Annotated in this window: 116 protein-coding genes and 3 pseudogenes (1 of these 119 only partly in view); 74 read left to right on the top strand and 45 right to left on the bottom strand. The window is 59.1% G+C overall.

From position 1 onward, the window contains the following. On the top strand, window positions 1-202 hold the 3' portion of the coding sequence (locus D8U69_RS24175; RefSeq protein WP_130908303.1) for an MFS transporter. Its footprint begins 125 nt before the window's first position; 202 of the gene's 327 nt are visible here — the last part of the coding sequence; the start codon falls outside the window, past its left edge; the stop codon is at window positions 200-202. Then, a complete protein-coding gene (locus tag D8U69_RS24170; RefSeq protein WP_130908302.1) occupies window positions 199-594 on the top strand; it encodes a hypothetical protein in 396 nt (131 codons plus the stop codon). Before D8U69_RS24175 ends, D8U69_RS24170 begins: the two co-directional genes overlap by 4 nt. 77 nt (window positions 595-671) lie before the next feature. Here the strand turns inward: D8U69_RS24170 and D8U69_RS24165 are convergent, their stop codons facing one another. Then, window positions 672-860, bottom strand: coding sequence for a hypothetical protein (locus D8U69_RS24165; protein ID WP_130908301.1), 189 nt, complete (start codon window positions 858-860; stop codon window positions 672-674). Window positions 861-930: 70 nt separating this feature from the next. Between D8U69_RS24165 and D8U69_RS24160 the strand changes: the two genes are divergently transcribed. From D8U69_RS24160 to D8U69_RS24010, 31 genes are all read left to right on the top strand, one after another. Beyond that, entirely contained in the window at window positions 931-1554 is a 624-nt protein-coding gene (locus tag D8U69_RS24160) for a putative metallopeptidase (protein WP_130908300.1), read from the top strand. A gap of 30 nt (window positions 1555-1584) precedes the next feature. Then, the gene (locus D8U69_RS24155; RefSeq protein WP_130905310.1) at window positions 1585-2046 is read left to right on the top strand and encodes a DUF2280 domain-containing protein; all 462 of its coding nucleotides are present in this window, start codon (window positions 1585-1587) and stop codon (window positions 2044-2046) included. Then, on the top strand, window positions 2033-3334 hold the full coding sequence (locus D8U69_RS24150; protein ID WP_130908299.1) for a terminase family protein: 1302 nt from the start codon (window positions 2033-2035) through the stop codon (window positions 3332-3334). Before D8U69_RS24155 ends, D8U69_RS24150 begins: the two co-directional genes overlap by 14 nt. Next, window positions 3331-4791 (top strand): DUF4055 domain-containing protein, encoded by a 1461-nt coding sequence (locus D8U69_RS24145; RefSeq protein ID WP_130908298.1) that lies wholly within the window; start codon window positions 3331-3333, stop codon window positions 4789-4791. The genes D8U69_RS24150 and D8U69_RS24145 overlap by 4 nt, the downstream gene beginning before the upstream one ends. Then, on the top strand, window positions 4766-5854 hold the full coding sequence (locus D8U69_RS24140) for a minor capsid protein (RefSeq protein WP_130908297.1): 1089 nt from the start codon (window positions 4766-4768) through the stop codon (window positions 5852-5854). The genes D8U69_RS24145 and D8U69_RS24140 overlap by 26 nt, the downstream gene beginning before the upstream one ends. 13 nt (window positions 5855-5867) lie before the next feature. Continuing rightward, window positions 5868-6236, top strand: a complete 369-nt coding sequence (locus D8U69_RS24135; RefSeq protein ID WP_130908296.1) for a Gp49 family protein — start codon at window positions 5868-5870, stop codon at window positions 6234-6236. 87 nt (window positions 6237-6323) lie between these two features. Then, window positions 6324-7031: a hypothetical protein gene (locus D8U69_RS24130; protein WP_130908295.1), complete on the top strand. Its 708-nt coding sequence runs from the start codon at window positions 6324-6326 to the stop codon at window positions 7029-7031. A 10-nt stretch (window positions 7032-7041) separates the two neighbouring features. After that, window positions 7042-8010, top strand: coding sequence for a major capsid protein (locus D8U69_RS24125; protein ID WP_130908294.1), 969 nt, complete (start codon window positions 7042-7044; stop codon window positions 8008-8010). A 50-nt stretch (window positions 8011-8060) separates the two neighbouring features. After that, on the top strand, window positions 8061-8645 hold the full coding sequence (locus D8U69_RS24120) for a hypothetical protein (RefSeq protein WP_130908293.1): 585 nt from the start codon (window positions 8061-8063) through the stop codon (window positions 8643-8645). A 57-nt stretch (window positions 8646-8702) separates the two neighbouring features. Next, on the top strand, window positions 8703-9206 hold the full coding sequence (locus tag D8U69_RS24115; RefSeq protein ID WP_130908292.1) for a DnaT-like ssDNA-binding protein: 504 nt from the start codon (window positions 8703-8705) through the stop codon (window positions 9204-9206). 266 nt (window positions 9207-9472) lie between these two features. Continuing rightward, on the top strand, window positions 9473-9841 hold the full coding sequence (locus D8U69_RS24110; RefSeq protein WP_130908291.1) for a hypothetical protein: 369 nt from the start codon (window positions 9473-9475) through the stop codon (window positions 9839-9841). Beyond that, window positions 9838-10434 (top strand): hypothetical protein, encoded by a 597-nt coding sequence (locus D8U69_RS24105; RefSeq protein ID WP_130908290.1) that lies wholly within the window; start codon window positions 9838-9840, stop codon window positions 10432-10434. The genes D8U69_RS24110 and D8U69_RS24105 overlap by 4 nt, the downstream gene beginning before the upstream one ends. Next, entirely contained in the window at window positions 10431-10847 is a 417-nt protein-coding gene (locus D8U69_RS24100) for a phage tail terminator-like protein (protein WP_130908289.1), read from the top strand. The genes D8U69_RS24105 and D8U69_RS24100 overlap by 4 nt, the downstream gene beginning before the upstream one ends. A 69-nt stretch (window positions 10848-10916) precedes the next feature. Next, window positions 10917-11564, top strand: a complete 648-nt coding sequence (locus D8U69_RS24095; RefSeq protein WP_130908288.1) for a phage tail protein — start codon at window positions 10917-10919, stop codon at window positions 11562-11564. A gap of 9 nt (window positions 11565-11573) precedes the next feature. Further along, on the top strand, window positions 11574-11957 hold the full coding sequence (locus D8U69_RS24090; RefSeq protein ID WP_130908287.1) for a phage tail assembly chaperone: 384 nt from the start codon (window positions 11574-11576) through the stop codon (window positions 11955-11957). Window positions 11958-12004: 47 nt separating this feature from the next. Then, window positions 12005-12277: a DUF1799 domain-containing protein gene (locus D8U69_RS24085; RefSeq protein ID WP_130908286.1), complete on the top strand. Its 273-nt coding sequence runs from the start codon at window positions 12005-12007 to the stop codon at window positions 12275-12277. Between the two features lie 27 nt (window positions 12278-12304). Then, complete coding sequence (locus D8U69_RS24080) at window positions 12305-15346, top strand: phage tail tape measure protein (protein WP_130908285.1); 3042 nt, start codon at window positions 12305-12307, stop codon at window positions 15344-15346. Further along, a complete protein-coding gene (locus D8U69_RS24075; protein ID WP_130908284.1) occupies window positions 15346-15684 on the top strand; it encodes a phage tail protein in 339 nt (112 codons plus the stop codon). The genes D8U69_RS24080 and D8U69_RS24075 overlap by 1 nt, the downstream gene beginning before the upstream one ends. A gap of 9 nt (window positions 15685-15693) precedes the next feature. Beyond that, window positions 15694-16443: a phage minor tail protein L gene (locus D8U69_RS24070; RefSeq protein ID WP_130908283.1), complete on the top strand. Its 750-nt coding sequence runs from the start codon at window positions 15694-15696 to the stop codon at window positions 16441-16443. Window position 16444: 1 nt separating this feature from the next. Next, on the top strand, window positions 16445-17206 hold the full coding sequence (locus D8U69_RS24065; protein ID WP_130908282.1) for a C40 family peptidase: 762 nt from the start codon (window positions 16445-16447) through the stop codon (window positions 17204-17206). Between the two features lie 187 nt (window positions 17207-17393). After that, the gene (locus D8U69_RS24060) at window positions 17394-18143 is read left to right on the top strand and encodes a hypothetical protein (protein WP_130908281.1); all 750 of its coding nucleotides are present in this window, start codon (window positions 17394-17396) and stop codon (window positions 18141-18143) included. Between the two features lie 165 nt (window positions 18144-18308). Next, a complete protein-coding gene (locus D8U69_RS24055; RefSeq protein ID WP_130908280.1) occupies window positions 18309-18731 on the top strand; it encodes a hypothetical protein in 423 nt (140 codons plus the stop codon). A gap of 42 nt (window positions 18732-18773) precedes the next feature. Then, window positions 18774-19379 carry a tail assembly protein gene (locus D8U69_RS24050; protein ID WP_130908279.1) on the top strand — a complete coding sequence of 202 codons (606 nt, stop codon included), beginning with the start codon at window positions 18774-18776 and terminating at the stop codon, window positions 19377-19379. Between the two features lie 58 nt (window positions 19380-19437). Beyond that, complete coding sequence (locus tag D8U69_RS24045) at window positions 19438-23001, top strand: phage tail protein (protein ID WP_130908278.1); 3564 nt, start codon at window positions 19438-19440, stop codon at window positions 22999-23001. Between the two features lie 51 nt (window positions 23002-23052). Continuing rightward, window positions 23053-23361, top strand: a complete 309-nt coding sequence (locus tag D8U69_RS24040) for a hypothetical protein (RefSeq protein ID WP_241668684.1) — start codon at window positions 23053-23055, stop codon at window positions 23359-23361. Next, window positions 23358-24017 (top strand): hypothetical protein, encoded by a 660-nt coding sequence (locus D8U69_RS24035; protein ID WP_130908276.1) that lies wholly within the window; start codon window positions 23358-23360, stop codon window positions 24015-24017. The genes D8U69_RS24040 and D8U69_RS24035 overlap by 4 nt, the downstream gene beginning before the upstream one ends. A gap of 23 nt (window positions 24018-24040) precedes the next feature. After that, window positions 24041-25090 carry a phage tail protein gene (locus D8U69_RS29870; protein WP_241668683.1) on the top strand — a complete coding sequence of 350 codons (1050 nt, stop codon included), beginning with the start codon at window positions 24041-24043 and terminating at the stop codon, window positions 25088-25090. Continuing rightward, entirely contained in the window at window positions 25090-25425 is a 336-nt protein-coding gene (locus tag D8U69_RS24025) for a hypothetical protein (RefSeq protein ID WP_130908275.1), read from the top strand. The genes D8U69_RS29870 and D8U69_RS24025 overlap by 1 nt, the downstream gene beginning before the upstream one ends. After that, window positions 25422-25781 carry a phage tail protein gene (locus tag D8U69_RS24020; protein WP_130908274.1) on the top strand — a complete coding sequence of 120 codons (360 nt, stop codon included), beginning with the start codon at window positions 25422-25424 and terminating at the stop codon, window positions 25779-25781. Before D8U69_RS24025 ends, D8U69_RS24020 begins: the two co-directional genes overlap by 4 nt. 66 nt (window positions 25782-25847) lie before the next feature. Further along, window positions 25848-26273 (top strand): cell wall hydrolase, encoded by a 426-nt coding sequence (locus tag D8U69_RS24015; protein WP_130908273.1) that lies wholly within the window; start codon window positions 25848-25850, stop codon window positions 26271-26273. Then, window positions 26270-26782 carry a lysis system i-spanin subunit Rz gene (locus D8U69_RS24010; protein ID WP_130908272.1) on the top strand — a complete coding sequence of 171 codons (513 nt, stop codon included), beginning with the start codon at window positions 26270-26272 and terminating at the stop codon, window positions 26780-26782. The genes D8U69_RS24015 and D8U69_RS24010 overlap by 4 nt, the downstream gene beginning before the upstream one ends. A gap of 33 nt (window positions 26783-26815) precedes the next feature. Here D8U69_RS24010 and D8U69_RS24005 read toward each other — a convergent pair whose 3' ends face one another. Beyond that, window positions 26816-27079, bottom strand: a complete 264-nt coding sequence (locus D8U69_RS24005) for a hypothetical protein (RefSeq protein ID WP_130905280.1) — start codon at window positions 27077-27079, stop codon at window positions 26816-26818. A 309-nt stretch (window positions 27080-27388) separates the two neighbouring features. On the opposite strand from D8U69_RS24005, the gene D8U69_RS24000 reads away from it, so the two are divergent. Next, window positions 27389-27619, top strand: coding sequence for a hypothetical protein (locus tag D8U69_RS24000; protein WP_130908271.1), 231 nt, complete (start codon window positions 27389-27391; stop codon window positions 27617-27619). On the opposite strand, the gene D8U69_RS23995 is transcribed toward D8U69_RS24000, so the two are convergent. After that, window positions 27616-28323, bottom strand: a complete 708-nt coding sequence (locus D8U69_RS23995; protein WP_130908270.1) for an SOS response-associated peptidase family protein — start codon at window positions 28321-28323, stop codon at window positions 27616-27618. The genes D8U69_RS24000 and D8U69_RS23995 overlap by 4 nt on opposite strands. A 23-nt stretch (window positions 28324-28346) precedes the next feature. Beyond that, window positions 28347-28715, bottom strand: coding sequence for a hypothetical protein (locus D8U69_RS23990; protein WP_130908269.1), 369 nt, complete (start codon window positions 28713-28715; stop codon window positions 28347-28349). A gap of 755 nt (window positions 28716-29470) precedes the next feature. Between D8U69_RS23990 and D8U69_RS23985 the strand changes: the two genes are divergently transcribed. After that, window positions 29471-29917 carry an EF-hand domain-containing protein gene (locus D8U69_RS23985; RefSeq protein WP_130908268.1) on the top strand — a complete coding sequence of 149 codons (447 nt, stop codon included), beginning with the start codon at window positions 29471-29473 and terminating at the stop codon, window positions 29915-29917. A 134-nt stretch (window positions 29918-30051) separates the two neighbouring features. On the opposite strand, the gene D8U69_RS23980 is transcribed toward D8U69_RS23985, so the two are convergent. After that, window positions 30052-30261, bottom strand: a complete 210-nt coding sequence (locus tag D8U69_RS23980) for a hypothetical protein (protein ID WP_130908267.1) — start codon at window positions 30259-30261, stop codon at window positions 30052-30054. A 623-nt stretch (window positions 30262-30884) separates the two neighbouring features. Here D8U69_RS23980 and D8U69_RS29540 point away from each other — a divergent pair. The 3 genes from D8U69_RS29540 (at window position 30885) to D8U69_RS23970 (ending at window position 31940) form a co-directional block, all read left to right on the top strand. Continuing rightward, on the top strand, window positions 30885-31043 hold the full coding sequence (locus tag D8U69_RS29540; protein ID WP_177434454.1) for a hypothetical protein: 159 nt from the start codon (window positions 30885-30887) through the stop codon (window positions 31041-31043). A 216-nt stretch (window positions 31044-31259) separates the two neighbouring features. After that, on the top strand, window positions 31260-31478 hold the full coding sequence (locus D8U69_RS23975) for a hypothetical protein (protein ID WP_130904946.1): 219 nt from the start codon (window positions 31260-31262) through the stop codon (window positions 31476-31478). Window positions 31479-31631: 153 nt separating this feature from the next. Beyond that, window positions 31632-31940 carry a hypothetical protein gene (locus D8U69_RS23970; RefSeq protein ID WP_056854409.1) on the top strand — a complete coding sequence of 103 codons (309 nt, stop codon included), beginning with the start codon at window positions 31632-31634 and terminating at the stop codon, window positions 31938-31940. A gap of 68 nt (window positions 31941-32008) precedes the next feature. On the opposite strand, the gene D8U69_RS23965 is transcribed toward D8U69_RS23970, so the two are convergent. From D8U69_RS23965 to rfaH, 15 genes are all read right to left on the bottom strand, one after another. Then, complete coding sequence (locus D8U69_RS23965; protein ID WP_130908266.1) at window positions 32009-33055, bottom strand: acyltransferase; 1047 nt, start codon at window positions 33053-33055, stop codon at window positions 32009-32011. A 195-nt stretch (window positions 33056-33250) separates the two neighbouring features. Further along, window positions 33251-34714, bottom strand: coding sequence for a family 16 glycosylhydrolase (locus tag D8U69_RS23960; RefSeq protein ID WP_130908265.1), 1464 nt, complete (start codon window positions 34712-34714; stop codon window positions 33251-33253). Then, window positions 34714-35769 (bottom strand): UDP-glucose 4-epimerase GalE, encoded by a 1056-nt coding sequence (gene galE, locus D8U69_RS23955; RefSeq protein WP_056854407.1) that lies wholly within the window; start codon window positions 35767-35769, stop codon window positions 34714-34716. Before galE ends, D8U69_RS23960 begins: the two co-directional genes overlap by 1 nt. A gap of 30 nt (window positions 35770-35799) precedes the next feature. Next, window positions 35800-37218 carry an oligosaccharide flippase family protein gene (locus D8U69_RS23950; RefSeq protein WP_056854406.1) on the bottom strand — a complete coding sequence of 473 codons (1419 nt, stop codon included), beginning with the start codon at window positions 37216-37218 and terminating at the stop codon, window positions 35800-35802. A gap of 13 nt (window positions 37219-37231) precedes the next feature. Continuing rightward, complete coding sequence (locus tag D8U69_RS23945; protein WP_056854405.1) at window positions 37232-38185, bottom strand: glycosyltransferase family A protein; 954 nt, start codon at window positions 38183-38185, stop codon at window positions 37232-37234. Between the two features lie 17 nt (window positions 38186-38202). Further along, window positions 38203-39516: an O-antigen ligase family protein gene (locus tag D8U69_RS23940; RefSeq protein WP_130908264.1), complete on the bottom strand. Its 1314-nt coding sequence runs from the start codon at window positions 39514-39516 to the stop codon at window positions 38203-38205. Next, a complete protein-coding gene (locus tag D8U69_RS23935) occupies window positions 39513-40625 on the bottom strand; it encodes a glycosyltransferase (RefSeq protein ID WP_056854403.1) in 1113 nt (370 codons plus the stop codon). Before D8U69_RS23935 ends, D8U69_RS23940 begins: the two co-directional genes overlap by 4 nt. Then, entirely contained in the window at window positions 40622-41704 is a 1083-nt protein-coding gene (locus D8U69_RS23930; RefSeq protein ID WP_130904941.1) for a glycosyltransferase, read from the bottom strand. Before D8U69_RS23930 ends, D8U69_RS23935 begins: the two co-directional genes overlap by 4 nt. 3 nt (window positions 41705-41707) lie before the next feature. After that, on the bottom strand, window positions 41708-42412 hold the full coding sequence (locus D8U69_RS23925) for a WecB/TagA/CpsF family glycosyltransferase (RefSeq protein ID WP_130908263.1): 705 nt from the start codon (window positions 42410-42412) through the stop codon (window positions 41708-41710). A 13-nt stretch (window positions 42413-42425) separates the two neighbouring features. Further along, on the bottom strand, window positions 42426-43766 hold the full coding sequence (locus tag D8U69_RS23920) for a UDP-glucose/GDP-mannose dehydrogenase family protein (protein WP_130908262.1): 1341 nt from the start codon (window positions 43764-43766) through the stop codon (window positions 42426-42428). A gap of 48 nt (window positions 43767-43814) precedes the next feature. After that, window positions 43815-45206 (bottom strand): undecaprenyl-phosphate glucose phosphotransferase, encoded by a 1392-nt coding sequence (locus D8U69_RS23915; RefSeq protein ID WP_056854399.1) that lies wholly within the window; start codon window positions 45204-45206, stop codon window positions 43815-43817. Between the two features lie 163 nt (window positions 45207-45369). Further along, window positions 45370-47682, bottom strand: a complete 2313-nt coding sequence (locus D8U69_RS23910; RefSeq protein WP_130908261.1) for a GNVR domain-containing protein — start codon at window positions 47680-47682, stop codon at window positions 45370-45372. A gap of 2 nt (window positions 47683-47684) precedes the next feature. Continuing rightward, the gene (locus tag D8U69_RS23905; RefSeq protein ID WP_056854397.1) at window positions 47685-48218 is read right to left on the bottom strand and encodes a polysaccharide biosynthesis/export family protein; all 534 of its coding nucleotides are present in this window, start codon (window positions 48216-48218) and stop codon (window positions 47685-47687) included. 12 nt (window positions 48219-48230) lie between these two features. Continuing rightward, the gene (locus tag D8U69_RS23900) at window positions 48231-49391 is read right to left on the bottom strand and encodes an outer membrane beta-barrel protein (protein ID WP_056854396.1); all 1161 of its coding nucleotides are present in this window, start codon (window positions 49389-49391) and stop codon (window positions 48231-48233) included. A gap of 12 nt (window positions 49392-49403) precedes the next feature. Beyond that, window positions 49404-49940 (bottom strand): transcription/translation regulatory transformer protein RfaH, encoded by a 537-nt coding sequence (rfaH, locus tag D8U69_RS23895; RefSeq protein ID WP_130908260.1) that lies wholly within the window; start codon window positions 49938-49940, stop codon window positions 49404-49406. Window positions 49941-50551: 611 nt separating this feature from the next. Here rfaH and D8U69_RS23890 point away from each other — a divergent pair. After that, complete coding sequence (locus D8U69_RS23890; RefSeq protein ID WP_130908259.1) at window positions 50552-51529, top strand: NAD-dependent epimerase; 978 nt, start codon at window positions 50552-50554, stop codon at window positions 51527-51529. Between the two features lie 113 nt (window positions 51530-51642). Here D8U69_RS23890 and D8U69_RS23885 read toward each other — a convergent pair whose 3' ends face one another. The 4 genes and pseudogenes from D8U69_RS23885 to D8U69_RS23870 form a co-directional block, all read right to left on the bottom strand. Further along, window positions 51643-51852 carry a hypothetical protein gene (locus tag D8U69_RS23885; protein ID WP_056854390.1) on the bottom strand — a complete coding sequence of 70 codons (210 nt, stop codon included), beginning with the start codon at window positions 51850-51852 and terminating at the stop codon, window positions 51643-51645. A 325-nt stretch (window positions 51853-52177) separates the two neighbouring features. Further along, a pseudogene (locus tag D8U69_RS23880) lies at window positions 52178-52591 on the bottom strand (VOC family protein). Window positions 52592-52681: 90 nt separating this feature from the next. Next, on the bottom strand, window positions 52682-53341 hold the full coding sequence (locus tag D8U69_RS23875; protein ID WP_056854388.1) for a TetR/AcrR family transcriptional regulator: 660 nt from the start codon (window positions 53339-53341) through the stop codon (window positions 52682-52684). Beyond that, a complete protein-coding gene (locus D8U69_RS23870) occupies window positions 53328-54179 on the bottom strand; it encodes a 3-hydroxybutyryl-CoA dehydrogenase (protein ID WP_056854387.1) in 852 nt (283 codons plus the stop codon). The genes D8U69_RS23875 and D8U69_RS23870 overlap by 14 nt, the downstream gene beginning before the upstream one ends. 165 nt (window positions 54180-54344) lie before the next feature. Between D8U69_RS23870 and D8U69_RS23865 the strand changes: the two genes are divergently transcribed. Continuing rightward, on the top strand, window positions 54345-55352 hold the full coding sequence (locus tag D8U69_RS23865) for an AraC family transcriptional regulator (protein WP_130904936.1): 1008 nt from the start codon (window positions 54345-54347) through the stop codon (window positions 55350-55352). An 18-nt stretch (window positions 55353-55370) separates the two neighbouring features. On the opposite strand, the gene D8U69_RS23860 is transcribed toward D8U69_RS23865, so the two are convergent. From D8U69_RS23860 to D8U69_RS23850, 3 genes are all read right to left on the bottom strand, one after another. Beyond that, window positions 55371-56324, bottom strand: coding sequence for an alpha/beta hydrolase (locus tag D8U69_RS23860; RefSeq protein WP_130908258.1), 954 nt, complete (start codon window positions 56322-56324; stop codon window positions 55371-55373). A gap of 79 nt (window positions 56325-56403) precedes the next feature. Beyond that, the gene (locus tag D8U69_RS23855) at window positions 56404-57402 is read right to left on the bottom strand and encodes an NAD(P)H-quinone oxidoreductase (protein WP_130908257.1); all 999 of its coding nucleotides are present in this window, start codon (window positions 57400-57402) and stop codon (window positions 56404-56406) included. Window positions 57403-57455: 53 nt separating this feature from the next. Next, complete coding sequence (locus tag D8U69_RS23850) at window positions 57456-58685, bottom strand: YbfB/YjiJ family MFS transporter (RefSeq protein ID WP_130908256.1); 1230 nt, start codon at window positions 58683-58685, stop codon at window positions 57456-57458. Between the two features lie 110 nt (window positions 58686-58795). Here D8U69_RS23850 and D8U69_RS23845 point away from each other — a divergent pair, with 110 nt between their 5' ends. Next, complete coding sequence (locus tag D8U69_RS23845) at window positions 58796-59671, top strand: LysR family transcriptional regulator (protein WP_130908255.1); 876 nt, start codon at window positions 58796-58798, stop codon at window positions 59669-59671. A gap of 442 nt (window positions 59672-60113) precedes the next feature. Here the strand turns inward: D8U69_RS23845 and D8U69_RS23840 are convergent, their stop codons facing one another. Then, on the bottom strand, window positions 60114-60836 hold the full coding sequence (locus D8U69_RS23840; RefSeq protein ID WP_130903709.1) for a pirin family protein: 723 nt from the start codon (window positions 60834-60836) through the stop codon (window positions 60114-60116). 223 nt (window positions 60837-61059) lie between these two features. On the opposite strand from D8U69_RS23840, the gene D8U69_RS23835 reads away from it, so the two are divergent. Beyond that, window positions 61060-62010 carry a GlxA family transcriptional regulator gene (locus D8U69_RS23835; RefSeq protein ID WP_130908254.1) on the top strand — a complete coding sequence of 317 codons (951 nt, stop codon included), beginning with the start codon at window positions 61060-61062 and terminating at the stop codon, window positions 62008-62010. 156 nt (window positions 62011-62166) lie between these two features. After that, window positions 62167-63630, top strand: a complete 1464-nt coding sequence (locus D8U69_RS23830) for a winged helix-turn-helix domain-containing protein (RefSeq protein ID WP_130908253.1) — start codon at window positions 62167-62169, stop codon at window positions 63628-63630. Here D8U69_RS23830 and D8U69_RS23825 read toward each other — a convergent pair. Then, window positions 63607-66411, bottom strand: a complete 2805-nt coding sequence (locus D8U69_RS23825) for a winged helix-turn-helix domain-containing protein (protein WP_130908252.1) — start codon at window positions 66409-66411, stop codon at window positions 63607-63609. The two genes, D8U69_RS23830 and D8U69_RS23825, sit on opposite strands and share 24 nt — an antisense overlap. Before the next feature lie 119 nt (window positions 66412-66530). After that, window positions 66531-66944, bottom strand: a complete 414-nt coding sequence (locus D8U69_RS23820; protein ID WP_130908251.1) for an AraC family transcriptional regulator — start codon at window positions 66942-66944, stop codon at window positions 66531-66533. Window positions 66945-67102: 158 nt separating this feature from the next. On the opposite strand from D8U69_RS23820, the gene D8U69_RS23815 reads away from it, so the two are divergent. Beyond that, a complete protein-coding gene (locus D8U69_RS23815) occupies window positions 67103-68020 on the top strand; it encodes a LysR family transcriptional regulator (protein ID WP_130903706.1) in 918 nt (305 codons plus the stop codon). A gap of 94 nt (window positions 68021-68114) precedes the next feature. On the opposite strand, the gene D8U69_RS23810 is transcribed toward D8U69_RS23815, so the two are convergent. Both D8U69_RS23810 and pcsA read right to left on the bottom strand, forming a co-directional pair. Then, window positions 68115-68501: a DUF488 family protein gene (locus tag D8U69_RS23810; RefSeq protein WP_056853788.1), complete on the bottom strand. Its 387-nt coding sequence runs from the start codon at window positions 68499-68501 to the stop codon at window positions 68115-68117. A 3-nt stretch (window positions 68502-68504) separates the two neighbouring features. Then, the gene (gene pcsA / locus D8U69_RS23805) at window positions 68505-69227 is read right to left on the bottom strand and encodes a phosphatidylcholine synthase (protein WP_056853798.1); all 723 of its coding nucleotides are present in this window, start codon (window positions 69225-69227) and stop codon (window positions 68505-68507) included. Window positions 69228-69474: 247 nt separating this feature from the next. Between pcsA and D8U69_RS23800 the strand changes: the two genes are divergently transcribed. Then, window positions 69475-70224 (top strand): tellurite resistance TerB family protein, encoded by a 750-nt coding sequence (locus D8U69_RS23800; protein WP_056853787.1) that lies wholly within the window; start codon window positions 69475-69477, stop codon window positions 70222-70224. Between the two features lie 7 nt (window positions 70225-70231). Here D8U69_RS23800 and D8U69_RS23795 read toward each other — a convergent pair whose 3' ends face one another. Continuing rightward, the gene (locus tag D8U69_RS23795) at window positions 70232-70675 is read right to left on the bottom strand and encodes a cupin domain-containing protein (RefSeq protein WP_056853786.1); all 444 of its coding nucleotides are present in this window, start codon (window positions 70673-70675) and stop codon (window positions 70232-70234) included. 184 nt (window positions 70676-70859) lie between these two features. Here D8U69_RS23795 and ligD point away from each other — a divergent pair, with 184 nt between their 5' ends. Further along, window positions 70860-73445 (top strand): DNA ligase D, encoded by a 2586-nt coding sequence (ligD, locus tag D8U69_RS23790; protein ID WP_130908250.1) that lies wholly within the window; start codon window positions 70860-70862, stop codon window positions 73443-73445. A 96-nt stretch (window positions 73446-73541) separates the two neighbouring features. On the opposite strand, the gene D8U69_RS23785 is transcribed toward ligD, so the two are convergent. After that, entirely contained in the window at window positions 73542-74219 is a 678-nt protein-coding gene (locus D8U69_RS23785) for a DUF3313 domain-containing protein (protein ID WP_056853784.1), read from the bottom strand. Between the two features lie 388 nt (window positions 74220-74607). Between D8U69_RS23785 and D8U69_RS23780 the strand changes: the two genes are divergently transcribed. Both D8U69_RS23780 and D8U69_RS23775 read left to right on the top strand, forming a co-directional pair. Next, window positions 74608-75426: a DUF2092 domain-containing protein gene (locus tag D8U69_RS23780; RefSeq protein ID WP_130908249.1), complete on the top strand. Its 819-nt coding sequence runs from the start codon at window positions 74608-74610 to the stop codon at window positions 75424-75426. A gap of 16 nt (window positions 75427-75442) precedes the next feature. Further along, window positions 75443-76258, top strand: coding sequence for a hypothetical protein (locus D8U69_RS23775; protein ID WP_130903703.1), 816 nt, complete (start codon window positions 75443-75445; stop codon window positions 76256-76258). Window positions 76259-76281: 23 nt separating this feature from the next. On the opposite strand, the gene D8U69_RS23770 is transcribed toward D8U69_RS23775, so the two are convergent. Together D8U69_RS23770 and potE are read right to left on the bottom strand one after the other, a co-directional pair. Further along, window positions 76282-76683 (bottom strand): hypothetical protein, encoded by a 402-nt coding sequence (locus D8U69_RS23770; protein ID WP_056853781.1) that lies wholly within the window; start codon window positions 76681-76683, stop codon window positions 76282-76284. Between the two features lie 9 nt (window positions 76684-76692). Then, a complete protein-coding gene (gene potE, locus D8U69_RS23765) occupies window positions 76693-78051 on the bottom strand; it encodes a putrescine-ornithine antiporter (protein WP_056853780.1) in 1359 nt (452 codons plus the stop codon). Window positions 78052-78232: 181 nt separating this feature from the next. Here potE and D8U69_RS23760 point away from each other — a divergent pair, with 181 nt between their 5' ends. From D8U69_RS23760 to D8U69_RS23750, 3 genes are all read left to right on the top strand, one after another. Further along, window positions 78233-78562, top strand: a complete 330-nt coding sequence (locus D8U69_RS23760) for a hypothetical protein (RefSeq protein WP_056853779.1) — start codon at window positions 78233-78235, stop codon at window positions 78560-78562. A gap of 176 nt (window positions 78563-78738) precedes the next feature. After that, a complete protein-coding gene (locus D8U69_RS23755; protein WP_130908248.1) occupies window positions 78739-79155 on the top strand; it encodes an organic hydroperoxide resistance protein in 417 nt (138 codons plus the stop codon). Between the two features lie 708 nt (window positions 79156-79863). After that, window positions 79864-80499 (top strand): hypothetical protein, encoded by a 636-nt coding sequence (locus D8U69_RS23750; protein ID WP_056853777.1) that lies wholly within the window; start codon window positions 79864-79866, stop codon window positions 80497-80499. 119 nt (window positions 80500-80618) lie between these two features. Here the strand turns inward: D8U69_RS23750 and D8U69_RS23745 are convergent, their stop codons facing one another. Continuing rightward, complete coding sequence (locus D8U69_RS23745; protein ID WP_056853776.1) at window positions 80619-81527, bottom strand: LysR family transcriptional regulator; 909 nt, start codon at window positions 81525-81527, stop codon at window positions 80619-80621. 127 nt (window positions 81528-81654) lie between these two features. Between D8U69_RS23745 and D8U69_RS23740 the strand changes: the two genes are divergently transcribed. The 12 genes and pseudogenes from D8U69_RS23740 to D8U69_RS29860 all read left to right on the top strand — a co-directional run. Next, window positions 81655-82710, top strand: coding sequence for a tartrate dehydrogenase (locus D8U69_RS23740; RefSeq protein ID WP_130908247.1), 1056 nt, complete (start codon window positions 81655-81657; stop codon window positions 82708-82710). A gap of 107 nt (window positions 82711-82817) precedes the next feature. Further along, window positions 82818-84158 (top strand): dicarboxylate/amino acid:cation symporter, encoded by a 1341-nt coding sequence (locus tag D8U69_RS23735; RefSeq protein WP_056853774.1) that lies wholly within the window; start codon window positions 82818-82820, stop codon window positions 84156-84158. A 171-nt stretch (window positions 84159-84329) separates the two neighbouring features. Further along, window positions 84330-85247, top strand: coding sequence for a LysR substrate-binding domain-containing protein (locus tag D8U69_RS23730; protein ID WP_056853773.1), 918 nt, complete (start codon window positions 84330-84332; stop codon window positions 85245-85247). Between the two features lie 246 nt (window positions 85248-85493). After that, window positions 85494-86681, top strand: coding sequence for an aromatic ring-hydroxylating dioxygenase subunit alpha (locus D8U69_RS23725; RefSeq protein ID WP_177336564.1), 1188 nt, complete (start codon window positions 85494-85496; stop codon window positions 86679-86681). A gap of 10 nt (window positions 86682-86691) precedes the next feature. Then, a complete protein-coding gene (locus D8U69_RS23720) occupies window positions 86692-88137 on the top strand; it encodes an aldehyde dehydrogenase family protein (protein ID WP_130908246.1) in 1446 nt (481 codons plus the stop codon). Between the two features lie 5 nt (window positions 88138-88142). Then, window positions 88143-88307, top strand: a pseudogene (locus D8U69_RS29865) (rubredoxin); the annotation flags it as partial. Further along, window positions 88296-89540: an FAD-dependent oxidoreductase gene (locus D8U69_RS23715; RefSeq protein ID WP_241668689.1), complete on the top strand. Its 1245-nt coding sequence runs from the start codon at window positions 88296-88298 to the stop codon at window positions 89538-89540. The pseudogene D8U69_RS29865 and the gene D8U69_RS23715, both read left to right, overlap by 12 nt. A gap of 10 nt (window positions 89541-89550) precedes the next feature. Next, on the top strand, window positions 89551-90879 hold the full coding sequence (locus tag D8U69_RS23710; protein WP_056853771.1) for an FAD-dependent oxidoreductase: 1329 nt from the start codon (window positions 89551-89553) through the stop codon (window positions 90877-90879). Further along, window positions 90876-91247, top strand: a complete 372-nt coding sequence (locus D8U69_RS23705; RefSeq protein ID WP_056853770.1) for an ethanolamine utilization protein EutQ — start codon at window positions 90876-90878, stop codon at window positions 91245-91247. The genes D8U69_RS23710 and D8U69_RS23705 overlap by 4 nt, the downstream gene beginning before the upstream one ends. A gap of 27 nt (window positions 91248-91274) precedes the next feature. Further along, window positions 91275-92522 (top strand): MFS transporter, encoded by a 1248-nt coding sequence (locus D8U69_RS23700; RefSeq protein ID WP_177434594.1) that lies wholly within the window; start codon window positions 91275-91277, stop codon window positions 92520-92522. A gap of 225 nt (window positions 92523-92747) precedes the next feature. After that, entirely contained in the window at window positions 92748-94421 is a 1674-nt protein-coding gene (locus D8U69_RS23695) for a BCCT family transporter (RefSeq protein WP_056853769.1), read from the top strand. Window positions 94422-94523: 102 nt separating this feature from the next. After that, window positions 94524-94631 (top strand): annotated as a pseudogene (locus tag D8U69_RS29860) (G/U mismatch-specific DNA glycosylase); the annotation flags it as partial. Here D8U69_RS29860 and D8U69_RS23685 read toward each other — a convergent pair. Then, a complete protein-coding gene (locus tag D8U69_RS23685) occupies window positions 94625-95146 on the bottom strand; it encodes a hypothetical protein (protein ID WP_056853768.1) in 522 nt (173 codons plus the stop codon). The pseudogene D8U69_RS29860 and the gene D8U69_RS23685 overlap by 7 nt on opposite strands. Between D8U69_RS23685 and D8U69_RS29535 the strand changes: the two genes are divergently transcribed. Next, window positions 95145-95321 (top strand): hypothetical protein, encoded by a 177-nt coding sequence (locus D8U69_RS29535; RefSeq protein ID WP_177434593.1) that lies wholly within the window; start codon window positions 95145-95147, stop codon window positions 95319-95321. The genes D8U69_RS23685 and D8U69_RS29535 overlap by 2 nt on opposite strands. On the opposite strand, the gene D8U69_RS23680 is transcribed toward D8U69_RS29535, so the two are convergent. The 5 genes from D8U69_RS23680 to D8U69_RS23655 form a co-directional block, all read right to left on the bottom strand. Next, window positions 95299-95820, bottom strand: a complete 522-nt coding sequence (locus tag D8U69_RS23680) for a methylamine dehydrogenase light chain (protein WP_056853767.1) — start codon at window positions 95818-95820, stop codon at window positions 95299-95301. The two genes, D8U69_RS29535 and D8U69_RS23680, sit on opposite strands and share 23 nt — an antisense overlap. Window positions 95821-95839: 19 nt before the next feature. Further along, window positions 95840-96466 (bottom strand): methylamine dehydrogenase accessory protein MauD, encoded by a 627-nt coding sequence (gene mauD / locus D8U69_RS23675; protein WP_130908244.1) that lies wholly within the window; start codon window positions 96464-96466, stop codon window positions 95840-95842. Between the two features lie 5 nt (window positions 96467-96471). Next, on the bottom strand, window positions 96472-97011 hold the full coding sequence (locus D8U69_RS23670; protein ID WP_130908243.1) for a MauE/DoxX family redox-associated membrane protein: 540 nt from the start codon (window positions 97009-97011) through the stop codon (window positions 96472-96474). A 13-nt stretch (window positions 97012-97024) separates the two neighbouring features. Further along, complete coding sequence (locus tag D8U69_RS23665) at window positions 97025-98176, bottom strand: amine dehydrogenase large subunit (RefSeq protein WP_130903699.1); 1152 nt, start codon at window positions 98174-98176, stop codon at window positions 97025-97027. 498 nt (window positions 98177-98674) lie between these two features. Then, the gene (locus tag D8U69_RS23655; RefSeq protein WP_130908241.1) at window positions 98675-100150 is read right to left on the bottom strand and encodes an ATP-binding protein; all 1476 of its coding nucleotides are present in this window, start codon (window positions 100148-100150) and stop codon (window positions 98675-98677) included. 322 nt (window positions 100151-100472) lie between these two features. On the opposite strand from D8U69_RS23655, the gene D8U69_RS23650 reads away from it, so the two are divergent. The 9 genes from D8U69_RS23650 (at window position 100473) to feaR (ending at window position 108399) form a co-directional block, all read left to right on the top strand. Further along, entirely contained in the window at window positions 100473-101636 is a 1164-nt protein-coding gene (locus tag D8U69_RS23650; protein WP_130903697.1) for an acyl-CoA dehydrogenase family protein, read from the top strand. 30 nt (window positions 101637-101666) lie between these two features. Continuing rightward, window positions 101667-102038, top strand: a complete 372-nt coding sequence (locus D8U69_RS23645) for a hypothetical protein (protein WP_046040355.1) — start codon at window positions 101667-101669, stop codon at window positions 102036-102038. Between the two features lie 3 nt (window positions 102039-102041). Beyond that, window positions 102042-102512, top strand: coding sequence for a nuclear transport factor 2 family protein (locus D8U69_RS23640; RefSeq protein ID WP_130903696.1), 471 nt, complete (start codon window positions 102042-102044; stop codon window positions 102510-102512). Further along, on the top strand, window positions 102509-103633 hold the full coding sequence (locus D8U69_RS23635) for an amidase (protein WP_130903695.1): 1125 nt from the start codon (window positions 102509-102511) through the stop codon (window positions 103631-103633). Before D8U69_RS23640 ends, D8U69_RS23635 begins: the two co-directional genes overlap by 4 nt. Window positions 103634-103656: 23 nt before the next feature. Then, window positions 103657-104940 carry an aromatic ring-hydroxylating dioxygenase subunit alpha gene (locus D8U69_RS23630; RefSeq protein WP_056853759.1) on the top strand — a complete coding sequence of 428 codons (1284 nt, stop codon included), beginning with the start codon at window positions 103657-103659 and terminating at the stop codon, window positions 104938-104940. Then, a complete protein-coding gene (locus D8U69_RS23625; protein WP_056853758.1) occupies window positions 104937-105437 on the top strand; it encodes an aromatic-ring-hydroxylating dioxygenase subunit beta in 501 nt (166 codons plus the stop codon). The genes D8U69_RS23630 and D8U69_RS23625 overlap by 4 nt, the downstream gene beginning before the upstream one ends. Window positions 105438-105447: 10 nt before the next feature. Then, window positions 105448-106188 carry an SDR family NAD(P)-dependent oxidoreductase gene (locus D8U69_RS23620; protein WP_130908240.1) on the top strand — a complete coding sequence of 247 codons (741 nt, stop codon included), beginning with the start codon at window positions 105448-105450 and terminating at the stop codon, window positions 106186-106188. 187 nt (window positions 106189-106375) lie between these two features. After that, window positions 106376-107326 (top strand): PDR/VanB family oxidoreductase, encoded by a 951-nt coding sequence (locus D8U69_RS23615; protein ID WP_130908239.1) that lies wholly within the window; start codon window positions 106376-106378, stop codon window positions 107324-107326. Between the two features lie 152 nt (window positions 107327-107478). Then, window positions 107479-108399 (top strand): transcriptional regulator FeaR, encoded by a 921-nt coding sequence (feaR, locus tag D8U69_RS23610; RefSeq protein WP_130908238.1) that lies wholly within the window; start codon window positions 107479-107481, stop codon window positions 108397-108399. A 137-nt stretch (window positions 108400-108536) separates the two neighbouring features. On the opposite strand, the gene D8U69_RS23605 is transcribed toward feaR, so the two are convergent. Continuing rightward, window positions 108537-109166: a response regulator gene (locus D8U69_RS23605; RefSeq protein WP_130903690.1), complete on the bottom strand. Its 630-nt coding sequence runs from the start codon at window positions 109164-109166 to the stop codon at window positions 108537-108539. A gap of 257 nt (window positions 109167-109423) precedes the next feature. Between D8U69_RS23605 and hpaC the strand changes: the two genes are divergently transcribed. Next, window positions 109424-109933, top strand: coding sequence for a 4-hydroxyphenylacetate 3-monooxygenase, reductase component (hpaC, locus tag D8U69_RS23600; protein ID WP_056853754.1), 510 nt, complete (start codon window positions 109424-109426; stop codon window positions 109931-109933). 92 nt (window positions 109934-110025) lie between these two features. On the opposite strand, the gene D8U69_RS23595 is transcribed toward hpaC, so the two are convergent. Then, window positions 110026-112152 carry a methyl-accepting chemotaxis protein gene (locus D8U69_RS23595; RefSeq protein ID WP_130908237.1) on the bottom strand — a complete coding sequence of 709 codons (2127 nt, stop codon included), beginning with the start codon at window positions 112150-112152 and terminating at the stop codon, window positions 110026-110028. Window positions 112153-112194 lie beyond the last annotated feature (42 nt).

Genomic DNA, 112194 nt, shown 5'->3' with positions numbered 1-112194 from the left:
GTGCACCGGCGCTGCGTGTGCACACTACCTGACCGGAATGGTCAGCGCGTACTTCAGCATCATCGAGCCGCGTAGCGTTGCTGGAGTTGGCTTTCTGCTAGGCACCTTCGGGGGGTCGCTAATTGCCGCGATCACCCGTGCGATCAAAGCCGCCGACCTCTGGGCTTTCATCCGATCCAAGTTCGGGGGGGGCGCCCCATGATCTATGAACACATCACAGGCTATGCCGCTGGCGTCATTGCCATGTGGGCCACCTGGTGCGTGCTGAGTGGGAAGGTTCGTGATGGAGTGCTGGGTAAGTTCATCTACGCGGTGATCGCCTTCAGCGGCTATGCGATCCTTGCTCGCCCTGAGCGGATGTTCACCAGTTCAGGCGCTGCCGAGGCAACCCTGTATCTAGCGTTGGCCACCGCGGGCGTCCGGCATTGGTTCGTCGCCACCTATTGGGGCTGGGTCAAGGCCTGGATCTGCCGCAATCTCAATTGCGAACACTGCCTGCACTGCGACATGCGTCCTAAGAGTCAGCAGGTTGAACGCAGGGAAGGGCGTGAGCAAGTAGGTCTTACCGAACACGATTCACCGCGTAAATCATAGGTCGCGACACAATTTACGAATGCGCAAAACGTGTCGCGACATTTGTGATAGGCGCAGTGACTGATCAGCGCGCACCCCTACGATTCGTTGTACTCACGATAAAGTTGCTCTAATGCTTGACTGTACTCATCGCCGGTTAACTTGGCCTTGAGTGCTGTAATCGTTTGCTGCGCACTCTCCTCAGCAAGCGCGCCGCTTTTATTTAACCGCGCAGCCCATTCTTTAGCGGCCTGTAGTACCAACTCTTCGTTTATGCGGTCAATCATTTTTCCATTCCTCTATGACCGATCAGACGCTAACCATAAACCCAATCGTCGTGAATGAGGCTGCGGACTGATGAAGCGTCCATATCCTCCGGAATCACTACTTGAGTTGTTGGGCCTATCCGATATTCACATCCGTCTCACTCCCGCGCCAGAAGTGTGGGAGTGGCTCAAGACCGAGATCCTCGCCGACACCGGCAGCATTCACAACGAAGATCATGCCCACCTGCTGGATGCAGACATCCGGATCATGTGGGCGTCTTCCGCCATCGAGAAGCAAGGACGCACGGTTCTGGGTCAAGCCGAACAGGTAGCGTTCCGCGCCGGTGGTTGGCAGAAAGCCCGCATGGAACAACAGATGCGTGATTGGTTCGGCGAAGTGCCGGCGTTCATCATCACCCTGGCTGCCGATTACTGCTCCCAGTGCAGCGACCTTGACTTCTGCGCTTTGATCGAACATGAGCTGTATCACCTGGCTCACGCGACCGACAAATACGGTCAGCCAGCATTCACCCAGGACGGCGCACCGAAGATCAAGCTGCAGGGACATGACGTTGAAGAGTTCGTCGGTGTCGTCCGCCGCTATGGTGCGAGTGCTGACGTGCAGGTGCTGGTGGATGCAGCAAACAAGCCCGCCGAGGTGGGGAAATTGAACATTGCGAGGGCCTGCGGAACCTGTCTGCTCAAGTCGGCCTGACTTTGACAGTACTTTGACGGATGCCCATTTATGGCCGCACTCAGAGACGAGGTGAAAGCCTTTGTAGTACAGGCACTCGCCTGCTTTGACACGCCATCGCAAGTTGTTGCGTCGGTCAAAGAGCGATTCGGTCTCGATGTCACTCGCCAACAGTGCGAAGCGTACGACCCGACGAAATACGTAGGGCGCAACCTGCATGCGAAGTGGCAGACCCTGTTTCACGACACCCGTAAGCGGTTTCGTGAAGAGACAGCGGAGATCCCGATTGCTAACAGAGCGTTCCGCCTTCGTGCCATGAGTCGATTTGTGGAGAAGGCCGAGACGATGAAGAACATCGGCCTGGCAATGCAAATTCTGGAGCAGGCCGCGAAGGAGGTCGGCGACATCTATGTCAACCGCAACCGGAAAGACGAGCCCGACGACGAGCCGGCGATACCGACCCGTATCCAGGTTGATGTAGTGGATGCGAGGAAACCGAATGCCGAGCCTTAACGTTCCGCAGTCGCAGTTCCTTCTGTTGCCCCACAAGTTTCGCGCTTTCGTTGCTGGCTTCGGCTCAGGGAAGACCTGGGTGGGCTGCTCGGCACTTAGCAAGCATTTCATGGAGTGGCCGGGTGTCAACGCGGGTTACTTCGCGCCGACCTACCCGCAGATTCGCGACATCTTCTATCCGACGATGGAGGAAGTGGCGTACGACTGGGGGCTGAAGACCAAGATTAACCAAGCGAACCATGAGGTTCACATATACAGCGGCCGGCAGTATCGCGGCACGGTGATCTGTCGCTCGATGGAAAAGCCCCAGACAATCGTCGGCTTCAAAATTGGCCACGCCCTGGTGGATGAACTGGACGTGCTGACGTCGCTGAAGGCTCAGCAGGCCTGGCGCAAGATCATTGCCCGGATGCGCTACAACCTGCCCGGGCTTAAGAACGGCGTGGATGTGACCACGACGCCGGAAGGGTTCAAATTTGTCTTCCTCCAGTTCGTAAAGCAGCTGCGTGATAAGCCGGCGCTGAAGGAAATGTACGGGCTAATTCAGGCCAGCACGTTCGACAACGAACTCAACCTGCCAGACGACTACATCGCATCGCTGATGGAGTCATACCCCGAGCAACTGATCCGCGCTTACCTCAATGGTCAGTTCGTCAACCTGACCTCCGGCTCGATCTATCACGCATACGACCGCAAGCTGAACCAGTGCTTTGACACTGTGCAGCCAGGCGAGCCTCTTTTCATCGGCATGGACTTCAACGTCGGCAAGATGGCGGCGATCACCCACGTCAAACGCGACCAGGGTCTGCCGCGCGCGGTGGATGAGTTGATGGATGGCTACGACACACCGGACATGATTCGCCGCATCAAGGAGCGCTACTGGCGGCACAACGGCAACGACTTCGAGAAAACCTGCGAGATCCGGATTTATCCGGACGCCTCGGGGGACTCAAGGAAGTCGGTCAACGCGAGCGTCACGGACCTGGCGATGCTTAAGCAGGCCGGCTTCGCAGTCATCGCACCGGCGGCAAACCCACCGGTGAAGGATCGAATAAACGCGATGAACGCCATGTTCTGCAATGCGCAGGGCGAGCGGCGTTACCTGGTCAATCCATTTACCTGCCCGACTTATGCAGACGGCCTTGAGCAGCAAATCTGGGCGTCCAACGGCGAGCCAGACAAGAGCCAGGGCAATGACCACGCCAACGACGGCGGTGGTTACTTCATCCACCGCGAGTACCCGATCGTGAAGCCGGTCACCTCAATGAAAATGGGAGTCGCCCGATGACGGACGTCACTTTTACCCGTCCCGAGTACGACGCGGCGCAGTACCGCTGGCGCTTGGTGCGCGACGTCTGCAAAGGATCGGAAACCATCAAGGCTGCTGGCGACCGATATCTGCCGCGACCGAACGCATCGGACGCTAGCCAGGACAACCGGGACCGCTACGATGCGTACAAGAAGCGCGCTGTGTTCTACAACGCCACGGGCCGGACGAAGCACAGTCTTGTTGGCGCGGTGTTCCGCACCTGGCCGACGCTTACTGTTCCAGGCGCTCTCGACTACGTCTCGAAGGACATCGACGGGCAGGGCGTGAGCATCTACCAGCAGTCTCAGTCGGTCATTGGGCATCTGCTCGAAGTCGGCCGCCACGGGCTGCTGGTCGATTACGCGGCTGTCCAGGCCGGCACTGTGAGCAAGGCGGACGAACAGGCAGGAAGAGCTCGGGCGAACGTCGCCAGTTACCCGGCCGAGGCCATCATCAACTGGAAGACTCGTCAGGTCGGTGGCCAGCACCTGCTGTGCCTCGTCGTTCTGCGCGAGACGGTTGACGTCGATACCGATGACGGCTTTGGTAGTGAGCAGGTCGTCCAATACCGCGTGCTTCGCCTGGATGCCGCCGGCGTCTATACGCAAGAGATATGGGAGCAGGGCTCCAGTCAGACGGCAATGACCATCGCGCCCTTCGCACCATTGAATGGCCTGGGTCAGCCGTGGCGAATCATTCCGTTCCAGTTTCTGGGCAGTGAGAACAACGACACCACGGTCGACGACTCGCCGCTGTACGACATGGCCGAAGTGAATATCGGGCATTACCGCAACAGCGCTGACTATGAGGAAGCGGCTTACCTGGTAGGCCAGCCTCAGCCGTGGATGGCGGGGCTCGATGAGCAGTGGCGCGACCACATGGAAAAGAACGGCATTTTCCTTGGCTCCCGCGCGCCGTGGCTCTTGCCAGTCAGTGGCACATGTGGCGTATGGCAGGCTCAGCCGAACACCGTGGCAAAAGAGGCCATGGACGCCAAGAAAGAGGACATGGTGTCGCTCGGCGCCCGGTTGATCGAACGGGGCAGTGCGGTGAAGACCGCAACCCAGGCTGACAACGACAGCGCCGCCGAACATAGTGTCCTGTCCCTCGTGGTCAGCAACGTCAGCGAGGCATACAGCCAGTGCCTGGTCTGGATGGCCGAGTTCGTGAACGCCACGGGGGAAACCCTCTACAAGCTCAATCAGGACTTCAGCCAGATCACCCTGGATGCGACGATTCTTGCCGCGCTGTTTAATGCGGTGCAGGGCGGCAAACTGCCGGCCGGGGACTTCTGGCAGTACCTGCGCGATCGCGGTGTTATCGATCCCGAGAAGACCGACGACCAGATCCGAGATGAGCTGGAAACCGAGAATCCCGGCCCCGACCTGGATGACGACGAGGTAACCCCGAATGGCGGCAAACCAAGCGATCCTTGATGCCACGATTCGGCACGCCGTCTTCCTCGAGCAATTGAAATCCGGAGAGGTTGCGAAGTTCGGGCCTTTCCTCAAGGAGATCGACCGCTCAATTCGTGAGCGGCTGACCCGGGCCGACCTGACGGATTACACCGTCGCTCGGCTGGAGCGGCTGCTGAGCGAAGTCGACAGCCTGCTGCTGGGCATCTTCGATCGGTACAGCGAGAAGCTGAATCTTGACCTGGTGGACATCGCCAATTACGAGGCTGAGTTTGAAGCGACCAGCCTGAACCGAGCGGCGCCGGTGGGTGTGTCGTTCGACGCGGCGGTACCAGGTGCAGCTGCCATCCGGGCAGCCATCCTCACCAATCCGCTGAGCGTGCGCGGTGCCGACGGCGGCAAGCTGCTCGAATCGTTCATAGAGGGATTCACCAGTACCGAGCGGCAACGCCTCACCGGTGCAATCCGGCAGGGCTTCTTCGAGGGCCAGACCAACTTCCAGATCATCAAGAACATTCGCGGCACCAAGGCGCTGAAGTACAACGACGGCATCCTGGCCACGACCAACCGAAACGCCGGCGCGATCGTCCGTACGGCGGTGCAGCACGTCGCCACCCAGGCGCGCATGGAGACGCTGAGAGAGAATTCCGATGTCGTGCAGTCGGTGGAGTGGGTCAGCACTCTGGACACGAAGACGACCAGCCAGTGCCGGACGCTCGACAAGCGCCGGTTCAAGCTGGCTGAGGGGCCCCGGCCACCGATTCACATCAACTGCCGCTCGACGGTGGTGGCGGTGACTCGCTTCAGCGCGCTGTTCGCCAAAGACGCCACGCGGGCATCCATCGGTGACGGTGGCGCGCAGCAGGTGAGGGCGGACCTCAGCTATTACGACTGGCTCAAGCAGCAGCCGGCAGCATTTCAAGACAAGGCGATCGGCCCGGTCCGGGCAAAGCTCTTTCGCGAAGGCGGCCTGACCATCGAGCGCTTCGCCGAGCTGCAGCTCGATCGCAACTTTTCACCTCTGACCCTGGTGCAGATGAAGGCTGTAGAGCCTCTGGCGTTCGAGCGGGCGGGCATCAAATAACCTGGAGATCCACATGAACGACCAAGCAATCGAGCAAGAGATCCAAGCGAAGGGCCTGACCGCGCCGCGCATCACGCCGGCCGATCTACAAGCCAACATTGTCGGCGAATACTTCTTTACTGCTGCCAATGGCGTCCAGGCTGCATTCAGCGAGCAAGATGAGCTGACGCGTCTCACTGGTGCGCATGGCGAACTGGCTCTGCTGACATTCTGCGTCCTGGTGCTGCGCAACGGTTTTACAGTCACCGGCGAGAGCGCATGCGCCAGCCCGGAGAACTTCGACGCCGAAGTGGGCCGCAAGATTGCCCGTCAGAACGCCGAGCAGAAGGTCTGGCCACTGATGGGCTACGCGCTCAAGCAGCAATTGCACGAAACCAATTAACCGAACACCGAATTACCAGCCGGTCATGGGCCGGTTTTTTTATGCCCCGCAGGCAGGGCCTGCACCTAAGTCTCTGGGAGACAACCAATGCTGAAATTCCAACTGGATACCCTGGATGGGGTAGATGAAGCCGTGCGCGCTCTTTACACCGAGAAGGACGGCAAGTTCGTACTCGGCATTGAAGGTCTGCCCCAGCAAGAAGATGTATCTGGCCTGAAGGCCAAGGTTGATGAACTGCTCGGCGAGAAGAAGCTGGCAGAGAAGAAGGCGCGCGAGGCTGAAGAGGCTGCTCGCCTAGAGCGTGAAGAAGCCGCTCGCAAATCTGGAAACGTCGAAGAGCTCGAAAAGTCCTGGTCCGAAAAATACAACCGCCGCGAAGCTGAGCTGAACGGCATGCTGGAGCAGGAGCGTGGAACGCTGGGCGGACAGATCCGGGATCTGACCGTTGGCCGTACCGCAACTGACATCGCGTCCGCCCTGGCAATCCCAGGCAGCGCCAAAGCCCTGTTGCCGCACATCGAGCGCCGCCTTGGTGTCGAGCAGCGCGACGGGAAGCCTGTTGTGGTCGTCCTCGATCCGCAGGGCAAGCTCTCGGCGGCAACGCTGGATGAGCTGAAAGCGGAATTCGCAAACGATACGGCGTTCGCGCCGTTGATCGCAGGTAGCAAGGCATCGGGCGGCGGGGCTGCTGGTGCTGGAGGTGGCGGCGGGGCCGCAAAAGGAAAAATCGGCGGCACCAAAGAGGAACGCACGGCCGCAATCGCGAGCCGGTTCCCGGATCTCCCTCAATCGTAAGGAATAACTCATGTCCCTGTCGCAAATGCAGGTTTTCAACGAATACATCATGCCGGCGACTCTCGAGACGCTGGATCAGTATCTCGCCGCTTTCAACGCCGCAAGCCGCGGTGCAATCGTGCTGTCGCCGGACGGCTTCACCGGCGACTTCCTCCAAGAGTCGTTCTTCCAGACTCTGGCGGCTGCCCAGCGCCGAGTGGATCGCTACAGCGCAAACGCCGCTGTTGCGGCCACCGACCTGACCGAGCTGAGGAACACTTCGGTGAAGGTCGCCGGCGGCTTCGGGCCGATCCGCTACGAGCCATCGCAGATGACTTGGCTGGAGCGCCCAACTGCGCAGGGCGTCGAAGTTGCGAGCCGCGCTTTCGCTGAAATTTTGCTCAAGGATCAGTTGAACACTGCGATCGCCGCACTGGTTGCCGCGATCACCGCCCAGGCCGCCGCTGTCAACGACGTGTCGGCTACCGCAGGCATCACCTACGCAGGGCTAAACAACGCCCATGCGAAGTTCGGCGACGCAAGCCAGAACCTGGTCACTCAGGTGATGCAGGGCACCAGCTACCACAAATTGGTTGGCCAGAACCTGGCAAACCAGCAGCAGCTGTTCCAAGCGGGCAACGTTCGCGTCGTGGACATCCTCGGCAAGATTTCCGTGGTGACGGACGCGCCAGCACTGATGCAGGCCGGCACCCCGAACAAGGAGATCATCCTGTCCCTGGTGCAGGGCGCGGCGCTGGTGCACGACGGTCGCGACATCATCAGCAACGTTCAGACCACCAACGGCAAGGAGCGTATCGAAACCACGCTTCAAACCGACTACACCTTCGGCCTGGGCCTGAAGGGCTACACCTGGGACACCACCACCGGCGGCAAGTCGCCAACCGACGCCGAACTGGCAACCGGTACCAACTGGGATAAGACCGCCACCAGCATCAAGCACACCGCCGGTGTGGCTCTGATCGGTGACGCCTCCAAGTAATTCCTGAATGTTGAGCCGGGCGACGTGCCCGGCTCGACGAGGTAATGATGATGAGCAACAAAAACATCTGGTACTTGCCCGGTCCATTTCACCAATATCAGGAAGATGTGAAGGCGCTGGCTAAGGAAAACGGTCTTCGCATTGTCGACGCGAACGCCACCGGAAGCCGCGAGGATGAGGCTGACGATGTTCCGGAGGTGACGGTTCGACAGCTTGAGTCGGCGCCGGTAATGCTGATCGACAGCAATGACGATGATGCGGCTGCATTGCAGGAGCTGATCGACAAGTTGAGTGCGGAGCGTGACGGCATCCTGCTATTGATCGACGCTGCTGAAGGTCTTGCGCCACTGGAACACCCAGGCGCCAGCGAGCTGCCGATCCGCCTGTTCGATGCGCTGAAAGCAATTCACGAAGATGTCGTCTCCCTAACGGATGAGCGCGACAAGCTGGCGGGCGAGGCTGAATCGCTCCGAGCTGAAATTGCACGCCTCAAGGCAACAACGGAGCAGACTGGCGATAATGCAGAGAAGATCGCAGCCCTCAAAGCGCTGCTCGACGCCGCCAACGTGCAATATCGGGCCAACGCTTCGGTAGAATCTCTGGAAAAGGCAGTTGCCGACCTGCCAAAGGCGTAATAATTCGGGTGCCAAGGTCTGCGGCACCCGACTCCAACCAATACAGCGAGCTGATTCATGACTCTCATCATCGAGGACGGCACCGGAAAGCCAGACGCCGAAAGTTATGCGTCTGCCGAGGACCTGGATCTTTATGCCGTGAAGTTTGGCTTGGTGATCCCTTCGGAAGTGCCTGCGCAAGAAGCGTTGCTGCGTCGGGCCGCGCTGGCAATGGATGGAATGACGTGGAAAGGGCGCAAGACCAACAGCGAGCAGGCATTGTCTTGGCCTCGCCGAGGTGTCGAGCTGGATTACGAGATCAAGCCCGACAACTACCTACCGGCACGCATCCAGTACGGGCAAATGGCGTTGGCTGCCGAGATTCATCAGGACGACATCGACCCGGTGGAGAAGCGGAAAGGCGCCATTACCCTGGAGCGTGTTGAAGGGGCGGTGACTCGCGAGTACGCGACGATCCCGAATACCAGCGGCCGATTGTTGCCGGCGGCGCCAGACCGGCCGAGCGCAACACAGTTTGCCGACTATCTCAAAAAGCGTGGGTTGTTTGCGATTCGAGCATAGTGATAGCTTTGTGCCTTCATCAAATGGAGGTGCATATGGCTACGATATTGTATCAAAGTGACTCTGCTGCGTGGGATCAGTACGCGGCAGCAGCGTTATCTGGCTTTCTAGCAAAGGGTGATTATTCTTGGAGTCAGGCGACTGCAAAGGCAGCCGAAGCTGCGGATCAGCTACTACTGGAGCGTAAAGCTCGCACTGGTGCTGCCGAAGAGCACCAATTCGGAAGGCCCGCAAACCGATAACCTGTATTCTTTTTTGGAGCCACCATGGCCTTCTACGACGAAATGGCCGTGATGGCTCTGGATATGATCACAGAGTTCGGCCAGCCCCTGACCATTCGGGCTACAACTGTCGGTGAGTACGACCCGGAAACCGGGACTGCACCGCCCGACACCATCACTGAGCAGACTGCCCAAGGCATCCTGCTCGACTTCACAGGCCAAGAATTCCAGAACAACAGCCTGATCAAGCAGGGCGACAAGAAGCTCAAAATCGCCGCGCAGGGGCTTGAATGGGCGCCTGATCTTCTGAACAAAATCATCGTTCAAGGCCGCACCTGGTCAATCGTTCCACCGCTGAAAGAGATCAACCCGGCCGGCACGCCGATTCTGTATGAACTGCAGGTGCGATCGTGAGCCGGGCCGGCGCCGGACAATCCGGCAGCTTCGCCCTGAGCCTTGCCGAGTTCGCAGCCCAGGCCACCGAAGCCATCGACGCCAGCCTGCGCGAAATCATTATCGAGGTCGGCAGTAGCGTCATCCGCATGTCGCCGGTGGGTAACCCGGAGATCTGGGCGCAGAACACCGTGGCCCGCCAGTACAACAAGGCCGTCGACGATCACAACAGCGAACTGCGCAGCGATCCCGCCAACCTGACCAAGGCGGGCCGACTCAAGCCTGGCCGAAAGCTCAACGACGGCATGGATATCGTCGCACCAGAAGGCTACGTCGGCGGGCGGTTCCGGGCCAACTGGCACCTTTCGATTGATGTCATAGAGAACGTCACTTTCGACGAGGTTGACCCCGGTGGCCAGGAAACGATCGCCGCGTTGGTTTCAGCCGTGAGCGACTTCACAGCCGGGCAGACTGCCTACCTCATCAACAACCTGCCGTACGCGATTCCGCTGGAGTTCGGCCATTCGACCCAGGCGCCCGGCGGCATGGTCCGCATCACCGTGGCCCGCTTCCAGCAGATCGTGCTGGAGGCCATCAGGAACAACCAGGTATGAGCCACAACATCATTGCCTCGATTTACGAGGCCAGAATAATTAACTGGGCGAAGGCGCTGCCGGTGCCGCTAAAGGTTGTCGTAGAGAACGAGGCCTACACTCCGGTGAATGGCGCTACTTACCTGAAGGCTTTCACGCTGCCGGCTGACACCGCGAGCAACACGCTCGCTGGCGACCACAAGCTTTACACCGGCGTCTTTCAGGTCAGCATCGTGACCCCGTCCGGCAAGTACCGCGGCGCGGCCGGTGCGATAGCCGACCAGATTGCCGCTCTGTTCCCTCTGTACGAGCGAATCACAAAAGGCGCGCTTACCGTGGTGACCATGAGCCCGGTAGACCCAGGTCCTGGCATTCCCGACGACACCACCTACACGGTGCCGGTTTCGTTCTTGTACCGAGCCGACACCAACTAAACCCGCCCGTTGGGCAACCCGGAACCCGCCATTGAGCGGGTTTTGTCATTTCTGCAAAGAGGAAACCCCATGAGCGTCAAGATTCCCAACGGCACCACCTTCGAAATTGCAGCCACCCTGAGCGCTCCGAAATCGTTTACCGCGATCAGCAATGCCAGCCCCGCAGTGCTCACCGCTGCAGCCCACGGACTGATTGATGGCGAAGTGATCGTGATCGATTCTGCCTGGGCGAAGCTGAATGGCCGACCGGCACGCGTCATCGATTCGGATACTGGCGATTTCGCCGCGGAAGGCATCGACACCACTAGCGTGAAGAACTACCCGGCAGGCTCTGGAGCCGGTACCGTCCGTGCGGCTTCCGGCTGGACGCAGATCTCCCAAATCACTGAGCCCACAGCCAACGGCGGCGAGCAGCAGTTCCTGACCTACGGATTCCTCGAGGACGACGATGACCGTCAACTGCCGACCACCAAATCGGCCAGCAGCATGACCCTGCCGGTAGCGGATGATCCGGCCAAAGCATACGTCGCCATTGTTGAAGCGGCCGACGAAGACAAAGAGCCGCGCCTGATTCGCGCCAACCTCCCGGGTGGTGCGACCATTTACTACTTTGCGTACGTGTCGATTACTGCGACCCCGACGCTGAGCCGTAACAACATCATGACGCGGACCATCACGCTGTCCTTCGCCTCCCGTCCAACCCGCTACAACGCCTAAGGGGTTCCCATGCCGAAGTTTTCCATCGCGCCGAAGCCGGCGTTCACCGTCGATGTGGCGATCCCCCAGGTCGGCGGCAAGCCGGCGATGGTGCCGTTCACGTTCAAATACCGTGACCGCACTGCTCTGGCTGAACTGTTCGACAACTGGAAGGAAAGGGCAGAGGCCATCGGCGAGCGCTTCAAGGGAACTGAGCCGACGCTCTCTGAGATCACTGCCGCAGAGGTCGAGCAGGGTGTCGACCAGATCAAGGACCTGGTTGTGTCCTGGGGCTTCACCGACAAGCTCAGCGATGAATCGATTACCGCGTTGGTGAAGAGCTGCATCGGCGTATCGGATGCAGTGGTGAAGGCCTACAGCGAAGCTTTCGGCAAGGCCCGCCTGGGAAACTGACCGCCGCCGCCCGTGCGCTGTATGAGCCCGAAGGACCGGCGGAGCAGATGGCCTTGTTCGGCTTCTCGCCAGAGGACTATGACGAAACCGTTGAAGTCTGGCCGGACAACTGGGCGTCCTTCCTCGTCATGGACGCGATGGGGACCCAATGGCGCACTGGCGCATGCGGCGCAACCGGCCTCGATTACGGCGTTTTGCCAAACGTGATGAAGCTCGTCGGCATCCCGGCGAAGGATCGCTCGAGTGTGTTTCACGATATCCGCGTCATGGAGTCGGAAGCTATCGCGGTTATGGCGGAAGCCCGCGACAACAGCCCGTGAAAACGGGCACTTATTCAAGGTGAGTCGATGAACATTGCAGAACTCGGCATCAAGGTCGATTCGGCTGATGCCGCCAACGCTGCGAACGATCTCGACAAGCTGACCAAGGCTGGTGATCGCGCTGAGCAGTCCGCCGTCGGCCTGATGAACGAAATGCAGGCGCTGGAGAAGTCGCTGGCGAAAGGCGCGACCACCACGCAGGAACTTGCCAAGCAGCGCGAGAGCCTGGCGAAGCTGACGAAGACCGGCGCCTACGGTGAGGCTGAATTCACCAAGATCAGCACGCAACTCGACAAGCAGCAGATCGCCCTGGCTAAGTCCACCATGGACGAGCAGAAGGCGCTGAACAGCCTGTTGGGCGCCATCGACCCGGCCCGCGCTGCCATGTCCAAGCTGGACACGCAGGTCGAGCAGCTGGGCAAGCACCTGGACGCAGGCCGAATCAGCCAGGATCAGTACAACACGGCCCTGAGCAAGATCGACAAGGACTACGACAAGCTCAACAAAACCGCCACCGGCTTCGACAAGTTGCGCCTCGGTACCCGCCAGGCGCAGGAAAACGTCGTTCAGCTCGGCAACGCTCTCTCGTCGGGTGATTGGGGTAGCGGGGTGCGGGCTGTTGCTCAGCTTGGCGCTGGGGCAGGCGCAGGCGCTGCAGGGTTGCTGGCCATTCTCGCACCACTGGCACTGGCCACCGCCGCCGTCGGCACCCTTGCTGTTGCCTACTACCAGGGCAGCAAGGAGCAGGACAACTACAACAAGTCGATGATCCTCACCGGTAACTACGCCGGGGTCAGCGCTGCACAGCTCGGCGACATGGCGCGCCAGGTGAGCGCGACGGTCGGCACCACCGGGCAGGCTGCCGAGGTTCTGGCCTTGCTGGCTGGGAACGGAAAGATCGCCGGCGAGAGTTTCACCACCATCACCCAGGCTGCCGTTTCGATGCAGGAAGCCACGGGCAAGGCGGTGAGCGAGACCGTTGCTGAATTCGTGAAGCTGGCCGACGACCCGGTCAAGGCGTCCGCTGCGCTCAATGAGCAGTATCATTACCTGACCGCCTCGATTTACTCGCAGATCACGGCTCTGGAAGAGCAGGGCGACCACGCAGGGGCGGTCAAGCTCGCGACGGAGCAGTACGCCGACGCGATCAACGAGCGCACGCCAAAGATCCTTGAAAATTTGAGCTTTTGGGAGAAAGGTTACAACGCTGTCGCGCGGGCAGCGGATAACCTGAAGAACATCGGACGGCCCGATATCGACGCTGATATCGAGCAGGCTCGGCGCAACTTGGCATCCGCTCAGGCTGGCGATATCGGTGCGTTTCAAAACCAGAAAGAAATGGTCGAGCTGTACAGCAACCAGCTCAACATGCTGGAGGATCAGAAGGCCGCGGCGGCTGATATTGCCAAGTGGGAAGGTGAGCAGGCGAAGGCGCAGCAAAGCGCAGTCGTAGCGATGTCCAAAGTGGACGCCATCACTAAGTCCTCACTGACGAACGAGCAAAAGCGCGCCGAGGCAATCAAGGATTACAAGAAAAGCCTGGACGATATCCGCAAGGTCGATCCGAACGACTCCCGGCTTGATCCAACTGCGGTTGCCAAGAACATCGCGAACATCAACGAGAAGTTCAAGGATCCGAAGGTCGCTGCGGGCAGTGTCGACACTACCGGCTTTAACAACGCGAAGAACGCCTTGGCCGAAACCCTGGCCTACTACAAAAATGCGGACAAGGAGCTCGAAGCGTCTCAGCGGGCAGGTGTGATATCCCAAGCCAGCTACACCGAGCAGCGGATCAGCCTGTTGAAGCAGCAGGCCGATGAAGTTGCCCAAGGCTACCAAGCGGAGATCGATGCGCTTGAAGCTGCCAAGGCGAAGAAGGGCAACACTGGTGCCCAGATCATCCAGATTGACCAGAAGATCGCCGACGCTCGAACCGCAATGGTCAAGGCTCAGCAGGACAGCGACAGCGAACTGGCGGTCATTGCAACGAACGAAGAGGGGCGACTGCGCAAGCAGACCCTGGCCGTCAACACGTACACCAGCGCCTTGCAGCAGCAGGTCGACACGCTTCGGCAGCAGGGTCTGCGCGCAGCATCGAGCCTCGACCAAGGTGACCGGCAGCGTGCGCTTAGTGATCAGCAGAACGGGATCGACGACCGATTCAACCAGCAGCGCCTGGAACTCGCCAACCAATACGGCGACGGCTCGCGCGGCATGAGCCTCGACGAGTACACCCAGAAGCTGGTCGCGCTGAAAGCCACCCAACAGGACCTGCACGACACTGTGCGGGCCAACTACGACGACATGACCTCCGCCCAGGGCGACTGGAGCGCTGGCGCATCGTCGGCGTGGCAGAACTACTTGGAGTCAGCGCGGGACGTTGCGGGGCAAACGAAGAGCCTTTTCACCAACGCCTTCAGCTCGATGGAGGACGCAATCGTCAACTTCGTCATGACCGGGAAGCTGTCGTTTGCCGATTTCACCAAGTCGATTCTGGCGGACATGGCGCGTATCGCTACCCGGCAGGCTAGCTCGGCACTGCTGAGCAGCCTGGTCGGCGCGGGCGCGAGCTACTTCGGTGGCGGCGGCGCAGCAACTTCAGCAGGCTCCACTGTTGCGGGCTACAGCGGTGATCTGTCTGGTTTCACACCGGGCAGCGTTCAAGCGAACGGTGGAGCGTGGTCTGGTGGCGTTCAGATGTTCGCGAAGGGCGCAGCGTTCACCAACTCCATCCTGACCCAGCCAACCGCGTTCGGAATGGCTGGCGGTGATATCGGAGTGGCGGGCGAGGCGGGACCTGAGGCGATTATGCCTCTGACTCGTACCGCCGGCGGTCAGCTGGGTGTACGTGCAATCAGTGCTAGCGGCAGTGGCGGCGGCAGCGTTTACAACTTCCCCGTCGCGGTATCGGTGCAATCCCAAGGGAATGGCGGCACGGCCAGCACGGAAGACACGTCGCAGCTGGGCAAGGGCATTCAGCAGGCGGCGAAAGCCGAAGCGGAAACCGCAATCGCTCGAGCGCTGCAGCCTGGCGGCTCGATCTGGCGTCTTACGAATGGGAGGGGCTGATGGCCTTAGAGACATTCATCTGGCCGACTCAGCATGGCGACTCACCCGAGATTTCCTATCGGGTGCGCACCGCGCAGTTCGGCGACGGCTACAAACAGGAAGTTGGCGACGGGCCGAATAACAAGGAAGACGCGTACCCGATCAACTACAGCGGCTCCCAAGCCAGAGTGTTAGAGATCATGGCGTTCCTTGACCGACACGCCGGCGCGAAAGCGTTCCTTTGGACGACCCCGCTGGGTCAGCTCGGCCTGTTCACTTGCAAGAATCCCGTGCCCACTCCGGTGGGTGGCGGCGTTTTCAAATTCACAGCCACGTTCGAGCGTGCATTCCATCCATAAGGGGCAACCATGCCGCTAATTAGTGACATCCAGGTGCTTGAGCCTGGCAGCGAAGTGCTGCTGTTTGAATTGGACGGCACGGATTACGGCGCGGACATCCTGCGCTTCCATGGGCACGCGATTCCGCACACGTCGGCCGAGCTGATCGCCGCAGGCGACAATGCGGACCAGTTGCCGGCGAAGGCGATTTATTGGCAGGGCAACGAGTACAGCGCCTGGCCGATGCAGATCGACGGTATCGAGGCTAACGGCGACGGCACCGCGGTGCGGCCAACGCTGTCGGTCGGCAACGTCAACGGGCGGATCACGGCGCTCTGCCTGGGGTTCGCGGATCTACTTGAGTTCAAGCTGACGATGCGCCATACGCTGGGCACGTACCTTGATTCGGAGAACTTCCCGGCCGGCAACCCAACAGCAGACCCGACACAGGAAACGATTGAGGTCTGGTACATCGATCAGAAAACAAACGAGGACGGGGAGAGCGTCACTTGGGAGCTGGCCAGCCCGGGCGATGTTGGAAATGAATCTATCGGCCGGCAGGCCACAACCCTTTGTCATTGGTGCCTGACTGGCGGTTACCGCGGTCCGAACTGCGGATACACCGGGCCAAACGTTACGAAGGACGGCGTCATCACCGATAACCCTGAACTGGACGAGTGTGACGCAACGTTGGGCCGAGGGTGTATTCCGCGCTTTGGCGAGGGTAATCCGCTGCCGTTCGGTGGCTTTCCGGCTGTATCCCTGATTGCCAGGAGCTGACATGCGAAAGCACATCTTGAATGCGATCCAGGGGCACGCGGCGGCCGAGTACCCAAAAGAGTGCTGCGGGCTGCTGCTGGCGATCGGGCGCAAGCAACAGTATTTCCCCTGCAACAACGTCTCGACTGAGCCGAACGAAGAATTCCGGATTGATCCGGAGCAATACGCAGCGGCGGAGGATGTCGGCGAAGTTATCGGTGTGGTTCATTCGCATCCGGACGCAACCAGCAGACCTTCGCCGCGTGACCTGGCCATGTGCGAGGCGACGGCGCTGCCATGGCACATCCTCAGCTGGCCAGAGGGCGACCTGCGCACGGTCATGCCGACCGGCGATGTCCAATTGCTGAAGCGCCCGTTCGTACATGGTGCGTGGGACTGCTGGCAGGTCTGCGCCGATTGGTATAAGCGCGAGTGGGGGCTGGAGTTCGAAGCCTTTAAGCGTGCCGACGGCTGGTGGGAGAGCAAAGACAGCACCAGCCTGTATGAAGCGAATTACGCGGCCGCCGGTTTCTATCGGGTTGACGAGCCACAGCGCGGTGACATGATCGTGATGGAAGTAGGTCGGACGGTTTACCCAAACCATGCTGGTATCTTCCTCGGCGCTGATGCGGGGTTGTCCGGCGAGGACGGGGCGACGTTCGGCCCCGGCCCTTTCCTGCTGCATCACCTCTATGGCAGGCCTTCGGAAGTAATCGTGTTCGGCGGGCCATGGCTTGAACGGGTGCGCTTGATCCTGAGACATCAGAAGTCACATCTAGCTTAAGTACTTCCACAAGTTAAATAGTTAGCTGGCGAGAACCTACAGTTTGTGCATGGTGTGAGTTTTCCAAGTCAAGTTTAACGGAGTGTAATTTAATTTCGTTTTGTTATATTTTTAATGTGTAATTGATATAACGACTTGATTGTTTTGTTGCCATGCTCCTTTAGATATTTCGCCAGAGGGTAGAGTAATGGCTGATGAATGGTCTCTTTCGATTAAGGTGGTCGATGACAAACAAGGTGGGATCAATCCGGTTGCTGTAGTGGATTGGAGGATCCAGCGCCGTCTCTTATTGTCATTGTCTGACGCTGAAGGTCTAAAAACATCACTCAAAAATTTGGGGTTACCCGATCTCTATGATTTGCTGAAGAAGCTAGAAGGGGTTCCAAAGGAACTTCTAAAGTTTACTAATATTCCGTGGACTGCATGCCCCAGTGGTACGTTCGATACTGATAGTGTGATTGAAATATTAAATCAGTTGAGGAAAGGAATCTGGTACAGATTGGAGGGGGCGCCATCAGAGTTGAAGGGGGTAATTTCTAATGCTGGATTTGATGTTGTTTTTGATATGCGAGAGGAAAACCTGAACTCCCTGTATAAGAGGGCGGTTCAGTGTAATGTTGATCTAGATAAGGCTCTGGGTGACGCTAAGGATGATGCAGAAAAGTCCTCTTTAGAGGCACAGAAAAAAATGAACGCGTGTATTACTGCAAGCCTTAATGCCGATGGTGAATTTGGTCCTTTACTTTATGCAGCTTGGGCATGTCATGAAGCCGAAAAGGCTCGTAAAGAAGCTGAAGAAGCCCAACGTAATGCGGATCAAGCCCAAGAAGAAGTAGATAGAACAAAAGGAACGGTTGGCAGAGGAGACGATGGTGGTGCAGGTGGTAGCGGAAATTTGGGGAAATTGGGTGGCGCTTATTCGCGATTTGGTGGTTAGGGGGGAGTCCCTCGTAAAATATTATCAAATGAATGTAGCAGGTTTGGTTCTGCCTAATTCGGAATTTGACAGATCTCAATTATGAAAAGCCCAGCGTATGGCTGGGCTTTTTTGTTTTCGATCCTTCAGTGTTACATTGCCCGAAATTCCACAGGAGTGACCTGCATGAAATTGATCGTAGGGGCGATAGCTGTTGCGTTTCTGGCGGGATGTGCAACTTCCCCCACACCTTCAGGTGAGGCGCGCCAGGCGCCTCCGAGTCAAGTGCTGGGGTACCAAAGCAAGCCAACTGGAGCCTATGGCACTATCCAAGTGATCCGCGACTCTGGCCACACCGGCAGTCTTTGTTCTATGGCCGTGTTCATTGACGGCAGGCAAGCTGCGAAGCTCGATCCGGGCCAAAAGGCATCCTTCTACCTGCCACCGGATTCGGTTTCGTTGGGCGCGGCTTATACCGGTTCGGGGATCTGCTCTATGGGGGCGGAGCGCGTTGAGCGTGAGGCGGTCGTAAAAGACGGTGCCGTCAAAAAATACCGAGTGTTTACCGGCGGTGATGGGCAGATAGATATCCTCCCCACGACGCTTTGAAGAAGACCGCCTCCCGGCGGTTTTTTATTGCCTGGAGTGAACATGTCTGCAATTACGTACAAACCAACAACGAAGGTAATGTTGTCCGGCTCATTGGCGAAAAAGTTCTTCCGTAGCAGGTCATATCTCCTTGATGGAGGGACCACAGCAGAAGTCTTTCGCGCACTGAATGCAACTGTCGACGGTTTCTCTGAAGAAGTGAAGCGGCTCGAGCGCCTGGGGCTGACGTTTGCAATCTTCCGAAACCGCAAGAATGTCGGCGTTCCCGGATTCGATCTTGGCGGCACGAGGGAGTTGCGGATAGTGCCTGTTGTAACCGGTAGCAAAAGGGCGGGAGGTCTCCAAACAATCATTGGGTCTGTCCTAATTGCTGCCGCCTTTGTTCTTTCATTTACACCCTTCGCCGCGGCTTCCCCATTTCTGTACCAAATCGGCGGCGCAATGGTTATTGGCGGCGTCATCCAGATGCTCAGCCCGCAAGCCTCAGGCCTGAAGCAGAGCGCGTCCCCCGAAAACGCCCCTTCCTATGCCTTCGGCAGCGCCAGAAACACCACCGCCAGCGGCAACCCGGTACCGATCTGCATCGGCGAACGTCGGTGGGGCGGAATGATCATCTCTGCTTCGATTCTGGCTGAAGACAAAGCGTAAGTAGGACAGCAGCAAACAGGCCGCCCGAGAGGCGGTTTTTTTATGCCTGGAGGAAAGCATGGGCGCAGCACTACAGATGGACATACACGGCGAGAAGGGTGGCAGCAGCAAGCCGAAGTCGCCCTCAGAAGCCAGCGACAGCCTGCGTTCGACCAACCTGGCAAAGCTGCTCATCGCTGTGGGTGAGGGCGAATTCGACGAAGTCCCGACCGATTACGACATCTACCTGGACAACACGCCCATCCGGGATGCCAGCGGCAACCTAAACTTCCCGAACGTGAAATGGGACTGGCGCCCAGGCTCTGTCGATCAAACTTATATTCCTGGCATTCCGTCCGTCGAGAACGAGACCTCGCTGAACATTGAACTGCGTAGCGATGCACCGTGGGTTCGCTCGATCACCAACAATCAGCTCTCGGCAGCACGAATTCGTCTGGCATGGCCGGCGTTACAACGTTCAGATGACGAGGGCAATGTCGTCGGTTACCGCATTGAGTACGCCATCGACGTGGCCACCGATGGCGGCGCTTATCAGCAGGTGCTGGTGGACGCCGTCGACGGCAAGACCACCACGCGCTACGAGCGCTCCCGTCGCATCGATCTGCCGGACGCCACCACGGGCTGGCAGATCCGCGTCCGCCGTCTGACCCCAAACCAGAACAGCAACAAAATCGCTGACACCATGTTGATCGCCGGTATCACTGAGGTGATCGACGCCAAGCTGCGCTACCCAAACACTGCGTTGCTCTATATCGAATTCGATGCCGAGCAGTTCACCAACATTCCTGCCGTCACCGTGAAGTGCAGGGCGCGGCGCTGGATGGTGCCCAGCAACTACGACCCGATCCTGCGCACCTACACCGGGACGTGGGATGGTTCGATGAAGTCGGCCTGGACCAATAACCCTGCGTGGATCACCTATGGGGTGTGCACCGAAGACCGGTTCGGCCTGGGCAAGCGCATCAAACCGTTCATGGTCGACAAGTGGGAGTTGTATCGAATCGCTCAGTACTGCGACCAGTTGGTGCCGAATGGGCTCGCCGGCGTTGAGCCGCGCTTTCTCTGTGACATGAACTTGCAGGGCAAGGCCGATGCCTGGTCCCTGTTACGCGATATCTCGGCAATCTACCGGGGCATGACTTACTGGGCCCAGGGTCAACTGGTGATGCAGGCGGACATGCCGCGCGCGCAGGACTTCGACTACGTATTCACCCGGTCCAACGTTATCGACGGCAAATTCTCCTACGGCAGTGCGTCGGCGAAGACCCGGTACACCCGGGCGCTGGTCAGTTATGACAATCCGGCGAACAACTACGACACGGATGTCATTCCGTTTGCCGACCTGGACCTGCAGCGCCGGTACGGCGACCGTCCCACTGAACTGAGCGCCATAGGCTGCACCCGTGCATCGGAGGCCCAGCGCCGCGGGAAGTGGGCGATTTTGAGCAACAACCAGGACCGCACTGTTTCATTCAAGACCGGAATGGAGGGAGTTATCCCTTTACCAGGGCATATCATCCCGGTGGCCGACTCACTGCTTGCCGGTCGTGAAGTCGGCGGCCGGATCTCGGCGGCGGTAGGGCGGGTGATTACGCTCGACCGCGACACGCAAGCCAAGGCTGGTGATCGCCTGATCATCAACCTGCCCGGCGGCCGCGCCGAAGGTCGGACCGTTCAGAGTGTGAATGGTCGGGCTGTCACCGTGACCGTGGCATACAGTGAGCCACCGGTTGCCCAATTGCAGTGGGCGCTGGACGCGGATGATCTGGCGATCCCACTGTATCGGGTGCTGCGAACCAAGCGCACGGTAGAGGGCGATTTCGAAATCAGCGCGCTGCAGTATGAGCCGAGCAAATTCGCTTTCATCGACACCGGTGCACGGTTGGAAGAGCGGCCAATCAGCGTAATTCCTATCACCGTGGTGCCGGCTCCTACCAGCGTGACCGTTGTTTCGACTTCGGCAGTGTCTCAAGGTCTGGCCGTGGCAACCATGACCATCAGCTGGTCCGTCGTTAATGGCGCGGTCGGTTATGACGTGGAGTGGCGCAAGGACAGCGGCAACTGGATCAAGCTGCAGCGCACCGGCATGACCAGCGTGGACGTTGTCGGCATTTACGCCGGCGCCTACGTGGCCCGCGTCCGCGCAGTGAGTGCGTTCGACATCACTTCGCCGTGGCGCAACTCGATCCTGACTCATCTCAGCGGTAAGCAGGGGCTGCCGCCGGCGGTGTCGTACCTCACAGCCTCGCCGCTGTTGTTCGGCATCTATCTGAAGTGGGGCTTCCCGGCGGGCGCGGAGGATACCCAGCGCACGGAAATCTGGTATGGCCCGTCGATCAGCCTCGAGGCCGCGACCAAGTTAACGGACCTGTCATATCCGCAAAGCGATTTCTCGATGCTCGGCCTGGCTGCTGGCGTGACCTTTTACTTCTGGGCGCGCCTGGTCGACCGAATCGGCAACATCGGTCCGTGGTATCCGGTGGGGCTCGGCGTGCAGGGGCGGTCGAGTTCTGAGGCTGCGCCGATTCTGGAAATGATCGCCGGGCAGATTGGCCGCACCGAACTGGGCCAGGACATCCTCGACGAAATCGACAAGATCCCCGGCCTGCAGGAACAGATCGACGCCCTTGACGACATCCTGTTGTACGACCCGGAGAAGACCTATGTCGATGAAGACATGGTTCGCATGGGTCAGCGGCTATACCAAGCCACTGGCGCCGTGCCGATCAACACGCCGCCGCCGAACCCGGCCTACTGGCTGGACATCGGCAAGTCGATCGAAACGGCGAACGGATTGGCGCAGCAGGTTGCCTTCAACACGGCCGACATCATCGAGCTCGACGGCGAGATCACGGCGCAGGCCACGGCCTTTCAGGCTTTGAGTGCTGCATATCGGGACGACAACGGGGAAGGCGATCTCGCCGATGCGCTGAAGGGTTGGAGCAGTACGGCCGCGATCGCGAACGAAGAGAAAGTGCGGGCCTCGGAAAACCTCGCCACTGCGCAGAAGGTCACCACGCTGACTGCTGTGGTTGGGGAGAACGAGGCTAATGTCAGCGATCTGCGGCAGGTTGTGGCCACCGACAAGGAAGCCACCGCAACGGCGATCACTCAGGTCAACGTGAAGGTCGGCGAAAACACGGCGGCTATTCAGGAAACGGCCACGGCCTACGCCGACACCGCCGGGAAGCTCTCGACCATGTGGTCGGTGAAGATGCAGCTCACGGCGGACGGCAAGTATGTCGCCGCGGGCATTGGCCTGAGTATCGAAAACACCGGAGCCGGCTTGCAGAGTCAGTTCCTAGTGAGCGCGGACCGGTTCGCCATCGTCAACACCATCGCCGGCGGCGCGATCTCGGTACCGTTCGCGGTTCAGGGTGGTCAGGTGTTCATGAACTCTGCCTTCATTCAGGACGGCACCATCACCAACGCCAAGATCGGCAGCTACATCAGCTCCACCAACTACATTGCCGGCCAGCAAGGCTGGATTCTAAACAAAGACGGAACGTTAGAGATCAACGGCATCGTCCCGGGTCAGGGGCGGCTGGTGATCAACTCGCTGAACGTGTCTGTGTACGACGCCAACAACGTACTGCGTGTCCGTCTCGGCTATCTGGGGTAATACATGGCTCTATTTGGCCTGCGTGTTTTCAACGAGAGCGGTCAGCTTGCAATGGACACGAACTCTTTCACTTACCAGGTGCTGTGGCAGGGCGTGATCGATTTCAGCGGTGCCGTGCCCAGTTACACCATCAGCATCCCGGGCTTCATTCCGGCCAACTGCGTATTCATGATCATTCCGACGAGAGCACAGGACGTGCAAACGGCGGAAAACGACAGCCTGGGCAATACCAAGTCATACCCCTATGTCATCACCGGTGCTGGGGTTGTGACAGTCCTGCCGAAAAACCCTTCAGCCGGCGCATCCGTTGGCCAGACACGGATCGTCGCCAAGGGCTACGCGATAAGGTTCGCCACATGAGCTATGGATTTCAGAGCATCAACGACAATGCCTTTGTTCAGATCGACTCTGAGCTGCCCCGGCTGTGCATGCTGACGAGAGGGAGTTACGCCGGCACCACGGACGCCTCCGGGGTTTTCGCCAGACCCATCACCAGCCTGGATCCGCCGATTGTGTTTATCCGGCCCGATGCCGGAGTGTTGCAGGTTCCGATCTCCGTCTGGTTCACCGGTGGTCCTGGGAACTGGACCGGTTTCACGATGAAAGCCTCGAACGTTACCGCCACCCTCAGTGGACAGTATTTCGTCGCGGCCTGGGCGTCGATGGGCACCGCAGCATACGGCATGCGTTTGTGGGGTCCGACTGGAGCCCTGGTTTACGACAGCGGCGCGCCGGCTGTTGTGGTGACCTACGCCGCAGGCAACTGGGTTTATATCGGTGACGAGGTGCTGACTGTAGGTCGTCGCTACATCTGGGCGATCAACAAACTGCTCGGCACGGGGGAATACATCTCGCTCAATCCTTTCGCCATGAACTGCCACAACGCGTCCTCGGGCGGTGGCTGCGCCCTGGGCGTGGATTACGCCAACGGCCAAATCAGGATGTACAGCCTCGCGACAAACGCCTGGACCGACCAAGGTCACCGGCCATTTCTCTGCGCCAAGTTACTGGCCTGACCTTTCTTATCTGGAGTTAACCCATGCCCTGGTACAAATCAGGAACGGTTTCTGTCGCCTTGAATTCGAACGCCGTGATCGGCACAGGCACCGCCTTTCTATCCAACGGTCGCGTCGGCGATGCGTTTCGCGGACCGGACGGTGGTTGGTATGAGATCACCAACATTGCCAGCGACACGGCGTTATCGATCTCGCCGAACTACCAAAGTGCGCCGAATGCGGCAGGTGTCTATGCCATCGCTCCGATGCAGGGCTACGTCAAGGATTCCGCCGATGCGTTGCGCGCGCTGGTCAATCAATTCGGTGGCGTGCTTGCTGTGCTTGGCACAACTCCTACTACGGCCGGTGTACGCACCGCGCTCAATTTGAGCGATAGCGGCGGGCTGCCTGAAGGTACAAACAAGTATTACACCGATGCGCGGGTCAGGGCCGCGGTGTTGACCGGGTTGATTACGACCGACTCGTCGGCTGTCATGGCGACCGATGCAATTATCGCGGCGTTCGGAAAGCTGCAGGCGCAGGCCAGCGCCGCTGCAACCGCAATTGGTAACAAAGCTGGTAAGGGTGCTAATAGTGACATCACAAGCCTGACGGGATTGACCACAGCGCTAAGCGTTGTCCAGGGCGGAACCGGTGTTACTTCGGTCGCAGCGCTTTTAACTGCGCTACAAACAGCCGGTGCGTATGGCAAAACCAACGCGGTTGGAACCGTAGGACAAGCGGCAGGCGTTCCAACTGGCGCCTTAATGGAGGTCGGGTCTAATGCGAACGGATTTTACTGGCGGTTCGCAAACGGATTGCAAATCTGCATAGGAAGTCTCATTAGCGGTGGGACCGCCACAACTCAAGGTTCGATCTTTATTTCTACACCAGCCTCCGGGAGTTTCCCGATTGCATTCGCGGTGGCGCCAGTGGTAGTTGCTAGCGGGCTATACAACGCATCAGGAACAGGATGGGCAACCCAAGCAACTTTTTCGTCAGCTACAACGTGGGGTAGCTGGGCGGTGTGCTTCGGCGCATCAAACGGAAGCGCCTCGACAATAAGCTTAATTGCAATAGGAAGGTGGTTCTGATGCGCATCAATCTATCCCCGCAGCGTCGAGATGACACTCTGGAAGTTTTCAAAACCGGCGACGTCCTGACCGTCAACGGTGAGGATTTCGACCTCTCGCCAATTGGTAATGGCGACACACTGCCTGCATCAGCCATCAACTCGAAGTGGTTTTTCGATAAGGTTGATCGGAGCGACGGCGAGCTTGTCTTAACTCTGATACTGCCAAACCCGTTTAATTACAGTCATGAGCAGGCATTCCCGGTGCCGCTGGAAAACGTTCCAGACGGTCCTGTTGTATTTCCCGGCCCGCTGCCAGAGCTTGAAGTTGAAATGGCTCCCGAGGGTGATGAATGAATATCGATTGGTCCCAACTAATTACAAAAGCCATGAAAGACGCTGCTGTTCAAGCCGAGCAACTTGCTACTGCGAGGGCCGAATTGTCTGCTCGCAATAGCAAGGCGTTGGTTCAACTCGCTCGCATTCAAGAGCGAGTTGACACGATCGGTTTCGGCATTGATATCGGTGAAGCAACTGAAGAGGACGAAGCAGAGCAGGCGGCCTTGCTCATCAGCCTAAAGGCCTGGAAATCCTACAAGTTTGCGCTAGGCAAAGTGACAGTGCAGCCCACTTGGTATGCCGCTCCAGTGTGGCCAATAGAGCCAGCTGTACCGGTGATCGTTGCTGATCCCGAAGCGCAGATCACCAATTGATGTAACGCCGAACAGCGACAACGCCACCCGCCATCGAGCGGGTATTTTTTTGCCTGGAGAAAAGTGATGTCAGTTACTGAAAAAGACCGCGACATTCTCGCGCGCACGCTGTGGGGAGAGGCGCGCGGCGAAAGCTTGGCGGGACAGATCGCCGTAGCTTGGACCGTTCGCAACCGGGTATATGACGGCAAGGACAGATCGTGGTGGGGCGAGGGCTATGCCGGCGTGTGCCAGAGGCCATACCAGTTCAGTTGCTGGAACAAGACCGACCCGAACTATCAGTTCCTCATTGGTGTGAAGCAGATCCCGTTCCGCGAACTGGCCCAAGCGCGCATTGCTGCTGATCAGGTAATCGATGGCAAGCTGCCCGATCCCACCGGTGATGCCACGCACTATTATGCCATCGCCATGAAGACGCCGCCGGCCTGGGCCGCGAAGGCAAAGCAGACGCTGAAGTTGGGCGGTCATGTGTTCTTCAAGGATGTGCCATGAGCCTGGTGGCGTTGAGGGTGGTCGGCGCGCTGGCGCTTGTTCTGCTGGGCGCCATCTGTGCTTGGCAGATTCAGGGCTGGCGGTACGGCGCGCAACTGGCCGAGCAATCGCGACTACACACCGACACCCTCAATCAACTGGCCATGGTCGGCGCTGCGGCACAAAAAACCGAGCAGGACAAACGCCTGGTGCTCGAGCAGCGCCTGGCGGCCAGCGACCAATCCCACCACGAGACTTTAACCAATGCCCACAAAGACCAGGCTCGCCTGCGCGATCGCCTTGCTACTTCTGATCTGCGGTTGTCAGTCGTCCTCGCCAAAGGTTCAGCCGGTGGCTGTTCAATGCCTGCCACCGCCGGCGCCGGCGGCATGGTTCATGGAGTCGTCCGAGCCGAACTTGACTCAGCGCATGCTCAACGAATTATCGCGATCACCGATGAAGGCGATCGGGGACTGATCGCGCTGGCTGCGTGCCAGGCCTATGTGCGGGAGATCAGCACTCCCCGCTAAACTGGCATCCTGCTTTGAAGTTCCAGCAGAGGCTCAATGAACAGCCGAAGACCTAGGCACTGGCACGCGATCAAACTTAGAAATCTCTTTGATCCAAAAACGACGGTATTTTGTTTGGTCTGGCGACAACGGCTTGTGATTTGACCATGAGTGCTCGGCTTTCATGCTGGCGCGATACTCCTCCCACTCCTTTTCCTCGGCCACATCTTTTGCTGTCTTTTCGTTGTCGAACCATCCGAGGACGTACACTTCGCCTTGGTCCTGGCCATGCTCAATGAGAAGGTAAATGTTGTTCATCAGCTTTGCCTTTGTAGCTGTCAATCGGGATAAGCCTCTAATATGAGGCGTTTCCAGTGCTATCGGCCGTTGTCATTAGATGTTTAGCGTCGGCTCTGGATGAGCGTTAACAGCTTGCTCTGTGATGGCATGCCGCCATTCTTGTCACCGTTGTCAGGTTGCCCCATGATTCTTCGACAGGGGGATGAGGCATCGGCCATGGATAAGCAACTTGCCGGACTCTCGTTCCTGCTCACCCTGGTGTGGGTGGTAGTCGTGGTCTTGGTGATGTATTGGATGTCGTAGTGCAGATAAAAGGGGAGGCGGTCCGTGGAAGATGTCGTACTCGGCCCCAGGCCGCGGCGTGAAGCTGATCGCCTCCTTGCACAAATCCAACGCGCTGAGTCGATGATCGTTGCCGTAAAGGCCGGCGCCCGTGCCGAAGGATTTGTCTTGGGCATGGAGATGGTGGGCGCCTTGCGCGCAGGTGACGCGGAGCGGCTTTACATCATTTTTGAAACGGCGCTGGAAGCTCGGCTCAAGTCGCTGGTCCCTACCTAAAACAAACTGTTCTCCTCTGGCGCGTCCCCTATCGGACTGATCAATCCGCTCTGATTATTACGTACATTGCCGATCGCCCGATCCACCTTGAACCACTCGAACGCCTCGGTGGGTTCACCCTGCAGCAGTACCATTTGCTCGGCGCGCTCTTTGGGTGTGGAAGGATCCAACCATTCTTTGGCCAGTTCCGGCGATAACGTCACGGGACGACGGTCATGGATATCCACCATGCCGCCAGCGCTGTCAGCGGTGATGATGACGAAGCCGTCGTGTTCGCTCGGCTTATGCTCCGGATTTGGGTATTGGCCGATGGCAGCACACAGGATCGGCGCTCGATCCCGCCGGCGAATGAGGTAGGGCTGCTTTTTCGGTCCGCCTTCATCCACCCACTCAAACCAGTTGTTGATCGCGATGATCGCCCGGTGTGGCCAGATCGCCCGGAAGAACGGACCGTGGGCGACCTTTTCGACCCTGGCATTAATCGGCGCAGCACGATCCTTGGCCCAATGCGGTCGCCATCCCCAGCGCACCATGTCAGCGTGCAGGTAGTCGCCTTCCTGGTGAAAGAGAGCGAGCTGCGTACTCGGCGCAGCGTTATAGCGAAGAAAGGGTAGATCGCCGGTTTGGTTCACCAACGGGTTGGGCATGCTCAACGCCGCGACGAAATCGTGGATGCCATCGTATTGGGAGAGTCGTCCACACATGGTTTAAATCCTTGAATGGGCAATCAGCTTTTCGCAATTTGGGTGAACGGATCCACGCCGGTCAGCTCGCGCAGCTTTGCATGGAGCTCGCTGATCACCTTGGCGTTGGCCATCAGCTCCCAGTTGGTCTTGGTCTCGATATCCGTGACCCTTCTATTGGCATCTGACGCAGAGGTGAGCGCCCGGTTCAGTTCGGTCCGCAGTCGATCGCGCTCCTCGGATACCTCCGCGTGCATTTGCACCAGGTTGAAGATGTCTCTGCGCGACTTGCGGAGCTGGAGGGTCAGTTCCTGGACTTCGTTCTCGTACATGCGCAAAAAATGACGACACGTCTCAAGCTCAGTTGGGCAGCCAAGCCAGTCGCTGGTGTCTTCGATTTCGTAGGGGTCCACAAAAAAACCTTACCGATACTGTTTGTATATACAGTAATCGAGGGGCGATATTTCCGCGAGGGGTAGGCGACGAGACGACTAGGTTGGGGGGGGAGCCCCCGGTTCTGGGTATTTTTTCCTCGCGCCTTAGAAAATTAGCGACCTGAAAAATGGCCATTCGTTGCTATGAAACAAGCCCCTAGAATTGGTTTATTTATGTGGCCTGAAAAATGCTCTGAACCATCTACGGAGTTTATTGATGATGACGGTGATAGGAGACAGACCCCTTGTGGAAACGTCCTCTGCTTCTTGGTATCACGATGATTGTTGGAGTTCTTGGCTTCGGGTGGGCATTGAGCGCTATTGGTCTGTATTTGGCGGTGTGGTGAACCGCTCGTTCGTTGATTACCTCTTCCACCATTGGAATTCGGCAGGGCACGATAGGACCTCGTGATGAGAAAGTCGGCCGCAGATGAGTTGCTTCCCCTACAGCGCATTTCAGCTCAACGGAACCAGTATTTGCCCCGCACGAGGTAAAGAAACCTCGATCATGTATGTCGTATGCGCTTTTATTGTGTTCGATTGTATCTAATGCGTCGATATCTACACGACCATACAAACATTGGCGTGTTTGACATATCGCAGACATAGATTGGGGTTGAGATACCGCTTCCAAAAAAACAATTTTGGAATGACCTGCTGTGCGATTAGCCGCACGTAGTTACTAAATAGCTGTATCACAGGGCAGCTGAACCGCGCTGCCGGGAGAAAATGCAATGACTGTAACAACGACTCGTAAAAAGAACATTTGCGTAGCGGGTGTCTCCCTGGCTGGAATCGTTCTGGCCGGAGCGGTGTTTGCCGCAGAACCCATGCCGCAGGGTTACACGCTTGCCGCGGCTCAGGTCAGTGCAGAGGGCAAGTGCGGGGAAGGAAAATGTGGAGAGTCCCAAGTCAAGAAACAAGCCAAGGCAAGTGAAGGTAAGTGCGGTGAAGGTCAATGCGGAGATGCAATCTTCAACTCTATTGACACTGACAAAGATGCACGAATTTCACTAGCTGAGTTCCTCGTTGCTGCGCCTGGGAAGCAAGCGGTGTTTGCAAAAAAGGACACGAATAAGGATGGCTATATTGATGAAATGGAGTCATACCTCAGTGTGAAGGCGGCCTACAACGAAAACGGCCGAGAATTGCCAACAGGCCTCTTTTCAGTAAAAGAGTAACAACTCTCGGACCATATGCCCTTGCCATCGCAGGGGCATTAATGAGCATTTCGGATTGATGTGCGCGATTGCTTTCCAGGTAAATCGTCAGCTTCGGCACTGCTTGGTGCAGACGCGGCATTGTCTGACCACGGTCACTCTGGTGCCATCATTACTGCGAGCGTCATCTTGATGAATTCCTCGTTGCGGTCTATGGCGACGAGTGCACCACGGATATTCTCAGCCACGTCAGCTGACCCGCGCAGCTCGACCCAGTTGGAAAGCTCCATGATGGCGGCTTCAAGGGCGAGTTGGTTTTCGTTGAGCTTGAACAGCAGTGAAGGGAGTAAGTCAGAATTTGGCATCGCGAATCCTCAATGGAGTCTTCAGCGTAGCAGCCTGGATCAAGAGCGGTGGAGGATAGAAAGTCGGCAGAACGCCGTGGATGGACCCAAAAAAGGGTGTGGGGACTTTTTCGGGGATTCGCTCTTTCCTGTTCATCTCTGTAAGGCACCGTTTGCAGCGAGCGCCAGAAGAAGAGCCAGTAAATGCTGGGCCTCGTGCCCATTTTCAAGCATGGGGTGCTAGGGGTCGAGTGTTCGAATCACTCCGTCCCGACCATTATTCCTGAGTAAAATCAGACACTTGAGCCGATCAGATGGAATCGGCTTTTTTGTGTCTGCGCAAAACCCGCGCAAAACTACCCGTTGATTTCCCTGATATTCAATTTCTCGCCAGCCGTTCACCGGCAGGCTTGTGGTTTAATCATATGGGTTCCATGGAGATGTGGCGATGGAAAGGGCGTTGCGTAACCCGCTGTTTTTGGCAGGAATACCTTTGGCGGCTATTGGTGCCGCTATTGCGGCGCCTGGCTTGTGGATTCCAGGTCTGGTCTTAATGGTTTGTGGATGGGCAAAGGGGAATAAAAGTACCTGATGTTTTCACCGTAGGCCTTGTAGTAGTTCTTTCAATTTTTTTTCGGTAAGTCATGAGCGAAGAACGAGATATCCCAGAGCCCGAGCACGACCACCTGCTCGATCATGAATTCCATGATGACGAGTCATGGGGTGAAGAGGACGCTCAGGCAATTGTTGACGAAGAAGATGATGACGTTGATTTTCTTGATCAGATAGATCAGGACGACTGAGGCGGATTCAATAGCCAGAAGGCCCGTCCATCCGCAAGGGCCTACATTGCATCGAATCAAACCCTGGCAGCCGCCGGGGTTTTTTATTGGCGGGAGTTTTCGCAACTTCGTGGTGACTGGAGCTGGATATAGATACTGACTACCGTTCGTCGGAACCTACGCACGATCAACCGTTTCGCAAGTCATTGAAGTAGCCCAAAAAAAAGACAGGTTTCTATGCGACCACTAATCCTCGATTTGCCGAATGGGCGTGAGCTCGCCAATGAGCTTGATCTCGCGATTTCGCAGATGATGTCCATCCCGGTCGAGCACATCGGTGGCGCTTTGTGGCTGGAAGCTTCCAGCAGGCAGCAGCAAGCTTTCCAGAAGTGGCGTGAGTATCTGCAGCTCATGGCTGATGGGCGGGTGCGTGGCGAAGCGCTTAAAGTCGCTTGAGTCCAAATGCTGAATAGATGAGCCGAACCATGCAGGCGAGGGCGGGGTCGGGTGCTTCGTTTTTGCCATTCGTCCAATGCCGGGCACTCGTCCATGGTGTGACTTTCTTACGTTTAAGCACGGATTCACCGAGCATGAGAACGGAGAGTCACCATGGAAATCGACGAGAATGCACCCGGCAACAAATCGCAGCAGCGCGAAACACGCACAACGGATAACGAAGCGGGCCATGATCCGAGCTGGAACCAGTATGAAGTGCCGTTACCGCCGGACGATGAATCGCCTGTGGATGAAGATATGGCGGATGTGGATGCAACTAACTCGGTATCGAGTGAGCACCCGCAATCTGGCACCAACAGCCGCGCCGATGATCCTGATGCCGACCCACAGATGAACGAATTGGGCGAAGGCGAAAAAGAGCAGCGCGGCGTGCCGGCAAGTGATCCTGAATCGGGCGCCTGAACAAGTTTGAAGCATTCCGACTGCCCGCTAATCGCGGGCTTTTTTATGTCGCTACATTGGCCAGCCAATCATCCCCAGACACGTATGAAAGATAACGAAAGGAATTTTTTAATGGACCTGGCCATGGGGATTTCTATGAGTTTGTTGATGGCGTAAGACGCACCCAGCATCAAGACGATGGTGCCCCAAAGCAATATGTGTGAGTTCACAGCCGGATAGGCAATGTTGAAGATCATGAATCCGATCATTTGATGCAGCAGGTAAAGCGGGTAGGTCAGCGCGCCCAATGCGGTCCAGTTGTATGTCGCTATAGCTCCCGTTTTGTTGGTTGCGATCAAGATAAACGTGATGAAGAACAGACCGATGACGCTGCATACGATCAGCGGGTTGTATTCGGTTGCGTATTTTGATTCGAGCAATTCGGCCCAGACAATTGCCGTGTAGTTGGCTAATGCCAGCGCACCCGCCAGCAGGAAAACCCGTGTTTTCGTGATGCCCTTGGCCCATAGGATGTAGAAGGTTGCGCCTGCTATGAAATAGGCAGCGTAATCAGTAATCAGTATCGAGCGCAGCTTTTCAAAAGCGAGAAGTTCGGCAGTGGCAGATATCAGCAGCCAGAACACGAGGTAGGTCTCTATTTTTTCTATTTTCTTGAAGGCCAACAGGATGGAAATCATTAGATAGAATTGAATCTCTACAAATAGTGACCAGTACACGCCGTCGATTTGTGGAATTCCCATCAGCTCGCTCAGGAATGCCATGTTGATGATGTATTGATAAAAATCAGCGCTATATCTGGGCTGACCAATGGCAAGGGTGATTGCAAAGGTGATCGTGCAGCACACCCAGAAAGCCGGGCAGAGGCGGACGACGCGGGAGATAAAAAACGCTCTCAGATTATTGCTCGAAGCGGTCATCAGAATGACAAACCCACTGATCATGAAAAACAGTTCAACGCCCAAATAACCGTATTTGGCAGGCTCAGCCAATAGCGGGTAGGGCATGGTAGACATGTCTCCTTTGGCATAACCGCGAAACGCATAGTGAAAAAACACTACAGCGATGGCAGCAAGGAAACGCAGCAAATCCAGTTCGTTTAATCGTCGCTTGATCATGTATATGCGCTCCATACTTGTTAGCGCGAAATGAATACTGACCTCCCTGCCGATTGAAATTTTACCCAGGGCGTACGCTATGGCGGCAGTAGCGCCTCAGGGACTTCAATTGAAGTGGGCACGCAGTTACAGCGTGCGGGAAGTGAAGCGGATCCGAAGCAATAAGACCGAGGGCACCTCGGCCTTTGTGTGACGCTATCGATTGCGTTGCCACAGGCGGAAATAGTCGACTTCGAAGGTGGAAGGCAGGTCGGCATCGTCGACTACACCAAACCATTTCCACATGGCTTCGCTGTCGAAGATCACCTCCATCGGGAAGTAAAAATGGGTGTTCTTTGATTCCCTGACCAGTACACCATCGACGTACCAACGCAGGGTGTCGGGCTGCCAGTCGAAACCATAGACATGGAAGTCGTCCGCCAGGCGCCATGGACTGATCCAGGTGCTGCCGTCGGCCAAGTGCTCCTTGCTTTGCGGTGTAGCCCACACGTGGGCATTCATGTTGTACGAGCGGTCGAGCGCCGCGTTTTTGGTTTTGCCGCCGATTTCGAAGATGTCGATTTCGGTGGCGTTGTCCTCCATACCCGTCCACGCCAGCCAGAATGCGCTGGAACCCGCAGAATTCATGGGTTTGGCGCGGGCTTCATAGTATCCGTAGAAGCCCTTTTCAATGGTTCGGACCATGGCGGAGGTGTAGTCCTTGAAGCCGAGCTGGACGTACTTCTGCGGCAAGGTTTCCTTGCGAAAGACAATGTTCAGGTTGCCGTTGTTGACGGATGCATTGTTCGGCGTGAACAACGCCGGTTTGCGTCCCAGCGACTCGTTGCCGATGGCATTGTTGACGTGCCAGCGTTGGCGATCGAGGGTGCTGCCATTGAAGTCGTCGGACAGTTTGCTGTTGAGAATCCACTTACCGGTATTGGCCTGATCGGACAGCGGCAGATTGGCGTTGACCCGTTTCGGCAGTGGGCCCAGTGGTCCGACGCGGGTCCATGTATTGGCTGATTTCGGAATGGCAACCGACCATTTATCCGCCAGGTACTGAAATGCATGCTGGCGTTCTGCGAGGGAGGCAAACGCACGGTCGTACACCAACACTTCCGCGATGTCGCCGCGAAAGTTTTCAGAATTGCCAATGGCATTGCGCCCGACGGCATAGGGGCCAATCGGCACATCGTAAAGCTCCAGGACGGATACGGTCGGCGCATACGCCGTGGTCTGTTGCAGGCTGATGGCGAAATTCGGCAACACGTTATCGTTGTCGGTGCTTTGCGGGCGTGAGCTGAACAAGCGTTGCCAGGGATCAACCTCGGCTTGTTCGGCCAATCGGCGGGAAACGATCAATACCGTGACCGGGCCTTTGGCGCTGCGGATGGATTTTCCCAGAAACCCCGACACGCCACTGAAACGCACCACCGAATGGCCATTTAGAGCGTTTGCCATGCGCTGTGGCTTGGAGGCGCCATCATCGACTGTGGCGTGATGGGATTTTCCGGATTTGTCGTTCCAGCGCTGGACACTGTCCTGCGCGCCCAGGGTCAGCGTGTTCGCATCGGCGCCGTCCAGCCACAGCACCAGCCCGGTGGTGGGGGGCGATTGTGCGGCGGTGCAAGCCAGCGAAACCCACAGCAGTACCAGCAGCAGAGAACCCCTGAACATCATTTGACTGCAACCAGCGACGGGGTTTCGAACGAAGATTGATACCCCTGCGGATTACACGACTGCCACCGCCAGGTATCGATGATCATTTGTTCCAGGCCACGTTGCGCGCTCCATCCCAGTTCACGTGCTGCCTTGCTCGGGTCGGCCCACATTTGCGCGATGTCACCTTCGCGTCGCGGTGCGAAGCGATAAGGAATGCTGATGCCGGTGATGTCTTCGAAACTGTGGATGATCTGCAGCACGCTATAGCCAATGCCAGTGCCCAGGTTCCAGAAATCGATGCCGCGGGTGTGCTGCAATACCTGAAGTGCCTTGAGGTGGCCGATGGCAAGGTCGACCACGTGGATGTAGTCGCGCACGCAGGTGCCATCCACGGTCGGGTAATCGTTGCCGTACACCGTGAGTTCGGGGGTGCGGCCAATCGCGACCTGCGTCAGGCACGGCAACAGGTTATTGGGGCGGCCTCTGGGGTCTTCGCCGATCATTGCGCTTTCGTGAGCACCAATCGGATTGAAGTAGCGCAGTAGGCCGATGCTCCAGCGTGGGTCGGAGTGGCACAGATCGGTGAGCAACTCTTCGATCATGAGCTTGGTACGGCCATAGGGATTGACCGGTTTGCCGGTGCCGAAATCTTCGGCAATCGGTGTGCGTGTGGGCTCGCCATAAACCGTGGCCGAAGAGCTGAACACCAGCTGGAATACGTTATTGCGAGCCATTGCCCGGCACAGTTCAAGCGTGCCGGCGACATTGTTGGCGTAGTAGTCCAGCGGCTTGCGCACGCTTTCTTCTACGGATTTGAGGCTGGCAAAATGCACCACGGCATCAATGTCGTAGCGGTTGAAGATGGTGTCCAGCAGGGCCGTATCACGGATGTCGCCATTGATGAAATCAACCCGGGTCAGGGTCAGTTGCTCAAGGCGCGCAATGCACTCACGGCAGCTGTTGCACAGGTTGTCGAGCACCAGCACTTTGTGTCCGGCATTGATAAGCGCCAAAGCGGTATGAGAGCCGATGTAGCCGGCGCCGCCAGTAATCAACGTAGTTTTGCGCATGGTGAGGTCTTCCTGTCTCAGTGACTGAGTTCAGCGGGTGGTGAAAACCGATTTGAATTCCTGTGGCCAGCGCGGGTGCATGACGCTATACGCCACGGCATAGCTCAGCGCACCCACCACAATGTTGCAGACCAGGTGCAGGTAGCCTTGCAAACCCAGCTGCGGTGACACGTACAAGACGGTTGCGGCCATGACGAGTGAGGCAATCACGCTGCGGTAATTGGAGTCGAAGTACCGGCGCCAGCCGTAACCGATAGCTGCGTTGAGTCCACGGATTTGCAACGGTGTGATGATCAACATCCGCGTCAGCAGCGCGAGCGCCGCGGCCATACCGCCATAAAAGGTGCCGAAGCCGTAGACCAGCGCCAGCGCCAGTACAGTGGTTGCCACTTCGGCTTTGATCGTGAGGTGGCTGCGGTTGACCGCCACCAGTGCGGTGGTGGCGTACATGGCGGTGTTACCGATGGCCGCCGTGCAGGCCAGCACTTGCAGCAGGGGAATGGCTTCAGCCCACTTGGCACCGAATATCAACAGGATGAGGTCGTTTGCCGTCAGCGCGAGGCCAATGAACAAGGGCGTCAACAGAAAGCCGCTGACGGCGGTTGAGTCACCCAGGATCCCGAGCAATCGCAGGGGTTCTGCGCTGCGCCGGGCGAACGCCGGCAATGCATAGCTCAACAGACCGTTATAAATCGCAGTGCGTGGCAGTTCGATGATGCGCATCGCCATGTTGAACATGCCGACCGCGTTCACGCCGGCCGTCATCCCAAGCACCACGTTGACCCCGCGCTGCAGCGTTTGTGAACTCAGTGCGTTGATGGCAACCGGTGCGCCGGCTTTCAACAGTTCGCGCAAGAAAGGACGGTCAATGTAAAAGGCAATGCGCCGCGGATCTGCGCGCATCAAAACGATGATGGACACGAACTCCATGAGCAGCGCCTGGGCAACGACCGCCCAGGCACCCAGTCCCCAGAGCGCCACAGCGATGCCGCCGACACCGCCTACCACCTTGCCCAGCAACGTGCGCGACGCCAGTGTCTTGAAGTCGCCGCTGCGGCGCATTTGCGCGACATAGACACGCGCCATCATGGTGAAAAGGATTTTCACCGAAGCCACCGCCGTCAACCATCGCAGCAGCGGGTCGGGCGTGTACAGCATCACCGCGACCGAGATGACGACGATCGACACCAGGCTGACGAGGACCGAGGCCCAGAACGCCGTGCTGATGTGTTTGTCTTCCAGCCGTTCGAGCCGTACCAGCGGGTCTTCCAGAACCGACGAATACACCAGCCCGATCAACTCGACGATGGCAATGATGACGGTGCCCACCCCCAACTCTGCGGGCGACAGCAGCCTGGCATAGGCGACAAAGGTAATCATCGACAGGAAGATCAGGCCGAATTTCTCGGTAAAGATCCAGGTCAATGTCACCAGACGATGATTAGCCATGGCGGGTACCGGTTCAATGAGCGGTGGTTGACGCCGTTGCCTTGCGCAAGGTTTTGGCGCGGGCATAGAGGTAGCGCAAGGTCGGTTTGCCGTTGTGGAAGATCAGCGCTTGCCAGGAGCACTCGAGCATTCGTCGGTACACATCGATCACTTCGGCATGCTCGTCGCGTCGGGAAAACGCATTGAGAAAGTCAGTGTGGTTACCCAGCACGAAATCGATCCGTTGCTGTTTGCTGAGCTGCGCGCCATAGCGGGCGAGGTACACCTCGATGAACCTGATCTTGTTCTGGTAGTACTTTTTCGGTTGCGCGGTCATGTTGCCGGCGTTGACCGTGCGCTCCAGCAGAATTTGCGGCACCGTGTGGATCTCCCAATGTTCGGCGATCCGCGTCCACATGTAACGGTCTTCGGAGTAACGCAGGCTGGCATCGAAGCCACCCAGTTGCATGATCACGTCGCGTTTGACCAACGCGGTGGATACGCCATTGACGACGTTGGCGTGGATGAAATCGTAGAAATGCCTGCCGCTCTTGCGCACGTTGTCCAGTTGCCGCCTGCCGTCGCTGTAATTGACCTGCGTGTAGCAGTCGATCAACCCCACCTGCCGACCCTGACGCGTGAGTTCGTCATACAGGGCCAGTTGTAACTCCAGCTTTTGCGGGCGAAATTGATCGTCGGCGTCGAGCATCGCGACAAAGGTTTCCTGAGAGTGGCGCATCCCGTGATTACGGGCACTGGCCTGGCCTTCGTTGGCCTGCTGCAACAGTGTCAGGCGAAACGGCGCGACGAAGTCTCTGACCCGCTGGGGGCCGTCATCCGTAGAACCGTCGTCGACGACGATGACGTGATCGGGCAGCCGGGTTTGCTCGGCCAGCGATGACAGCGTTTGCTCAATGCTTGCGGCGCCGTTGTACATCGGGATCACGACGCACACTGTTTGCGGTGAAGGGGAGGCTTGATTGGGCACGGGTGATTCTCCTTTTGTTACGCCTTGGCTGAATCGCGCGGGAATCCCCGACCAGTCGAATGCTGGCCCAGGGTTGTCGGTGATAATTCGGGGAATGTGACGTGGTGTTGCCGGAAGGACAGGGCCAACGTGCAGAACACCAAAAACTCGGCAGAGCGGTAATTGGGTATCACGTAGGCCACATAGTTGGTGACGATGAACAAACCGATGATCACCAGGGCGCTGGCGCGAAACCTGGCAGCCTGGTTCGCCGTTACGGCGCGGTACTGTTTAAACAGGGCTTCGCCCAGCAGCAACGCCAGCGCAGTCAACTGAATAGCGCCGCCGTTGAGCAGAGTTTCCATGTAGCCGCTATGGGCGTTGCCGATGTAACCCCAGCGACGGATGAAACCATCGGCGTCGGGGCTGGCCCAGAAGGCGCCGAAGCCGTATCCCTTGAGCCATTGCTCATCGACAAACGGCGCGAGCAGCTCCCAGATCAACGTGCGGTCAGTGAGTGAGGGGTCACGACCGGCCAACTCCAGCAGCCACGAAAGGTTGTTGTAGAGAAACAGGCACACCAGCAGGAACGCCAGCGTGCAAAAGAAGAACAGCCACTGCGAGCGGTTGATGTGCAGCCGGATCAGGGTGAGGAAATACCAGTAGCTCAGCGTCCCGGAAAGGATCAGTGCCACGCCCGTTGCCGATTGGGCGAGCAGGATGGCGACCAGTGAAAAAAACGCACAGAAGAGTGCCCAGCGATTGCGTTGGCGGATCATCGGCAGCAACAACAGGATGGCGATTGCGTTGAGCCGCGCCCCGGCGTTCTTTTCGGCGAAAATCCCCTTGAATGCACCGTCACGGATGCCGCCGGACAGGAACGCGACGTCAGGCATGATCACGGCGAGTATCAAACCGATAAACGCCGCCACGCCGATGGCACAGCCCAGCATGAAATTGATTTTTTCAAGCGGGTAGTTATAGGCAATGAAACCGGCAAAGAACACCACGCTGAGCAGCGCGATAAAGCGCTTGAAACTCAGCATCGGGTCGCTGGACCAACTGATCGAGGCAATGACACAGAATATGAACACCAGCAGAAAGAAGTTGCTGCGGTAAAAGGTTTTGCTCAGGAACACCTTGTTGCGGATGAAGAAATACAACGGCACCAACAGTGTGATGAGGCCGCAGATCTGGTTGGCGACGTTGCCTTCGAGGTCTTTGCTGATATCACCGAAACTGGCTGCGCCACCCAGGCTGAGAACAAACGTGATCACCTGGATGTAAAACAGCACACCGAACAGGGTGAAGGCATCGCGTAGCGTGGAATATCTGATCTCCAGGGTACTCATGGCGATGGTCTCCGCAGTAACGCGGCGAGGTAGGTTTCTACCGCGCAGCCGTTCATGAAGCGCGCAGCGGCATCGATGCGGGACTGGCGCTGTAGATCTCGCGGTGTCGAGAGTTGCAGGGTGATCGCTTGCGCCAGGGCGAGCGGGTCGTCGACCGCCACCAGTGGCGCGACGAGGCCACCGATAAGAATGTCTTGCGGGCCGTGGGGACAGCGGGTCGACACCACCGGTGTGCCGGTGGACAAGGCCTCGACCAGCGCGTTGGGACTGCCCTCGAAACGCGACGACAGCACAAAGCAGTCGGCGGCGGCCACTTCTGCCATGGGATCACTGGCATAGCCCGGCAGATCGACTCGATCCGCCACGCCCAGTGTTCGGGCCAGGTCTTGCAACGAGTCCCTGAGTGCACCCTCGCCAAAAATGATCAGGCGAGTGTTGGCGTCCGGCAACGAGGCGAACGCGTTGATCAAGGTGTCGAAGCCTTTTTGCGGCGCCAGGCGCCCTACGGCGACAATCACCGGCCCGGGCTTGTCCTGGAGCCAACGGTGGCTTGGCCGCGCCGGCCGCTTGTTGCGAAAGTCGTCGTCAAGGACCGGGTTGTCGGCAATGGTCACGTCCTGGCGGCGCGCAATGGTGGTGTTGACCAGATCCTGGGCGACACCTCGCGAGACGCAGATCACCGGGTTGGGAATCAACCGGTACAACAACGGTGCCACCAGGTATGCCAGCCGCACCATGAAGTCGGGGTTGACGTGTTTGTCATGGGAAAACGCGTTGCGCTCGCTGACATGCAGCCGTGTCAGAGTCCCCGACAGCAATGCGGCGAGGATGGCCACCACGTTGACGTGAGTCAGGGCCGCCAGTTGCGCGTCGAAGCGATTGGCCCGCAGAAATCGCGCGAGCGCTGGCACTGCACGCGCAGTGCGTGGGCTTCGCAATTCGACTTTCTTTACTCGCGGGTCGAGGTGCGCCGCATGCAGGCCGCCACCGGTGAGCATCAGCAAGGTCACGTCATTGCCGGCGTCCACCAATGCACTGGCCAGGCGCGCCATCATTTTTTCCGCCCCGCCAGCGCTGAGGTCGTGCAGGATAATCAGCAATTTTTTCATTGGTTCCATACCTGGTAGTACGTTTTCGCGGCGTACTGGCTGGTGTACGGTTGAATGGCGTCGGCGAGCATTTTTGCGCTTGGCGCAACGCCAGTCGGTGAAACCAGGCTGTTGAGCATTCCCTTCGCCAGGGCGGGTACGTCGTTGGCATTGACCAATTGACCCAGCCGGCCGTTGTCCAGCAGTTCCCTGGGCCCGGTTTCGCAATCACATGCCAATACAGGCGTACCCAACGCCAGTGCTTCAATCAGCACAGTCGGCATGCCTTCCTGTACCGAGCTCAGAATGAACAGCCGGGCGTGCCTGAGCAGGGGATAGGGGTTGCTTAGGAATCCGCTGAAATGCACCCGATGTGCGATGCCCAATCGGCTGGCCTGGGTGGTCAGCGCATCGAGCAGGGGACCGTCACCGGCGATCACCAGATCCGGCAGGGCTTCACTGCGCAGCGCCAGCGCATAGGCATCGAGCAACAGATCAAAGCCTTTGGGTTCCACCAGGCGACCCACGCTCAACCAATAGTCGCCGGGTAACCCGACGGGCAACGGCGCCCGTGAGGCTCGCAACAGTTGGTCGGTAACTACGGCGTTTGGGCAATAACGGATGCGTTGCCGACCCCAGGGCATCAGATCGATGAGGGACTGGCGCAGGGCCGTGGAAACCGTGACCACCTTGCCGCTGCCGCAGAGGTACAGCGCGTAGAGCAGACGCAGGCTGGAGGGGCCGGTTTTCTGTTCAGTGCAATCGAGTGCCGCGTGGCGGCTATAGATGACTTTGCAGGGAAGACCGAGGGTGGCGAACCAGGTGCAGAGGTTGGCTTGCTCCTTGGCGGAAATGAGGTGAGTGATGCCCTCGCGGCGAATCAGCCGGCGCAACAGCACGATGGACTTGAACAGGCCGACGATGCCGTTGCCGCCAGCGGCGTTGAGCGTTTGCGCACCCGCGCTGTCCGGCGTGTCACCGTTCATGACGAAAAAACTCACGCGGTTGCCGTCCTTGAGAAACTGCTCGGACAAGCGTTGCTGGACGCGCTCGATACCGCCGCCCGCTCTGAAATCCTTGAGAATGAACAGAATGTGCATCGGTCATTCCCCCACGCTGATGGCGACTTTGCGCCGAACGAGCAGGGTCAACAGGTGTAAAAAATTGCTCGGGTAGTCGATCAGGTAGCGTTTGATCGTATGGGGCTCGCGGTACATCCGGTAGAACGCGCGCAGATGCAGTTGGTCGATCATGGCGGGGTAGTAATTGCGGGTGGCCATGGCTTCCTGGCGAATGAACCCGCCACAGGTAAAGGCGACACCGCGAAAGCCTGCACGCAGCGCATCCTGTTCAAACCGCTCTTGCAGCCCGGCACCCAGGCCGACGATCAGAATGTCCGCTTCGCTGCGGCAGATGTCGGCCTGAATGTCCACAGCCTGGGACGCATCGAAATAGCCGTTGTGATAACCGGCGATGGTCAGTCGCGGATAGAGCGTCCTGATCTTGTCGATGAACAGATCCAGTTCAACCTGCCGGGCACCGACGAAATACACGCGCTTGCCCTGTTGCTCGGCGCTGCCCAGTACCGCGTCGGCAATCGAGGTGAAGTCAAAGCTGACCCGGCCGATTGCGCGGCCGGTCACCCGGGACATGAACAGCGACATCAGCATGCCGTCGCAAAAATAGGCGACGGTGCTTGGTGTCTGCTCGAAAAAACTGCTGATGGATGCAAAGTTGATGAAGGAATACGCCTGGTTGGCGTCCAGTAACCTGGGAGAAAAATGCCGGACTATCTGCAGCTTGATCATGGCGCGCCTCCTGTCAGTTGACCGGCCGGGTTTGCCGGCCCACGGAGACGTAGGTAATGCCGCGCTTGCTCAAACGCTGCGGATCGAACAGGTTGCGTCCGTCGAAAATCAGCGGTTGCTTGAGCTGGCGGATCAGTAAATCGAAGTCCGGTGCCCGGAACGATTGCCACTCGGTGACGATGATCAGTGCATCGGCATTTTTCAGCGCTGCTTCCTTGGTGCCCGCCAGTGTCAGGTCATCGCGCGAGCCATAAATGCGCTGGGCCTCTTCCATGGCCTTGGGGTCGAACGCCTGGACGCTGGCGCCGGCGTGCCACAAGGCCTCCATCAGCACCCGGCTGGGGGCTTCGCGCATGTCGTCGGTGTTGGGTTTGAAACTCAGGCCCCACAGGGCGAAGGTCTTGCCGCGCAAGGCACCCTCGAAATGATCGAAAACCCTCTTGAACAGGCTGGCTTTCTGCTCATGGTTGCGAGACTCCACGGCCTTGAGCACCCGGGCGTCGATATCGACGCTGGTGGCGGCGTGTATCAGCGCCTGCACATCCTTCGGGAAACACGATCCGCCATAGCCCAGGCCCGGATAGATGAACTGATAGCCGATGCGCGGATCGGACCCGATGCCGTGCCGGACCATCTCGATATCGGCGCCGAGTTTTTCCGCAAGGCAGGCCATTTCGTTCATGAAACTGATCTTGGTCGCCAGCATGCAGTTGGCCGCGTACTTGGTCAGTTCGGCGCTGCGCATGTCCATGACGATGATCTTTTCGCGGTTGCGATTGAACGGTTCGTACAGTTCGCGCATGACCGCTTCGGCGTGTGGGCTGTCGGTGCCGATGATGATGCGGTCCGGGCGCATGCAGTCCTCGACCGCGCAACCTTCCTTCAGAAACTCGGGATTGGAGACGACATCGAAGGTCAGATGGCTGCGATCGTGGTCGGCCAGCACCTGCTCGATGCGTTCGCGCACCCGGTCGCCAGTGCCGACCGGGACGGTGGATTTGTCGACGATGATGTGATGGCGGTCCATGTTCAGCGCGATGGTTTGCGCAACGTCCAGCACGTATTTGAGGTCCGCTGAACCATCTTCATCAGGCGGCGTCCCGACCGCGATCAACAGCACATCACCATGGTGCACCGCACTGGCAAGGTCAGTGCCGAATTGCAGCCGACCACTTTGGTGATTATCACGGACCAGGCTTTTCAGACCCGGCTCATAGAGCGGCAGCGTGCCGTTCTTCAGCGCGTCGACCTTGGCGCTGTCGACGTCCACGCAGAGGACGTTATGGCCGACTTCCGCCAGCGCGGCGCCTTGTACCAGGCCCACATAACCAATACCGAATACGCTCACATTCATGATCTAACCTCGGGGCGTCGTGACGCAGGTTCACGATGGGGCAGGGCGTCAGTAGATGTTTTTGGAGAACAGCGTGAAGGGGGTTTTGATGAGGATCTTGATGTCCAGCCACAGCGACCATTGGTTGATGTAGTTGAGGTCCTGGGCGACGCGCAGCTGCATCTTTTCCACGGTTTCGGTTTCGCCCCGATGCCCGGTGATCTGGGCCAGCCCGGTAATGCCAGGCTTGAGGCGATGACGGGCCATGTAGGCGCGCACTTTGCCGGTGTAGTAAATGTTGTGGGTCACGGCGTGCGGGCGCGGCCCGACCAAGGCCATCTGACCGAACAGCACGTTGAACAGCTGGGGCAATTCGTCGATGGAGCTGCGACGCAGGAAGCGTCCGAGCGGGGTGACGCGATCATCGTCCCGGGTGGCCTGGCGCACGTCGCTGTCGTCGTGGAGGCGCATCGAGCGAAACTTCCAGACTTTGATCACTTCGCCGTTGCAGCCGTGGCGATTTTGCTTGAACAGCACGGGCCCGGGGGAGGTCAACTTGACGGCAATCGCCACCCCCAACAGCAACGGGCCAAGGACAATAATGGCCATGGCCGCCAGGCTGCGCTCGAACAGATCCTTGCAAAACAGGCTGGCGGGATGCGAGCTGATCAGGCTCTCGTTGAGATAGATGGCCGGCATTCGCTCTATTTCGGAGATCGAATGGTTGAGCAGCACCATGCTGCCGAAGTCCGGGATCCACACCACATCGACGTTCATGTCCAGCAGATCGATGTACAGCGCTTCGATGGTGGCTGCGTGCGCCATTGTCAGGACGATGTAGACGCGACGCACGTCCAGGCGCGTGATGATTTCGCGGATCGAGTCGACATGTCCCAGCAACGGCAAAATGCTCGGTGCCGGGCCACTGTCATCGGCGGCGGAGATGAAGCCCAGGACCAGCGCGCGGTTCGGTCGCGAGAGTTTTTTCGCCAGTTCGTGAGCGGTCGGGCAGGTGCCGATGATCACCGAGCGACGCTCCCTGCAGATCATCCGCGAATGCAGCCGGGCGAAAGAGTGCAGCGGCAGAAAACTCGCGGCCTGGACCACAAAGCCCAGCACTGCCCAGACCATGATGACCTGGCGAGAGTACGTCGCACTGGTCTGGGTGATGAAGGCAATGCTCGCCAGCACTGCCAGCAGGATCAGCCAGCCGGCCAGTAGACGGCCGAGCCCGACCACCAGGCCATGACGCTTGTGATAAACCTGCATCATGCTGTAGATCGGCACTGAACCGAGCACAGTCAGGATCATCAGGATGCGGTAAGGGCTGGTGAGGCTGCCGACGCGCCAGTACACGAGCAGCATTAACAGCGCGACCACCAGCGTCATTGCGCAAAACCACTGGCCCCAGAACGTCAGGCCTCGGCGGTGTGCCATTTGAGCGGTATAGAGCGGAGTCATGGGCTTGACCTCAAGGCAAAATGAATGCGTCAGCGCTTTAGGAGCGGACACGGCGTGGCTCCCGCAGGCTTTTCCGTAGCTCGGCAGAGGTGAAGCGAAGTGTTGTGTTGTGTTGTGTTGTGTTGGCAGTTAACAGCGCAGTGACAGACCGGCAGGCCGGGCGTTACCGGGGTGCGAAGTCGTAGTTATAAAACGACTTGGAATGGTGGTAGCCGTATTTGCGCGCCTTGCGCAGGTCTACCTGATTGAGCACAGTGCCAAATACCGGCACATGGCTTTGTTGCAACATGGCAATGCCTTTCTGCACTTGGCTGATCGGCGTGCTGTCGGCCTTGACCACATAGATCACAGCGTCCGAATGCTTGGCCAGCAACAGCGCGTCGCTGATCATGTCCGCAGGCGGTGAATCGATGATGATGTGGCGGTAACGCGACTTCAGCGCCTCCAGCATCCGCGCCATGCGCGGTGAACTGAGCAGATCCTGCGGCGGAGGCTGGCGTGACGCGTTAAGCGAATCGGCAGGGGACGGCAGCCGCGGTGCGGCGAACAGATCCACCGAAGGCGGCATGACCATCCCGGCCGGCAGCATGTCCAGGTTGCCCACCGAAACGATGCAATCCTCGAGCCTTGCAGTGCCTGCAATTACATTGGCCAGTCCCGGACTGTCGGGCGGAAAGTCAAAGTTCAGCGACAGGGTGGGCTGACGCATGTCGGCATCGATCAGCAGCACGCGCTCCAGTGGAGTGAGCGAGCTGGCCAGGTTGTTGGCAATGGTGCTTTTGCCTTCACCGGCAACCGTCGACGTGACCAGTACCACCTGCGAGGGCATGTCGCTGCTTTGCAACATCAGCCAGGTGCGCAAGTTGCGAATGGTCTCGGAAAAACGCGGGTTCTCATTGTCTTCGAACAACCGCGCCAGTTGCCGACGGCTTTTCTTCATGACCAGCGGAACGACGCTGAGCAGCGGAATGTTCAGCGTGCTTTCAATCGTCTCGTCAGTCTTGAAGGTGTTGCTCAGTTTATCCATGAGCAGCGCCAGCGCCATGCCGACCAACGTCGCAACCAATCCGACGATCCCCACGATCAACGTTTTACGAGGCTTGCTCGCTTCGACAGGGACAATGGCCGGGTCGACGATGCGCACTTTGGTGGAGTCCATATCGGCGGTGGCTGCGGTCTCCTTCAAGCGGGTGACGAAGGTTTCATACAGCGCGCGGGTACTGTCGACTTCACGCTGGAACTCGCGCAACTGGAACTCTTTGCGAGCGATGTCCTGGATCTGCGCCTTGTTGCTGTTGAAGGACTGGCGCAGCGAGGCTTCGCTGGCCGTGGCGAGCTGGTATTGCCGTTCGATGCCGGCGACTACCTGCTGCACCTGCAATTGCAGGCTGGTGGTGGCCGCGCGCAATTCGGACTGCGCGGAGATCAGGCTCGGGTGTTTGGGCCCGTAGCGTCCCGCCAACTCATCGACCTTGGCCTGGGCTTTGGCGCGATCCGCCTGGAATTGCTGGACCAGCGGGTTGCTCAAGACTGCCGGCACGCTGGACAGACGGCTCAGATCGCCGTTGCTCAGGGCCTTCGCCTGACGGTATTCACTCTCGGCTTCTGCACGGTTGCGACGGGCGTCGACCATGCGATTACCGGTCATCTCCAGTTCATTGGCGCTGATGGTGGCGACACCGCCGACATCGACCAGCCCTTGCTCTTCGCGGTAGCCCTGGAGCTTTTTCTCGGCGACACGCAGGTTGTCGCGCAGCTTGATCAGTCGAGTGTTCATCCAGGCAGTAGTGGCCTGCGATGACTTCTCGCTGGTGTCCAGTTGGCTGTCGGTAAAGCCTTGGGCCAGCGCGTTGGCCGCTGCTGCTGCCAGAACCGGGTCGGGCAGTTCGACCTCGATTTCCAGCAACTGGCTTTTGCCAACGAACTTGACGCTGGTGTGCTGCATGAGGTTTTGCGTGACCTGGTTAAAGACGTCTTCTTCGCTGGGCACTTTTTTCATCGGTACCCAGGTACTCAGCCCCGGCAGCCATTGGTCAAGCTCAAGCTCCGCCAGCCATTTGCGCGGGGTGAACCAGGGTGTCGGTTGCTGGCGCGGGTCAGTGACCGGGTTGGTGGTCAGGCCGAGTTTTTTCACCGCGCGTTCGGCAAGGTCCCGCGATTGCAGGAGCGCTTGTTGTGTCTGCAAATACTCGGTGGCATTGCTGCCCGAGTCCTTGACCTGTTGGAAGGACATCAGCGGCGGGGTTTTATCGTTGAACAGCAAGGTGGTACTGCCGATGTATTGCGGGGTAATGGCTGATACAGCAATGGCGGCCAACGCACAGCAGAACAGGACGAGCCAGGCGATGTTCCATTTGGCGCGCCAGATCACCCTCCAGATTTTGAGCAGGTCAATGGTGTCCTGGTTTTCGCTGTACTGTTGATGTACGTGCGTTGACAGAGGACGTTCGACGTAGGTGCTAGGGCTGTTGTCCATGATTAGAAAAAGCCTTGTGCAATGGAAATGGTATCGCCGGGGCCGATCGTGGTGTTGCGGGTGACTTCATCGGTGAGTGTGGCGCCGCCATCACCGCGCACGATGGTCACGCGTTTGATCGAGGCCCGTTCGGTCAAGCCACCGCCCAGGGCGATGGCTTTCTCCAGGGTGAGCCCGGGTATGAAGGGATAATTGCCGGGTTTTTTCACTTCGCCGTTGATATAGAACGGACGATATTCGATCTGGCTCAGGCTGACTTTCGGGTCGTTCAGATAGCCTTGCTTGAGTCCGTCGACGATGATCTTTTCGACTTGCCCGGGGGTCAGTCCCTTCGCGGAAATTTCCCCCAGGAAAGGGTAGGAAAAGGTGCCGGCATCGCTCAGACGGATTTTTTTCATGCTCAGCTCCGGCTCGCCAAAGACGATGATGCGCAAGACATCGCCGGCGGCGAGTTTGTATTGGGTGCCGGGGTCTGCTGCATACGTATTGGGTAGTACCGCCAGTGCGAACAACAAGGCAACTATGCGTATGTTCATGACGAAACCCTCTTAGAGGCTTACGTTGAAGCTGATCTGAACCACGTTACGGGTAAAACTTTCGTTGTCGGCATCCGAGTCGTTGTCGCGGAAGCGATAGCCGAGCTCGATGTCCAGCCACCGGCGCATCGCATAAATCACCGCCAGGTTGTAGTCCTGTAAATCGTCCGTGCGGCTTTGGCCTTCGTAGACATATCGACCGAATCCGGCCTGTGCCAGGGTGGTGATCCGATCCGTCCAACCATGGCGCCAACCGACCTGGGTAAAGGTCGACTTCACCGCATCGGCGCCATCGTCGCCCTCGGCGAGTGCCTGGCGGGCGACAAAGGTGAATGTTGAATAGGTGCGTGGCTTGTATTGCAGGTCCACTTGCCACGTCGGGTTGTCGAGGTCCTTGGATTCGCTGTTGTCGAAGTCTTTTTTCTCGTAACCGAGGCGGACTTTACCGGTGGTCTTGGCGGTGACGTCCCAGACGGCACCGGCGTATACCGCGTTGGATTGGCTGCTGCGCGTGCTGTTGGTTTCCAGATAGTCGAAATCGGTGTAGTCATACTCCAGCAGGCCACGGGTATTGCTGCCGATGCGGTGATACCAGGTACTCGTAAGTGCAGTGGTATTGCGTTCCTTGTCCTCGTTGATGCCATCGGAGTTGTCGGTACGCAGTTCGGCGTAGCTGGCGCCAAAATCGATCTGGTTGTCCGCGCTTTTGGCGCCATAGGTGTAAAGACCGCCCACCCGTTTGTTGTTGAACTTGTCGTTTTCACCTTCGACCGCGGTCGATTCGGTGCGCTGCCACTTGCGGTATTCGGCTTCCAGTTTCAGGCGGTGCCTGTCGGTGAACTCCATGATGCTGTCCGCCCGCAGCCGTTGTGCGGTGTAAGAGGCATCCGATTCGTCGTGATAAATGTAGCGGGCAGGCTGCCAGATCAGTCGTGTCGCGCTGTTGCGGTCTTCAGCCTTGAGCTCGAAGTTGGGCACCAGCTTGGTGATCATCGAGGACTGCGTGTTGTTTTCCAGTTCTCGAAAGTTATCGTCATAGCTCTCTGCGACCAGGAAGGTCGGCGTGAAATCGAATCCGTAAACATTGATCGGTGCCGGATCGAGACTCCAGGCCATTCCTGGGTAAAGAGAGACCATCATCAATGCAAAAGGGCAACGTGAACTCAAGGCCATGTCATGGCTCCGTCAGATATTGGGGTGAATCGAGGATAGCTGACGTTCGAGGTCACGGAGTGGCATGCAGATCGTTTGATTCCGGTTCAGAAATTGAAGCAGGATCATGACGCGCTCAGCCCCGTGCGATGTGATGAAAACCCCCTCGAGTGTTGACAGTGGCCCGCGAACTATTTGCAGGTGGTCGCCGGGTGTCAGGGGCGGGTCATCAGGGGTTAACGATGATTCAAAGCAGCGCGCACGCAGGTGCTCGATGACGTTCTCGGGCACCGTCGCAGGACCATGATTGAATTCGACGAAACGACTGACGCCACGGGTAGAGCGAATGGGCGACCAGTTGTCGTTCCCGCCAAGATGGATGAACAGGTACCCGGGAAAGAGGGACTCCCGAACCCGTTGTTGTTTGCCGCGAATGACGCGATCCCTCAAAAGCTGGGGATGAAAAACGGCATAATTCTGTTGAAGCAGATTGAGGTGGGCGCGTTCGTCCTGGTGAGGCTTGCATTGCAACAGGTACCAGTTGGAACGATCGGAGCTAATTGCGGGCATGCTGGTAAACTCCGTCAATATCGAAAGTTTAGGCAGGCAGTGGCTCTACTGAGTCCGAGAAGTTATCAAGTCAGGCAGAGTTGTTGTTTTTATTTGATGTCCATAAGTGTGTTTCAATAATGAATCACAATATGTTTCATCGGCGTAACAGTGAAGGTAACTGGATTGGCGTTATATCTGACAGCTTGTTAGGCATAACCATCAGGCAGTTTTCGATAGGCAAAGCTACCGCACGGTCCTTACCAAGGATCATTGAAAAACAGAAAAAACTGATGGCGCCCGATCAACAGAAATAAGCGTACAAACTGCACTCGTATTCTGGTTTATCAGACCTGTGTAGTTATTGACCAGTCTCGACAGCATGTCAAACGTTCCTTGTCAAAAAACATGCCTTCTATCCAATAGTTCAATGGGTGTTGCGTAAGTTTTTGTTTTGTAACGTGTTTATATTTCGGCCGAACGGATTAAACTTTTTTTGAAGCTTATAGTCGTGTGCTGAATGAAGGGTTCGCAGGCAATTACCCAATAGTGGGGCTGGTTATTGAATCTGGACCTTGAAATGAAGCAAGGCTATAAGTAACGGCCATGGGAATAACGCGCGGGCAGAGATCATGACCATTCTTGTGACTGGCGCTGCAGGCTTCATCGGGTATCACACCGCCAAACGGTTGTGCCGGGACGGTCTTGAAGTTGTCGGTATCGACAACCTCAACGACTATTACAGCGTGGAATTGAAACTCGCCCGACTCAAGCAACTGAGTGAGATGAGCAATTTCCGTTTTCAGAAGATGGACATTGTCGACAAGTCGGCCTTGATGGCTCTATTTAAACAGCACGGTTTCACCGAGGTTGTGCACTTGGCCGCTCAGGCGGGGGTTCGCTACTCACTGGACAATCCGGATGCCTATGCGCAATCGAATCTGGTCGGGTTTCTCAATGTGCTGGAAGCCTGTCGACACTATCGGCCCGCACACCTGATCTACGCGTCGAGCAGTTCTGTGTACGGCGCCAACAGCAAGTTGCCATTTAGTGTCGATGACGCGGTCGAGCAGCCGGTTTCCCTGTATGCCGCGACCAAGCGCGCCAATGAGTTGCTCGCCTGCAGCTATTGTCATCTGTACGGTCTGAAGGCCAGCGGGTTGCGTTTTTTTACCGTTTACGGGCCTTGGGGCCGGCCGGACATGGCGTTGTTCAAGTTCACGCAAGCGATCCTCCAGGGTCAGCCGATCGATATTTACAATCATGGCCAGATGGCTCGGGATTTCACCTACATAGACGATATTGTCGAAAGCATTGTCCGCCTGTGTCCGAAGCCGCCGGTGCCGGACAAACAGGGGGAGGGCGTCAACCGGCTTTTCAACATAGGCCGTGGCATGCCAATGGCCCTGCTGGATTTTGTCGATTGCCTGGAAGCGGCACTGGGCATACACGCTCAGCGCAACTTTGTCCCGATGCAGGCCGGCGATGTCGTCAAAACCTGGGCTGATGTTTCGGCGCTGGCAGACTGGGTCGGGTTTTCTCCGCAAGTGGAGGTTGAAGCCGGTGTGGCGCAATTTGTGAGCTGGTATCGCAGCTTTTATGGCGTTTGACGCCATACGCAGACGGCTGAGATCGATAGGCAATACGTCTGAAGCCAACTCCATACTCAGCACAGGAGCAGCACGCGTCGCGCCCCCGTGCTCGGAATTGAAATCGGCTTGAGTTAAATCAGATACCCAACAGCCTGGCCAGGGATGTTTTCCTGAGCGCCCGCTACAAGATGCAACGGCACCACCGGTTGTTGATGATCCATTGAGGGGATTTCAAAACTGCCTACTATTTGAAGCTGTCGCTCGCCCAAACCGGTCGCCTCCAACTCTTTTGCCTTGGCCATTCTCGCGTGGTTCGCTGCGATTTCATTGAGAGTTGACACGTTACATCTCCGGTGACTGACCAAGCGTTTCGCTGGAGTCCTTAAGCGTTAGTTTGAGGTGCTGCCGTGTCAGAATTATGTCACTCCTGGGCAGCTACGCTCGGCCTGTGCAAGCCGCAAGCCAGACAAGGCTGTGTATTGCGCCCAGCGTTTTGCTTTGCGACGAAAGGTTATGCGACACGTCTGAACCGGTCTTATCCGAACATTTTCGATATCGGGAAGACCGTTTTGTTGACGTTAGCAGACAGGCGAGGAGTTGCCAGAAAGCCCAATCTTTCGGATTGGGCTGTTTGCGAATGGGCCATCTTCGAACAGGAAGGCCTGATTACTGGTCCTTTTCGCAGTTGACCATCCACGACACACCAAATTTGTCGATCAACATGCCGAAACGGGCGGCCCAAAAAGTGCTGTCCAGCGGCATCTCGACTTTGCCGCCTGCGGCCAGTGCATTGAACACCCGTTCGGCTTCGGCGACGCTGTCGACATTCAGTGAGATCGAACAACCGCTCATGCCCGGTGTCGGGCGGTCGGGCGTGGTATCGGACGCCATCAGCATCTGATCGCCAACTTTCAGGCAGGTGTGGATGATCAGGTCGTGATGTTCCTTTGGCACATGCTCGGCGGCAGGCGTTTCACCGAAGGTCATCATCGCTTCGATATGGCCTTGCAGGCATTAGGCATAGAAGGTGAAAGCGGCTTTGCAGTCGCCGTTGAAAATGAGGTAGGGATTGATTTTCATGATTCTGCTCCCGGTCAATGAAGGTGCACATCGGATCTGACATCGTTTGGCGCGATGAATTCTGATGAGGCTGACCGGGACAGCAAAGCGCTAAAACGCGGCGGCTGCCTGAACATTGTCAGATTTTTTTTCGATAGAGCGGGTGATGCTTATCGCTTCGCTCGCGCGCCGTGGCGCCAGCAGGCGTTCAATGGCGCCGCTCACCAGGTTCTCCAGCAATTCGTTGTGCTCCTGCTCGTCCAGTGACTGAGTCGTCAGCCAACTGGGTGCGCTATTGAGCAGCGAGGCGATGGCATGCCCGGCCGCCAATTTTCCCGATTCGCTGAATCGCGAACGGGCGCCGAGCACCACCAGCAAGGTGCGTTCGTACTGCTCGCGCAATTGCCGTACCCGAGCCTGCTGGTCTTCATTCAGGCAGCCGCAGTCGCGTTCGACCAGGCGAAAATGCCAAGGCATCTCGCGGTGCAGATTGAGGTGGGCGCGAATCACATGGTTGAGCCGGTCTCGCTTGGCCGGCGCCTTTTGCTGGATGCGTCCCAGGGTTGCCAGCAACTCTTCGTAAAACTCTTCGATGAGGTCCAGCAACAGGTGCTGTTTGCTCGGGTAATGGTGATACAACGAGCCCGGGGATAGCCCCAGGCACGTCGCGAGCTCACGCATGCCGACCTGACCGAAACCCTTGCAGGCGAACAGTTCCAGCACCTTGTCCCGGTATTCGGCAAAACGCGAGCAACGCTCAGGCATAGGCATGGAAGCCGCGCCCCGTTTTGCGTCCCAGGTAGCCGGCGGCAACCATTTCCTTGAGCAGTGGCGCCGGACGGTATTTGCTGTCGTTGAAGCCTTCGTAGAACGCTTGCATGATCGCCAGCAGCGTGTCGAGGCCGATCAGGTCGGCCAGCGCCAACGGGCCGATGGGCTGGTTGCAGCCAAGGCGCATCCCGGCGTCGATGTCTTCGGCGCTGGCCAGGCCCTCCTGAAACACCAGGATCGCTTCGTTGATCATCGGCACCAGAATCCGGTTGACCACAAACCCCGGGCGGTTGCCGGCGGTGATCGCGGTTTTGCCCAGGGCCGTCGCCATGTCCAGCGCGAGGGTGTGGGTGGCGTCGCTGGTTTGCAGGCCGCGAATGACTTCGATCAGGCCCATCACCGGCACCGGGTTAAAGAAGTGCAGGCCGATGAAGCGCTCAGGCTGGCTGACGCTGGCGGCGAGCTGGGTGATCGACAGCGATGAGGTGTTGGAAGCGATCACGCAGTCAGCGCTGACCTGTGCGGCGATCTGTTGCAACACCCGCAATTTCAGTTCGAGATTCTCGGTGGCAGCTTCGATGACCAGCTGAGCATTGTGCAGGCTGCTGTAGTCGGTGCTGGTCTGGATCTTGTCGAGCGCCGCGTTTTTTTGCTCGGTGGTCAGGGTGTCCTTGGCGATCTGCCGATCGAGGTTTTTACCAACGGTGGCGATGGCTTTTTGCAGAGCGCTTTCGGAAATGTCGAGCAGGGTCACGTTGAAGCCGGCGAGGGCGCAGACTTGCGCAATGCCGTTGCCCATGGTGCCGGCGCCGATCACGCCAATGTTTTGCAGATTCATGTTGCCGTCCTTCCGATAAACCCTGCGATACCTTGGCCGCCGTCGTGGCACAAAGCGTACTATTGCCGCGAGTCTAGAACCGGCAGGGCGGTTGTCCTATGCCGAAACTGTTCAACGGGCCTGATGTTTTTTGCCATTTCGGGTGATCGGGAGAGAAGCGTTCACATGCGGGAAAAGGATTCAGTGGCCGCCTACTTCGTGCAGGCAATGATCCATGGGCTGGCGGACGATTCGCAGCGGGTGCGTGCCGTGCTGGAACAGGCCGGCATCGACCCGGCCGTGATGCAGCAGCCATCGGCGCGAGTGCCGGCCAGTGCCTTTGCGGCGTTGTGGCTGATTCAGATCCGCGAGCTCAACGACGAGTTCTTCGGCCTCGATTCCCATGGCATGCCGCCAGGCGCTTTTGCGCTGATTTGCCGGGCGTTGATTCAGGAGCCCGACCTGCACAAGGCCATGCGCCAGTGCCTGGCCAATTTCGCCCTGTTCCTGCGCGACTTTCGCGGCACGCTGACCGTGCGCGGCAAACGGGCGGTAATCAGTCTGGAGACGTATTCGCAGAATGCCGATGCCAATCGTTTCGGCGAAGAAACGTTCCTGGTGCTGATGATCAGTTTGCTGTGCTGGCTGGGAGGCCGGCGCATACCTATCGACCGCGCAGACTTCCGCCATGAACGTTTGTCCTTGAGCGATGACCGGTTGCTCTGGGGCCCCAACCTGACCTTCGGTGCCGAGCGCACCGAAATCGAGTTCGCCAGTCACTACCTGCGGCTACCGGTGGTCCAGGACCTGGCGTCGCTGAAAGTATTTCTGCGCACCGCGCCACAATGGCTGGTGATCCGTTTTCGCAATCAGCATGGTCTGGCGTCGCAAGTGCACCAACGCTTGCGCAGCAGCCATTACAGCCAATGGCCGACCTTGCAGGCCTTTGCCCTGGAACAACACCTGAGCCCCAGCACCTTTCGCCGAAAACTGGAGCGCGAAGGTTGTTCCTATCAGGAAATCAAAGACGAAGTGCGCAGGGCGGTGGCGTTCGAACAGCTGCGCGAAAGCCGGGCGAGCATCAGCGACATTGCCGAGCAGTTGGGGTTTCAGGAGCCCAGCGCGTTTCACCGGGCATTCAAGAAGTGGACGGGAGAAAGTCCGGGTCGCTATCGGGCGCGGTTTCAGGGCTAGCTGATCGGGTCAATGCGCTCAGGAATCCTGCGCACCTTGAATCATCGCCGGGCCGGCCATCTGCGGTTTTTCCCGCAGCAAGTTTTCCAGTGCCTTGCGATATTGATTGCCCCCCAGGCTCATGCTGTTGTTGTGCGTGCCGCCGGGAATCAGCAACAGGCTCTTGGGCTGGTTGGCGGCATTGAACAGTTGCTGGCTGAATCGCGACGGCATGAACTGATCGGCCAGGCCATGGACCACCAGCAGTGGCATGTCGATGTCGACGATCTTGTCGATGGAGTCGAATTTCTGCGACAACAACCAGCGCACCGGCAACCAGTTCACCGGCAGGTTGTTGCCGGCGACTTCCGCCACGGCATCGCCAAGCGAGGTGAAGGTGGACTCGATCACCAGGCCCCGGACCGGCACCGAACCATGATTGTTTTTCGCCTGGGCGGCGAGCTCTGCTGCAAGGTCGATGGCCACCGCACCGCCTAGCGAATGGCCGTAGATCAAGCGTTTTCCGGCGTCAGGTTGCATCACCTTGAAACGCTCCCAGGCGGCCATGGCATCTTCGTAGACACTGGCTTCCGATGGCAGGTCGCCTTTGCTCTGGCCAAACCCGCGGTAGTCGATCGCCAGCACCGAATAACCCATGGCGCGCAACTGCTCGATACGGAACGCCTGTCCGGTCAGGTTCCAGCGCACACCGTGCAAGTAGAGAATTGCCGGTGCATCTTTACGCGCTGCCGGCCACCACCAGGCATGCAGGTTTTGCCCGGCCTTGAAACTTGCTGGCTTGATGTCCAATTCCTGAACGTCCTGCGGCAAGCCGCGATACCAGCCTGCCGTGCCCGGTTCGATGCGAAACAGCAACTCGCGCTCCTTATATTGCAGAGCACCGCAACCCACGGGCAGGCCCACCACCAGCGCGGCCATGCACAGCAGCGGTAGCCAGCGTCGCCGCAGACGAGTGAGAAGAGCAGTGGACATCGGTTGTTCAACCCGCACGGACATGAAGTTCGCGTTTTAGCAGATGCACACGCAGGGCGGGAATAATTTCGACAGCCGTTCAATCCACCCGCAACACAATCTTGCCGATGTGATCGCCGCCCTCCATGCGCCCGTGGGCCTGCGCCGCGTGGGCCAGGGGATAAACCTCATCGATCATTGGCAGGCAACGCCCGGCCGCCAATACCGGCCACACGTGCTCGCGCAACTGTTGCGCAATCGCGGCTTTTTCTTCCCGGGTGCGAGAACGCAACAACGAGCCGGTGACTGTGGCGCGTTTGGCCATGATCGCCAACAGATCGACTTCCCTGGCTACTGCGCCACCGAGGAAACCGAGCATCACCAGTCGCCCTTCGAGGGCCAGCGCCGCAACGTTACTGTTGAGGTACGAACCGCCCATGATGTCGAGAATCACATCGACGCCGCGCCCCGCGGTTTTTTCAGCAATGACCTGGGTAAAATCCTGTTCGCGATAGTTGATCGCCTCGGCGCCCAGTTCGCGGATCACCGCGCACTTTTCTGCACTGCCCGCCGTGGCAAACGCTTCGATGCCGAACTCACGGCAGAGCATCAACGCGGTGGTGCCGATGCCGCTGGTGCCGCCATGAATCAAGACTCGTTGATCTTTGCGCGCGCCGCCCATCTCGAACAGGTTGGCCCACACGGTGAAGAACGTTTCCGCAATGGCTGCGGCGTGTAGCCAATCCATGCCGGCTGGAATCGGCAGAGCCTGACTGGCGGGGACGACACAATACTGCGCATATCCGCCGCCGTTGGTCAGGGCGCAGACGTTGTCGCCGACCACGAAGTCGCTGACGCCTGCGCCAAGCCCGACCACTTCACCGGCCACCTCCAGCCCCGGGATCGGATTCATGCCCGGTTTCATCGGGTATTGACCGGCGCGTTGCAGCACATCAGGTCGATTGACCCCGGCGGCATGAACACGGATCAACAGTTCCCCAGCGCCCGCCTCGGGGACGGGCACCAGGTTTGGTTGCAGCACTTCAGGGCCACCGGGTGTGGTGATTTCGATTTGGGTCATGGTTTGCGGCAGCGACATGATGAATACCTTTGAGCAATGAAGTGAGTTCGATAACGGTGGGATTGTTTTGTTTATGTGATCGTTGCAGCGGCGCAGGTTTGTTCCTTTGGCCCGGTCAGCAAACGCGCCGCCCATTCCAACAACAACGCACCGACAATCGCCCCGGCCGCCACCATGAACATCAATCGGTGATTGCCACCGCTGCCGTTGAACAGCGCCGAATAGGCGAAGCCGGAAATGGCCTGGAAAGTGGCGAACGAAACCGTGGCGCGGCTCCAGGCGATCTGTTGTTGATGGTGGCCGGGAATCAGTTCGTGAACCCGGGCCAGCGCCAGCGGCACGATGCCTGGCGGAAACGAGCCGATGATGACCGCGAGTAGCGCCAGAGCCACGAAGGTGCTGGACATCGACAGCAAGCCCACCGCAATCGCCTGCACCAGCAACACCAGGCGTATGCTGCGTTTGGCGCCCAGGCGATCAGCCAGAAAACCGTAACTCACCGGGCCGACAATCGCGCCGAGACCGTACATCACCCAGACCATTGCGCCGACGTGTTGCCCGGCCCCGAGCCCCCGGGCGACGTAATCCACCAGGAAGACCATGGCGGGCACGAGCCCGGCTGCCATGAGGGCGTATTGGGCGAACAGCAGGTAAACACCCGCAGGCATCGACGTCGGCGCTGTTTTGACCGCTGCCGGCGCTGGAGCAGGGGAAGTGGAAGATGGCCAGCCAAACCAGCTGACCGCCGTCAGGACCAGCGCCAGCACCCCGAGGCCGAGCCAGGTTTGTTGCAAACCCATACTGAGCAGCGGCGGTACGAGGGTCCCCGAGCCGGCAATCCCCAGGCCCAGGCCGAGGAAGATCGCACCACTGGCCAGACCTCTGCGGGAGGCGGGTACATGGGGCAACACCGTCGTAGCCACCAGCACCATGACCGCGCCACCGGCAACGCCGGACAGCAAACGCCAAGCGAAGAACCAGCTCACCGATAACGGGAAGGCACAGGCAAAAAACGCCAGGGTCACCGTGAGCATCATCAACCGCAGAACGGTTTTGTTGGAAGTACGCTTGGCCAGTGGGTGGCCGAGCAAGGCGCCGATCAGATAACCCACCAGGTTGGCGGCGCCGAGGAACACCACGTCGCTGGCGGAAAACCACTGGTTTTGGATCAAAGAGGGAATCAACGGCGTATAAGCGAAACGCGCCAGGCCGATGCTCACCAGGCTGGCGCAGAGACCTGCAAGGATCGGCAGCCAGATCGCGCTGCCAGGTTTATCGGGGGTCAGTGAGGTACGGTCCATGAACGTTGTCCTGAGTGTTTTCATGGCGACCAGCATATCGAGGTTCTTTGATGCAATAATGCTGCGATTACACTTTGTAGTGATGCACAGATGCATCACCAGGAGAAACCATGAACTGGGATGACGCACGGGTATTTCTCGCGGTTTGCCGCGAATCCACGTTGCGCGGTGCCGCACGGGTGCTGGGCGTGGATCAAGCCACGGTTGGCCGGCGAATCGCGGCACTGGAAAAGTCCTTGAGCGCGACGTTGTTCCTGCGCACATCCGAAGGCTATGCGCTGACAGCCTTGGGCGAAGCGGCAATGCGCGCCGTGGAAAAAATGGAGCATTCAGCGCACGAGCTGGAGCGACGCATTCAAGGCCTGGACGATCGATTGACCGGTACCGTGCGAGTCACCACCACCGATTCCATGGCCATCGATTTGCTGATCCCGGCCATCGCACGTTTGCATCGACAGCATCCCGACGTGCGGGTGCAACTGGACGCTTCGACGCAAATTCTCAGCCTGGCCAAGCGCGAGGCCGACATTGCCGTGCGCAATACCCGGCCGGAAAACCCGGATCTGATTGCCCGCCGACTCGCCCGATGGCCGATCGGTTTGTTTGCTTCGCAAGACTATGTGGACGCCCACGGCATACCGGAGCCGGGTTCGGCGTTCGAGGGGCATGATCTGGTGATCTATCAGCCCTATTTGCAAGGCGACAAGGACGTGACACTGGTTGGTGAACCGATTGGCCGCGGGCGGATTGTCTCGAGCCTGAGTTCCAGTTTGCTGGTGCGCCGATCCATCGCTGCCGGGATCGGAATCGGCGAAGTCCCCGTGTACATGGGCGAACGGGACGGGCTGGTCAGGCTGTGGCCGGAACGTACGAAGCCTGTGCCCTATGACATCTGGCTGGTGACCCACGCCGATTTGCGGCATACGGCCAGGGTGCGGGTGGTGATTGACGAGATCGTCGCGGGGTTTTGCGGAACCGGTGAATGAAAACTTGATACTGCGCTCATTCAGACAGGGCGCGTTATCGTTGACGTCCATCGCGGGCATCTTCAATCGCCGCAGTTGCATGTACAGCCGGAAGCTGGCTTGCCAGCGATGGCGGCCTGACAGCCGATCAATCTCTGCCAGTTGCACTCCATCACCTGTAGGAGCACGGCTTGCCGGCGATGGCGTCCTTGAGATCGCCATCGCGAGCAAGCTTTGCTCCTACAGGGGATCTTCATTGGTCGAAAATTCCGATCACACCGGGATCCACTGTGGGAGCTGGCTTGCCAGCGATGGCGGCCTGACAGCCGACCAATCTCCTGCGGATGTACCCAAGCCAATGGTAGGAGTGAGCCTGCTCGCGATGGCGGCTTCACATTCAACAGGTGTGTTGACTGATCCACCGCTTTCGCGAGCAGGCTCACTCCTACGAGTTTGATGCCTGTTATGGCATTTCAGGCAGTTCTTGCGCACGCAGATCGAACATCAGGACTTCAGCATCCACGCCGTTGCTCAAGGCCAGCACTTGCTCCTTGCGAACCCGCACGCCGTCGCCCTCCTGCAATGGCATGCCGTTGAGTTCGACGCTGCCCCGTGCCACATGCACGTAGGCATAGCGGTCAGCGGCCAGTTCCAGAGTGGCGCTTTCCTGGCCGTCGATCAGTGCCGCATACACCCGCGCATCCTGGCGCACCTTCAACGAACCCTTGGCGCCGTCGGGGGAGATGATCAACTGCAGGCGACCGCGTTTTTTCTGCGCGCTGAAGTGCTCTTGCTGATAGCGCGGTTTGGCGCCACTGACGTCGGGCACGATCCAGATTTGCAGGAAATGCACGGGACGGGTGGCCGAGTGGTTGTATTCACTGTGGGCCACGCCGCTGCCGGCACTCATCAGTTGCACGTCACCGGGGCGAATCACTGAACCGGTGCCCAGGGTGTCCTTGTGTTCCAGGGCACCTTCGAGCACGTAGGAAAAAATTTCCATGTCGCGGTGCGGGTGCTGGCCGAAACCTTTTCCGGCTGCCACGCGGTCATCGTTAATCACCAGCAGGTCGGAAAACCCCTGTTCTTTCGGGTTACGGTAATTGGCGAAGGAAAAGGTGTGGAACGACTTCAACCAGCCATGGTTGGCCATGCCACGATCAGAAGCTTTGCGTAGGGTCAGCATGATGGAATCTCCTGCGGGGACGTTGATTCGTCCGAGTGAGGAGAAGGTTAATGGTTACTGGTTAGTGCAATAAGTAGATGAAAATTGAAATACTGTCTCTCTCAAGTTGACAGTAACCTGCAAACGATTCGCCATGTTTAAGGCATAATCACGACAAGCAACCCGTAGGGGCGAGCCGGTGTCCGGCAGAATTCCTCTCTTTTATTCCGGTGATTTTCGACCCATGAAAACCGTGGCAATGGTGCTGTTTCCCGACTTCCTGCTGCTCGACATGGCCGGCCCGATGGAGGTGTTTTCCATCGCCAATCGCTATCTGAAACCCGACGATCACTACGTATTGACGACCATTGGCACGGAGCCCGGCGCGTTGCGGGCCTCCAATGGTGTAAGCGTGCACACGGACCTGTCTATCGACCAGGCCTGTGACGGCTATGACTTGCTGCTGGTGCCCGGTGGCCCCGGCGCCTACAACGAAAAACATCCGCCATTGCTCGACTGGCTCAAGCACAACGTTGGCCGGTCGGCCGGATACGGCTCAATCTGCACCGGTGCGTTCGTGCTCGGGCATGCGGGGTTGCTCGACGGGTATCGGGTGACCACGCATTGGCATTACACCGAACGGCTGATCAAGGCTTTCCCGTCGGCCACCGTCGAAACCGACCAGATCTTCATCCAGGACCGTAACCTGATCACCTCCGGTGGTGTCACTGCCGGCATCGATTTGGCGTTGTCGGTGGTCGCCCGTGACCATGGCAAAAAAGTTGCGCAGGACGTGGCCAAGGTGTTGCTGGTGGTGATGAAGCGCCAGGGTGGGCAAGCGCAGTTCAGCCCGCTGATGGCCGCCGTGGCGCCCCAGGAAACGCCGATCACCCGGGTGCAGAATCATGTGCTCGAACACCTCGATGAGCCGTTCAGCATCGAACGCATGGCCAGTCTGGCGGCCATGAGCCCGCGTCACTTCGCCAGGGTTTTCGCCCGGGAAGTGAACATGACACCCATGGAGTTTGTGCAAAGTGCACGCATCGATTGTGCGAGAAACCTGCTGGAAACCACGGAACTGCCGCTCAAGACCGTAGCCTTCAAGAGCGGCTTCGGCAGCGTGCGGCACATGCGTTTTCTGTTCGGTGAAAAACTCGGACTGACCCCGACCCAGTACCGCGAACAATTCAGCTAGCGCCGTTGGCCGTTGCGCGCACCGTTATGGCCGTGACGCTCCCCCCGTAGCTGTTGTACCGTCACCGAGGCCTGCCAAGATAGCGTTGAACTCTTTGCATGGAAGGTACGGAGCCTGGACGGACTCACGTGCCGCTCAGGTTCCCGGTGGTGAAGCATGAACAGCCATAGAGATTTACCCGGCGACACGGTACTGCGCTTCGGTCCCTACGCGTTCCACCTCAATCAGCGACTGGTCCTGCACGGCGATCAGCCGCTTCGTTTGGGTGGCCGGGCGTTGGAAATCCTCCAGGTATTGCTCGAACACGCAGGTTCGGTCGTGAGCAAGGAGGCGTTGATCGCTCGAGTCTGGCCGCGATCGGTCGTCGAGGAGATCAATCTGCGGGTGCACATTGCCGCGTTGCGCCGGGCCTTTCGCGACGGGCAAAACGGTGACTGCTACATCCTCACCATTCCCCAGCGTGGCTACAGTTTCGTCGCCTCGGTGCAGCAAGCATCGCAGCCAGTATCGATCGAAACCGCGCATCCACCCCGACACAACTTGCCTGCGCGACTGACTCAGGTCATCGGCCGCGATGCGGTGGTTGGCAGTCTGGTGCGACAGCTGCCGCTGCGGCGTCTCATGACCCTGGTCGGACCGTGTGGCATCGGCAAGACCACCGTGGCGTTGCGGGCCGCCGAATTGTTATTGCAACACTACCGCGACGGCGTTTGGCTGGTGGATATGGCGACGATCGACGATCCCGTGCAGGTGGTCGATCATCTGACCCGCACCCTCGGTCTGGGCAGCGGCACAACCCTGGAGACGTTGGGGCGATGGCATGCGCTGTTGATCCTGGATAACTGTGAACATTTGCAGGACAGTTGCCGGACCCTGGTCGAAGCGTTGCTGTGCTCGGCCCCCCGCCTGTCGCTGCTGGTCACCAGTCGCGAACCGTTGTTAGCCACGGGGGAAATGCTTCTGCCATTGCCGCCTCTGGCGGTGCCACCCGCATCGGCGTTACGCAGTGTCGATGCGTTCATGGGCTATTCGGCGGTGCAGTTGTTCGTCAGTCGTGCCCGGGCTCGCCAGCAAGGTTTTGCTCTGCGAGAGCAGGATCTCAAGCGCGTGCGAGAAATCTGTCGACGGCTCGATGGCTTGCCTCTGGCGATTGAATTGGCTGCTGCGCAGATCGATGCGCTGGCACTGGTGGGATTGCAGGCGCAATTGGACAACTGTTTTCAACTGCTTACCCAGGGACGTCGCACCGCCGTGCCGCGGCACCAGACCCTCAAGGCCGCCCTCGACTGGAGTTACGAACGCCTGAGCCCGCAGGAGCAGACCGTGTTGCAGCGTCTGTCGGTATTCAAAACGGCGTTTACCCTGGAGGCGGCCAAAGGGGTGGTCAGCTGCGCCAGTGTGCAACCGGCGAGGCTGACACGCGTCATGGAAAATCTGGCGCTCAAATCGTTGTTGTCGCAGGAACAGGCCAAAGGCGTTTGTCGCTACCGCTTGCTCAATACCACCCGCCGTTATGCCCTGGAAAAACTCGAAGACAGCGGTGCATTGCAATCATTCGAAATGCGCTATGCCGGTTACCTCAGTCACGCGCAGTCCTCAAATCGGCAGATGGCCCTGTAGTTCGTCGAGCAAGCGCCGGGCGGCCTTCACGTCCGGCGTGGCATGACCTTCGCTGAAGCGCTGGTAGATCGGCGTCAGTAATGCCTGGGCTTGCCGGTAGCGACCCTGACGCTGCCAAAGCCGCGCCAGCGTGCTGGCGCTGCGCAGCTCCCAAGCCAGGGCACCCTGGGATTTCGCCACGTTTATCGCCTTGATCAGTACGGTTTCGGCGCTGCAGTTTTTCACCGGGCAATCGGCGGCAAGCAACGCATCGGCGCGGGCTCGCAAGATTTCCGCCGTGCTCCAGCCTGCGGCACCTGTGTCGGCGCGTTGCAGCAACTCGTCATCGACCAACGCGGTGTCCAGCGTGACCATGATTTCCTTGATCAGGCCGGTTGCTGCCCGGGGTGACGGCGCCGCCTCTGCGCTGACGATCACCTGCGCATAGTGTTGCGCCCAGGTGTAGAACAGCTGCACCGAATGCTTCTGCGCTTGCTCCAGTAGCAGGCGCAGTAACTCGCCGGCGGCGCGGGTATTGCCGTTGTAATGGGCGATCAGGCAGCCGGAGAGGGCGAGGGTGTAGCAGATCGAGGTGCCGTGGTTGATCTGCAACGCAATGTCCAAGGCCTGCCGCGCCGTGCGCCAGGCCTGTTCCGGTTGCCCCTGCAACCAGAGGATGCGTGCCAGGATAGTCAGGGCGGCGACACTCTGGTCGTATTGCACGCCAAAGCCATGGGTGAAACGGTTGAGATGGCCGCTGTGGGCCATACGCTGGAGCACTTGCTCAGCATTCATTCGCGCCCGTTGCTGGTCCCCGGCGAAGTGCAGGGCCAGGACACGCAAGCGATGCGTACTCAGCGACAGCAGCGGATCGCCGTCCAGTCCCAGTCGATCGAATTGCTGACTCTGTTGCAGCGCCATTTGATAGTTGCCACAACTGAGATTGACCGCCAGATGACCGGAAACGGCGCGCAACTCTCCCACCACGTCATTGCACTGTCTGGCCAGGGTGCGGGCGGTGACGAATGCGCCAATGGTTTCTGCACTGCCACCCTGGGCGTGATAGCAGGCGCTGCCGAGGGCCAGTTTCAGCGACATTTTCAGCGCCAGACAGGGCTCGGCTGCGGCGTCGAGCAAGGCCAGGGCCTTGCGCACGTAGCCGCCGTGTTCCTTGAGCAGCGACAGTTCCTGCCATAGGGGGGTGGAGGCGGCGGTCAAGCGGATCGCCAGCGCCGCGGGGCCACGCGCATTCAGGCCCCAATCGAGCGCTGCGCGGATGTCTTCCAGGCCACGGGCATAGCGCTCGATCCACACGGCTGTCGGAACGCGCTCCCAATCAGTCTGCGCCTGTTGCATCAAGGCCAGGCAGCGTACTGCGTGGCGTTCCCGGGTTGCAGGCAGCTCGCCGGCCTGTTCGAGTTTTTCCAGGGCGTAGCGGCGTGTGGTGTCGAGCAGGCGGTAGAACACCTCCTCGTCGCCGACGTCCACACTCAGCAGAGACTTGGCCACCAGTTGCGTGATCGAGGCAAACACTTCGCGTGGTTCGATCTGTTCGCCGACGATCACCGCTGCGGCCGATGCCAGGGTAAAACCACCTCGGAACACACCCAATCGGCGCAGGCAGGTTTGTTCGCAGGTGTTGAGCAACTGGAAGCTCCAGTCCAGCGTCGCGTGCAGCGTCTGGTGCCGGGCCAGCGTCGCCTGGCTGCTGTGGGTCAGCAGGCGAAAACTGTCTTGCAGTTGCGTCAGCAAACCGTCGAGGCCGAGGCTGGCGACCTGTGCTGCCGCCAGTTCCAGGGCCAATGGAATACCGTCGAGGCGCCGGCAGATGTCGATCACCAGCGGCAACTCGGCATCGCTCAGTTCGAAGCTGTCATGGCTGGCCATGGCGCGTTCGACGAACAGCTGCAACGCAGAAAAGGTCAGCGCCTGGGCGCGGTCCGGCTTGGCGACGGCAGGAGGGCAGTCCAGCGACTCCAGGCGCTGCACGTATTCGCCCTCGGCCCGCAGGCTCTCGCGGCTGGTCGTCAGAATATGTACCCGTGGTGCGCCGCGCAGCAGGCTTTCACAGAGCAGCGCCACGCTGTCGGTCAGGTGTTCGCAGTTGTCGATCACCAGCAACATTTGCCGCTCGCGCAGGAAGTTCGCGAGACCGCTCAAGGGTTCGTTGTCGTGCAGGGACAGGTCGAGCAGTGCCGCCAGATGCCCGGCAATCAACCGCGGATCGTTGATGGGAGCCAGGTCGAGCAAACGAATGCCATCGCAGTAATGGCCGATCAATTGTTCGGCGACGCGCAGGGCCACGGTGGTCTTGCCGATGCCACCGGGGCCCACCAGCGTGATGAAGCGTTGCCGCGGCAGATGCGCCACCAGACTGTCGACCAACGCCTGGCGGCCTATCAGGCGGGTGCGACGCAAAGGCAGGTTATGGCCGTTCGATGGCGTGGCAGGGTTGGCCGGATGCAGCTCGGCCTGTTCCAGCGAGTAGGGCGCGACAAAACTGTACCCGCGTTGGGCCACGGTAACGATGTAGCGCTGTCCGGCCTGACCGTCGCCGAGGGCTTTGCGCAGGGCCGCCATGTGCACGCGCAGGTTGATGTCTTCAACCACGCTGTTGGGCCAGACATCGGCGATCAGTTGCTGCTTGCTGACCACGTTTCCCGCGTGCTTCAACAGGATCAGCAGAATGTCCATGGCCCGTCGACCCAGGCGCAGGGGCTGGTCAGCCTCCATCACCAGACGCTGCGCGGGATAGATTCTGTAGGGGCCGAAATGCACAGCCCGCTCGTGGGAAAAACTCAACGACTCACTCCTGCCTGCATCCGTCTAGTTCGCGGTTTGCGAGCATGTTCCCAGATTTTTCAATCTGCGCAACGTGTGGTCGTCTGACTGCACGAGAATTTCAGGTGAATGTCGGGGCGTTACCGCTGGGCGGCATGACCGCGCATGACCCGACACCGCCAGGCAAAGGGATTGATCCCTTCGCTGCGGGTAAACATGTGACAGAAATGCGCCTGGTCGCAGAATCCGCATTCCAGGCTGATTTGCGTGAGGCTCAGGTCAGTGTGTTGAATCAACCGCTTGGCGCGGGCGATGCGTTGCTGGCGAATCCAGTCCTGGGGCGAGTAACCGATGCTGGATTTGAAGGCGCGGGAAAAATGACTGCGTGACAATCCACAGGCCTGGGCCAGTTCGGTCACCTCGAGGGGTTCATCGAGGCGTTCGAGGATCAGTTGTCTGACCAACTGTTGGCGTTGAGGGCTGAGGCCACCGGCGTTTTTCTTTGGCGCTTCAGTGGCTGTCGCGCGGGCGGCGTTTTGCTGCAAGTGAGCCATGAACAATGTCCGTGTCGGTAGGCTTCATTCTTTGATCCCAGGGCTCTGGCTTGCGAGTTAATCGTTGTTAATTCCTTCTGTGCAGTGGGAAGTCTTGAGTAAAGTCAGACACAATCGTCACACTTGCGCCTGACTGAACTCACAAGGAACCCGTGTCTATGAACCGAAACGATCTGCGCCGCGTCGACATGAACCTGTTGGTGATTTTCGAAGCGCTGATGTTCGAAAAGAACCTGACCCGCGTTGCAGAAAAGCTGTTCATGGGCCAACCCGCGGTGAGTGCTGCCCTTGGCCGGTTGCGCGATCTGTTCGACGATCCATTGCTGTTGCGCAACGGTCGCGCCATGGAGCCCACCGCGCGGGCGCTGGTGATTCTCAAGGAGCTGCAACCGGCGATGGACGTGATTTCCGGAGCGGTCAGCCGGGCCAAGGAATTCGATCCGGCAACCAGTTGCGATGTGTTTCGCATCGGGCTGTCGGACGATGCCGAGTTCGGATTGTTTCCACCGTTGTTGCGTCAGTTGCAGGCAGAGGCGCCGGGCATTGTCGTGGTGGTGCGGCGAGCCAATTACCTGCTGATGCCGGCGTTGCTGGCGTCCGGGGAGATTTCCGTCGGAGTCAGTTACACCACCGAACTGCCGGCCAATGCCAAGCGCAAGAAGTTGCGTGATATTCCTTGCAAAGTGCTGCGCGGAGACGACCGGCCTGGTCCTTTGACGCTTGACGAGTACTGCGCGCGGCCGCATGCAATGGTGTCGTTTTCCGGTGACCTGAGCGGCAATATCGATCTGGATCTGGCCAAAATCGGACGGTGCCGCAAGGTGGTGCTCGGGGTTCCGCAGTTCAGCGGGTTGCGGGCATTGCTGGCGGGCACCGAGATGATAGCCACCGTGCCGGATTATGCAGCCTGCGCGCTGGTCGAAGGTTGCGGCTTGCGGGCAGAAGACCCGCCGTTCGAGATCGAGGCCGCCCAGTTGTCGATGGCCTGGAGCGGAGTGCATGACAATGATCCGGCGGAGCGCTGGCTGCGTTCGCGCATTAGCCAGTTCATGTCGGTGTCGTTGAACTCTCATTGATCTTGCGCAGGCATATCCGTCGCGGCAACAACGGATATGCCCGCAATGCAGTCATCGCAGCATTGCCCCTCGCACAACCTGAACCCCACCCAATCTAAATAACCTCAGCGCCGCGCATCGCCAGCAACTCGCGCAACACCGACCGATGACAATGCGCTTCTTCCTCGCAATAGCAGCCAACGGCCAGTGAAGTGTGATGAGAAAGCGCCGCCAGCAGATCTAGCAACTGGCTGGCAGCAGGCTGGTTCATTTCGGCTTTGAACTTGCGCTTGAAGGCTTGCCAGGCTTTTTCATCTTCGGCGGTCTGGGCTTGGTGCACCAGCGCCTGGCTGGGTGACAGCAATGGCTGCCATACATCGTAGAAATCCCGGCTGGCAAACTCGGCTTTTGGCACACCCCGGGGCGGGCGGCGCACAGTGCCCAGGCGCAGGCCTTCGCCGGGGCGGCGAGGTGAGCCAAGTCGAACGATATGGACCGGCATGGGTTATTTGAGCCGCGATCCGTCGAACCACTCCAGCGCCGTGCGCCAGAAGCAGATCCCCAGAAAATACGCCGACATCAGCAGCCACAGGCCCATCACCAACGGGTTGATCACCGGATGATTGATGACCAGTGACAAACTGCACAGCAACCAGATTGCAGTCACGGCAATGTTGATCGGCATGAAGCGCCGCACCCGGAATGGATGCAGGAATTTCATCCGGGTCAGTGTCAACAGGGCTAGGCCAATCACCGTGAGGAAGGTGATCCAGGGCGAAGGCGCGATGATGTACAGGCACAGGGCGACCACGTTCCACGCGGCGGGAAAGCCCTGGAAGTAGTTGTCTTTGCTTTTCATGTTGACGTTGCAGAAGCAGAACAGCGACGACACCAGGATCAGCGACACGGTCAGCAGCAGCGTGTAGTCCGGCAGCGGAATGTAGCGATAGATGAACAGTGCCGGAATGAACACGTAGGTCAGATAGTCGATCACCAGATCGAGAATCGAGCCGTCGAAGCTCGGCAACACCGACTGCACGTTGACCTTGCGCGCCAGCGCACCGTCCAATCCGTCGACAATCAGGGCCACGCCCAGCCACAGCAGGCAACTGGTCGGCTGGTTATCCAGCAGGGCAAGCGTTGCGAGGAAGGCAGTGACCACGCCGGTAGCAGTGAATCCATGGGCACCCCATGCTTTGAGCCTGGCGATGTGTAAAGTTGAAATCACGGGGGCGTTCTCCAGAAAGTGAAGCATGCCAGTCATCGCCCTCATCTGGCGGGCGGCGGCAAACCGGTTCGGGTTGCAGGTATCGACCGGGCATCCGGGAATAAGGTTCACCGCCTATGAATCTTAGCTGCGCCGGAAAAAAATACCGCGCAAAAATCGGCGCTGTGTCAGCCAAACGGTGGTGGCGCATTTACCGGCGAGGACTATCGTTGCCTGACTGATCCCCCCCTTCGATGAGGACATCGTCATGAACACCAGCGATCTGCTCGAACAATTACTGCGCGCGGGCCAAGGCTCGATGGCGCGACAGGGCGGCGGTGGGACGTCGGCTCAAGGTGGCCTCGGTGACTTGGGCGGGCTGCTCGGTGGCTTATTGGGGGGCGGTAGCGGCACCAGCGGTGCCGGCGCCGGTGGCATGGGCGGGCTCGGCGGCTTGCTTGGCGGTTTGCTCGGAGGTGGTTCACCGATGGGCGGTGCAGCGCAATCGCGCTCCGGCGGTGGCACGCACTACGCCGCGCTCGCCTCTCTGGGGATGATGGCGTTCCAGGCGTATCAAGCCTGGCAACGCAGTCAGGCTTCGCAGCAACAACAGGCGCCGCAACAGGCGATGCGCACCGTGGATATGCTGGCCGGGCCGGAAGTCGAAGAGCACAGCCATGCGATCCTGCGTGCCTTGATTGCGGCAGCCAAGGCTGATGGCCGGTTCGACGACGCTGAAAAACAGCTGATCAACGCCGAAATCGCCCGCCACACTGACGACCCGCAATTACAGCAATGGCTCGATGAGGAAGTTGCCAAGCCGCTGGATCCCGACGACGTGGCGCAGTCGGCAACAGATCAAGCCATGGCTGCGGAAATGTACCTGGCCAGCGTGATGCTGGTGGATGATCAGCAGGATGCCGAGCGCACTTACCTGGATGAGCTGGCGGCGGCATTGCAGATCGAACCAGATTTGCAGGTCCATCTGGAACAGCAGGCCAAGGGTGGAACCGTCTAGGGGCCTCTCAAGAACCCTGCGGCTTGGGGACCAGAAACGTCACCCCGAAACGCTCGGCCACTTCGAATATCCGCGGCAGATCCTCAGGCACCTTGAACTGGTCCATCGCCGTGAAAAACTGCCCGCCTCGCGGATCGGACACAACGCCGATCATCTTCGCGGTGCTGCTGATGTTCTTGTAGGCATGAACGGATCCTGCCGGGATATGCACGTAGCCCCCGGCCGAGACGGTGGTGGATTTGCCTTCGACGGTGACCTCGACCTGCCCGTCAACCACGTAGAACGCCTCGTCCCAAGGGTGAAAGTGCGGTGGCGGGCCGCCTCCCTGCACGCCTTCCTGGATATGCATTTCGAAGGGTTTGCTCATATCGCCGCCCGCGAGGACCGTGATCGTCTCGCCCACGACGTTGACCGATGCCGGTGGGGCTTGGAGGACGTGAACCGTGCGCATGATTGCTCTCCGGGGATGAGGCTGCACCTGCCGATTGTAGGCCTTTGAACGTCTGCCGACAGCCGCGCCGCAGAGCCGTTGGTCCGGGTAATTTTGACGACGATGGAATTTTTTTCGTGATGACTCGCTCTGCTGAGGGAGGGACGTGCTGATCCAGCGCCCTGCAGCGACCCGCAGGTGAGCCATGAACAAGAATCTCGACGACTACAACCGCATGCGCGATTTTTCGGCGACGTCTGAGCCGGCTGCCGTCAAGCGAGCCGGCCGCAGGAAAGCCAAGGATCATGCGCTGCAATTCTGCATCCAGAAGCATGATGCCTCGCGCCTGCACTACGATTTCCGCCTGGAACTCGACGGCGCGCTGAAGAGCTGGGCGGTGCCCAAAGGGCCGTCACTGGACCCCAAGGTCAAGCGCCTGGCGGTGCATGTCGAAGACCATCCGCTGGACTATGCCACCTTCGAGGGCAGCATCCCCGAAGGCCACTACGGCGCGGGCGATGTGATCGTCTGGGACCGCGGGGTGTGGATTCCCCAGGAAGACCCGGCCAAGGCTTACGCCAAGGGGCGGCTCAAGTTCGAACTGCAAGGCGAGAAGCTCGCAGGCCTGTGGAACCTGGTGCGCACTCACATGCCGGGCAAGCAGGAGCAGTGGTTCTTGATCAAGCATCAGGACGGCGCCGCCAGAGCCGAAAGCGACTACGACGTCGTCGCTGCCGAACCCGATAGCGTACTCAGCGAGCGCACCATCATTACCAAATCAGCCAAACCAGTCAAACCCAAGGCGGTCAAGCGACCAGGCGCCCCGGCACGCAAGGAAAAACCCGCGCCACTCACCGGCGCGCACAAAGCCAAACTGCCCGACCAGATCAAACCGGAACTGGCGACGCTGGTGGAAAAGGCCCCGGGCGGGCAGTGGAGTTATGAGGTCAAGTTCGATGGCTATCGAATCATGGCGCGCATCGACCATGACGACGTCAAACTCTTCACCCGTAACGGCCACGACTGGACGCACAAGTTGCCTGAGCAGGCCAAGGCTTTAGCCGGCCTGGGCTTGGAGTCCGCATGGCTCGATGGCGAAATGGTCGTGGCGGATGATCAGGGCATTCCGGATTTTCAAGCGTTGCAAAACGCCTTCGACGCCGGTCGCAGCGGCAAGATTCTTTATTACCTGTTCGACTTGCCCTACCTCAACGGTGTGGATTTGCGCGAGGTGCCGGTCGAAGAAAGGAGGGCCGCGCTGGCGACGGTGCTGAAGACGAGCAAAGATCCGATGCTGCGTTTCTCCGACGCTTTCGGCGAAGACCCGGAAGCCTTGCTCAACAGTGCCTGTCAGATGCGCATGGAAGGGTTGATCGGCAAGCGCCTGGGTTCGCCTTACGTGTCCCGGCGCAGCAGCGACTGGATCAAACTCAAGTGCAAACACCGCCAGGAGTTTGTCATCGTTGGTTTCACCGATCCCAAAGGTTCACGCAGTGCCTTCGGTGCGTTGCTGCTGGGGCTGCATGATCGCGACAGCGGCGAGCTGCGCTATGCCGGTAAGGTCGGCACCGGGTTCACCGAGGCCACTCTGGGCAGCATCCATGCACAACTCAAACCTTTGCAAACGAAAAAACCGGCCGTGGTCAATTCACCGAGCGGGGCGGAATTCAAGGGCGTGCATTGGATGAAGCCGCAACTCTTGGCCGAAGTGGCCTTCGCAGAAATGACCAAGGACGGTTCGGTACGGCATGCAGTGTTCCATGGTCTGCGTGACGATAAGCCTGCCCAAGACATCACTGAGGAGCGTCCGAAAGCCGTGAAAACCACCTCCGCAAAAAAAGCCGCCGCCAAGTCATCTGCAGCGCCGAAGAAAGCTGAAGCGGCGCCGTCACAAATCGGCTTGGCTCAGGGCAAAGTGCGTATCACCCATCCGGACCGGGTCATCGATGCCACGAGTGGTACCACCAAAGTGCAACTGGCGCAGTACTACGCCAGTGTCGCCGAATGGATCCTGCCGCAGCTCAAGGACCGCCCGGTGGCGCTGGTACGTGCGCCGGACGGGATTGCCGGTGAGCTGTTTTTCCAGAAAAACGCCGAGCGCCTGGCCATCCCCGGCATCACCACCCTGGACCAGAAACTGACGGGCCAGCCGATGATGGTCATCAACAACGCCGAAGCGCTGGTGGGTGCGGTGCAGATGAGCACCGTGGAAATGCACACCTGGAACGCTACCTCGGACAATCTCGACAAACCCGATCGCTTCGTCCTCGACCTCGACCCGGACCCGGCATTGCCATGGAAACGCATGATCGAGGCCACCCAATTGACCCTGACGGTGCTCGATGAATTGGGGCTCAAGGCCTTTCTCAAGACCAGTGGCGGCAAGGGCATTCACTTGGTGGTGCCGCTGACCCGCAAACTCGGTTGGGATGAGGTCAAGGACTTCAGTCACGCGATCGTCACCCACATGGCCAAAATGCTGCCGGAGCGCTTTTCCGCGGTGTCGGGGCCGAAGAATCGGGTAGGGCGGATCTTCATCGACTACCTGCGAAACGGTCTCGGCGCGACGACCATTTGCGCTTACGCTGCGCGCACCCGCGAAGGCCTGCCGGTGTCGGTGCCGATCTATCGCGAAGAAATCGTACAGCTCAAGGGCGGCAATCAGTGGAACATCCACAACGTGCATGAACGCCTGGAGGAAGTGGGCGACGGGCCTTGGGCGGACATGAAGAAAACCCGGCAAACCATTACTGCCGAAATGCGGCGACGGGTCGGCATGAAAAAAACCTGACGTGCCCGGTTGAAGCTGCCGCAGGCTGCAATCTGTTGATCTGAACGACAAGCTCAACAGTTCTCAGCCTGCGGCAGTTCCTGCACAGACCGGGTATTACTTGTTGATGAACGCCTGGAAATCAGTGCCCAGTTTGTCGATCGCCGCTTTGAAATCCTGCGCGGTGATCTTCTGGCTTTCGTTGGAAAGTTGTTTGCCAAACACCTTGCGCACGACTTTGGCCATGGTCTGGTTGGTTTTGGCGTCTATGAACTCGGCTTCGATAAACAGTTCGGTGTCCTGATCCCGATGACCGGTAGCGGCTTGCGTTGCACCGACGACGGCGGCGATGGGCACGACTTCATACCATTTCATGCCTTCATTGGAAGCGCTCACGCCAGTGATGGCGGCACGCATGACCAGGGTTTTCGAACCGGCCGGTGCTGCGTTCGGGCTGGAAACCACGCGGTATTTCTGTCCCAGTGTGGTTTTCGCCTTTGTGGTCATGTAGTTCTGGATGTCATTGAGCGTTTGCTGATTGACCCGCTCGTTGGGCTTTGGCGCCGGATACAGTTCCAGTCGGTTGAATGCCACGGTGTTATAGGCATCGGGGTTCCACGATGGGCTCACCCAACGCATCGCCGTGCCGCCGCTGGGCGTTTCGACTTCCTGAAGATTGTTGTAGTCGGTCAGGTAACCGGAATACTGCGCCTTGTCGGTAACTTTGGAGGTACAACCTCCGAGCAGGAGCCCGGTCAATGCGACGCCGATCAGCAGGTTTCGGGACAGGTTCATAGTGCAGTGTGCTCCTTGAGTGAAATCGTTTTATCGGGCGCAGAAAGCAGCAACGCCACGTCATTGTTCAGAGCATAGGTGGCTCTTGGCGTAATGCACTGTGAATGTTCGATTACCATCCGACACGCACATCTGCCGTCGTCACGCCCAAGTGTCATAGCCGTTGCCGCAGCGCCTGTGCGTCAGCGTCCGTAGCGTGAGACAAGAGCGTAGGTTTTAAACACGAATTATCCAGAGCGAGTTGCCAATCAAGTGTCGCTGTTTAATGCGTTCACCGATCAACAAACGGAAACCGCGACCGGAGGAATCAGTCGGTTAATTATTCGGTTACGCCTGTATTTCAGTTGCTACGCTTTAAACCTGACCTCATCTGTTCGGGGAGCAAGCGATGTCACTTCAGCTTCAGCGTGTTCGGAGGTTGTTTTTCGGCCTGGTCACCGGATTGCTCGCCGTTCCCTTGCTGGCGGCCGAGCCTGTTGCGGTCGATGCGCCGAAAAATCAGCTGGAACCCAAAGCGCTGGAGATCCTCAAGGCCATGAGCGCCAGATTGGCCGGCGTTCAGGGCATGAGTTTCAAAGCTACCACCACTTATGAGCGCCCCAGTCGTCTGGGGCCACCCCTGGCGTACAACACCGTGGCGCTGGTCAATGTTCAGCGCCCCGATCGCTTGCGTGTTCTGACCTCCGGCGATGGCCCTGCGACCCAGTTCTACTACAACGGCAAGCAAGCCTGGGCCGTTGAACCGAAGGAGAACCTGGTGGCGCAAGCTGACGCACCGCCCACCATCGATGCAACCCTCGAGGCGGCGTATCAGCGGGCGGCTATATATTTTCCCTTCACCGATGTGATCGTTTCCGACCCCTACAAGGATTTGGCCAAGGATATGCGCTTGGCGTTCTATATCGGTCAGTCAACGGTGGTCGGCGATACCGCGACCGATGTGATCGCCTATGCCAACGACGTGGTGTTTGTCCAGGCCTGGATAGGTACGCAAGACAAGTTGCCGCGCATGTTGCGGGCGGTGTTCCGTGATGATCCGACACAATCCCGGCATCAGGTGGCATTCAGTGACTGGAAGCTCGAATCAGCGTTGTCGGCAGATTTCTTCAAACCACAACACATTGAAAATGCGCACCGCATCCAGTTTGCACCGCCTTCCGACTTGCGTGCCCCTGAAGGGGTTAAACAGCCGGTTGCCAAACCCTGAGGGAGGAGTTTCAAACATGCATGGACCCACATTGAAGTTTGCAGGGTTGATGGTCGCGCTGCTGAGTTGTGAGCAAGCGTCGGCCTGGTACCATGCTGCCGGTTTTGGACGCTCGTTCGGCGGCGCTGACTCGTGGAGCCATTCAGGGGCGTTTGGTTCGGCTTCAGGCGGTGGTGGCAGCTGGAGCGGTCAAAGCAATCGTGGTGGTTCGGTTTCGGGCGGTGATGGTAGCTGGAGTGGTTCGGGCTATCGCGGTGGTTCGGCTTCCGGTGGTGGCGGTAGCTGGAGCGCCAGTGGCGAAAACGGCGGTAGCGCCTCAGGTGGCGAGGGCTCGTGGCGGGGCACAGGTGCCGAAGGTGGCACGGCTTATGGCGGCGAGGGCGCGTGGCACGCCGAAGGTGAGAATGGCGCCACTGCCAGCGGGTACCGTGCCGATGGCTATGGCACGACGGTCTATCGTCCGCAGACCTATGGCACGAGCTACTACCATCCCCCGACGGCAGTGTATGCCAGCAGCGGTTGTTACTACTGCGGTTACAATGACGGCGTCAATCCTGCTGCGGCAGCGGCCGCCGGGGTCGTGGCCGGTAGCGCGATCGCTGACTCGACTGATCAGAACGTCAATAACAATGCCTGGAGCCAGGGCTACAACGCCGGCATGATGGCGTCCGCTCCCCCCACCATGCCGATGGGTGCGACGTTTGCCAGTCTTCCTTCGGGCTGTGGATTGAGGACAGTGTCTGCGGGCACTTTTTATCAATGCGGCAATTCGTGGGTGCGCCCTGCGTACGGCGCCAACGGTGTTTACTACACCGTGGTCCCCATGCCCTGAACTCACCGAAATCCCGGTGTTACTCAGGCATCGCGCAACAAGTCATTGGCGTTAAGCACTTCATAGGCGATCTCCGGGCGCTTTTCCATGGCGCGGCGAATCGCCGCCGGAATCGATGCGCGGGTCTTGCGGCACAACCCCGGCAGTTCAGCGACGTAAATGCCGATGCCGCGCATGGTGCGCACTTCGTTGAGACTGGGGACGATGTCGACGCGGATGCCCAGTTGTTCGAACATCCGCCGTTGCAGGTGCTCCAGGTCCTGAAGGCTCGAAAGGTTTTCCAGACGTTCGATCAGGCGTTTTTCTTCGGTGCGCGTCAGAAACAGGATGCGCACGTCCGCGCCCGGGGTTTCGAGCAATGGGTCACGCCCGCAATCGCAGGCACCGGGCGGACAGGGTTGGCGGATCGGTGCAGAGGTGGTCATGGGGTTCAATCATAGAGCGCTGCGTTCGGGTTTGCCCATAGGGCTTTCAAGGGTTTTATCGAGTGATTCAGAGCGGATCAGGCGGTTGCTGACAAAACCGAACAGTGTGAAGCCGAGGAGGGTGACCACGCCGCCGAGCATCAGCGCCTGTTCGCCGGAACTGAATAGCGCCAGATAGCTGTAGGCCGACGCCACCCAGGCAACGATGTTGGTGGTCAGCGCCTTGCGCGCCGGCACGCCGCGGGCCTTTTGTATCGCCATCAAGGCGGCCATGGAGAGGATGTACGGCACCAGATTGGTGACCACCGCGAGGTTGACCAGGGTGTCGAATTGATTACTCAGGTTGGGATCAATGGTGAACAGGCCCAGCGCCGTTTGTACCGCCAGCAGGATCAGCATGCCGGCAATCGGCGTGCCTGCCTTGTTGGTCCGCGCGAATATCGGCAGGAAGTAACCGGTGTCCGCCGAGCTCTTGTAGACCTGGGCGATGGTGAATTGCCAACCCAGCAGTGAACCGATGCACGCCAGCACCAGCAGGCCCATGACGATATTGCCGACCGCAGGGGTGAACATTTTGGCGAACACCAGGCCGAACGGTGCGGTGGAGGCGGCCAGCTCAGGATTGTCGATGATGCCGGCGATGACATTGGTGGACAGGATGTAAATCACCGCAGCACCGAGGGTTCCGCCGAGCACGGCAATCGGTACGTTCCTCTCGGGGTTCTCCACCGCGTCGGAGTTGGCGCACGCCGATTCCAGGCCCAGAAACGCCCACAATGTTATCGCCACGGATGCCCCGGCCGCTTCGAACCAGCTCTTGTCGTGGGGGTTCCAGCCAGCCACATAAATACTGCTGTCGAACCAGAACCAGCCAATGGTCGAGACCAGCAGCACCGGCGCAATTACCCCCCATACCGTGACCGCACCGATCCGCCCGGTAATCCGCGCGCCACCGAAATTGGCGAATGTGGTCATCCATAGCAACGCAATGGTCGCCAGGCCCACTTGCAGCGAGTCAAGGCGCAGGTCGAACAGTTCTTGTATGTAGCCCACCGCAGTGACACTGATCGCGACATTGGCAATCAACAGTGAAAGGCCGTAGGTGTAGTTCGTCAGGTAGTTGCCGGCCTTGCCGAAGGCGTATTCGGCGTATCCGCCCATGCCACCGGTTTTTCGACTGAGCATGCCGCATCGCGCAAAGGCGTAGGCCAGCGCGAGTGATCCGGTGGCCGTCACCAGCCAGGAAAGAATCGAAATGGCGCCGACTTCCGCAAGTTTCGAGGGGAGCAACACAATCCCCGAGCCCAACATGTTCACCGCAGTCAACATGGTCAGTTGCCCCACACTCATTTTCTTTGCGACTGACATGCGCTGCCTCGTTAGTTGGTCAAAGCAGTGTTAGCTATAGCAAAGTATTGAAATGCCGCAAGAAATGCCCGGCAGCCGATGCGTCTTCAAGGGATATTGCAGAAGAGGCATTATGCTGGCCCCCAGATTGCTCGTCTGTCGCCAGAATCACTTTATTTTCAGTTGGTTAGGTGGAACGCATATGCGCAATGTTTGGGGCGCGCTGATCGCTGTCAGCGTTGCGGGGCTGGCTGTGTCTGCCCAGGCAAGGGAACTGAAACCCAATGATCGTTATATGTGCAGCTGGGGGGCGGGCACGGCGGCCAGAGCGCAGGAACTCAAGTTGTCCGGGGTTTCTCTTTACGCCGCGCGGCAAAAAATCCAGCACTACAAGTTCGACAAATCGTGGATGCGCATGATGGCGATGGGCATTACCGAGCAGACTTACGACAGCCCGACGCGGATCAAGCCGGCGGCGGTGCGGCAGAGTTTTTATGATGATTGTGTGAAGTACAAGTTGGCCAGGAAATGAAGTGCCGAAGCAGGCCTTGGTCGGATTGGCCTACGGGTTGACGCACGCCGACTATATTGAAAGGCCGGGTCCGTCGCAGGTTCAGCATTAATCATGACTGAGAGGCGTCGGGTCTGACGTGCGTTTTTCTGATTCACCTGAAATTGTGCAAACAACCTTTCAATCAGGAGATCATCATGACCCAGCTCGACAAAGTACTGTACACCGCCAAAACCCACACCACTGGCGGCCGGGACGGCGCCTCCCGCAGCTCCGACGGCATTCTGGACGTCAAGCTGTCGTCCCCGGGCACGAACGGCGGCGGCACCAATCCCGAGCAACTGTTCGCCGCCGGTTGGTCGGCGTGTTTCATCGGCGCGATGGGGGTGGCGGCCAAGGAGCTGAAGGTCGCACTGCCCAAGGATGTAGCGGTCGACACCGAAGTCGATCTGGGCACCAATGAAGGCGGTTACCTGTTGCAAGCTCGACTTAATGTCAGCCTGCCGGGACTGGATCGCGAAACTGCACAAAAACTCGTGGAAACCGGCCACAAGTACTGCCCGTACTCAAAAGCCACGCGCAACAATATTAATGTCGAGGTCAAGCTCGTTTGAGTTGAAATAAAAAAGGTCCTGGCGAAGGTTGTTTTAATAGCCGTATTGCCAGGACCTCATCGACGACAATAAGGTAAGTTTAAGTTTGAAAGAAGCTCGCCAATCTTTATGATCCCTCTGACTCAGTATCGAGAAGGAAATGCGCAGTTCGCTGCCTCTGTTCGACGTGAGTTGAGTGTGGATCTGGCTCGATAAATAGTATGACTGTTTTAGTTGCTGGGGGCGTAAATGACAATGGCTCGCTATCAGTCGTGTTTTTTTGCTGTCATGACAACTAGTGGATCCAATCAATAATGTCAAAGGTCATGTAATTCAAGCGCCTCAGCTAGAATGGGGCTTGACGAGTAAGTTGGTCGCTTAACGTGGAGCCAGTGGTACTTCCAACTGGCGACCGCTTGTCGGTGGCATGCCTGAAAAATGAACATTTCGCGGCTACGGGCCTCAGACTCTCCAGCATGGCATCATGACATGCTAGCGAAATCGTAAAAAAAAGAAGTGGAAACGCGACCTCAAATGCAGTGATTGCAAATGGGGATTTTTTTATCCTGAATTCAAGAGGTAACAACTAAGCTGACATCAATTTCCTAATCTAATCAATAGGGTTTCAAATAATAAACCTATGGTTTGGTTTTCTTGTATGAGTAAGGTCGCTCAGGGTTATTTAATAAGCCCCTGAAGTGTACTGTCGAATAAGGTGGAGAAAATACCGTGGCAATAAATACAATCATGAGCCTGATCGAACATAAAGAATTCATGGAGTTTTTGCGGCTGGGCGTGGTGTACGTTCATTTGGTCGCTTGTTGCGTGGCGATCGGTTTGGTGTTGACCAGTGACATTGCAATGGTCAGGGATATGTGGAAACGCAAGGCATTCACTGAACACGATCATGCGCACATGGAAAGTCTGCAGAAGTCTGTGGTTCTGGCATTGATCGGTCTGTGGGTGACAGGCGCTGCCATCATCGGCATCGATTACCTGGGAAAAGGCACGGAATATTTCATGAATCCGAAGCTTCACGCCAAAGTGATTATTGTTTTGCTGCTGACCTACAACGGCATTCTGCTACACCGCCTGGTATTGCCCGCACTGCAGAAGGCCGGCTCCTTGCTCGAGCTCGGGTTCAGCGCCCGAATGATGGCTCTTTTTTGTGGTTCGCTGTCGGCAGTGTCCTGGATGTATGCCGCCATGCTGGGTGTCGGACGACCGCTGGCCTGGAAATACTCTCTCTCCGAACTCTTGATGGCCTACCCGGTGCTGATCGTGCTGGGCTTCTTGACGATGCTGGCGCTGACTGAGCGAGCCAAACGCCCCAATACCCTCATTGCACCGCAGTGGGCGCACTGACCCTGTAAAGCGCAAGCGTATGGCAAGCTGACGCTTAGGTAAAAAAGGTCCTGGCGACGGATTCGGGAGCACCATCGCCAGGACCTGAAAGCGTCCAGTTCACCGGGCAGAGGTGAACCTCAACCTTCCTCGACATTATCAATGTGCTTGAACCGCTCGATCAGAAAGTCGATCAGGCTGCGTACCCGCGCTGACAAATGCAGCTGCTGCGGGTACACCGCATACACATCGGCCCGGGTCGGCGTCTGGTCTTCCAGCACCAGGCGCAAGCGGCCACTGCGCACATAACGGGCGATGTCCCACTCCGCCCGAAGCAGGATGCCATGCCCATCCAGCGCCCAATTCAGCGCTACCTCTCCATCGTTGCAGCCAAGGGCGCCATGCACTTTGATGTTTTCCGTGTGACCGCCGTTGGTGAAGCTCCAGACGCCATAGGGTGATTCGTTCTGGCGGATGAAAATGCAGTTGTGGTGCTGCAGCTCCGCGAGTTTTTGCGGGGTGCCGTACTTGTCCAGGTACAGCGGCGAGGCACATAGCAAGCGCCGGTTGGAGGCGATCTTGCGCGCGTGGAAAGCGGCATCCGGCAAGGTGCCGAAGCGAATCCCCAGATCGAAGCCGTGGGTGGTCAGGTCCAGCGGGTGGTCGCTGATCTCCAGTTGGATTTCCACTTCGGGATAGCGGGCGTAGAACGCGGCGAGGGCAGGGCCGATATGCCGTCGGCCGAAGCCCAGCGAAGCATTGACCCGAATCAGCCCCTTGGGCGTGGCCCGGCTGCTGCTCACCAACTGTTCGAGCTCGTTGATCTGGGTGAGGATGCGCGCGGCCTGGGAGAAATACAGCTCGCCCTCGGACGTCAGGCTCATCGAGCGCGTGGTGCGGTTGACCAGGCGAATACCCAACCGGGCTTCCAGCGCCGTCAGGCGTTTGCTCACTGCCGGTGGGGTGATACCCAGCTCCCGGGCGGTGGCGGCAAGGCTGCCTTTGTTGGCCAACAGGTAAAAAAACGATAAATCCAGGGTCTGGTTCATTCGTAACTCAAAGTTATTTATGTAGTGATTTTGAGGAACTCACAGCTATTTGTTCACTACATATACTCCGCTCACACCCCGGCTGAACAGCGGGAACAACAAGAAATCGATGAGAGTGGAGTCAACAATGAGCGCATACAAAATTGCTGCAGTACCCGGTGACGGCATTGGTGTGGAAGTGATCGCCGCAGGCGTCGAGGTACTGCAGGCCCTGTCGAAAAAAACCGGCTTCGAACTGGATTTCAAACATTTCGACTGGAACTCCGACAACTACCTGAAGAACGGCTACTACATTCCCGAAGGTGGCCTGGAAGAGCTGAAAACCTTCGACGCGATCTTCTTCGGCGCGGTCGGTGCGCTCAACGTGCCGGATCACATTTCCCTGTGGGGCTTGCGCCTGCCGATCTGCCAAGGGTTCGACCAGTACGCCAACGTACGCCCGGCCCGTGTCCTGCCGGGGGTGAAAAGTCCGCTGCATAACGGTGACCAGATTGACTGGGTCGTGGTGCGCGAGAACTCCGAAGGCGAGTACTCCGGCAACGGCGGTCGTGTGCATCGCGGCTTGCCGGAAGAAGTCGCCACCGAAGTGTCGGTGTTCACCCGGGCCGGGGTCGAGCGCATTCACCGCTTCGCTTTCGAACTGGCGCAAAGCCGCCCACGCAAGCACCTGACCATGGTCACCAAGTCCAACGCCCAGCGCCACGGCATGGTGCTGTGGGACGAAATCTTCTATGAAGTGGCCAAGGATTTTCCGGATGTGAAGATCGACAAGGAACTGGTCGACGCCGTGACCACGCGCATGGTGCTCAAGCCATCGACCCTGGACGTGATCGTCGCCACCAACCTGCACGCCGACATCCTCTCCGACCTGGCTGCCGCGCTGTCCGGCAGCCTGGGTATCGCACCGACCGCCAATCTCAACCCGTCACGCAAGTTTCCTTCGATGTTCGAACCGATCCACGGCTCAGCCTTCGACATCACCGGTAAAGGCGTAGCCAACCCGATCGCGACGTTCTGGACCGCGGCCATGATGCTGGAACACCTGGGTGAGGTCGCCGCGGCCAAACACTTGATGTCAGCCATCGAAGCGGTGACCGAAAGCGGTCTGCACACCCCGGACCTCGGCGGCAACGCCACCACCCGCCAGATCACCGACGCGGTACTCGCGCTGATCAACCGCTGATCTTTCCCGGCGATTCAAAGTAGTACTGCGGCACAACGCCAAGGGGCGGATCGGTGGATCCGACCCCTGGGCATTTCCTGACAACAATAAAAAATCAGGGCCCTGTCATGAAAAGAATACTTGGCAAACTCTACGTACAAGTGCTCATTGCGGTGATCCTCGGCGCCATCGTCGGGGTGTTCGTTCCCGAAACCGGAACGGCGCTCAAACCCTTGGGCGATGCGTTCATCAAACTGATCAAAATGCTCCTTGCACCGGTGATCTTCCTGACCGTGGTCACGGGCATCGCCCGCATGGAAAATATGAAGGAACTGGGGCGCGTCGGCTTTCGCGCACTGCTGTATTTCGAGGTGGTGTCGACGCTGGCACTGGTGGTCGGCCTGGTGGTGGTCGATGTGTTCAAGCCCGGCGCGGGCATGAACATCGATGTCGCGACGCTCGACACCTCCAGCCTGGCCACCTACACCTCGGCGGTGAAACACGCTTCGTTCATGGACTTCGTCATGAACATCATCCCCGACACCATTGTCGACGCCTTCGCCAAGGGCAACGTACTGCAGATTTTGCTCTTTTCGATCCTGCTCGGCATCGCCCTGGCGCATGTCGGGCCGCGCGGCAAAGTCTTTGTCGATACGCTGGACAGCCTGATGCAGGGCATGTTTCGCATCGTCAACATGGTCATGCGCCTGGCACCGATCGGCGCATTTGGTGCAATCGCGTTTACCATCGGCAAGTACGGTTTCGGCTCGCTGTTCTCCTTGGGCAAACTGATGGCCTGCGTGTACCTGACCTGTGCCGTGTTCGTGATCTTTGTTCTCGGCCCGATCTGCCGCTACAGCGGGTTCAGCCTGTGGAAGTTCCTCAAGTTCATCAAGGAAGAACTGTTCACCGTGCTGGGTACCAGCTCTTCGGAATCGGTACTGCCGCAGATGATTTCCAAGATGGAAAAGGCTGGTGTATCAAAACCCGTGGCCGGGATGATCATCCCCTCCGGTCTGACCTTCAACCCGGACGGCCAGGCGATCTATTACACCATCGCCGCGATCTTCATCGCCCAGGCGACCAACACGCCACTGACCCTGACCGACCAATTGATCGTCCTGGCGGTGCTGATGTTCACTTCCAAGGGCTCGGCGGGGGTCACCGGTTCCGGCTTCATCATTCTGGCGGCCACGTTGTCGTCCCTCGGGACCATTCCAGTGGCGGGGATGGTGTTGCTGCTGGGTGTCGACCGTTTCATGTCGGAAGCGCGGGCGATCACCAACACCATAGGTAATGGCGTCGGCACCATGGCGATCGCCAAATGGGTCGGAGCGCTGGACACGGTGAAAATGCACAAGGCCTTGAATGGTGAGGTTGAGGTGGAAAAGCCTGAGGCTGTGTTTGCGCCATCTGCAATGACGACTGAACCGATGTTGCCGAAATTGAAGGAAGCGTCTCGGGTGTAGGCCGGGTCAAGCGGGGTGTCAGGCACCAGCGATGCTGAATGTCGTGACGCCATCGCGGGCAAGCCATGCCCCTACAGGATTAGGGGTATGGTCGGGAACCTGCGCTGTCCACGTCCAGCGCCAAGGGCTAAACTGCGGCGATAACCAAAATAACGACGTGACCTGCCTTGTATGAAAATCCACCCATTACCGCCACTCAACAGTCTGGTCGCGTTTGAAGCGGCGGCGCGTCATTTGAGTTTCACCTTGGCTGCCCATGAGTTGAACGTGACGCAAGGTGCAATCAGTCGACAGGTTCGTTTGCTGGAAGACTATCTGGGCAAGGTTCTGTTCGAGCGGACCACTCGTACGATTCAACTGAGCCCGGCAGCCAGTCAGTACTATGAAACGGTGCGTGCGGCGTTGATGCAGGTGGCGCAGGCCACCGGTGAGATTCGCCATTGGCAGGGCGCCGAACAGGTGACGGTCGCCACCAGTACCGCAATGGCCTCGTTGTGGCTTTTGCCTAAAGTGACCGAGTTTCAGCGGGAGAACGAAGAGATCGATCTGCGGATCATCGCCCATGATCAGGTCAAGGATTTCTCCCGGCTCGATTGCGACCTGGCGCTGTATTACTGCAAGACACCGCCCAGGGACATGCAGGTCACGCCGTTGTTTTCCGAAGAGGTTTACCCGGTTTGCAGCCCGGCCTATCTTGCCAAGCATCCCGCCTTGAATACCCCTGAAGACCTGGCAGCCTGCACCTGGCTGTTTCTCGACGACCCGCAACGGGACTGGATCGGCTGGCCGGAATGGTTCCACAGCCAGGGCCTGAAAAAGGTCGAACCGAAACGCCGGATCAATATCAACAGTTACTCGATGCTGATCCAGTCGGCGATCAGCGGGCAGGGCATAGCGCTGGCCTGGTCCAACCTTGTCGATGATCACCTGCACAGTGGCGCACTCATCCGACCGCTCGATACGGTATTGAGAACCGATGCGCAATTCTGTTTGCTGGAGCCCTTGGCCCGTGGCGGGATGCGCCAGAGCGTTAAACGTTTCCGCAGCTGGTTGTTGAACCAGCTTCCGCCAGCGGAGGACGTCCTGTAACGCCGTCAACGGGGTCGAATTTCAATCTGAATCGCCCGGCATTTCGATGCCGGGCGATTTTTTTGCCCCGGGAAAATGCTCGCAAGCGTAAAAACATACGCTCGATATTTATGACAATAAGTCATGAATCGCGCCGGAAATATCGTTTGTCGAGACCCACCCTGTTTTCCCAAACTTGCCGCCAGCGGACCCTGGCCAACGAGCCTGCCGATCATTCAATACCGTGCCCAGCAGGGGAGAACAATAATGAGCACCATCCAACAAATTCCTGTGCATCACCTGGAAACCGTCCTCAATCCGATCCACGAAGCGACCGGCCTGAGCAACGAGTTCTACACCGAGCAACGTTACTTCGAACTCGAGCGCGATCAGGTCCTGGGCAAGACCTGGGCCTGCGTCGGTTTCGCCAGCGACCTGGGCAAGGCCGGTTCGGTCAAGCCCATCGACTTCATGGGCTTGCCATTGTTGCTAATGCGTAACCGCGAAGGCCTGGTGCAGGTGTTCCACAACGTGTGCAGTCACCGCGGCATGAAGTTGGTGGAAGAGGCCGGTGAAGTGCAGGGCGTGATTCGCTGCCCTTACCACTCCTGGACTTACGACCTTAACGGCGGGCTGCGCGGAACGCCGCACGTTGGCGGCATCGACCAGCACAAAGACGAGCGCTTCGCCTGTGAAAAACATGGCTTGAAAGCCATCCGCAGCGCGATCTGGATGGACATGGTGTTCATCAACCTGTCCGGCGATGCGCAGCCGCTGGAAGACATGCTGGCGCCGTTGACCCAACGCTGGACCCAGTTCCTCGGTGAAGACGGCATGAGCTTGATGCGCCGTCGCCCGGGCCACGACGCCACCACCCTGGACATCAATTGCAACTGGAAACTGGCGGTCGAGAACTACTGCGAGGCTTATCACTTGCCGTGGGTTCACCCGAGCCTGAACTCCTACTCACGCCTGGAAGACCACTACAACATCATTTTTGACCAACACTTCGCCGGCCAGGGCAGCTACGCCTACAACCTTTCGGACGTCGCCGGTACGCACTTGCCGACATTCCCGGGCTGGCCGCTGGACCGTCTGAAGAATGCCGAGTACGTCGCGTTCTTCCCTAACGTATTGCTCGGCATCCAGGCTGACCATGCCTTCGCCATGCAGCTTGAGCCGGTTGCACCGGGACGCACCATCGAGCACTTGCGCCTGTTCTATGTTGGCGACGAAGCCGCCAGCAGCGACGAGTTCAGTGCCTGCCGCGAGGCGATTCTGGAGTCCTGGAAAGTGGTGTTCGCCGAAGACATAAGCTCGGTCGAAGGCATGCAGAAAGGCCGGCATTCCCCTGGCTACAAGGGTGGCGCGTTCTCACCGGAAATGGACATCCCGACGCATTTCTTCCACCAGTGGGCCGCACGTCAGTTGCTTGCCACCACGCCGTCCGCCTGAGGAGAGGTCCATGTATCCGATCGCCTCTCACTGGCTCAACTATATCGACGGGCAATGGAGCGACAGCGTCCAGCGCCTGACGGTCAACAACCCCGGCACCGCTGAGCCGGTCGCGACTATCGCCCAGGCCACCGTGGCCGATGCCGAGCGTGCGTTGCTGGCCGCTCGCCGCTGCGCCGACAGCGGCGTACTGACTCGCGCTCGTCCGGCGCAACGCGTGACCTGGCTACTGCGCATTGCCGAGGAAATCCGCGCCGTGGCGGACGAGGGCGCCTGGGTGCTGTGCCAGGAAAACGGCAAGCGCCTGAGCGACGCCAAAGACGAGTTCATCGAAGCCGCGCGCTACTTCGAGTATTACGCTGGCATGGCGGACAAGATCGAGGGCACCTCGATCCCGTTGGGCAACGGCTACATGGACTTCACCCTGTACGATCCGATGGGTGTCTCGGCGCAGATCGTGCCGTGGAATTTCCCGGTGTCGATCTGTGCCCGCTCGCTGGCGCCGGCACTGGCGGCGGGCAACGCGGTGGTGATCAAGTCCCCCGAACTTTCGCCACTGGGCATGTGCGTGCTGATCCGCGCCATCGCCAAGGCCGGTTTGCCCGATGGGGCGGTCAACCTGATTTGCGGCCGTGGTCGCGAGGTCGGTTCGTATCTGGTCAGCCATCGTAGTGTCGACCAGATCGTGTTCACTGGCTCCGTGCCAACCGGCCAGTCGATTCTGCGCGACGCCGCACAGCATGCGATTCCGAGCGTCATGGAGTTGGGTGGCAAGTCGGCCGCCATTGCCTTCGCCGATGCCGATCGCGAGCAATTGCTGGCGAGCGTTCAGTCAGGGATTTTCTTCAATGCCGGCCAGGTGTGTTCGGCGATGTCGCGGTTGCTGGTGCAGCGCGAGATTTATGAAGAAGTGGTCGAGGCAGTCGTTGCCATGGCCGAAGGCCTCAGCGTTGGCGTAGGTCAGGATAACGCCGACCTCACGCCGGTCGTCAGCGCCGGGCAACTGGCGGGCATCGAGGCGTTGTGCCGGCGAGCGATGGAAGACGGCGCCGTGGCGGTTACCGGTGGCGAAGCGTTTGCCGACCGAGCCGGACATTTCATGCGCCCGACGGTGTTCCGCGACGTTACTGCCGACATGTGCATCGCCCAGGAGGAAGTGTTCGGGCCAGTGCTGGCGATCATGCCTTTCGACACCGAAGAAGAAGCCATCGCGATTGCCAACGGCACCGAGTTCGGCCTGGTGGCCGGGGTGTTCACCCAGGACATCAGCCGCGCCATGCGCTGCACGCGTCAACTGAAATCCGGTCAGGTGTTCGTCAACGAATGGTACGCCGGCGGCATCGAAACGCCGTTCGGCGGCGTCGGCTTGTCGGGCTTCGGTCGCGAGAAGGGCCAGGAAGCCTTGTACAGCTACGTGCGCACCAAGAACGTAGCGATCCGGATTGCTGGGGAGTGAACGGCATGTTCAAGACTTGGCTTTGCATCGTTTGCGGTCTGATCTACGACGAGGCGCTGGGCTGGCCGGAAGATGGCATCCTTGCCGGCACGCGCTGGGAGGATGTTCCCCAGGATTGGGTCTGCCCCGAATGCCACGTCGGCAAGGCAGACTTCGAGATGCTCGATATCAGTGAACACACGCAGGCGGTCACCGCTGTCAGCGCACCGCCACCAGCGGTGGCGACGCCTGTGGTGGCTGCGGTAACGCGCCAGCCGATCGTCATCATCGGCAGCGGCTATGCCGGTTACGGCCTGGCCCAGGCGCTGCGCAAGGCAGATCCCAAGGTTGAGATCCGCGTGCTGACGCAAGAGTCCGGGCACCTGTACTCGAAACCGGCACTGTCGATCGGTTTGTCCCAGGGCAAAAGCGCCGAGGCGTTGTCCGGCGAATCGCCGCTGGCCATCGAACAGCGTTTGAACATCCGCGTGTACCCGCACTGCAAGGTGCTGGGCATCGACAGTTCGACACGACGCTTGCGCACCAGCTTCGGTGAAATGGCTTACGGCCAGTTGGTGCTTGCCAGCGGTGCGCAACCGATTCGCTTGCCGATCCAGGGCGATAGCTCAGCGCTGATCAGCGTCAATAATTTGCAGGATTACCACGGCTTTCGTGAGCGCCTGACCGGTGTGCGCCGTGTCGCGATCCTGGGGGATGGGTTGATTGGTTGCGAGTTTGCCAATGACTTGGCCCACAACGGTTTCAGCGTTGATGTCATCGGTCTGGGGCGTTGGCCGATGGAGCGTCTGTTGCCGGCCGAGGCCGGGCAGGTGCTGCAAAACGCTTTGAGTGATCTGGGGGTGAAATGGCATCTGCAAAACACCTTGGAAGCCATTGAATCCACGCCTCAAGGTTATCGCCTGCAACTCGCCAATGGCCAAACCCTCGAGGCGGATCTGGTGTTGTCGGCGGTTGGCCTGCGTCCTGACCTGAGCCTGGCAGAGAGTGCCGGTCTGGCGGTTGGACGAGGTATTCAGGTGAATGCTCAGTTGCAAACTTCTGCACCGGGCATCTACGCCTTGGGCGACTGCATCGAGATCGATGGACAACTGCTGCCGTACCTGGCACCGATCAATCAGGGCATTCAGGCGTTGAGCAAGACATTGCTCGGGCAATCCATGGCTGTCGACTACCCGTTGATGCCGGTGACGGTGAAAACGCCGGCCGCACCGCTGTGCCTGTTGGCGCCTGCCATCGCCAGCGAAGGTGAGTGGCGCTGCACGCCGACCGAAGATGGCTTGAGTGCCGGGTTCTACGACGCGGCGGGCAAGCTCAATGGCTTTGTCCTGCTCGGTCGCCAAGCGCAAACGCAACGCAGCGCATTGCTGCAGTCCTGTCAGCATTCTCAGCAGGCTGTAGCCTGAGGCCCGAATCATGAAAAACATCATCAACCTGCCATTCGATGACACGAGCTGCGGCTGGTATTCAGCATTGCCCGAGCAACCGGCGTGCAAGCGTCTATCGGGCGAACAGCGTGCGGATTACGCGGTGATTGGCGCGGGCTTCGCCGGCCTTGCCGCCGCCCGTCGCTTGGCCGAGCATCATCCCCAGGCGCGTATTCTGCTGGTGGATGCGCAACGGGTCGCCCAGGGTGCCTCGGGGCGCAACTCCGGTTTTGTCATCGACTTGCCGCACAAGTTTGCCCTGGAGCATCCGGACCCTGCGCACAAACAGCGTTTGCTGTCGCTCAACCGCGCCGCTATTTCACAGTTGCAAGGCCTGGTGCAAAACCATGGCATCGATTGCCAATGGTCCCATGCCGGCAAGTATCAGGGCGCCGTCGGTGCACGTGGCCTGGCTTATCTCGATCACTTCGAACGCCTGATGAGTGACCTCGGCGAGCCGTTCCGCAGAGCCGATTCCGCCGAATTGGCGAAGGTCCTGGGCACTGGCCATTACAGTGGCGCGATCTACACGCCTGGCTGCTATCTGATGCAACCGGCGGCGCTGGTGACGGGGCTGGCTCGCTCGTTGCCGGGCAACGTCGAGCTGCTCGAAGAGTCGCCCATCCAGCGTCTGGAACGTGACGGCCGTGGCGGCTGGATTCTGCACGGCACGGCGGGGCTGATTCGCACGCCGCAATTGCTCCTGGGCACCAGCATCTTCACCCAGGAGTTCGGTTATCTGCGCAATCGTCTGCTGCCGGTGATGACCTTCGCCAGCTGGACCCGACCGCTGAGCGATGCAGAGCTGGCCATTTATGGCGGCCAGCTGGACTGGGGGCTGACCCCGGCCGATCACGCCGGCACGACGGTGCGCATGACCCAGGATCGTCGGTTGATCATCCGCAACACCTACAAGCACGTGCCCAAGTACGGTCGCAGCACCAGTGATGGCATGCGTTCGAAAGTGCGGGATGCGCACCGCAAGGCATTCCTGGCGCGCTTCCCGCAGCTGGCCGACGTGCCGTTCAGCCATACCTGGGGTGGCGTCTATGCGATCTCGCGCAACTTCACCAACTTCTTCGGTGAGCTGGAGCCGGGTGTTCATGCGTCAGCCTGCGACAACGGTGTCGGTGCCGCGTGGGGCACCATCTCCGGAACGATGCTCGCCGATCTCGCGGTGGGTGCCGACTCGGCACAGTTGAACGATATTCGGGCGGTGACCGGCATGCCGTCGCTCAACCCGCCAGAACCATTCCTTGGCCTGGGCGTTCGCTCGCGCATTCATCTGGCGGCCTGGAACAGCCGGAGCGAGCTATGAGCCAATTGGCCAAAGGCAAAGGTCCGGTGCTGCGCATCGACCATTACGACCTGGACTTCACCTTCCGTGGTGGTCCGCCCGGCGCCGCTTATGTGGCGCGGGCCATCAGCAACGAAGTCTCGCCGAACATCGGCGTGGGCTTCGCCCGCTGGGAAGGCGCGCAGGTCGCCTGGACGGTGCTCTACGACGAAGTGATTTTCGTCATCGAGGGTTGCTTCGAATTGCGCGTCGGCGACGAGCTGTTTCAAGTCACGCCCGGGCAATTGCTATGGATACCCGAAGGCACCGAACTGGTGTACGGCGGGCATGCCTTGTTCGGGTATGTGGTGCATCCCGGCAACTGGAAGCAACTTCACGGCTTGGCTTGAGTTGTAAATTATCCGGGGAGCGGCACGGTGATAAGACTGACAAAAACTTTCGGTGCGCTGTATCTGGCCAGCTTGCTGATGCAGTTGGGATCGACCTTGCTGATGACCTATCTGGCGCTGCGCCTGAATGCCTTGGGGGCGAGCGAAACCGCAGGTGGTGCGTTGATGGCCGCCAATGCCTTGGGCATGGTGTTGGGCGGCTGGGTCGGACGCAGCTTGATCGCACAGGTCGGGCATATTCGAACCTATGCGGCGTGCGCCGGGCTGATTGCAGCGGCGGTATTGGCCCATGAGTTCAGCACGTCCCTGGCGTTCTGGCTGGTGCTGCGCGGGTTGGTCGGGCTGGCCATGATGTGCCAATTGATGGTGCTGGAAAGCTGGCTCAACGATCAGGCGCGCACCGAGCAGCGCGGCAGTGTGCTGGCGCTGTACATGGTCGCCAGTTACGTCGGGATGATGCTCGGCCAACTGGCCTTGAGTCTCGACGAGGGGCTGGGCATCCGCGCTCTGCTGGGTGTGGCGATGGTATTTGCGCTGTGCTCGGTGCCGGTGGCACTTACTCGCAGTGCACATCCCACGGCGGTGCCCGCTGCCTCGATCGACCTGCGGGTGTTCGTGCGGCGTATTCCGCAGTCTCTGATGACGATTCTGGTGTCCGGCATGATCAACGGCAGCTTCTACGGGCTGGCCGCGATCTATGCGAGCAAACAGGGACTGGAAACGGCGCAGGTCGGCCAGTTCATGGCGTTGACCATCGGCGCGGGCTTGCTGGCTCAGTTGCCTTTGGGCTGGCTCTCGGATCGATTGTCCCGTGCGAGTCTGATTCGCGCGGTGGCAGTTTTGCTGGTGCTCGTCTGCCTGCCGCTGGGTTTCAATCAAGCGCCTTCGTTCGTGACACTGCTGTGGTTCGGTTCGGCGATCGGCTTTTTGCAATTCTGCCTGTATCCGCTCGGTGTAGCGTTGGCCAACGACAACATGGAACCGCAGTTGCGCGTTTCACTGTCGGGCATTCTGTTGATCACCTTTGGCGTCGGCGCCTGTTTCGGACCGCTGATTGCAGGTGTGTTGATGGAATGCTTCGGCACTTCAAGTTTTTACTTTTTCTATGCCGGCAGTGCCGCGCTGCTCGCACTGTGCGTGGGCCAGGCGAAAGTCACGGGCAAGCACCTGCAACAGGACGCGCCGCTTCAACACCCATCGACACCCAACGGCATTGCCAGCTCTAACCTGGTGTCTTTGGCTGACCCCGTAAGTGAGTGCACGGATCGGCGCTGAATGGAGGAAGGAGGAGCGGTTTTATTGATGCGTTTTTCTCATGAGTCGGTGACTAAAAATGGTTTGAACGAAGGTCAGGTTTCAATCATCTTGGCGATGCTGCCAAAACCGAGTTAGACCGGATTAAATCTGCAGATAAACAGCGTGCTGACGTCAGATATCAGGCGATAGCTATGTTGCGGAATACTCTCTAAAACCCTTAAACAAAAACAAAAGGGGAAAACAATGCGTGCGCAATCAGGCATGTTAAAAGGCTTGAACCCGAATGTGACCGTCGCTTCGATATTGGCGGTGATTTCGTTTGTTCTATTTTGTGCATTCAAGGATGAGCAGGCTGCCAAAGCCTTCGAAATGGCTTCGATATTTATCCTGCATAACTTCAAGTGGTATTACCTCGCCTTGATCAGTGGCGTACTCGGTTTGCTGCTGTACATCTCCGTCAGCCGTTTCGGCAATCTCAAACTGGGCGCTGAACACGACCGGCCCGAGTTCAGTTTCGCGTCATGGATCGCCATGCTGTTCAGTGCGGGAATGGGCATCGGTTTGATCTTCTGGTCCGTCGCCGAACCCATGCTGCATTACGCCGACAACCCGTTTTCCAAGGGTTTGACGGACGAGTCGGCCACCCTGGCGATGCGCATCACGCTTTTCCACTGGGGCCTGCACCCATGGGCGATCTTCTCCATGATCGGTTTGAGCCTGGCGTATTTCGCCTACCGTAAAGGTTTGCCGCTGGCGCTTCGTTCGCTGCTGTATCCGCTGATTGGCGACCGCATCTACGGATGGATCGGTCATGTGGTCGATATCATGGGCGTCGTTATTACGGCCTTCGGTGTTTCTCAATCACTCGGCCTGGGCGTTGTACAGATCAATACCGGTCTGCATCAGGTATTCGGTATTCCGGTAAGTGTTGGTTTGCAGTTATCCATTATTCTGTTTGTGAGTATTGTTGCGTGCATTTCGCTACTGGCCGGTTTGTCCAAAGGCATGAAGCGAATCTCTACACTTAATATGTACTTGTCATTCATTTTGATGCTGGCAGTACTTGCCATTGGTCCGACCCGTTACATTCTCAACTTGATGTTTGAATCCACCGGCGACTATGTACAGAACATTGTTGGCCTGAGTTTCTGGATGGACACGCAGAAAGACAGCGAATGGCAAAACTGGTGGACGGCGTTCTACTGGCCGTGGTGGATGACCTGGGGCCCGTTTGTCGGTCTGTTCATTGCGCGAATTTCCAAAGGCCGGACCATTCGTGAGCTGGTGATCGGCGCCCTGGTGGTGCCGACCATGGTGACCATTTTGTGGATGTCGGTGTTCGGTGGCGCAGCGCTGAAAAACGAACAACAGGATCGCCAGGCTTATCAGGCATCCGTTGCCAGCCAGGTGGTGGGTCAGGAACAACCGAAGTTCGAAGGCGGCACAGTGCTGCTCGCGACCAAGAAAGAAACCACGGCGGCGATGTTCACGCTGGTCCAGTCACTGGATGGCCCTACTGTTGGCGCCGTTCTGTCGATACTGGTGTGCGTGTTGCTGGGTGTGCACTTCGTCACCACGGCCGATGCCGGAACCCAAGTGTTGTGCACCTTGTGTGCCTTGGGCAGCACCAACCCGCCGAACTGGATCAGGTTGCTCTGGTGCATTCTGGAAGGGGCGATTGCTGCGGGCCTGCTGCTGGCGGGTGGGCTGAAAGCGATTCAGATGGCGAGTATTGCCGCCGGTTTACCGATTGCGATGTTGCTGCTGGTGATGTCGTACACGCTGATTCACAGCCTGCGTAAGGAAATGCCGAGCGTGCCGGCGTGGACGCCAGCGGTGGATCGCGTTCCAGGCCAGGCGGTTGATCAGGCCGAGCGTCGCGACGCACCGTCGAGTGTACCGTTGACTGCCGCATAAACCTGTTGGATCGCAGCTGCCGAAAAAACCGAAACCGTCTGCTCAGGCTGACGGTTTCGGTTTTTGTCTCCTGTCGAAAAGCGCGATTCATGCGCAAGGATTTTGTGGGTCTTGCCCAATCCCAGTGGGCGAAATCTGGCGTTCAGCCTTGGGCAATTGGTCGAGGCGTACCGACAACTGAGGCAGGTTGCGTTCAAGCCGACTCAGTAATTCATCCCGTCATCAATCGCGATGCCCTGCGCTCGCATGGCCTTGATCAGTTCGCCGCGGGTGCCGGGCAGGTTGAGCATGGTCTTGGCCCGCAAAGTCGCGACTTCTTCGGCGCTGTACGGCTGGTAATCCTTCGGCACGCTGTTGCCGGCCATACCGTCTTCGCGCATCAGCCAGTTGAGCAAGTCGGCCAATTGCGCGTTGTTCAACGCCGATTGCGACATGCCTGGCACACGTACCAGGAATTCGCGGCCACCGGGGACTTTCAGGAAGTTGCCGACAAAGCCCTTCATCCGTGGTGTGTCGTTGGCGGCGGAACCGCTGCCGTCGCCCAGATGGCAGCCGGCGCATTGCAATTGATAATTCACGCCGACGCTGTAGTTGGCTTCGGCGATGGGCTTTTGCAGTTCTTCGTTGCCCGGTGCGTGGCGCTGGTTGGGATTGGGAATGGCCCGGGCATGGACGAGCGGGGTGGTCATGAGGCAGGCCAGGCTAAGGATGAGCAACTTACGCATGACATCTTCCCTACAGGAGAAAACCGAACCTGTAGGCGCCAGGCTTGCCGGCGAAGACGTCCATGAGAACGCCTTCGCCGGCAAGCCTGGCGCCTACGAAAAACACACGCAAAGAATGCCGGTTGCACGGGCAATCGGCGGAAATTGCGTGCTTAAACGGCGACGCCGCGAATGATCGAAACGGTGCAGTGATAGATGTGCGATTTGGCGGCCAGGCACCAGTTCACGTCGTTGTTGTTGAACGGGCGGTAGGCCGGTTCCTCACTGTCGTTACGGGTGCAGGCGCACTGGGCGCAGCTTTGCTTACCGCAGCAGTCGTTGTACGAAATGATGTAGTCCTTGCCATCGGCCGGGTTGCGGCAGGTGCCGATCCAGGTCACTTGCGAGGCTTCGGTGCCCGGTGGACAGGATGTCACCGAACCACCGCAGCAGCTGCACAGGAAGCCGTCGATGGAGCAGTAACGCCAGTAGTCGCAGCTGTTCGGATCACCGGGGTCGCCGGCTTTCGGGTCAGTGGCGGCCAGCGCCTTGCTGGTGCGATCCAGTGGCAACAGCAGGGGCAGGGCGGCACCGGCCACCATCAGCGAGCCCATGCGCGCCAGCAATTTGCGGCGTGAGGTGGTGTCGGCAACACGGCGCGTCGAGCGCTCGAACAACAGATCCAGCAGTTTCATGAAGGTCTCCCTGCCTTAATCAGTGGCTATGGCCGTGGCTGTGGTCATGCGCGTGGTCGTGGGGCTGAGCATTGAGGTACTGCTGCAGCGTCGCGTGTTTCAAGTGTTCAACCTCGAACAGGCTGTCCAGGTGCTCGCGGGAATTGACCAGGCCCTTGGCGCGCAGGGTGCCGGACTGGTCGATCAGCGCGGCGTATGGCAGCTTGCCGATCTGATAGGTCATGCCCACTTCCGGACCGACCACGTAGGTGGCGTCTTCCAGTTTGTGCTCGCGGATCAGTGCTTGCTGGGCGTCCATGTCGCCGTCGCTGACGAACACCACGTCGAGGGTGCCGGCCTGTTCTTTGGCGATGGATTTGATCGCCGGCAGCAAGGATTTGCAGATCGGGCAGGTCGGCGAGAGGAAGAACAGCAGTTGTGATTTTTCCCCGGCGTAGCCGAAGTTCACCGGGCGTCCCTTACGGTCAGCGGCGGTGATTTGCGGTGCGGCTTCGTTGACGGCCACGCCTTTGTCGACCATCAGCGCGCCGGCCGGGGCGAGACGACCATGCAGCACACCGATCTGACGGACCAGGCCCATGACGACAAACGCCACGGCCACCAGCAACACCCAGAGCAGAACGTTGGAAACTATCAAGCCTTCCATTTTGATTACCTACCAATCAATTTGAGCAGAAGAGGGGAGTTCGCCAGCAGGCCATCGGCCGCGGCGTAGATGAGCAGCGCGACAGCGGCGGCGGCCACGGTCACGAAGCCATCGAACACAGTCATGTCGCGCACCACCGGCGCCACGCTGGCCAACAGCGCCAGCGCCACCAGCACGCTGTTACGCAGCAGCAGGACCGGACGCAACGGTTGCGCCTGGTCTGGCCCGGCACAACCGCAGTCGATGTCGCGGCGGCCGCGCCACAGGTTGATGCCGATAGCGGCGGCGTACAGCGCCAGCAGGCTGGCCGCACTGAACGCCGCCCAGCCCCGGCTGAACGAGACCAGCAGCGCGAAAGCGATGGCCAGTTCCAGCAGCGGAATCAACCGTGCGCTCGGGCGTACCAGCGCCGCTGGCAGCAATTGATAGTCCGCCAGCTGCTTGGCGAAGCGCGCCGGTGCCCGCAGCTTGTGGGTCGCTGCACTGGCCAGCAGCGCCGAAATGGCGAGTGCGCTGGCAATGATGAAGATCGGATCTGATTGCATGGCCGAACCTCGTTCAGTAGCTCATGACCTGAGTCGCGGTCTTCGCGACTTTTGCCATGCTGCCGGTGTGCTTGTTGGTTTTGAGATCGAAAATCTGCAAGCCACCTTCAACGTCGGTGCCCAGCAACAGCGGCTTGTCGTCACCGGTGGCTTGCATGCTCCACACCGGTGCCGGGGCTTCCAGGGTGGCGATTTTCTTCAGGGTCTTGAGGTCATAGGCCCAGATGAAAGTGCTCGGGTCTTCCCACTTCATCGGTTCGTGGGCGTCGTGCATCAGCACGTACAAGCGGTTCAGTTTCGGCGCGACGGCCATCAGCTGCCAGCCACCCGGTGCCCAGCCGGCTTTCTTTTCCTCGTCGGTGGTCAGCGACCAGCTCGGCAGGATTTTCGGCGTGTCACCGGAGAAGTCCACGGCGCGCACGGTGCCAGTCGTGGTGGTGAAGTAGTAGGTGTCACCGACGTTGACCGCACGCTCTACCAGTTTCTCGGCATTCGGATCGAAGAATGGCGTGCGGTTGCGCGCTGTTTCCTGGCCCTGGTCGTTGATCGTCACCACTTGCAGGCTGCCGTCGCCGCACAGTGAGGCGAAGCGGCGCTTGCCGACCGGGTAGTTGAGCACGCAACCAGGGATTGCAATTTCGGTCGCGACGGCCTTGGTCTGGGTGTCGACCACCGTCACCGAGGTCGACGGGGTGAAGTTGTAGACGTAGACAAAACGGTCATCGCCGCTGGTCTTCAGGCCGTAGCGCTGGGTCAGCGACTCGGCGCGCTTGTTCGGAATCAGCACTTCCCAGGCCGGCGACAGGGTCGAGCTGTCCCAAGCGGTCAACACGTCGGTGCGGGTGCCACGGGTGCCACGGGAGTACCAGATGTCGGCGCTGTAGATCAGCTTGCCGTCATGGCTCAGGGTCGAAGGCGCGGCGAATCCGGTTGGCACCATGCCCAGCACGCGTTTCTGATCCGGGTCGACCACGGTGACACGGCCGGCGACAAAGCTTTCGAACTCGACATCGACGACAAACGCGCGGTGCGGTTCAGCGGGGAACGCCAAGGTGGTCTGGCCGATGCCGGTGTCGGCGGGCAGGTCCGCACGGGCACTGTTCAAACCGAGTACAAGCAGGCTCAGGCCTAGCGCTGACTGTACGGAGATCCTGTTTGTTCGCATAAGGGGAACTTCCTGAATTGTTGGTAACGCGGATCGCGGGTGAGTGGGCAGATTCTGACAACTCAATAGTGCCTCGCCCGCCAACCCCGGGAATTGCCCTGCCTGCCAAGTGTTTGTGTATCTGTGCCAGTGTCACAGTGGCGAGGGCGCTTGCTCCCGCTGGGCTGTGAAGCAGCCGCCAAACTGGTGCAGGCGATGGAAGGTTTTACGATTGCTGCGCACTCGAACGGGAGCGAGCTCCCTCGCCACAGGATTTATGATCGTTCCCATGCTCTGCGTGGGAACGATCAACAAACCCCGGGAATTGCCCTGCCTGCCGAGTGTTTGTGTATCTGTGCCAGTGTCACTGTGGCGAGGGAGCTTGCTCCCGCTGGGCTGCGGAGCAGCCCCCGAAAGGGTGCAGACGATGGAAGGTTTTACGATTGCTGCGCAATCGAACGGGAGCGAGCGCCCTCGCCACAGGATTTATGATCGTTCCCAGGCGGAGCGTGGGAACGATCATGTGGCGAGGGGGAGGGTGAAGGTAAACACGGCGCCGCAGGGTTCCAGGTTCTGCGCCCAGATATCGCCACGATGACGACCGATGATGTTCTTGCACAGCGCCAGGCCGATGCCGTTGCCGCTGACCTTGGACGAGAAAAAGCCATCGAACAGCTTCTCCTGCGCCTGGGCCTGGATGCCGCGTCCACAGTCCTCGATACGCACCAGCGCCACGCCGTTGTCGCTACTGGCATGGATGCGCAACAACCGCCGTTCGATGGGTAGATCGGCCATTTCTTCAATGGCGTTGAAGGCCAGGTTGAGGATCACCTGGCCGATCAGCACTTTTTCGCAGCTCACCCGCAGCGGCTCGGGGGAGGTCACGACGTCGACCCGGACCAGACTCGGATCGGCGCGCAAACTGATGAAGTAGCGGGTTTCACGCAGCAGCTCATTGAGGTCGACCAGCTCTTCGGACTGCTCAAGCTTGACCACGTAATCGCGCACGCTCTTGATGATCACCGAGGCGTGCTCGATCTGCCGCACGGCATTCTGCAAACCCCAGGCAACGCCCTCGTCGGTGTCGCCCGTATTGCCCAGGCGAATCACTGTGCCTTCAATGAAATTGCGGGTCGCCGCCAGCGGTTGGCTCAATTCGTGGGCGATGGCCACGGCCATTTCACCCATGGCGTTGTAACGCGCCAGGTATTCGAGTTTCTGTTCGCTGACCCGCCGCGCCTCTTCGGCTTGCACCTGCTCGGTGACATCGCGGAACAGCAGCAGATGGCCGACCAGGTCGTCCTCGATCTCGATGTAGCGGCAGGTTGCGTCATGCCAGCGCCACTCGCCGTCACGCCGCTGAACTTTGTAATGCACGCTGAACGGCGCGTGTTCCGGCGTTTCGTTGGCGAGTTGTTGCAACAGTCGCTGACGTGAAGCGTCGTCGCACCAGGCCAGAAAGTTCTTGCTCATCAGTTGGCGCACTTCGCTGGCGAGCAAGTGTGCGCCGGAGTCGCTGATGAAACGGATATCGCCCTGCGGGCCGAGCACCGCCACACCTTCGGCCAAGTCCTGCATGAACGCCTTGAGTCGACTTTCAAAGCGCTTGAGGTCGCGTTTGACCTTGTCTTCTTTGGAGATATCGCGGAACTGAACCATCAATACATCGCGGCCATCCAGGTGCACCAGCGTCGCGACGGCCTCGGACAGAATCTCCACCCCTTGCTTGGAGCGATAGCACCACTCGATGGCGCGTTGACCGGTGCGCGCAGCGCCTTCGAGCCAACGCAAACCCACCGAACGTCGGTATTTCGGCGCGTCGCGGGTCATGTCCGGGGCTTTGAGGGGCGTCAGCTCCTCCAGGGTAAAGCCCAGCGCCGCCAGGGCAGCGGCGTTGGCCCAGAGGATTTCCTTGGTGTGCGCATCGTGAAGAATGATGCACAGCGGCATGGCTTCGATCAGCGCATGGAAGTCGTTCGGTTTTGGCAAATACATCGCAAGGCCCTTGGCGGCAGAGGGTTCCGACGGTGGAGCCGGAAGTATGGCGTTTTATACCCGCTCGCGCATGGGGATGCGCTCAGAGGTAAGGGGTGTCGGCCTAGGGGTTTTCTTTAGTCCGGGGGCTGCACGCACCAATAGTTGCGCCGCAGTGCGGTTTTTACACTGGACCGCAATGCAAGGGGCTCCACGCCGACCTCTGTAGGAGCAAGGCTTGCCCGCGATAGCGTTCTCAAGTGTGCCATCGCGGGCAAGCCTTGCTCCTACAGAAAGCGGTGCGGTGCAGCCCTACTAACAATAATCAAAACGGAGAATGCCCATGCTGCGTTCAGCGGTTGCGCAACAAGACGCATCAATCGGCGTTGACGAGAATGTCGTCGACAGCCAGGCCTTTGCGCGGGTGCTGGATGAAGTGCGCCAGCGTCGCGAAGAATTCGATGCGGTCTCTCATGTGCCACGGGACATGATCGAGCGTTTCAAGCAAGTGGGCATCTACCGTGCCGCCACGCCGAAATGCTTCGGCGGCGACGCCCTGGCACCGGCCCTGTTCCTGCAAATGATCGAGCGTATCTCCGAAGCCGACGGCTCCGCTGGCTGGGTGGCCAGTTTTGGCAGCGCCGGCGTGTACCTGGCGGCGTTGCCGAAGCAAACCCTGGCTGAACTCTACGCCGACAGCCCTGACCTGGTGTTCGCCGGCGGCCTGTTTCCATTGCAACCGGCCGAAGCAGTAGAGGGTGGTTACCAGGTCAATGGCACCTGGAAGTTCGCCAGCGGCTGCAAAGGCGCGGACCTGCTCGGTGTCGGCATCGGCGCGGCGGGCGGCAAGCCACGCACCGCGGTGTTTCGCCCGGAACAAGTAGAGATCGTTGAAAACTGGGACGTGGTCGGCCTCAAAGGCACCGGCAGCCATGACCTGCGTGTGAGCGACAAGCGCGTCGACGAGCGCTGGACCTTCATCCGTGGCGGTGCGGCGACCATCGACGAACCGTTGTTCCGCTACCCGTCGATTGCCTATGCCGCGCAAGTACTGGCGGTGGTCAACCTTGGCCTGGCCCGCGCTGCTCTCGATGAGATCAGCCGCATGGCGGGTGGCAGTGGTATCACCGGCGCACCGAAACTGTCAGACCGCGCATATGTGCGCATCGAGATTGCCAAGGCCGAGGCCAAGCTCAGCGCTGCACGCGGCTTCTTCTACAACGCCACCGAACAGGTATGGAACTCGATTCTCGCTGGCAACCCGGTCACGCCGGAGCAGACCAGCCTGTTGCGATTGTCCGCGATTCACGTGTCCCAGGCCGGTGCCGAAGTGGTGCAAAGCGCCTACAGCCTGGCCGGGACCACCGCCATTTACCTGCGCCACCCGTTGCAACGCTACCTGCGCGATTCGATGGTGGTGACCCAGCACGCCTTCCTCAGCGAAGGGCTGTACGACGGCGCCGGCTCGGTGTTCCTCGGCGTGCCGCCGTTCCCGGGCTACGTCTGAATTTCATTACTTTTTCAAAGGATCAAGAGCATGTCCCAAGCTACCCAGGAACCGCTGCGCGTCGTCTTCTGCATCGGCATCACCCAGAACTTTTTCGACTTGCCCACCGGCGAAGGCCTGAGCGTGTGGAAAGGCTTCAGCCAGATGATGGGCGATCTCGGTGCGATGCCCGGCATCACCGTACTCGGCGCCATGGATGACGACCGCTTGATGGTCGGCCCGTCCACCACATCGCCGTGGACCGTGTACATCATGGCCGACGTCGACTGCCATCAATCGGTAATCGACGCCTGCAACCTGTTCCGCACCACGCCAGTCGGCCAGTACAGCCTGTGGCGCTACGCCAAGATCGAAGCGCGCATCGGTCGCCCGTTGACCATTCCCGATGCAGCCAAGGTGTAAGCCATGAACGAGGCCGTGCTGCAGCGTCTGGCGACGCTCGAAGGGGAAAGCGCAGTGCGCCGCCTGATGGCGCGCTACATGGACCTGTGCGATGTGCCGCGGGCGCCGACCTCTGTCAGCGAGCTGGCCCGGTTGTTCACGGTCGATGCGATCTGGGAAGGCGTTGGCAGTGTGACCGCGCAGACCTTTGGCCAGCATCGGGGACGTGAAGCGGTGGCCGCATTTGTCGGTGGTTACCTGCCGCCTTCGGATCATTTCCGGCTGAACCTGCACTACCTCACCAGCGAATCGATCGTGGTCGACGGTGAGGGGGCGCAAGGGCAATGGATCATGCAGCAGATTTCCACCTACGCCGATGGCCGCAACGAATTGTTCGGCACCCGACTGAACATCGATTTCAGTTGTGTCGATGGTGTCTGGCTGATCGCGCATTTCCGCACGCAACGGCTGTTCAACAAGGAGCTGAATGCATGAGTACTTTCATCAGCGAATTCCTCCTCGGCGGCAGCGGCAAACGCGTGGCCATCAAGGACTCCATCGACATCGCCGGCCACCCGACCCGCTCGGGCAGCCGCGCGTTTGCCGATGCACCGGCGGCTAGCAAAAACGCCGAAGTGGTTGACGCGATCCTCAGCGCCGGCTGGCAGATCGTCGGCAAGACCAACCTGCATGAACTGGCGTTTGGCGTCACCGGGATCAACGACTGGACCGGCACACCGATCAACCCGCAAGCAGCGGATCGCGTGCCGGGCGGCTCGTCCAGCGGTTCGGCATCTGCCGTCGCCGCTGGCCTGGCAGACATCGCCATCGGCACCGACACCGGGGGTTCGGTGCGGGTCCCGGCGGCGTGCTGCGGGGTGGCCGGATTGAAGCCGACTTACGGCCGGGTCAGCCGTGTCGGCGCCCATCCGCTGGAATCCAGCCTCGATTGTGTCGGGCCGTTTGCCAGAACCATGGACGACTTGATCGCAGCGATGCAGGTGATCTGCCCGGGCTTTGCCATTCAAGGCTTGCCGGGTGATGGCGCCAAGGTCGGCTTCCTTGAAGTGGCTTGCGACGCGCACCTGCAAGCGACCCTCGGTGCCGCCGCCGACCGCGCTGGCTGGCACCGTAGCAACGTGCATTTAAGCGAGTTTGAAGCGGCGTTCGCCGCCGGCCTGACGGTGATCAATGTCGAGAACTGGGCGGCTTTCGGTCACCTGACCGGCAAGGGTCTGATCGGCGCCGATGTCGAAACCCGTCTGTTGGCCGCGAGCCGCACCACCCGCGAAGAACTGGCCCAGGCCGAAGCCGTGCGCACGCGTTTCACGCAACAGGTGGATGCGGCGCTGGAAGACTTTGCCGTGTTACTGCTGCCGACACTGCCGACCCTGCCGCCAACCCTCAGCGAAGCCCGCGCCGGCAGTAAAGCCGTGGCCGGCATGACCCCGCTGGTCCGCCCCTTCAATCTCAGCGGCCATCCGGCGCTGACAGTGCCGGTGGAACTCGATGGCGGCGGGCTGAAAGTCGGCCTGCAGATTATCGGCCGTAAAGGCCAGGACGAGCTGGTCTGCGCCTTTGGTGCGCAGCTCCAAGCCTCTACCCATCAATCATAAAAAGAAGCCATGAGGAGAACCGCATGAGCACTCATGAATATCAGCTGATCGCGACGTCGAAAAGCCCCGAAGAGCTGGTCCAGCACGACCGTGTCGACGTCTCGCTGTACAACGATCCGGCGCTGTTCGAAGCCGAACTGGAAAAGATTTTCTACCGCACCTGGGTGTGGGTCGCCCACGAAAGCGAAGTGCGCAACAGCGGCGACTTCAAGACCGCCACCATCGGCCGTCGCCCGGTGATCGTGGTGCGCGACAAGAAGAACAACATCAATGTCCTGGAAAACCGTTGCCGGCACCGTGGCGCCACGGTGTGCGAGAAGCACAAGGGCAACGCCACCGGTTTCACTTGCCCCTACCACAGTTGGTCCTATGGCCTGGACGGCAAGCTGCGAGCGCTACCGTATCCGGATGGCTACGAAGGTATCCTGGAAAAATCCGAATTGCCGCTGACCAGCCTGCGCGTCGAAAGCTACGCCGGCATGGTGTTCGCCAGCTACAACGACGAGATCGAACCGCTGGAAGACTTCCTCGGCGGCGCCAAACACTGGATGGACCTGTTCATGAAGCAGGGCGCCGGTTATCCGATCAAGACCCAGGGCGAACACAAGTTCAGTTTCAAGGGCAACTGGAAGATCCAGCTGGAAAACACCACCGACGGCTATCACTTCCCGATCGTGCACAAGTCGTTCATGTCGTCGGTGGATGAAGAAACCTCGGAAATGCTTTCGTTCATGACCGACGAACAAGCCGTGACTCACTCGCTGGGCAACGGCCACAGCGTCATGGTGATGGTGCCGGAGCACGTCGATCTCGATCACGACGACGGCACCGAACAGTTGCAGGAACGCTTCGCCCACGTCACCGAAGAGCTGTCGAAAACCCTGCCGGCCGATCAGGTGCGGCGCATCGTGCGCTCGCTGCACGGCGCCGGCTTCAACCTGAACCTGTTCCCCAACGTGGCGATGTCGATGTCGTTCTTCCGGGTGCTGCGCCCGGTGTCGGTCACTGAAACCGAGATCCGCCACGTGGCCCTGGGCATGGACGGCGGCCCGGAAATCGCCAACCGCGAACGCATGCGCATTCACGAACACTTCCAGGGCCCGTTCGGTTTCGGCAGCCCTGACGACGCCGAAGCCTGGGACCGCGTGCAGCGCGGTTCGTACGCGGGTGTCGACGCGCCGATCCTGGTCAACCGCGGCCTGAACCGCGAAATCACTGCCGAAAACGGCGACAAGGTCAGCCACGCCACCGACGAGGGCGGCATGCGCGGTGCCTACGACATGTGGAAAAGGATGATGAGCCAATGAGCAATCACGACACCCTGAACGGTTTTTCCGGCCCGTTGGCCCAGGCCATCGAATTCATCTGGCGCGAAGCCGAACTGCTCGACCACAAGCACTACGCCGAATGGGCGACCTTGTGGAGCGAAAGCGGCAAGTACATCGTGCCGATCGATCCGGACACCGAAGACTTTGAAGCGACCCTCAACTACGCCTACGACGATGCGCGCATGCGTGACCTGCGTATCGAACGCCTGACCGCCGGCTACTCGCCGTCGGCGGTGGACGCGGCGAAAACCATTCGCACGGTGTCGCGTTTCCGCCTGGTGGAAGCGGCCGGTGACATCGTCGAAGTGAATTCAGCGCAGTTGCTGTATGCCTACAAGCGCGGCGTGCACACGCCGTTCGTGGCCGACCTGAACCACCGCATTCGTTTCACCGATGGCGTGCCGAGCCTGGAGCGCAAAGTGGTGCGCCTGATCAACTCCACCGACAGCCTGAGCGCGCTCGGCTTCCTTTTGTGAGGGCACCATCATGAGTCGAGTAGCCCTCGTAACGGGTGCCTCGCGCGGACTGGGCGAGTGCATCGCCCGTCGTCTGCATGCGGCGGGTTATCGCGTCGGACTGGCTGATTTGCAAATGGACGGCGTGCAACGCTTGGCTTTGGAACTCGATAGCAGTGGTGCCAGTGCCGTGGCTATCGAACTGGATGTGCGCAACAAGGCAGATTTTCAGCGTGCCCGCGACGCGCTCGCCGAGCGCTGGGGTGGCACCGACATTCTGGTGAACAACGCCGGGGTGTCGAAAGTCGCGGCACTGATGGACATCACGCCTGAAGAATTCGACGAGTCGATGGCGATCAACCTGCGTGGCACCTTCGTGGCCTGTCAGGTGTTCGGTGCGCACTTCGCCGAACGTGGCTTCGGGCGCATCGTCAACATCGCGTCCCTGGCCGGGCAGAACGGCGGCACCGCCACCGGCGCCCACTATGCGGCGGCCAAGGGCGGCGTGGCGACGCTGACCAAGGTCTTCGCCCGGGAGCTGGCGCCCCAGGGTGTGACGGTCAACAGCATTTCGCCGGGGCCGCTGGACTTGCCGGTGGTCCGCGAAACCGTGGCTCCAGAGCGTCTGGAACAGATCCTCAAGATCATCCCGGCCGGCACCCTCGGTGATCCGACGTTCATCGCCGACAGTGTGTTGCTGTTGATCGCCGACAACGCCACCTCCGTGACGGGCGCATGCCTGGACGTCAATGGCGGACTGTTCATGCGCTGATTGTTGCCATGACTCGATCCATTGTGACGAGCGAGCTTGCTCGCGCTGGGCTGCGAAGCGGCCCCAAGCATTTTGCGACTGCTGCGCAGTCGAGCGCGAGCAAGCTCGCTCGCCATAGGTCAGTTTCTGGCTACAGATCCGTGCACGACCCAAGACATAACCAAACAACGTAAATTCAGGTGATGCAATGATGAAGGTGAAGATCGAAAGGATCGTCGACGAAGCGCTGGATATCCGTTCCTTTCGCCTCGTGCGCAGTGACGGCCAGCCGCTCGACACCTATGAGCCGGGTGCCCATGTCGATTTGACCGGGCCGACCGGTGTGACCCGCCAGTATTCGCTGTGCAGTCCGCCACAGGACCGTCGTGCCTATCTGGTGGCGGTAAAAAAAGAAGCGCAATCGCGCGGTGGCTCGCTGGCCTTGCACGAGCAAGTGGAAGAGGGCATGGAGCTGGAAATGGGCGCGCCGCGCAACCTGTTCCGCCTCGATGAAAGTGCCAGCGAACATCTGTTGTTCGCCGCCGGTATCGGCGTGACGCCGCTGCTGAGCATGGCCTATAAACTCGCGGAAAGCGGTCAGCCGTATCGCTTGCATTACTTCGCGCGTTCGGCGCAGTACGCCGCGTTTACCGAACTGTTGGCCACGCAATTCGCCGATCACGTGGAATTTCACTACGGCATCGAGCCTGCGGACCTGGACGCTGCCTTGAGTGCGTGCCTGGATCGCGCCAGTCCGGCAGCCCACGTCTACACCTGCGGTCCGGCGCCGTTCATGAACAAAGTGGTGGAAGTCGCCGCGCGCAGCCGCGCCGACGATGCCATTCACCTGGAACACTTCGCTGCGGACCCGGCAGCCAACAGCGCCCCGACCGGCACGTTCGAAGTGGAACTGGCCAGCTCCGGCGTGGTGCTGCAAGTACCGGCCGACACCAGCCTGGTCGACGTGCTGCAAGCCCACGGTTGCGACATCGACACCGAGTGCCGTGAAGGCATTTGCGGCACCTGCATCGTCGAGGTGCTGGACGGCGTGCCGGAGCACCGCGACAACTGCCTGTCGAACAAGGAAAAGGCCTCCAACAAGCAGATTTGCGCTTGTGTTTCCCGAGCGCTCTCCGCTCGTCTGGTATTGGACATCTAAGCGCTTTCTTCACTGGAAAGCGTGCGCCGGAGCCTGTTGAATGGCGCCTGGCGGCCATCGAGGGAGACGATGGTGCAAGACGCAACAGGTTTACCGAACCGCTCGACGAAGCGGTCGGCAATAACAACAAAAACACGTGAGGCTTTGCGGACATGACTACAGCATCGACGGTGCGCAACGAGGCGTTCGAAAGTTGGTTGAGCCAGGTGAACCAGGCCTGTGGGCGTTTCGATGCCCGTGCGCTGGACACCGACTTCTACGGCGAACTGGCGGAATTTCGCAGCGGTGCAATCAACCTCAGTGTGGTCGACATGGCGCACGTGCATTTGTACCGCACCAGCAAGGATGTCAGCACCAGCAGCGACGGCCACTATTACGCAGTGTTCCAGATGCGCGGCAGTTCACGGCTGGAACAGGGCGACAACCGCGCCCAACTGGGCTGTGGCGACATCGCCCTGATCGACGCCAGTCGCCCGAGTGACATGATCTACAACGATGATTGCCGACAGCTGTCATTGATTCTGCCGCGCCAGGTGTTCGAGCGTGGGTCGCATTTCAACGCAGTCAACTGCGCCACCCGCATCGCCGCCAGCAGCCCTCTGGCGTCGATGGCCAACAAACTCGTTCTGGAAACCCGGCAGCAGGAAGGCCTGGACATGCAGGAAAGCGAAGCCGTGCTCGATGCGCTGGCCAGCCTGTTGCTGCCGGGCATCAGCGTCCAGGACAGCGGCGGCGACGCCCATGAGCGGCAATTTCGCAAGATCATCGCCTTCATCGACCAGCACATCCGCGACGAAGAACTCTGCCCCGAACTGATCGCCCGTGAGGTCGGCGTTTCGGTGCGAGGCCTGTACCGGATGTTCTCCAAGCGCGGTCTGGTGGTGGCGCAATACATCAAGCACCGTCGCCTGGACTTCTGCGCGGAGAACCTGCGCCGCGCCGACGTCGAGCTGAAGCTCTCGGCGTTGTGTTATGCGTGGGGGTTCTCGGATTCGAGCTACTTCTCGTCAGCCTTCAAATCGCGCTTTGGCGTATCGCCGGGGGCTTATCGCAAGCGGTATAGCCAGCATTGACACCGCGTTATCGTTCATCGCCAGCAGGCTGGCTCCCACAGGTTGATCTCGGTTGTACCCAGAATTTGTGTTCACTGCAGATCCCCTGTGGGAGCCAGCCTGCTGGCGATGGCGGCCTCGTGACCGCCACAAATCCCTCAATGCCGCACCGGCTCTTCAACCGGCAGATGCAGCACTTCGCGCACCAGCATGGCGATGCTGGTCACGCCCATCTTTTCCTTGATCTTGGTGCGATGCACGTCGACGGTTTTCACGCTGATGTTCAGCTCCCGGGCGATGACCTTGCTGGCCTTGCCATCGATCACCAGCATCAGCACTTCCCGTTCACGGCTGGTCAATAACGCCAGTTTGCCTTGCAGGTTCTGCCGCTGTTGCTGATCGGCCTGGGCGTGCACCGCAGTCTTGAGCGCGGCCTGGATGCGGTCGATCATCTGCTGCGGGTTGTAGGGCTTCTCGACGAAGTCCAGGGCACCGTTCTTCATCGCCGTGACCGACATCGGAATGTCGCCATGGGCCGAAACGAAGATGGTCGGCAGGGTGCTGCCGCGCTGGTTGAGGATCTCCTGCAGCTGGAAACCACTGGTCTCCGGCATGCGCACGTCCAGCACCAGGCAGGCGGGCTGCCGGGGGTCGTACTGGCTGAGGAACTCTTCGGCGCCGGCAAAGCACTGGGCCTGCACGCTGACGGACTCCAGCAGCCACGCCAGTGAAGTACGCAGGTCCTTGTCGTCGTCAACGATGTAAACAATCGGTTTGCGGGTTTCCATCAGGGCTGCCACGAAAGTTTCTAATTATTGTTTTCGCACGCGAACGCGCGGCACGCATCGGCTCATCTTTTTGGAGCCTGTCAGCAGGATACCCACTGTCGCCGGCCCTTGCGATAAAGAAACCACCTAGTCGACTAGCGGAAACCCAACCTCACCATGGGGATCGTCAGAATGGTTGCCTCGCGGCTACCGCCTTAGTCTTGTTCCATCACCTACGGGCCGCAAATGGCGGTCCTCCTGAAGGAAGGGGCATCGACATGGCCGACCTGAGCCAGCAGCAAATCGACTTTCGCAACGCCATGGCGCAGCTGCCTGCTGCGGTGAACATCATCACCACCAACGGCCCCGGCGGACGCTGCGGCATCACTGCCAGTGCCGTATGTTCGGTGACCGATTCACCACCGACCGTGCTGGTTTGCGTCAACCGCAACAGCGCTACCCACGACGTGTTCCGCACCAACGGCCATCTGTGCGTCAACGTGCTGTGCGGCGAGCAGGAAGAGCTGGCCCGCCATTTCGCCGGCATGACCAAGGTGCCGATGGAAGAACGCTTTGCCTGGGACCTTTGGGACGACGGCGCCGCCGATGTGCCGGTACTGCGCGATGCCCTGGTGCAGCTGCAAGGGCGCATCAGCGAGTGCAAGGAAGTGGGCTCGCATTCGGTGATGTTCGTGGAGCTGACGAAGGTCGGCGTGCGTGAACCGCGCGATAGCCTGGTGTATTTCAACCGCTTGTTTCATCGCGTTGAGCATGCCAGCGCGGCGTGAACAAGACCGCGTTAACGTTCATTGCGGGCAAGTCGCTCCTTCATCCTGGAGCAGGCTTGCCCGCGATGGCGATCTAACGGACACCTTCAATGTCAGATCCTGAAACTTCCCACCAATTGATTGAGTCGCCCAGCCTGCTGCTCCAGTTCGGTACAGGCACGCAACGTCGCCTGCAGGTTCTCCACCCCTTGCTGATTCAATGTGTTGATCCGTGTGATATCGACATTCAGCGCTTCGACCACCGCCGTCTGTTCTTCGGTGGCGGCGGCGACGGACTGGTTGACGTTGTCGATCTCGCCGATCCGTTGGGTCACGCTGCCCAGACGCGTGCCGGCGAGGTTGGCGATGGTGACGCTTTCTTCGCTGTGTTGCTGGCTTTCGGTCATGGTGGTGACCGAGTCGCGGGCGCCCACTTGCAGTTCTTCAATCATTTGCTGGATCTCCAGCGCCGAGGCCTGGGTGCGTCCGGCGAGGCTGCGCACTTCATCGGCGACCACCGCAAAACCACGGCCCGCTTCACCAGCCCGTGCCGCTTCGATCGCGGCGTTGAGTGCCAGCAGGTTGGTCTGCTGGGAAATGCCCTTGATCACTTCAAGGATCTGCCCGATGTTCACGGTCTTGTCGTTGAGCACCTCGATGTTGGCGCACGAGGCCCTGATCTTGCCCGACAATTCATTCATCACCTCGATCGTGCGTTGCACCACCTGGCGCCCATCCTCTGCTTGTTGCCGTGCGGCGCAAGATTGATGCGAGGCATCGGAGGCGTTGTGCGCGATCTCTTGTGCAGCGGCGCCCAATTGATTGATCGCCGCGGCCACACTGCTGGTGCGGCTGGATTGGTCATCGAAATTGCTCAGCGATGAATGGGAAGCTTCCAGCACTCGCCGCGCCCCTTGATTGACACCCAGGGCTGCGGCCGACACCTCACGCATCGACTGATGAATACGCTCCACGAAGCGGTTGAACGCCGCTGCCAACTGGCCGATTTCATCCCGCGATTGCACTTGCAGACGTCGCGTCAGGTCACCTTCGCCGAGGGAAATGTCTTCCATGACCCGTGTCAACAATTGCAACGGCCGGGTGATGCGCTGGGCGGTGTACCAGATCAGCAGCAGGCCGAGCAGTGCAGAACCGCCGCCGAGCAGCAGTTCCAGCGCAGTGCTTTGCACACCCTGGGCTGCGAGTTGCTTTTGCAGGGTAGTCACGGGAGCCAGCAATACGTCTTGCGGCACGCCCACCAAAACACCCCATGGCGCGGCGCCGGCAATGGGTGGCAACGGTTCGAGCACCTTGATCTGTTGCGCGTCGACAAACACGTTTGGCTGGCCCTGACGCAAGGCGTCCATTACCTCGGCATTGTCCATCGGATGGCCGAGGCGGCTGACATCCTGGCTGTTGGCGGAGATCACGCCGCGGGGGCTGACGATGCTGATCTGACCATGGCCGTCGAACAGTGCCTGGGCGCTGGCTTCACTGTTGTTTTGCAGCGCGGCGAGGTTGATGTCGAGGCCGACCACGGCGATCACTTTGCCGTTTTCCAGCAGCGGGAAAGCGACGCTGGTCACCAGTTTGCGACTGCCGGAGGCTTCGTCGAAGTACGGTTCCAGTACGCATGCCTGACGCGTGTCACGGGCGCAGGTGTAGAAGGCGTTGTAGGGCGCGCCGCTCGGCCCCGGCTCGGTGTTGGCCAGCAGGCCTTCGTCGCCGATCACTGCCTGCAGTTCGCCGGGTTTGCTTTGCACCCAGTACAGGGAAAAGCGTCCGGTTTCGTTGCTGCCCAAGGCTGCCTGGTTGGCGAAGCCGGCGTCGGCGCCGTCCAGCGCGTCGGCTTCAAAAATGACGTAAAGCCCGAGCAGGTCGGGCTTGTCGATCAGGGCCTGATGAAGCTGAGTGCTCAGCTCCTGGCGTAGTTGTCTGGCGTTCAGTTGCCCCTGATGCTGGAGTTGCCTGAGGTACAGCAAATACCGCGACAACCCCTGGCCAAATTCGTGGGTTTGCATGAAGGTGCGTTGCACTTGCATGGCCTGGACTTTGCCCAGCGCCTGCATGTGCTCCTTGGCCTCGTCGGCGAGCATTTCACCGCTGGCCTCGGCCACTTGCTGGCTGCTTTTGTGTGTCTGGTAGAGCGATAACCCCATCAGCAAACCCACCACCAACAACAGGCAGAGGCCAGCGAGCAGGGCGATCTTGCTCTGGATCGTGAGAAATCTTTTGTGCATGGGAAATACCTTTTTCCGTGAAGCGAACCCGATCCCCTGTAG

The organism is Pseudomonas sp. Sample_16, assembly GCF_004307665.1.
GTDB lineage: Bacteria > Pseudomonadota > Gammaproteobacteria > Pseudomonadales > Pseudomonadaceae > Aquipseudomonas.
Note: the sequence above shows the minus strand (reverse complement) of the source record. Positions and strands in the feature narration are given on the sequence as shown.

Bases quoted from the DNA above. Each gene is read 5' to 3' on its own strand.
- D8U69_RS29540 (WP_177434454.1), top strand. From the start codon at position 30,885: ATGAGCGAAGAACGAGATATCCCAGAGCCCGAGCACGACCACCTGCTC.
- D8U69_RS23645 (WP_046040355.1), top strand. From the start codon at position 101,667: ATGTCCCAAGCTACCCAGGAACCGCTGCGCGTCGTCTTCTGCATCGGC.
- D8U69_RS23705 (WP_056853770.1), top strand. From the start codon at position 90,876: ATGAGCCAATTGGCCAAAGGCAAAGGTCCGGTGCTGCGCATCGACCAT.
- D8U69_RS23960 (WP_130908265.1), bottom strand. From the start codon at position 34,714: ATGTTCAGGGGTTCTCTGCTGCTGGTACTGCTGTGGGTTTCGCTGGCT.
- D8U69_RS23685 (WP_056853768.1), bottom strand. From the start codon at position 95,146: ATGCGTAAGTTGCTCATCCTTAGCCTGGCCTGCCTCATGACCACCCCG.
- D8U69_RS23710 (WP_056853771.1), top strand. From the start codon at position 89,551: ATGAAAAACATCATCAACCTGCCATTCGATGACACGAGCTGCGGCTGG.
- D8U69_RS23835 (WP_130908254.1), top strand. From the start codon at position 61,060: ATGAAAACCGTGGCAATGGTGCTGTTTCCCGACTTCCTGCTGCTCGAC.
- D8U69_RS24010 (WP_130908272.1), top strand. From the start codon at position 26,270: ATGAGCCTGGTGGCGTTGAGGGTGGTCGGCGCGCTGGCGCTTGTTCTG.
- D8U69_RS29870 (WP_241668683.1), top strand. From the start codon at position 24,041: ATGCCCTGGTACAAATCAGGAACGGTTTCTGTCGCCTTGAATTCGAAC.
- D8U69_RS23775 (WP_130903703.1), top strand. From the start codon at position 75,443: ATGCATGGACCCACATTGAAGTTTGCAGGGTTGATGGTCGCGCTGCTG.
- D8U69_RS24100 (WP_130908289.1), top strand. From the start codon at position 10,431: ATGAGCCACAACATCATTGCCTCGATTTACGAGGCCAGAATAATTAAC.
- D8U69_RS23620 (WP_130908240.1), top strand. From the start codon at position 105,448: ATGAGTCGAGTAGCCCTCGTAACGGGTGCCTCGCGCGGACTGGGCGAG.
- D8U69_RS23935 (WP_056854403.1), bottom strand. From the start codon at position 40,625: ATGAAAAAATTGCTGATTATCCTGCACGACCTCAGCGCTGGCGGGGCG.
- D8U69_RS23980 (WP_130908267.1), bottom strand. From the start codon at position 30,261: ATGCCAAATTCTGACTTACTCCCTTCACTGCTGTTCAAGCTCAACGAA.
- D8U69_RS23670 (WP_130908243.1), bottom strand. From the start codon at position 97,011: ATGCAATCAGATCCGATCTTCATCATTGCCAGCGCACTCGCCATTTCG.
- ligD (WP_130908250.1), top strand. From the start codon at position 70,860: ATGAACAAGAATCTCGACGACTACAACCGCATGCGCGATTTTTCGGCG.
- D8U69_RS23820 (WP_130908251.1), bottom strand. From the start codon at position 66,944: ATGGCTCACTTGCAGCAAAACGCCGCCCGCGCGACAGCCACTGAAGCG.
- D8U69_RS23830 (WP_130908253.1), top strand. From the start codon at position 62,167: ATGAACAGCCATAGAGATTTACCCGGCGACACGGTACTGCGCTTCGGT.
- D8U69_RS24055 (WP_130908280.1), top strand. From the start codon at position 18,309: ATGAAATTGATCGTAGGGGCGATAGCTGTTGCGTTTCTGGCGGGATGT.
- D8U69_RS24080 (WP_130908285.1), top strand. From the start codon at position 12,305: ATGAACATTGCAGAACTCGGCATCAAGGTCGATTCGGCTGATGCCGCC.
- D8U69_RS23905 (WP_056854397.1), bottom strand. From the start codon at position 48,218: ATGAACATACGCATAGTTGCCTTGTTGTTCGCACTGGCGGTACTACCC.
- D8U69_RS24070 (WP_130908283.1), top strand. From the start codon at position 15,694: ATGCCGCTAATTAGTGACATCCAGGTGCTTGAGCCTGGCAGCGAAGTG.
- D8U69_RS23975 (WP_130904946.1), top strand. From the start codon at position 31,260: ATGCGACCACTAATCCTCGATTTGCCGAATGGGCGTGAGCTCGCCAAT.
- D8U69_RS23695 (WP_056853769.1), top strand. From the start codon at position 92,748: ATGCGTGCGCAATCAGGCATGTTAAAAGGCTTGAACCCGAATGTGACC.
- D8U69_RS24015 (WP_130908273.1), top strand. From the start codon at position 25,848: ATGTCAGTTACTGAAAAAGACCGCGACATTCTCGCGCGCACGCTGTGG.
- D8U69_RS23995 (WP_130908270.1), bottom strand. From the start codon at position 28,323: ATGTGTGGACGACTCTCCCAATACGATGGCATCCACGATTTCGTCGCG.
- D8U69_RS23840 (WP_130903709.1), bottom strand. From the start codon at position 60,836: ATGCTGACCCTACGCAAAGCTTCTGATCGTGGCATGGCCAACCATGGC.
- D8U69_RS23655 (WP_130908241.1), bottom strand. From the start codon at position 100,150: ATGTATTTGCCAAAACCGAACGACTTCCATGCGCTGATCGAAGCCATG.
- D8U69_RS23735 (WP_056853774.1), top strand. From the start codon at position 82,818: ATGAAAAGAATACTTGGCAAACTCTACGTACAAGTGCTCATTGCGGTG.
- hpaC (WP_056853754.1), top strand. From the start codon at position 109,424: ATGGCCGACCTGAGCCAGCAGCAAATCGACTTTCGCAACGCCATGGCG.
- D8U69_RS23815 (WP_130903706.1), top strand. From the start codon at position 67,103: ATGAACCGAAACGATCTGCGCCGCGTCGACATGAACCTGTTGGTGATT.
- D8U69_RS23605 (WP_130903690.1), bottom strand. From the start codon at position 109,166: ATGGAAACCCGCAAACCGATTGTTTACATCGTTGACGACGACAAGGAC.
- D8U69_RS24040 (WP_241668684.1), top strand. From the start codon at position 23,053: ATGGACACGAACTCTTTCACTTACCAGGTGCTGTGGCAGGGCGTGATC.
- D8U69_RS23640 (WP_130903696.1), top strand. From the start codon at position 102,042: ATGAACGAGGCCGTGCTGCAGCGTCTGGCGACGCTCGAAGGGGAAAGC.
- D8U69_RS24130 (WP_130908295.1), top strand. From the start codon at position 6,324: ATGCTGAAATTCCAACTGGATACCCTGGATGGGGTAGATGAAGCCGTG.
- D8U69_RS23650 (WP_130903697.1), top strand. From the start codon at position 100,473: ATGCTGCGTTCAGCGGTTGCGCAACAAGACGCATCAATCGGCGTTGAC.
- D8U69_RS23855 (WP_130908257.1), bottom strand. From the start codon at position 57,402: ATGTCGCTGCCGCAAACCATGACCCAAATCGAAATCACCACACCCGGT.
- D8U69_RS24125 (WP_130908294.1), top strand. From the start codon at position 7,042: ATGTCCCTGTCGCAAATGCAGGTTTTCAACGAATACATCATGCCGGCG.
- D8U69_RS23615 (WP_130908239.1), top strand. From the start codon at position 106,376: ATGATGAAGGTGAAGATCGAAAGGATCGTCGACGAAGCGCTGGATATC.
- D8U69_RS24085 (WP_130908286.1), top strand. From the start codon at position 12,005: ATGGCCTTGTTCGGCTTCTCGCCAGAGGACTATGACGAAACCGTTGAA.
- D8U69_RS24140 (WP_130908297.1), top strand. From the start codon at position 4,766: ATGGCGGCAAACCAAGCGATCCTTGATGCCACGATTCGGCACGCCGTC.
- D8U69_RS23760 (WP_056853779.1), top strand. From the start codon at position 78,233: ATGCGCAATGTTTGGGGCGCGCTGATCGCTGTCAGCGTTGCGGGGCTG.
- D8U69_RS24045 (WP_130908278.1), top strand. From the start codon at position 19,438: ATGGGCGCAGCACTACAGATGGACATACACGGCGAGAAGGGTGGCAGC.
- D8U69_RS24110 (WP_130908291.1), top strand. From the start codon at position 9,473: ATGGCCTTCTACGACGAAATGGCCGTGATGGCTCTGGATATGATCACA.
- D8U69_RS23850 (WP_130908256.1), bottom strand. From the start codon at position 58,685: ATGGACCGTACCTCACTGACCCCCGATAAACCTGGCAGCGCGATCTGG.
- potE (WP_056853780.1), bottom strand. From the start codon at position 78,051: ATGTCAGTCGCAAAGAAAATGAGTGTGGGGCAACTGACCATGTTGACT.
- D8U69_RS24025 (WP_130908275.1), top strand. From the start codon at position 25,090: ATGCGCATCAATCTATCCCCGCAGCGTCGAGATGACACTCTGGAAGTT.
- D8U69_RS23725 (WP_177336564.1), top strand. From the start codon at position 85,494: ATGAGCACCATCCAACAAATTCCTGTGCATCACCTGGAAACCGTCCTC.
- D8U69_RS23780 (WP_130908249.1), top strand. From the start codon at position 74,608: ATGTCACTTCAGCTTCAGCGTGTTCGGAGGTTGTTTTTCGGCCTGGTC.
- rfaH (WP_130908260.1), bottom strand. From the start codon at position 49,940: ATGCCCGCAATTAGCTCCGATCGTTCCAACTGGTACCTGTTGCAATGC.
- D8U69_RS23925 (WP_130908263.1), bottom strand. From the start codon at position 42,412: ATGATCAAGCTGCAGATAGTCCGGCATTTTTCTCCCAGGTTACTGGAC.
- D8U69_RS24145 (WP_130908298.1), top strand. From the start codon at position 3,331: ATGACGGACGTCACTTTTACCCGTCCCGAGTACGACGCGGCGCAGTAC.
- D8U69_RS23845 (WP_130908255.1), top strand. From the start codon at position 58,796: ATGAACTGGGATGACGCACGGGTATTTCTCGCGGTTTGCCGCGAATCC.
- D8U69_RS24150 (WP_130908299.1), top strand. From the start codon at position 2,033: ATGCCGAGCCTTAACGTTCCGCAGTCGCAGTTCCTTCTGTTGCCCCAC.
- feaR (WP_130908238.1), top strand. From the start codon at position 107,479: ATGACTACAGCATCGACGGTGCGCAACGAGGCGTTCGAAAGTTGGTTG.
- D8U69_RS23625 (WP_056853758.1), top strand. From the start codon at position 104,937: ATGAGCAATCACGACACCCTGAACGGTTTTTCCGGCCCGTTGGCCCAG.
- D8U69_RS23965 (WP_130908266.1), bottom strand. From the start codon at position 33,055: ATGATCAAGCGACGATTAAACGAACTGGATTTGCTGCGTTTCCTTGCT.
- D8U69_RS23970 (WP_056854409.1), top strand. From the start codon at position 31,632: ATGGAAATCGACGAGAATGCACCCGGCAACAAATCGCAGCAGCGCGAA.
- D8U69_RS24035 (WP_130908276.1), top strand. From the start codon at position 23,358: ATGAGCTATGGATTTCAGAGCATCAACGACAATGCCTTTGTTCAGATC.
- D8U69_RS23595 (WP_130908237.1), bottom strand. From the start codon at position 112,152: ATGCACAAAAGATTTCTCACGATCCAGAGCAAGATCGCCCTGCTCGCT.
- D8U69_RS24075 (WP_130908284.1), top strand. From the start codon at position 15,346: ATGGCCTTAGAGACATTCATCTGGCCGACTCAGCATGGCGACTCACCC.
- D8U69_RS24115 (WP_130908292.1), top strand. From the start codon at position 8,703: ATGACTCTCATCATCGAGGACGGCACCGGAAAGCCAGACGCCGAAAGT.
- D8U69_RS23810 (WP_056853788.1), bottom strand. From the start codon at position 68,501: ATGCCGGTCCATATCGTTCGACTTGGCTCACCTCGCCGCCCCGGCGAA.
- D8U69_RS24090 (WP_130908287.1), top strand. From the start codon at position 11,574: ATGCCGAAGTTTTCCATCGCGCCGAAGCCGGCGTTCACCGTCGATGTG.
- D8U69_RS23635 (WP_130903695.1), top strand. From the start codon at position 102,509: ATGAGTACTTTCATCAGCGAATTCCTCCTCGGCGGCAGCGGCAAACGC.
- D8U69_RS23680 (WP_056853767.1), bottom strand. From the start codon at position 95,820: ATGAAACTGCTGGATCTGTTGTTCGAGCGCTCGACGCGCCGTGTTGCC.
- D8U69_RS24050 (WP_130908279.1), top strand. From the start codon at position 18,774: ATGTCTGCAATTACGTACAAACCAACAACGAAGGTAATGTTGTCCGGC.
- D8U69_RS24160 (WP_130908300.1), top strand. From the start codon at position 931: ATGAAGCGTCCATATCCTCCGGAATCACTACTTGAGTTGTTGGGCCTA.
- D8U69_RS24155 (WP_130905310.1), top strand. From the start codon at position 1,585: ATGGCCGCACTCAGAGACGAGGTGAAAGCCTTTGTAGTACAGGCACTC.
- D8U69_RS24005 (WP_130905280.1), bottom strand. From the start codon at position 27,079: ATGAACAACATTTACCTTCTCATTGAGCATGGCCAGGACCAAGGCGAA.
- D8U69_RS23740 (WP_130908247.1), top strand. From the start codon at position 81,655: ATGAGCGCATACAAAATTGCTGCAGTACCCGGTGACGGCATTGGTGTG.
- D8U69_RS24170 (WP_130908302.1), top strand. From the start codon at position 199: ATGATCTATGAACACATCACAGGCTATGCCGCTGGCGTCATTGCCATG.
- D8U69_RS23755 (WP_130908248.1), top strand. From the start codon at position 78,739: ATGACCCAGCTCGACAAAGTACTGTACACCGCCAAAACCCACACCACT.
- D8U69_RS24095 (WP_130908288.1), top strand. From the start codon at position 10,917: ATGAGCGTCAAGATTCCCAACGGCACCACCTTCGAAATTGCAGCCACC.
- D8U69_RS23745 (WP_056853776.1), bottom strand. From the start codon at position 81,527: ATGAACCAGACCCTGGATTTATCGTTTTTTTACCTGTTGGCCAACAAA.
- D8U69_RS23875 (WP_056854388.1), bottom strand. From the start codon at position 53,341: ATGCCTATGCCTGAGCGTTGCTCGCGTTTTGCCGAATACCGGGACAAG.
- D8U69_RS23870 (WP_056854387.1), bottom strand. From the start codon at position 54,179: ATGAATCTGCAAAACATTGGCGTGATCGGCGCCGGCACCATGGGCAAC.
- D8U69_RS23785 (WP_056853784.1), bottom strand. From the start codon at position 74,219: ATGAACCTGTCCCGAAACCTGCTGATCGGCGTCGCATTGACCGGGCTC.
- D8U69_RS23915 (WP_056854399.1), bottom strand. From the start codon at position 45,206: ATGACTCCGCTCTATACCGCTCAAATGGCACACCGCCGAGGCCTGACG.
- D8U69_RS23800 (WP_056853787.1), top strand. From the start codon at position 69,475: ATGAACACCAGCGATCTGCTCGAACAATTACTGCGCGCGGGCCAAGGC.
- D8U69_RS23920 (WP_130908262.1), bottom strand. From the start codon at position 43,766: ATGAATGTGAGCGTATTCGGTATTGGTTATGTGGGCCTGGTACAAGGC.
- D8U69_RS24060 (WP_130908281.1), top strand. From the start codon at position 17,394: ATGGCTGATGAATGGTCTCTTTCGATTAAGGTGGTCGATGACAAACAA.
- D8U69_RS24135 (WP_130908296.1), top strand. From the start codon at position 5,868: ATGAACGACCAAGCAATCGAGCAAGAGATCCAAGCGAAGGGCCTGACC.
- D8U69_RS23985 (WP_130908268.1), top strand. From the start codon at position 29,471: ATGACTGTAACAACGACTCGTAAAAAGAACATTTGCGTAGCGGGTGTC.
- D8U69_RS23795 (WP_056853786.1), bottom strand. From the start codon at position 70,675: ATGCGCACGGTTCACGTCCTCCAAGCCCCACCGGCATCGGTCAACGTC.
- D8U69_RS23930 (WP_130904941.1), bottom strand. From the start codon at position 41,704: ATGCACATTCTGTTCATTCTCAAGGATTTCAGAGCGGGCGGCGGTATC.
- D8U69_RS23715 (WP_241668689.1), top strand. From the start codon at position 88,296: ATGCTCGATATCAGTGAACACACGCAGGCGGTCACCGCTGTCAGCGCA.
- D8U69_RS23890 (WP_130908259.1), top strand. From the start codon at position 50,552: ATGACCATTCTTGTGACTGGCGCTGCAGGCTTCATCGGGTATCACACC.
- D8U69_RS23770 (WP_056853781.1), bottom strand. From the start codon at position 76,683: ATGACCACCTCTGCACCGATCCGCCAACCCTGTCCGCCCGGTGCCTGC.
- D8U69_RS23910 (WP_130908261.1), bottom strand. From the start codon at position 47,682: ATGGACAACAGCCCTAGCACCTACGTCGAACGTCCTCTGTCAACGCAC.
- galE (WP_056854407.1), bottom strand. From the start codon at position 35,769: ATGCGCAAAACTACGTTGATTACTGGCGGCGCCGGCTACATCGGCTCT.
- D8U69_RS23950 (WP_056854406.1), bottom strand. From the start codon at position 37,218: ATGGCTAATCATCGTCTGGTGACATTGACCTGGATCTTTACCGAGAAA.
- D8U69_RS24120 (WP_130908293.1), top strand. From the start codon at position 8,061: ATGAGCAACAAAAACATCTGGTACTTGCCCGGTCCATTTCACCAATAT.
- D8U69_RS29535 (WP_177434593.1), top strand. From the start codon at position 95,145: ATGACATCTTCCCTACAGGAGAAAACCGAACCTGTAGGCGCCAGGCTT.
- D8U69_RS23900 (WP_056854396.1), bottom strand. From the start codon at position 49,391: ATGGCCTTGAGTTCACGTTGCCCTTTTGCATTGATGATGGTCTCTCTT.
- D8U69_RS23940 (WP_130908264.1), bottom strand. From the start codon at position 39,516: ATGAGTACCCTGGAGATCAGATATTCCACGCTACGCGATGCCTTCACC.
- mauD (WP_130908244.1), bottom strand. From the start codon at position 96,466: ATGGAAGGCTTGATAGTTTCCAACGTTCTGCTCTGGGTGTTGCTGGTG.
- D8U69_RS23630 (WP_056853759.1), top strand. From the start codon at position 103,657: ATGAGCACTCATGAATATCAGCTGATCGCGACGTCGAAAAGCCCCGAA.
- D8U69_RS23730 (WP_056853773.1), top strand. From the start codon at position 84,330: ATGAAAATCCACCCATTACCGCCACTCAACAGTCTGGTCGCGTTTGAA.
- D8U69_RS23665 (WP_130903699.1), bottom strand. From the start codon at position 98,176: ATGCGAACAAACAGGATCTCCGTACAGTCAGCGCTAGGCCTGAGCCTG.
- D8U69_RS23720 (WP_130908246.1), top strand. From the start codon at position 86,692: ATGTATCCGATCGCCTCTCACTGGCTCAACTATATCGACGGGCAATGG.
- D8U69_RS23865 (WP_130904936.1), top strand. From the start codon at position 54,345: ATGCGGGAAAAGGATTCAGTGGCCGCCTACTTCGTGCAGGCAATGATC.
- D8U69_RS24165 (WP_130908301.1), bottom strand. From the start codon at position 860: ATGATTGACCGCATAAACGAAGAGTTGGTACTACAGGCCGCTAAAGAA.
- D8U69_RS24065 (WP_130908282.1), top strand. From the start codon at position 16,445: ATGCGAAAGCACATCTTGAATGCGATCCAGGGGCACGCGGCGGCCGAG.
- D8U69_RS23860 (WP_130908258.1), bottom strand. From the start codon at position 56,324: ATGTCCACTGCTCTTCTCACTCGTCTGCGGCGACGCTGGCTACCGCTG.
- D8U69_RS24020 (WP_130908274.1), top strand. From the start codon at position 25,422: ATGAATATCGATTGGTCCCAACTAATTACAAAAGCCATGAAAGACGCT.